The organism is Kribbella sp. VKM Ac-2571 (assembly GCF_004362255.1).
Classification (GTDB): Bacteria; Actinomycetota; Actinomycetes; order Propionibacteriales; family Kribbellaceae; genus Kribbella; species Kribbella pratensis.
The window spans coordinates 1-115343 of sequence record NZ_SNWS01000013.1 but is presented as its reverse complement, the minus strand read 5'-3'; the positions used below and the strand labels follow the sequence as shown (position 1 = coordinate 115343).

Genomic DNA, 115343 nt, shown 5'->3' with positions numbered 1-115343 from the left:
ACGGTGTCGGTCGGCAGCACGACCAGGTCCCCGGCCTCGATGGCGTCCACCGCTGCGCGGTACGCCGGTGCCAGTTCGTCCCCGGTGAAGTCGAAGCGCTCACTCACGGAGTGAATCGTGCCACTCACGCACCCCTGGACTGTAACCGGGCCAATTACTGACACTCGATTGTCAACTTTGCAGCGGCCGAAACCCGCCGATCTCTAATATCCCGATCATGACTGTCTCGCACGAGTTCCTTGCCGGGCTGCCGAAGGCCGAGCTGCATGTCCACCACGTCGGGTCGGCGTCGCCGCGGATCGTCGCCGAGCTCGCCGGCCGGCACCCCGAGTCGCCGGTGCCGGCCGATCCGGCGCTGCTGGCGGAGTACTTCAAGTTCAGCAACTTCGCCCACTTCATCGACATCTACCTCTCGGTCGTCGAGCTGATCAAGACACCCGAGGACGTCCGGCTGCTGACCTACGAGATCGCCCGCGAGATGGCCGGGCAGAACCTGCGGTACGCCGAGCTCACCGTCACGCCGTACACCTCGGTGATCCGCGGCATCGCGGCCGAGGCCTTCTGCGAGGCGATCGAGGACGCCCGGGTCGCGGCCGAGAAGGAGTTCGGCCTGGTACTGCGATGGATCTTCGACATCTCCGGTGAGGCAGGGATCCCGGCCGCCGACGAGACGTTGCGGATCGCGACCAAGATCCGGCCGGAGGGCCTGGTCGGGTTCGGGCTCGGCGGGCCGGAGATCGGCGTACCGCGGCCGCAGTTCCAGCCGCACTTCGAGGCGGCGGTCGCCGCCGGGCTGCGCAGCGTCCCGCACGCGGGTGAGACGACCGGTCCGGAGACGATCTGGGACGCGGTGCGGCTGCTGAAGGCCGAGCGGATCGGGCACGGTACGTCGACGATGCAGGACCCGGCGCTGGTCGACTACCTCGGCGAGCACCGGATCCCGCTCGAGGTCAGCCCGACATCCAACATCGCCACCCGGGCGGTCGCGTCGTACGACGTGCACCCGCTGCGCGCGATGGTCGACGCCGGCCTGGTCGTCACGATCAACTCCGACGACCCGCCGATGTTCGGGACGGACCTCACGAACGAGTACGCCGTCGCGGCACGGCTGCTCGACCTGGACGAGGCCGGGGTCGGCGAGCTGGCCAAGACCGCTGTCCAGGTGTCGTTCGCCGAGGACTCGGTCAAGTCGGCGCTGGTGGCCGAGATCGACACCTACCTAGGGCCTGCCCGGTGATCCAGCGCCGTAGCGAGGAGGTGCTCGGTGCGGTGCATCGGCGTGCGGGGGCGAAGGTCTCGATGCGGAGCATCGTGGCCTTTGCACCCGTGCGGCGAGGTGCCGTGCCGAGTGCCCCGCAGTAGGCGATGGATCATCGGGCAGGCCCTTAGGTGAGAACGCGGTGTAGCTGACAGACTGTCTTCCGTGACAGAGGACCTGAGGCTCGACCTGCTCGGTCCTCTGCGCGGCTGGTCGGGCGATCGCAGGCTGGAGCTCGGACCGCTGCGCCAGCAGGCCTTTCTGGCAGTGCTGGCGCTCCGGCCGAACCAGGTGGTTCCGGCCGAAGAGTTGGTCGAGCTGGTGTGGAACGACGCGCCGCCGAGCAGCGGGACCCGGATCGTTCCGACGTACGCCTACCGGTTGCGGCAGTTGCTGCCGAAGGACGTGCTGGTCAGCTCGCGGGACGGGTACAGCCTGCGGATCGCGCCGGACGCACTCGACCTGACCAGGTTCGAGCGTCTCGTCAGCGCCGCGCATGCGACCGACGACGTCGACCAAGCGGCGGCGAACCTGTCGGAAGCCCTTGCGTTGTTCAAGGGTGAGCCGTTGAGCGGCCTGCCCGGGCACTACGTCGCTGTCGAGCGGCACCGCCTGACGGAACGCCGGCTGAAGGTGCTGGCGGAGCGGATCGATCTCGACCTGGAGCGCGGCCGGTACGGCGACCTGGTGCCGGAGCTGGTCGCGCTGGTCGAGGCTGATCGCCTGCGTGAGCAGTTCGCCGGACAGCTCATGCTCGCGTACTGGCGTAGCGGCCGGAGTTCCGAGGCGCTCGACACCTACACCCGGACACGAGCGGAGCTGGTCGAGCAGCTCGGCGTGGAGCCCGGTCCGGCGCTCCGGGCGATCCACGAACGCATTCTGCGCAACGACGAGCCGATTGCCCGTCCGGTGCTCCGCGACGAGCTGCCGTACGACGGTGCGGCGTTCGTCGGCCGTGACGACGTACTGTCCCAAGTGGTCGACGCACTGCGCACCCCAGGACCTGCGGTCGTTGCGATCGACGGTATGGCGGGTGTTGGCAAGACTGCGCTCGCCGTACGCGCTGCACGTCAGCTGGCGGATGTGTACCCGGACGGGCGGCTCTTCATCGATCTGCACGGCTACACGCCCGGCAACGAGCCGGTGTCGGCTCTGCAGGCCTTGGATCGCTTGCTGCGCACGCTGTCCGTGCCGGCGGACCGCATCCCCGCGGACCTCGAAGAGCGGGCCGCACTGTGGCGTTCTGAGTTGGCAGGCCGACGCATCCTCGTCGTACTCGACAATGCGCCCGACAGCGCCGCAGTACGGCCATTACTGGCCGGGAGCCCGCAGTGTGGCGTACTCGTGACCAGTCGGCGGCAGCTAACCGGTCTGGACGCGACTGCTCGGCTTGCGCTCGACGTACTGCGACCTGAGGACGCACGGGAGCTGCTGGCGGAGATCGTCGGACCAGACCGTGCCGGTGACACAGCTGCGGCGGCACAGGTGGTCAGCCAGTGCGGTCACCTGCCGTTGGCCATCCGGGTGGCTGGTTCGCGGCTGCGGCATCGGCCGAGCTGGACGATCGAGCACCTCAGCAAACGGCTCGCGGCCGAGGACAGGCGGCTGGCGGAGCTCAGCACCGACAGTGGCGGCGTCTCCCCGGCGTTCGCCTTGTCCTACGAGCATCTGCCGTCGGAGCAGCAGCGCTTGTTCCGTCTGCTCGGTGCCATGACCGGTCAGGACGTCGACATGTACGCCGCTGCGGCGCTCGCCGATGTGGACCCGGTTGACGCGGAGGACCTGCTGGAGCAGCTCGTAGACGCCAACCTGGTGCTGCAGCTACGGCCTGGCCGTTTCCAGTTCCACGACCTGCTGCGACAGTACGCGCGCGCCCTCGACCCCGAGCCAGACGCAGTACGCCGCCTGCTCGACTACTACCTCTACGCGACGGCAGCCGCGAGTACGGCGATCTTCAGCAGCCAACTGCAGCCACTGCCGGAGCCGGTGCCGGTGCGGTTGCCTGAGTTCGCGTCGGCGCCCGACGGCCTGGAGTGGATCGACACCGAGGGTGCGAACGTGCTGGCGACGATCCGGTTCGCCGAGTCGAGTGGTGCGTCGGACCACGCGTGGCGGCTCGGTCTGGCCGTGGCGTCCTGCTTCTTCCAGCGCGGGCGGGTCTACGAGATGGACGAGGCACTGGAGCTCGCGCTGCGTGCCGCTCCGGACGCCTCGGCGGAGGCACGGGTGCTGTTGTCGATCGGCAGCCTCGGGCGATACCGGCGCGGCGCCGAGGCGAGTCTGCGGACATTGCAGGACGCACGCGACCGGCTGCCGCAGGACGCGGACCTGGCGTTGCGGGCACGGTTGCTCGCGTCGATCGGCTACAGCCTGGCGAAGCTGCATCCCGACGACGAGGCTCTCGGCGTACTCGATGAAGCGTTGAAGGTCGCTCGGCAAGCTGGTGAGGCCGGCATCGCGTCGCGGGTGCTGGCGTACCTCGGGGTGACGTACGGCGACCGCGGTGAGTTCACTCGGGCGCTGTCGGCGTACGAGGAATCACTGGAGCTGGGTGATCCCGCCGTACGAGGAGAGGTGCTGAACGGGATCGGTGAATGCCTGCTCGAGCTGGACCGCGTGGACGACGCCGTGGCGGCGCTGACGACGGCCAGGGACCTCGGGGTCGAGCGGGGCGCGGACTACAGCCTCATCTACACATACGCGTTCCTGGGTACGGCGTACGCGCGGCAGCGCCAGTGGGCCGAGGCGATCGACGTCGGACGCCGGTCGCTGGAGCTGGCGCTGGAGAGTGATTCGAAGCAGTCGCAGCAGAACGCGTACCTGCGGCTGGCCGAGACGCTGCTGGCGAAGGGCGAGCTGGCACAGGCGCGACCGCACTTTGCGCGTGCACTGGAGCTGGCGCTCGAGGAGGGGCCGGAGTCGATGGTGCAGCGCGCAGCCAGTGGACTCGAGCAGACCACCGCTGCCGCTTGAGGTGTGATTGGCTGGTGCCGTGCGGAAAGTCTGTGGGGCGCTGGCTGCCGTCGTACTGCCCGTCGTACTGCTAGGTCTGGTGGCCTGCAGCGACGACAAGCCCACACCGGCCGCGGCGCCTCCTCCCCCTCCGAAGACGACAACGACGACGACGCCGCATTCCACCCCCACTCCCCCACCAGCACCGAACGGACTTCCGCGGGGCGGACGAGTGATCTTCCCGAAGTACCAACTGGTCGCGTACGTCGGACTGCCGGGCTCGCCTGCGCTGGGGCCGCTGGACAAGGACCTGGAGGCGAAGGCGGCCAAGCTGGACAAGCTGTCACACGCCTACGCAGCAGGGCGCACGCCGCTGCCCGTGATGGAGCTGATCGCCGTTGTCGCGAAAGGGTCGCGTGGCAAGGACGGGATGTACCGCGGGCGGCTGGACGACGCGAAGATCGAGCAGTACCTGGCGGTCGCTCGGAAGCACAAGATGCTGTTGCTGCTCGACATCCAGCCGGGGCGGGCGAAGGTCCTGCCCGAGGTGAAACGGCTGGAGCGGTGGCTGAAGGAACCGGACGTCGGGCTGGCGTTCGACCCCGAGTGGGCGGTCGGACCGACTCAGGTGCCGGGCCGGGTGTTCGGGCACACGACGGGCGCGGAGCTCGACACCATCGCGGCGTACCTCTCGGGAGTGGTGCGGGCGAACGGCCTGCCGGAGAAGGTGTTCGTGTTCCACCAACTGTCGCCGCGGATCGTCACCGACGAGAAGGCGTTGAAGCCGCATCCCGGAGTCGTGACGATCAAGTCCGTCGACGGGATCGGCGCGCGCACGGACAAACTCAAGACCTGGACCAAACTCACCACAGCTCTCCCGCCGTCGGTCCACGCCGGCTTCAAACTCTTCTACACCGAGGACGCCCGCCATGGGCCCTTGATGACCCCGGCCCAGGTCCTGGCCCTGAAACCCCGCCCGGAACTGGTGGTCTACGAATGATCTCGATCGCCTTCGCCAACGTCGCCGGCGGCCGGTTGATCGGCTCCGACGGTTACGACGCTGCTGACCGTACGGCGGACTTCGGGCAGGCGCTTGCGGGGCTGCGGCCGGACGTGCTGATCGTGACCGAGCTGGACCCGGACAGCGATCAGCTCGAACGGCTGACCGCCGCTGCGATGCCGGGGCGGAAGGTGCACCACGTGCGGCACGGGTTCTCGGAGTCGCACATCCCCGGCGTGGAGCGGCTGGGGGTGGGGATCGCGTCGACGTACCCGCTGACCGAGCTGGAGCGGATCGACCTGCCGAACCCGTCGATCGACTTCCTGCACTGGCGGACCGGTGAGCCGATGGACCCGCATCCGAAGGGGTTCCTGGTCGCGCGGGGTGACTTCGGGGCGCTCGGCGAGGTCGATCTGGTGGGCGGACAGGTGTGTCCGATCCACATGTTCCGGAGCGCCTCAGGGGTCGAGTACACGTATCGCGAGGGCCCTGGGCGGAAGTTCGGTACGCAGATGACGGCGTACCTGCGGGAAGAGCTGGCGGCGCGCGGTGTTCGTCGCGCGGTGGTGGCGGGTGATCTGAACATGCCGAACCCGCGGGAGTTCTTCGGCGAAACGCTCGGCCTGGTCGACGCGTTCGGCGACCCGCCACCGATCACCACCCCTGACGGCCGGTCGATCGACCGCCTGTTCTCCACCCCCGACCTGGTCGCGCGCGACGTCAAGGTCGCACAGATGCCCGGCGCCGACCACTTCCCGGTCGCCTGCCAACTCACACGCCGACACCCCGAGACACAGCCGATCGGCCGCATCCGCGAACAGGACCTCGCCAGACCTCCCGCCCGTTCCGGTCCCGCCGGCATGCGCCGAGGCTTGACGCGCTAGATCCGGCGGCCGGTGGTGAAGCGGGGGCGGGCGGCTAGGTCCAGCTGATCGCGGATTTCGGTAAAGAGGGCGGTGGCGGCGAAGATGGCGGGGGCTGATTCGCCTTGGACGTCGGCGTGTTCGCAGGCGAACCAGCCGCCTGGCTTGAGCAGCCGGCCCGCGGTCGCGGCGACCACCTTGATCTCGTCGAGGCCGTCGTCACCGGACCAGAGCGCAAGCGCCGGGTCGTGGTCGCGGACCTCGGCCGTCACGGATTCCCACGCGGTCAACGGAATGTACGGCGGGTTGGAGATCACCGCGTCCACCTGACCGTCGAGCTCCGGCAGGCACCCGTCGATGTCGCCCTCGTGCAGGATCACCCCTGTGCCCTGTAGGTTGCGGCGAGCCCACACCACCGCGTCCGGCGACAGTTCGACCGCGTGCACTGTGCTGTCCGGACGCTCGGTCGCGATCGCGCCCGCGATCGCTCCGGACCCGCTGCACAGGTCGACCACCAACGCGTCGCGAACGCCGGCGATCCGCTCCAGGATCCACCCGACCATGACCTCGGTCTCCGGTCGCGGAACGAACGCCCCGGGCCCGATCACCAACTCCCGATACCGGAACGCCGCCGTACCCGTCAGATGCTGCAACGGCTCCCGAGCAGCCCGTCGCGCGATCAAGGCGTCGTACTGAACCTGCTGGTCAGGCGTCGGTTCACGCAGGTTCAGCCGACTGGAACCGGTGACGAAGGCAAGCAGTTCGGCGGCATCGAAGTCGGGCGAGGCAACCCCCGCCTCCCGCAGCCGCGCTGCAGCCTCGGAGACCAGAGCCTTGGTGCTCACTGCGAATCGACGGCCTCGAGCCGCGCGGCCAGGTCAGCCTCGGTCAGGGCCTGGATGACCGGCGCCAGGTCGCCGCCGAGGACCTGGTCGAGGTTGTGCGCCTTGTAACCGACGCGGTGGTCGGAGAAGCGGTTCTCCGGGAAGTTGTAGGTGCGGACCCGCTCCGAACGGTCGACGGTCCGGATCTGCGACCGCCGGGCGTCCGACGCCTCCTGGTCGGCAGCCTCCTGCGCCGCGGCCAGCAGGCGGGCACGCAGGACCCGCATCGCCTGCTCGCGGTTCTGCAGCTGGGACTTCTCGTTCTGCATCGAGACCACGATGCCGGTCGGCAGGTGGGTGATCCGGACCGCGGAGTCGGTCGTGTTCACGCTCTGCCCGCCCGGACCGGACGACCGGAACACGTCGATCCGCAGGTCGTTCTGGTCGATCTCGACGTCGACGTCCTCGGCCTCCGGCAGCACCAGCACGCCGGCCGCGGACGTGTGGATCCGCCCCTGCGACTCGGTCACGGGCACCCGCTGGACGCGGTGCACGCCGCCCTCGAACTTCAGCTTCGCGTACGGCGCCTCGCCTGGCTCCGGCGTACCTTTGGCCTTCACCGCGACCGTGATCGACTTGTACCCGCCGAGGTCGGACTCGGCCGAGTCGAGGACCTCGGTCTTCCAGTTCTGGGACTCGGCGTACTTCAGGTACATCTTCAGCAGGTCGCCGGCGAACAGCGCGGACTCGTCGCCGCCCTCACCCGCCTTGATCTCGAGGATCGCGTCCTTGTCGTCGTTGGGGTCCCGCGGGACGAGCAGCGTCTGCAGGCGCTCGGCCAGCTCCTCACGCCGGGCGGTCAGCCGGACCGCTTCCTCGGCGAACGTCGGGTCCTCATGGGCCAGCTCGCGCGCGGCCTCGATGTCGTCCCCGGTCTGCAACCACTCGTCGTACGTACGGACCACCGGGGCCAGCGCGGCATACCGCTTGCCGACCCGGCGGGCGTTGGCCTGGTCGGAGTGCAGCTCCGGCTCCGACATCTGCCGCTCCAGCTCGGCGTACTCCGCCTTCAGCGTCTCGACTGCCTCGAACATCTCGCACTCCTCCTCTCGAACCACCGCTGACAACACAAACCGCGCGCCGGTCCCGCAAGAATGCGGAACCGGCGCGCGGTAAGGAAGCTACTTCTTGGCGTACCGCTTCTCGAAGCGGGCCACCCGGCCACCGGTGTCGAGGATCTTCTGCTTACCGGTGTAGAAGGGGTGGCACTGCGAGCACACGTCGGCGTGGATCACGCCGTTCTCCGCGGTCGAGCGCGTCGTGAACGTGGCGCCACAGGTACAGGTCACCGTGGTGTCGACGTACGTCGGGTGGATGTCGCTCTTCAAGACAGTCTCCTAGGTTTCAGGTGCCCCGGGTCGCCCGCACGGTGCGAGCGTGAACCGGAACCGACGTACCAGTTTGCCACCCGAAGGCGGCAAACCGGTAATCGAGGGTCGTGGGTGGGTCTGATGGTTACACGCCGTAGCGAGCAGGTGCTCGGTGCGGTGCATCGGCGTGCTGGAGCGAAGGCCTCGATGTGGTTCATCGTGGCCTTTGCTCCAGTGCGGCGAGGTGCCGTGCCGAGTGCCGCGCAGTAGGCGGGTAACCATCAGACCCACCCCTAGTCGCCGTTGGTGGTGCTGTGGTTGCTGCCGGTCGACGGGGTGGTCTTGTTGACCTGGAGCAGGAACTCGATGTTCGACTTGCTCTCCTTGAGCTTGCCGATCAGCAGTTCCAGCGCGGCCTGCCCGTCGAGCGCGGACAGCACCCGGCGCAGCTTCCAGACCACCTGGGTCTCGTCCTTGGACATCAGCAGCTCCTCGCGGCGGGTGCCGGAGGCGACCACGTCGATGGCCGGGAAGATCCGCCGGTCGGCGAACTCGCGGCGCAGCCGGAGCTCCATGTTGCCGGTGCCCTTGAACTCCTCGAAGATCACCTCGTCCATCTTCGAGCCGGTCTCGATCAGCGCGGTCGCGAGGATGGTCAGCGAGCCGCCGTCCTCGATGTTGCGGGCCGCGCCGAAGAACCGCTTCGGCGGGTACAGCGCGGACGAGTCCACACCACCGGACAGGATCCGGCCGCTGGCCGGTGCCGCGATGTTGTACGCGCGGCCGAGCCGGGTGATCGAGTCCAGCAGTACGACGACGTCGTGGCCGAGCTCCACCAGCCGCTTCGCACGCTCGATCGCCAGCTCCGCGACCGTGGTGTGGTCGTCGGCCGGGCGGTCGAAGGTCGAGGCGATGACCTCACCCTTGACCGTGCGCTGCATGTCGGTGACCTCTTCGGGCCGCTCGTCCACCAGCACGACCATCAGGTGTACTTCGGGGTTGTTCGTAGTGATCGCGTTCGCGAGCGCCTGCAGCACCATCGTCTTACCGGCCTTCGGCGGCGAGACGATCAGGCCGCGCTGGCCCTTGCCGATCGGGCTGACGATGTCGACGATCCGGGTGGTCAGCACGCCCGGCTCGGTCTCCAGGCGGAGCCGCTCCGTCGCGTACAGCGGGGTGAGCTTGTTGAAGTCCTGCCGCTGCTTGGCGATCTCCGGGTCGGCGCCGTTCACGGTGTCGATCCGGACCAGCGGGTTGAACTTCTCCTTGCGCTCGCCCTCCTGCGGCTGCTTCACCGCACCGGTGATCGCGTCACCCTTGCGCAGGCCGTAGCGCTTCACCATCGAGAGCGCGACGTACACGTCGTTCGGGCCGGGCAGGTAGCCGCTGGTCCGGACGAAGGCGTAGTTGTCGAGTACGTCGAGGATGCCGGCGGCCGGGACGAGTACGTCGTCCTCGCTGATCGTCGGCTCGGCGTCGTACCGCTCGCCGCGGCCGCGGGTGCGGCCGGAGTCGCGACCGCTGTCGCGACCGCCGTCACGGCCGGCGGGCTGGCCGTCGCGGCTGCGTTCCCGGTCGCGACCCCGGCGGCGCCGGCGACGGCCCTCGCCTTCCTCGCCCCGGTCGTCCTGACGGTCCTGACGGTCCTGACGGTCCTGGCGGTCCGGCCGATCCTGCCGGTTCCGCTGGTTGTCACCGCGGTTGTCCCGGTTGCCGTCCCGGTTCCCATCGCGGTTGCTGTCCCGGTTCCCATCACGGTTGCCGTCGCGCTGGCCGTCCCGGTTGGTGTCCCGGTTCTGCTCGCGGTTCTGCTCGCGGTTCTGCTCGCGGTTCTGCTCGCGGTTCTGGCTTCCGTCGCGGTTGCGGTCGCGGCTCTGGCTGCCGTCGCGGCTGTCCCGGTTCGTGTCCCGGTTCTGCTCGCGGGCGTTGTCGCGGTTCCGCTCGCGGGTGCGGCCCTGGCTCTCGCCACGGTCGTCGGCGCGCTCCTCGGTGCGGGTCTCCACCCGCTCGAAGGGCCCGCTCTGGGCACCACTCGAGGCACCGTTCGGCGCAGTGTTCGGGGCAGTGTTCGGGGCAGTGTTCGGGGCAGCCGTCTCCGGCTGCACGACCTTCGCGGCCGGCGCTTCGACGGCGACCTCGGGGGCAGCACCGTTCGGCGCGGCGTCGGTGGTCGCGTCTTTCTGCGGCGTGTCTTTTTGGGCGGCGGCGCGGGTCCGGCGGCTGCCGCCCTCGCGCTTCGCGGGTGCCGCGGCCTTCGCCTCCGGCGCCTCGGCGGCCTCGTCGAGCGTCGGCTGCGTCGAGCGCGCCTTCGCCTTCGAGCCGCTGGTAGAGCCGCCCGCGGAAGAACCGGCGGACCCGCCGGTCTGGGCGGCCTTGATCGCCTCGATCAGCTGGCCCTTGCGCAGTGCGCCGGTGCCCTTGATGCCGAGCGTCCCGGCGAGCTGCTTGAGCTCGGGGAGCAGCATGCCCTCGAGGCCGCCTCCGGCTTTCCGGCGACGCGTCGCGGTGGTCACCGCGGCGTCAGCTCCACCGGAGGCTTCAACAGTTTCTGTCACGTGAGGTCCTTCCCACACGGATCGTCGATGTCCGACACGGCTCATCGACCAATTCATTCACCCACGGCCGCACAACGGGCACGTGGTGTACAAGAGTCTCTCGTTCGATCTGAGTCCCCCCGGACTTCTCCGACGCAGGCGGCGCAAGGTCACATCCACAGGAGGGTCGCCACACAACACAGGGTGCCGGGAGCACAGCCCGGATCGTGACGAGAGCACGCCGATCACCTGGAGGGGATCGGGTGAGTCGAGACTAGCACCACAAGAGGTCCTTCTGCCGACTCGGGACGTACAACGCGTGTCAGCGGCCCGGCATTCCCGGATCAGCCGGCTTCCATCGACCAGACCTGTACGCCGACTGGATCGATCTCCAGCTCGTACTTGGTCCAGCCGTCCGGCGCGTCCGGCGTACCACGGAAAAACACGTCCTGACCTGGGCTCTTCCCGTCCTGACCGCCCAGCACACCGCCCAGTACGGCGACCGTCGGACCGGCACCGCTGACGATCGCCGCGAGTCCACTGCCACGCAGTTTGTGCACCAGCGCGAGGCTCTCCGGCATCGCCGGCTCGCGGTACTCCTGATGCAGCCGGTCCTCGGTCGCGGTCAGCAGCAATTCGGGCCGCCCGGTCAGCGCCGCGACCAAGAGAGCGGCCTTTCCCGCGTTGGCCGCCGCATCACTGTGGGAAACAACGCTCGGGAGCAGTCCGCGCGCCTCCTTGGTCAGCACGCGATTGTCCGGTACGTAAGCAACTACCGCCGTTCTGGCCGCCGGTTCCAAACGAACCGCTCGGCCAGTTTCACCTTCCGTCCAAGCGATCGTGAGCCCACCGAGGGCAGCCGCTGCCACGTTGTCCGGATGCCCTTCGATCTCGTTCGCGAGTACGACGAGGCGTTCGCGATCGACCGGTTCGCCGGCCAGCGCGTACGCCGCCGCGAGCCCGCCGACGATCGCGGCCGACGACGACCCGAGACCGCGTCCGTGCGGGATCCGGTTCTCGCACCGTAAGGTGAATCCGGGCACCGAGGCACCCAGCGCCTCGAGCCCGGCCCGGATCGAACGCACCACCAGATGCGTCTCGTCCAGCGGTACTTCGCCTTCGCCGCACCCGCTCACCTCGACCGTCACGCCGGACCCGCACGGGGTGACGACAAGGTCGTCGTACAAGGTCAGCGCGAGGCCGAACGCGTCGAAGCCGGGACCGAGGTTCGCACTGGTAGCAGGCACCCGAACCCGCACCTGATCACACGCCCGCCGCCCGCCGTCGGTCTCCATGCTCTTGTCACCCATGCTCTTGTCACCCATGGGATCAGGCGAGGCCGGCGATGCGGGCAACGGCGTCGGTGTCCGCCGGTGTGACGGGCGGTTCCTCGAAGGTCGCGTGGGCGAGCGCGGTGTCGATGTCCTTGAGGCCGTGGCCCGTGACGGTGATCACGACCGTCGAACCGCCCGGCAACCAGCCCTGCGCCTTGGCGTGCAGCAGCCCGGCGACGCCGGCCGCCGAACCCGGCTCCACGAAGACGCCTTCGCGGGACGCGAGTTCACGCTGCGCGGTCAAGATCTGCTCGTCGGTGACCATTTCGATCCGGCCGCCGGACTCGTCCCGCGCGGCCTCGGCCAGCGTCCACGACGCCGGGTTCCCGACCCGGATCGCGGTCGCGGCGGTCTCGGGATGCTCGACGATCTTCTTGCGCACGATCGGAGCGGCACCTTCGGCCTGGAAACCCCACAGGCGCGGTGTCCTGGTGGCCAGCTTGTCCTTGGCGTACTCCTGGTAGCCCTTCCAGTACGCCGAGATGTTGCCCGCATTGCCGACCGGCATCAGATGCAGATCCGGCGCATCGCCCAGTGCGTCGCAGACCTCGAAGGACGCGGTCTTCTGCCCTTCCAGCCGGACCGGGTTGACCGAGTTCACCAGGGCGACCGGGTAGTTCTTGCCCAGCTCGCGGACGATCCGCAGGCAGTCGTCGAACCCGCCGTCGATCTGCACCAGCTTCGCGCCGTGCACGACCGCCTGGGCCAGCTTGCCCTTCGCGATCCGGCCGGCCGGGATCACCACCAGCGGCAGCATCCCGGCGCGGACGGCGTACGCCGCGGCCGACGCCGAGGTGTTGCCCGTCGAGGCGCAGACGACCGCCTTGTCACCGGCCTGTGCGGCCAGCGAGATCGCGACCGTCATCCCGCGGTCCTTGAACGAGCCGGTCGGGTTGTTGCCCTCGACCTTGAGCCAGACCTCGCAGCCGGACTGCTCGCTCAGCCACTGCGCGGCCACCAGCGGCGTTCCGCCCTCGCCGAGCGTGACGACCGGGGTGTCTGCCGACACCGGCAACCGGTCACGATATTCCTCGATCACGCCACGCCACTGGTGAACCATTGTTGTTACTCGCCTTCTACCCGCATCACACTGCTGACTTCACGGACGATGTCCATGTCCCGCAAGGACTCCACGGTCGCGGACAACGCGGCGTCGGTCGCGGTGTGGGTGACCACCACCAATTGCGCGTCACTGCCCCGGCCCTCCTGGCGGACGGTCTGGATGGACACGTCGTGCTCGGAGAAGGCCTGGGCCACCGCCGCGAGCACACCGGCCTTGTCGGCCACGTCCAGCGACACGTGGTAGCGGGTCATCGCGTCGCCCATCGGCCGCACGGCCCGCTGGGTGTACGACGACTCGCCGACCCCCGGCACACCCTTGAGCCGGTTGCGCGCGGCGGACACCAGATCCCCGAGGACTGCACTGGCCGTCGGGGCGCCGCCGGCACCACGACCATAGAACATCAGCCGGCCGGCCGCCTTACTCTCCACGAAAACGGCGTTGTACGCGTCCCGGACACTGGCCAGCGGATGGCTGACCGGGATCATCGCCGGGTACACCCGCGCGCTCACCGAATCGGTCGCCTCGTCCAGCTCGCAGATCGCCAGCGACTTCACCACACAGCCCATCTCGCGGGCCGACGCGATGTCGGTCGCGGTCACCTCGGTGATGCCCTCGCGGTGCACGTCGGCGATCGAGACCCTGGTGTGGAACGCCAGGCTGGCCAGCAGCGCGGCCTTCGCGGCGGCGTCGAAACCCTCGATGTCCGCGGTCGGGTCCGCCTCGGCGTACCCGAGCGCCTGGGCCTCCTCGAGCGCCTCGTCGAAGCCGGCGCCGGTGCTGTCCATCTTGTCGAGGATGAAGTTCGTGGTGCCGTTGACGATCCCCATCACCCGGGTCACGTCGTCACCGGCGAGCGACTCGCGCAGCGGCCGCAGGATCGGGATCGCGCCGGCGACAGCGGCCTCGAAGTACAGGTCGCGCTGGTACTTCTCCGCGGCGGCGAACAGCGTCGGGCCGTCCTCGGCGAGCAGTGCCTTGTTCGCCGTGACGACCGAGGCGCCGTGCTCGAGCGCGGTCAGGATCAGGCTGCGGGCGGGTTCGAGACCGCCGATCACCTCGATCACCAGGTCCAGGTCGCCGCGGGAGACCAGGGCCCGGGCATCGGTGGTGATGAGGTCCGGGTCGACGGCGATGTCACGGGCGCGGCCGGGACGCCGTACGGCGATGCCCGCGATCTCCAGCGGGGCGCCGACGCGGGCCGCGAGATGGTCCGCCTGCTCGGTCAGGATCCGCACCACTTCGGTGCCGACCACTCCGCAACCGAGCAGGCCTACCTTGAGAGGCTTCTCGTCGTTCACGGTGTCGTTCATTCGGCGGCCCCCATGTCGAGTGCAAGCAGGTCGTCTTCGGTCTCACGGCGTACGACGACGCGCATGTGGCCGTCCTTGACCGCGATCACCGGTGGCCGCGGCACGTGGTTGTAGTTGCTCGCCATCGACCGGCAGTACGCGCCGGTGCCGGGGACGGCGATCAGGTCGTCCGGCTGGACGTCGGAGGGCAGGAACTCGTCCTTCACGACGATGTCGCCGGACTCGCAGTGCTTGCCGACCACGCGAGCCAACGTCGGCGGGGTGTCGGAGTATCGGTTGGCGAGCGTGCAGGAGTAGTCGGCGTCGTACAGCGCGGTGCGGATGTTGTCGCTCATCCCGCCGTCCACGGACACGTACGTCCGGGCGGCGCCGGCGTCCAGCTCGACCTCCTTGACCGTACCGACCGAGTAGACCGTGCACATCGCCGGGCCGACGATCGCGCGGCCGGGCTCGATCGACACCTTCGGCATCTCGACGTCGAACGCACGGCACTCGTGCTCGACGATCTTGCCCATCTCGGTGGCCAGCTGCGCCGGGTCCGACGGGTCGTCCTGCGTGGTGTACGCGATCCCGAAGCCGCCGCCCAGGTCGAGCTCCGGCATGTCGACGCCGAGTTCGTCGGAAACCCTTGCGTGCAAGGCGATCACGCGCTTCGCGGCCACCTCGAACCCGGACGAGTCGAAGATCTGCGAGCCGATGTGCGAGTGCAGGCCGAGCAGCTCGAGCTCCGGGGATTCGTTGACCCGGGCAACGGCTTCGAAGGCGGCGCCGGAGGTGATCGAGAACCCGAACTTCTGGTCCTCGTGCGCGGTCGCGATGTACTCGTGGGTGTGCGCCTCGACGCCCGCGGTGACCCGGATCATCACCGGCGCGACCACGTTGCGTTCGGCGGCGAGCTCGATCAGCCGGGTGATCTCGTGCTGCGAGTCGACGATGATCCTGCCGACGCCGGCGTCCAGTGCGCGGGCCAGCTCGGACACGGACTTGTTGTTGCCGTGGAACCCCAACCGCCTGGGATCGGCGCCCGCCCGGAGCGCGACCGCCAGCTCTCCCCCGCTGCAGATGTCGAGGTTCAGGCCCTCTTCCATCACCCAGCGGACGACCGTCGTACACAGGAACGCCTTGCCGGCGTAGTAGACGTCGAAGTCCTTGAAGGCGTGCTTGAAGGCGCGCGCCCGGGAACGGAAGTCGTCCTCGTCCAGCACGTACGCCGGGCTGCCGTGCTCGGCGACCAGGTCCCGGACGTCGACGCCGCCGACCTCGAGGGCGCCTTCACCGTTCTTCTTGGCCGTGTACGACCAGAGCGCCGTGACCAGGTCGTTGGGATCACGCGGCGCGCGCAGCCACTGCGGCGCCCGGTGGCCGATGTCGGCGTGCAGCGCGCCCGCCTCGTGCGCCCTCACATCCGCTCCGGTGCGGAGACGCCGAGCAGGTCGAGCCCGTTGGCGAGCACGGTCCGGGTCGCGGAGACCAGGGTGAGACGAGCCTTGTGCACCGGCTCCACCTCCTCGTCGCCGCGTGGCAGCACGCGGCAGCTGTCGTAGAACTTGTGGAATGCGGACGCGGTGTCCTCGAGGTACCGCGCGACGCGGTGCGGCTCGCGCAGCTCCGCGGCAGTCGCGACGACCCGCGGGAACTCGGCCAGCGCGCGGAGCAGGTCGCCCTCACGCTCGTGGCTGAGCAGGCCGGGATCGAACTCGTCGAGCTTGACGCCGAGCTCGTCGGCGTTCCGGACGATGGATGCCAGGCGGGCGTGGGCGTACTGCACGTAGTACACCGGGTTCTCGCTGGCCTGCCGAGTCATCTCCTCGATGTCCAGGGTCAGCGGCGAATCGGCCGGGTAGCGGCAGAGCGTGTAGCGCAGGGCGTCGACACCGCCCTCCTCGACCAGCTCGGCGAGCGTGACGATGGTGCCGGCCCGCTTGGACAGCTTCATCTCCTCGCCGCCCTTGAGGATCTTCACCAGCTGGCCGATCAGGATCTCGATGTTGTGCTCGGGGTCGTCGCCGGCGCAGGCCGCGATCGCCTTCAGCCGGTTCACGTACCCGTGGTGGTCGGCGCCGAGCATGTAGACACACGTCTCGAAACCACGCTCGCGCTTGTTCACGTAGTACGCCGCGTCGGAGGCGAAGTACGTCGGCTCGCCGTTCGAGCGGATCAGGACGCGGTCCTTGTCGTCGGTGAAGTCCGTGGTCCGCATCCAGAGCGCGTCGTCCGCCTCGTACAGATGCCCCTGATCGCGGAGCTTCTGGATCGCGTGCGGTACGCCGTCCTGCTCGTGCAGGCTGCGCTCCGAGAACCAGACGTCGAACTTGGTCCGGAAATGCTCGAGCTGGTCCTGCTGCTCCTTGAGCTGCCGCTCGTACCCCGCCTCGCGGAACGCGATCACCTGCTCGTCCTCGGGCAGCGTCAGGATGTCCGGCACCTCGGCGACGATCCGCTGCGCGAGCTCGAGGATGTACTCGCCGTGGTACCCGTCCTCGGGGATCTTGTGCCCGTGCGCGGCGGCCTGCAGGCTCGCGCCGAACTTGTCCATCTGGTTGCCGCGGTCGTTGATGTAGAACTCGCGGCTGACGCTCGCCCCCGCGGCGGCCAGCACCCGGGCCAGCGCGTCGCCGACGGCGGCCCAGCGGGTGTGGCCGAGGTGCAGCGGGCCGGTCGGGTTCGCCGAGATGAACTCGAGGTTGATCGCCCGCCCCTGCAGACTGTCGCTGGTGCCGTACGTCGGGCCCGCGTCGAGGATCGCCTGCGCGACCTTGCCCTGGGCGTCGGTCGCGACCCGGAGGTTGATGAAACCGGGGCCGGCGATCTCCACCGCGGTGATGGCCTCGTCGCCCTGCAACTCGGCGGCGAGCAGCTCGGCGAACGCGCGCGGGTTCATCCCTGCCCGCTTGCCCAGTTGCATGGCGACGTTCGTCGCGTAGTCCCCGTGCTCGGGGTTCTTGGGTCGCTCGACCTTCAGCTCGCGCGGCAGCCCACCCTCGACGGTGATCGTGCCGTCGGCGGCGAGCGCGGTCAGGGCCTGCAGGATCTTCTCAGCGAGCTGTTCCGGAGTCACCGCCTCAGCCTAATGGCCGCACCCCCAAACCCTTGACTCACCATCCACAGCCCGGTACGCGGTCAGTGCTGAGCACTCACCGTGACCCGGGCGTTGCGGAGCAATGGAGAATCCCACGGGGCCGGTTTGCCGTCGACGGTGACCTTGAGGGCGGTGCAGGCGTCCGCTAGGCAGTTGGCGTCGTACCGGAGGCCCCAGAGGGTGAAGAACTGGGCGAGGGTGGGGCGTTCGGAGGCGGTCTTGGCCTCGACCCAGACCTGGCCGTCGGTGGCGTGCGTGTGGACGGCGGCCTGCTCGGCGCGGAGCTTGTCGACGCCGATCCCGGCCGGGACCTGCACCGGCTTGCCGTCGACCGTGACCGCGATGTTCAGCGTGTACGGCGACGGGCCGGAGAAGTCGAGCGGCAGCCGTTCGAACCCGGCCTTGTCGATGTACGAGACCGCGTCCCGGGGAGCGTCCCACGGGGGTGCCCCGGTCCGGAGGTCCGCGGCCGCCGGCGGTGCGGGGCCGACCTGACAACCACCCACGACGCTGCTCGCGAGGAGCAGCGCCGCCGCCGTACCGACCGCCCGGCGCCACCTGCCTGCTCTCATGGGAGCCAGGTTGCCATGGGGCGCCAGGCCTGCCGACGACCGGGTCAGCGCTCCGACGGCATGATGATCCAGAGCGCGATGTAGATCAGGAACTGCGGGCCGGGCAGCAGGCAGCTGATCACGAAGATCAGGCGCATCGTGTTGGAGGAGATACCGAACCGGCGAGCCAGACCGGCGCAGACACCGCCGATCCAGCGATCGTTTGACGGGCGGACCAGAGAGCTTGCCATGATGAGTACCGTTTTCCTTTCCACCGTTGGGCTTACGTCCACTATGACGGTGCCCACGGCGGATCTGATCCCCCTTGAGCGGTGTTCCAGGGTCCGCTCAGGGGTCCCCCGTACGACGATGGACGGGGCTCGCACCACACCGGCCCCCAATTCGGGATTTCACCGAACTTCCTGCTACTGTTCTGCACGTTCCTGAGCCCCCGTAGCTCAGGGGATAGAGCACCGCCCTCCGGAGGCGGGTGCGCAGGTTCGAATCCTGCCGGGGGCGCGACCGATCTGGCCGATCTCTGTGCGCAGAAAGCGCGCACATGGATCGGTCGTTGTCTTTTCTGGGGGTGCAACCCCCAGAACCCGCCCGGAGGGGCTTCGCCCCCCGGACCCCCCTTGGGATGTGGTGGGGCGGGGGGTGAGTTGCGGCGGATCCAGCGGATCGCCTCGGCGATGTGGGCCAGCATGCCGTCGGCGAGGCCGATCTGACGGACCAGGGCACCTTGCTCGCCGGTGAGCAGCCGCCAGAGGATCTCCCGGCGGATGCCCGGCACCAGCACGCGGACGTCGTCGGGGCGCTCCGCGATCCGCAGCAGCCGTACGACGGGATCCAGCAACTCGTCACTCGCATCGCTCACCACCAGCCCGCCGTACTGCGCCGGACGGGCCGGTGTCTCCAGCAGCAGCGGCGCGAGCACGCTCACCTGCGCCGGCGAGTCAGCTGATGCCCGCCGCGGTGCGGCAGTAGTCCCAGATTCGCTGTGTGTCGGCTTCGGAGTCCTCGGTGTGGCGGAGGTAGTGGGTGGGGCGGGGCTGGCGGTCGTGCCAGAAGTTGCCTGTGGGCAGCGTTCGGTTGGTCGCGGCCAGCCAGACGGTGGTGTCGGCGCCTTGGGCGGGTGTGCGGAGGAGTGGGCGGGTGAGGTTGGTGAAGAGCGGGAGGGAATCGGTCAGCCCAGGGGTCTGCGACCAGCCGGGGTGCATGGTGGCGATGAAGGTCGGCGCCAGTTCGGCGGCCAGGACGGGAGTCAGCGCGACCTGGATGCGCTTGCTGCGGGCGTACGCCCTTGCGCCGTGGTAGCTGCCGTTGCGGTACTCCGGGTCGTCGACCGGCAGCCGCTGCGTGTACATGCCGCCGGACGCCACGAAGACGACCCGGCCGTCCTCCAGGTGGTCGCGCAGGAGGTCAGTCAGGAGGAGAGGACCGAGTACATGGGTGGCTAGGGTCAGTTCGTGGCCTTGGGGCGATTGTGTACGGCGTGGTGGCATGACGCCGGCGTTGTGGATCAGGGCGTGGATAGGGCCGGTCAGTCCGGCGGCGTAGCGGCGTACGGCGTCCAGGTCGGAGATGTCGCATTCGTCGACAACGAAGGTGGCGGTGGGGACTTCGCTGCGAAGGTCTGCGACTGTGCGGGTGGCCTTGGTGGCGTCTCGGACTACTAGGTGGACTGTCGCGCCGAGGGCGGCTAGGCCTGCGGCGGTGGCTTTGCCCAGGCCGCCTCTTGCACCCGTGACGATGGCAGTCTTGCCGGCCAGGGCATTCGGACGGGGATCGTCGGCGGGCCAGGTCCTGCTCCGGAGGCTATAGCCGAGCTTCGTGTAGCCGGGGATGACCAGGCGGTCCAGGAGCGTGTCCAGAGCGCCGCTCATGCGGCCAGCCTGCCCAGAGCGTTGCGCAGGCCTTCCTCGGCCTCATCACCGAGGCGTTCGAAGGACCTCCGGAGGAACGGTTCGGTGAGCCGGGCGAGACCCTTGAGCTGGAACTCGGCGCGGTAGGTGACCCGCGTGAGGTGGCCCTCGCTGCGGAACGTCATGGTGTCGCGGGAAACGATCGTCCGGTTCTCGCCGCGCAGGACGATCCGGTCGGGTCGGGCATACTCCTCGACCACGTAGGTCAGCTCGGTCTCGCGGCCTTTGAAGCGAGACGTGTTGCGGTACGTCGTACCCTCGCCGCCGTCGCCCTGCAGCAGGACGGTCCGGACCGTGCCGGGATCCCACTCCTCGGTGGTACGGAAGTCAGCCAGGTAGTCGAAGGCGTGCTCGGGTGTGGTCGCGACGGACACGTCGCGTTGGATGACAATCATCGGTTCTCCTCCGCTCGTTCGGCGGCGTGGGCGATGTTGCGCTGCATGCCGCCGAAGACGACGTCGTGGAACGGGCGGATCGCCGCCCAGTACAGCTCTCCCGGCAGACCGCGCGGATGGAACAGCGCGCGCTGCCGGAACTGCGTGCGGCCGTCCTGGCCGGTGCCTACGCGCAGCTCGAGCCACGCCTCACCGGGTAGCCGCATCTCGGCGCGCAGCCGGAGCAGGCGGCCGCGGTCGATGGTCTCGACCCGCCACCAGTCGAGCGGATCGCCGACCGACAGGACGTCGGGATGCAGCCGGCCACGGCGCAGGCCGGGGCCGCCGACGACCCGGTCGAGCAGGCCGCGCGTCCACCAGCCGAGTCGCCATGAGTACCAGCCGCGTCGACCGCCGATGCCCTCGATCACCTTCCAAAGGCACTCCGGCTGTGCGGCGACAGCGCAGTCCCGCTCGTCGACGTAAAGCGAGCCGCCCGACCAGTCCGGGTCGCTCGGGAGCGGGTCGCTCGGCGCGCCCGGTGTCGAGGCGGACGCCCACGACGTACTCACGTCCAGGTCGCGCACCTTCTTCAGCGCGAGCTCGACGGCCTGGTCGAACCCGATCCCGCCGGCCGGCCGCGGCTCGACGTACCGGTCGATGTCGTGGTCCTTGCAGACGACCTCGTGCACCAGGCTGTCGACCAGCGGTCGCGCGATGCCGCTCGGCACCGGCGTGACCAGACCGACCCAATGACTCGAGAGGCCGGGGGTCAGCAGCGGGACCGTCACGATCCGCCGCGGACGCAGGCCCGCCACGGCTGCGTAGCGCTGCATCATCGCGCGATACGTCAGCACGTCCGGTCCGCCGATGTCGAACCCGCGGTTCACGTCGGCCGGCATCCGTGCGGATCCGACCAGGTAGCGCAGTACGTCGCGGACCGCGATCGGCTGGATCCGCGTGTCCAGCCAGCGCGGTGTGACCATCACCGGCAGCCGCTCGGTCAGGTAGCGGAGCATCTCGAACGAGGCCGAGCCGGAACCGATGATCACGGCCGCCCGCAGCACGGTCGTCGGTACGCCGCTCGCGAGCAGGATCTCTCCCACCTCGCGCCGCGAGCCAAGATGCGGCGACAGCTCCTCGTCGTCCGGATGCAGTCCGCCGAGGTAGACGATCCGCCCGACGCCGGACCCGCGGCACGCCGTGCCGAAGGCGAGCGCGGTGCGCCGGTCCCGGACCTCGAACCGCCGGCCGGAGCCCATCGAGTGGATCAGGTAGTACGCGACATCGACGCAGTCCAGTGCTCTCGTCAGAACCGCTGAGTCGGACGCATCGCCTTCCACGACCTCGATCCGGGACCGCCAGGGGCGCGACTCGAGCCGCTGCGGATGCCGGGCCAGGACGCGTACGTCGTACCCGGCCGCCAGTAACTCGGGGACGAGCCGACCGCCGATGTAGCCGGTGGCTCCGGTGACCAGGACTCGAGTCATCGACTCTCCTCCAATCGCTGGGCAGCTGTGACCGGGTCGTCGTCGACGTACTGCGCCCCGACGGCGGCTGCCAGTTCGGCGGATGCACCGCGACCGGCCAGCGCGACCGACCGGCCCTGCGCGAGCCGGACGAGTTCCGGGCGGATCGCGTCGAAGCGGGAGGCATCGGAGGCGGCGAGCATCACCAGGTCGGGTCCAAGTGCGTCGACCATGCGCTGGATGTCGCCCGTCGGGGAGTCGGCGCCGAGGAAGACCACGCGCCAGCCCGAGCGTCGCAGTACCAGGCCGAACGACAGCAGGGCGATGTCGTGCAACTCACCGGGCGGACAGGCCAGCAGGACCCGCGGACCACGGCCGCCACCCCAGCCCGGCGACAGGGAGGCGAGACGGGACCGGATCACGTTGCTCGCAAAGTGTTCCTGGCCGACGGTCACCTCACCGCGGTTCCACCGCTCACCCAACTCATGCAGGTACGGGATCAGCACGTCTCGGATCACCGCCTCGATGGTCAGCGCACCGAACAGCTGGTCCAGCACGACGTGGGCGGCCCGCTCGTCGAGCAGGTCCAGCGCGGCTCGCAGGCTCGCGGCACCGTTGGCCTCGGCCATCCGTACGACGACCGGGTCAGGGGGCGCGGCCGGCTCGGCCAGTACGGCGCGGGCCGCCTCGGCAGCGGACAAGCCCTCGGCAAGGTACGCGCACATTCGCTGCACCCGGCGTACGTCGGCGTCCGAGTACAGCCGGAAGCCACCTGACGAGCGCATCGGAGACAGCAGTCCGTAGCGCGACTCCCACGCCCTCAGGACGTGTTCGCTGACCCCGGCGCGCTTGCTCAGCGCGCCGATCCGAAGTCCGCCCGGCACCGAAGTCTCCATGATCACACAGTATACGAACTTTAGACAGACCTTTGACAAGGGCTAGCCATGTGCTTAATCTCTAGACAAACCTTAGACAACCTGGAGGCCTTGCTCATGACGGAGTCCGTCGCTGTGATCGGCGCCGGCGTATCCGGTCTGACCGCCGCATACCTGCTCGCCCGGCGCTTCGACGTCACGCTGTTCGAGGCCGAACCGCGGCTCGGCGGACACGCCCACACCCACGACGTCACCGACCCGGCCGGACGCCGGCTCGCGATCGACACCGGCTTCATCGTCCACAACGCCCGCACCTATCCCCTGCTGCGCAAGCTGTTCGCCGAGCTCGGTGTCCGGACGCAGCCGACCGAGATGAGCATGAGCATCAGCGACCCGGCAAGCGGGCTGGAGTTCGCCGGCGGGCACGGGGCCGCCGGAATCTTCGCGCAGCGGCGGCGGGTCGTGGACCCGAGCTTCCTCCGGTTGCTCGGCGAGGTCCGCCGCTTCCACGTCCGGGCCACCGGTTACCTGGCCCGGACCGGCGACGACGACCTCACGACGCTCGACGAGTTCCTGAAGGCCGAACGCTTCAGCCCGGCCTTCGTCCGCCGGTACGCCGTACCCGTGGTGTCCTGCGTCTGGTCCTGCGGCGGCAGCTCGGCGCTGGCATACCCGGCGCGCTACCTGTTCCGCTTCCTCGATCACCACGGCATGCTCGCCGTCAGCGGCTCACCGCAATGGCTGACCGTCACCGGCGGCTCCCGGCAGTACGTCGATGCGCTCGCCGGCCGGGTCGGCGCGGTACGCAAGCACAGTCCGGTCCGCGCGGTCCAACGGCATCCGGACGGCGTGACCGTGACTGTTGCCAACGGCACCTTGTCGGAGTTCGACGGGGTGGTGCTGGCGACGCACGCCGACCAGGCGCTCGACCTGCTCGCGGACGCATCGCCCGCGGAGAAGGCAGTACTCGGACAGTTCGAGTACAGCCGCAACACGGCGGTGCTGCACACCGACGTCTCGTTGCTTCCAGCAACCAAGAACGCGCGGGCCTCCTGGAACTACATCATCGGCTCCGCTGCGCCGCTGACGACGTACTGGATGAACAAATTGCAGGGTCTGGAGACCGACGAAACCTACCTCGTCACGCTGAACGGTGCCACGACGGTCGATCCCGCGAAGGTGATCGAGCGGATCGACTACCAGCACCCCGTCTACACCCCGAAGGCAGTCGCCGCGCAGAGCAGGCTGACAGCCCTCAATACCGGCCGGATTGCGTTTGCAGGGGCGTATCACGGCTGGGGATTCCACGAGGACGGCTGTCGCGCCGGTGTCGCCGCGGCCGAGTCCTTCGGGGTCCGCTGGTGACGGTCGCCGGTATGCTCCCCGCACTCCCGGCGATCGTCACCGGCTTCGTCCGGCACGGGCGGCGTATTCCGATCCGCCATGCGTTCCGGTACCGGGTGCACCAGTGGCTGGTCGACCTCGACGACGTACCGCGCCAGCCCTGGTACCTGCGTCCGCTGGCGCGCTTCGACGCCCGCGACCACCTCGGCGGCCACGGCCCGACGATCAAGGCCGACCTCTGTCGCTACCTCGCCGGCGAAGGCATCACGTACGACGGCCGCGTCCTCATGCTGGCCAACGCCCGTACCTTCGGCCACGTCTTCGACCCACTGACCGTCTTCTGGTGCATCGACAGCCCGTACGTCGTCGCAGAGGTGCACAACACGTACGGCGAACGCCACGCCTACCTGCTCCGACCGGATGCGCACGGCACGGCGGAGACCCCGAAGGAGTTCTACGTCTCGCCGTTCAACGACATCTCCGGGCAGTACCGCCTGACCTTCGAGCTCGACCACGACCGGATCCGGGTGCAGGTGAGCCTGTCGCGCGGCGGCCAAACGGTCTTCGGAGCGAGCTTCGAGGGCGTACCGCGCCCTGCTACACGCCGGGCGACTCTGGCGGCCGCCGTACGGACGCCGCTGATGCCGCAGCGGGTGTCCCTCCTGATCCGGCTGAACGGCGTGTGGCTGTGGGCGCGCCGCCTGCCTGTCGTACCGCGCCCGGTGCACCGGCTCCAGAAGGGACTTCGATGAGCGGCCTGACCATCGCCCAACCACTCTGCCTGCGACACCCTCTTCTGCGCCGGCTGTGCGTCCGTGCCCGGATCACCCGGCTGATCGTCGACCGGATCCTCGACCAGGTCCCCGTACGCGCGGTCTACCCGGACGGCACGGTCCGCGGTGGCGGCGGACCGGACGCACCGGTGCTGCGGATCGTCCGTCCGAACGCCCTGTTCGAACGGCTCGCCCACAACCCCAAGATCGGTCTCGGCGAGGCGTACATGGCCGGGGACTGGACTGCGGGCGAGGGCACCGACCTGGGCGACCTGCTGACGCCGTTCGCGGCACGTGTCGCGCAACTCGTGCCGCCGTACCTCTTGCGCTTCCGGCGGGTCGTCGACCGGCGCATCCCCCGTCTGCGGCGCAACACACCGACCGGCGCCCGGGAGAATATCAGTGCGCACTACGACCTCAGCAACGCGCTCTTTGCGGCGTTCCTGGACCCTGGCCTGACGTACAGCTCCGCACTGTTCAAACACGACGTACCGCTGGCTGCTCAGGGGCTTGAGGAGGCTCAGTCCAGGAAGGTCGAACGCATCCTGGACCTGGCCGACGTGGGTCCGGGCAGCCGGGTGCTCGAAGTCGGAATCGGCTGGGGCACGCTGGCGATCGCTGCCGCTCGTCGAGGCGCCAAGGTCACGGGCATCACGTTGTCGACCGAGCAGCTGCGGCTGGCGCAGAAACGCGTCGCTGATGCCGGTCTGGTCGACCGGATCGATCTGCGGCTGCAGGACTACCGTCTGGTGACCGGCTCGTACGACGCCATCGTCAGCGTGGAGATGATCGAGGCGGTCGGCGAGGAGTACTGGCCGGAGTACTTCCGCACGTTGGACCAGCTGCTCGCACCGGGTGGAAGGGTTGCGCTCCAGGCGATCCTGATGGATCACGACCGGATGCTCGCCACCCGGAACTCGTACAGCTGGATCCAGAAGTACATCTTTCCGGGAGGGCTGATCCCGTCCCGCACCGCGATCGACGAGACCGTGGAGCGGCACACCACGTTGACGGTCGACGACGAGCACAGATTCGGTGCGGACTACGCCGAGACGCTCCGCCGGTGGCGGCGGCAGTTCGTCGCCAACTGGCAGGTCGTCCGGGCGGAGGGCTTCGACGAGTCGTTCCGGCGGGCCTGGGAGTACTACCTGGCCTACAGCGAGTCCGGATTCGCCTCCGGCTACCTCGACGTCGCACAGCTCCGGCTCCGACGCCACTGACTCGCGCTTTCCGGGGGTCGTCCCTCCCCCGGGGAGCACGGACCTCGCTCAGCTGTCCGGCAGCGAGAACATCGACAGGACTACGCGGTCCTTGCCCGGGGACTCAGCCAGGTAGGGCTCGATCAGCTCTGCGAAGCCTGATCGGAACGCGGTCATGTCGTCCGGGCTGAGGTAGAGGGCCAGCTGCGAGTAGCCCAGCTGGTCGATTCGCGGCTGCAGAGCGCCGCTGTCGACCACCCGGTCGAAGTCGGCGGCCAGCCGGGTCAGCATCATCAGAAACGCCTGCCGGTGCTGGTCCGGTGTCATCGCCCGCGCCTCGCGCTCGTCGATCCGGCCGACCTTCGTCTGGTCGAGACTGAGGGTGCGCTCCGTCGTGCCGCGGATCTTCCGCTCGCGGACCACGGTCAGGTAGCCGGCGTCGATCAGCGCCGCGACGTGCCGGTAGAGCGTCGTGGCGGGGACATCTGGCAGGTCGCGTTTCAGGTCCGTGGTAGTGACCTCACGGCCTAGCACCCGCTGCACGATGCGCCAGCGGATCGGGTGCAGCAGAACGTCCAGCACCGGGGTCGGCGACTCCTCCATCGGCTCTCCATCAGGGATCTTTCAGGGTATCCATTGATACCAACTCTGGTAATAATAGCGGAACCGGAAGCATTCCTACTCGCCCGAGGAGACGTTGACGTGTCGCTCACCCGTCGTACCGTGCTCAAGTCCGCGGCCGCTGCCGTACCGGTTGCCGCGTCATCCACGTTGTCCACGTTGACCACGCTGCCCTCATCGGCCACCACCAGCAGGGAACCGGCTGCGATCGGGCGGCTGGCCGAGAAGATCGAGGCCGGGATGGCGAAGTACGCGATCCCCGGCGCCGGTCTCGGCGTCTGGTACCGCGGCCGGGAGTACGTCCGCGGCTTCGGGGTCACCAATGTGGACACCGGCGAACCGGTCTCCGGCGACACCGTGTTCCGGATCGGCTCGACCTCCAAGACATTCACCGCGACCGCGATCATGCGGCTGGTCGAACGCGGGCGGATCAGCCTGGACCGACCGGTCCGCGCGTACCTGCCGGACTTCGCGACGCAGGACGCCTCGGTCGCGGCACGAGTCACCGTCCGGCAGTTGCTGAACCACACGGCCGGCTGGCAGGGCGACTACTTCGAGGACACCGGCCAGGGCGACGAGGCGCTCGCGCAGTACGTCGCCGGTATGACGAAGGTCCCGCAGCTCACGCCGCTCGGGAAGGTGTTCTCGTACAACAACGCGGCGATCGGCGTGGCCGGGCGGATCATCGAGGTGGTGACCGGGACGCCGTACGAGACCGCCGCCCGCGAGCTGGTCGTGGATCCACTCGGACTCGCGCACAGCCGGTTCTTCCGCAGTGAGCTCGACGGCTTCAGCGTCGCCGCGTCGCACAATGTCGTCGACGGCAAGCCGGTCGTCGAGCCGTCCTTCGACGCGATGCCGCGGGCGCTGCACTCGGTCGGCGGTCTGATCTCGAGCGCACGGGACCAGCTCCGGTACGCGCGGTACCACCTGGGGCACCGGGACCTCCCCCAACTGCTCAGCGACCGCAGCCGGCTCGCTATGCAGTCGCACCCGGGTCCGGGCGGCACGCTGTTCGTCGAGCTGAACGGCGTGGGAGTCACCTGGATGCTGCGTCCGACCGCCCAAGGCCCGACGGTGGTGCAGCACGGCGGGGACTGGTCGGGTCAGCACTCCGGCTTCCTGGTCGTACCGCAGCGGGACTTCGCGATCACGTTGCTCACCAACTCCGAGAGCGGGCCGTCTCTGGTAGCAGAGCTGTTCGCGGACGACTGGGCGCTGCAGGAGTTCGCCGGCATCACCAACCTGCCCGCCGTACCGCGGGAGCTGCCGCCGAGTCGACTGGCCGCCTACGAAGGCACCTACGTCTCCCAGCAGATCGGTTTCGACGGCAAGCCGGAGGAGCTCGGCCTCGACCTCACCGCCGACAGCGGCGAACTGGTCGCCGGCGTGGGCGGACAGGCTCTGTTCCGCTTCGCCTTCTATCGCAAGGATTACGTTCTCGCGCAGAACCCGGACGGTACGCCGACGCACGTCCGCGCCAACTTCGTCCGCGGCACCGACGGACAGGTCGAATGGCTCCGGTACGGCGGCCGCCTGTTCCGCCGTACCGGAGCCACCAAGAAGGCGCTCCGTCCGGCCAAGCTTCGCCACCCCGCGACGGTCTGGTGAAGCTCAAGGAGCCGTGACCATCCAGAGGTGTCCGTCGGGGTCGGTGAAGGTGGCCATGTAGGTCCAGGGCTTGCGAGTCGGTGGCGTCACCTGCACCGCCCCGGCGGCGACCGCCCTGGCAGCCAGTGCGTCGGCAGCCGCTTCGCGTTGGCGGTCCTCGATGGGAAGGCTGATGATCATCGCGTCACTCCAGCGGTGAAGCGGCCGGCGGCTCGACCGGAGAGGTGGTTGGGTGGGAGGCTACGGCCGCTGAGGACCAGCAGGAGGTCCTGTGCCGTGCCGGTGAGCGGTTTGCCGGTGCCGTAGGTCCAGTTGAGGTCGCTGGCCTGCAGTTGGACATCGGTCAGGTCGACACCGAAGTACTTGATCTGGCGTGGCTTCATCGCGTCGAAGATGATGCGCAGCCGCTCGGACGGCACCTGACGATCGATGCCCAGTGCAACGGTCACGTCGAGGCCGTGGACCACGTCGTGGGACAGCGCACCCGCATAGCCGCCACCGGGCGGTTTCCACGGGTGGTTGATGTTCTGCCGCAGACAGTCGACCAGCTGCGCCGGCGTCAGGTCCGCCGCATCCTGCCGCGCCTGCCGGTCGGCGTACCGGTTGAAGTTGCCGCCGGAGCGGACCATCCCGGCCAGGAACCGCGGCATCGAGATCCGGTACGGCATGGTGATGTGCGCGACCAACTCGCGCACCCTCCAGCCGGCACACAGCGTCGGCTCGTCCCAGTCTTCCGGTTGCAGCCCGGCCAGCACCCCCGCCAGCTCGGACCGCTCTTGCGCTACAGCACTCCTGATATCCGTCATACCCCACCGACGAACGACTCAGCCGCGGACAGACACCTCCCGCGATCAAACGCTCATCACGAGCGTTGCGAGTGGTCAGGACGACGTGGAGTTGTTGATGTCGCCTGCCGCCTGCTGAACCGAAGCGCCCTCGCCCGCGACCGCAGTCTGGATCACGTGCGGTGGAGTGGGCCGCGGGTCGGACGGCGGCGTCAGGCCCTCGGCCTTCCGCACGTCCCTGCGGCGCTGCCACTCGGACAACGCGCCGCCGAGCGCCGTCAGCACGACTGTCGCAATCCAGGCCCAAGGGTGGTGCCGTCCGTCGGTGGCAAGGTTCACCGCGATCGCGATCGCGGTCGCCACGGTCGTGGCAGCCAACGTCAGAATCCATCCGCGCATCTCGAGCCCTCCTCGTGCCGCGTCTCCCATCGTATCCGGATGACACCGTTGCGTGATTGAATTTGGCGGCACAACCTGGCCGCCGGAGGTGAAGTGTGGACGACGACCGACCAACGATCCGGCAGTGGGCGTACGCGGCCCCGAACAGCAAGATCAATCAGGCCGGCCGCGACATCATCGACATCACCATCGCCCCGAAAGACAGACCGGGACTCGTGTCGGTCGAGGCTCCCACAGGACGGCTGCCGAAACACCTCCGCGGCCGGGACGAGATCTCGACCGAGCTTCTGGACAAGGTTGCCAATTCGCCGGGCCACGCAGTAGTTCTGCACGGAACGGGCGGGAGCGGAAAGAGCTCCCTCGCACTGTGGCTCGCGAGCAAAGCCGCAGCCCAGGAGAGGCTCGTCTGGTGGGTGTCTGCGGACGACGCCCAGACGTTGTCCGAGGGACTCCGTGAAGTGGCGATCCAGGCCAAAGCGAATCCAGAGAAAGTCGCCATGGCATGGGCCGGGTACGGCAGCGCGCCCGACGAGCTGTGGAGAGCGTTGAACGCGTTCACGGGCCGATGGGTGCTGATTCTGGACAACGCCGACGACCCCGACGTCCTGGCCGGGGCAGGTCGGCTATCGGAGGGCACCGGCTGGCTCCGAACCCCCCGTTCCGAACACGGGCTCGTCGTCGTCACCAGCCGGCAGGGCAGCCCACGGACCTGGCCGCCCGGCACAATTCTTCGCCCGGTGGCGTCGCTCGAGCCGGCCGACGCCGGCCAGGTGCTGATGGACCTGGCCGGATCACGGGCGGGCAGCCCCACCGAGGCTGAACGCCTGGGGAAACGTCTTGGCGGCCTGCCGTTGGCATTGCGGCTCGCAGGCAGCTACCTGGCGTCCAGTGACGAGCGGCTGCTGGTGCCGGGGGTCGAAACTCCGCAGACGTTTGTCGACTACCAGGCCGCGCTCGACGAACGAGTCGGTGTGCTGGACGCTCCGTCAGGCGATCACGACGACCAGCGTCGAGAACGAGAGCTGATCTCCCGCACGTGGGAGTTGTCGCTCGACCTGCTGGAACGCCGCGGTCACCCGCTGGCACGCAAGTTGCTGCGGTTGCTGTCCTGTTTCGGTCAGGCGCCTGTTCCGGTGGACATGCTCGATGCGGAGCTGATGGCCGCGGCGCCGATGTGGGCGAAGATCACCCCGGAGTCCATCGCGCGGCTGCTGCCCGCGTTGCTCGACCTCGGTCTCGTCGATCGCGCCGAGCTCGACGGCCGGCAGGCGCTGAGTCTGCACCCTCTCGTCCGCGATTCCAGCCGTCAGCAGGCCGGTAGCGACCTGAATGTCGACCAGCAGATCTCCACAGTGGTCGAACTGCTCTCGGCCACGACCGACGGGTATGCGATGACGCCGCAGACGTGGCCTCGCTGGCAGGCCCTGGCCGCGCACGCCGAGTCCGCGCTCGAGCTTTGCCGGGCGCAGCTCGACCAGGTCCCGCGGCCGGTCGTCGAGCGAGCGATCGCCATGGTGCGCCGGGCGGCAGCATTTCGCAGGTACGTCCACGAAGTCGAGCAGGAAGCACTGGACGTCCGGGCGATCCTCGAGACGCAGCAACGAACATTGGGCGAACTGCACCCGGAGACACTCGCCACCCGCGCGGACCTGGCCCTGTTGCGGACGTCGCCGATTCAGGCGGAGGCCGAGTTGCAGGAGGTTCTCGATGTTCAACGGCGCGTCCTGGGAGAGCGGCACGTCGACACGCTCCGCACCCTGCACGCGCTGGCCGGACGCCGGCGTGATCGAGGCGAGTGGTCCGCCGCGGAGCAGACCTACCGGCACACGTTGAAGATCCTTCGGGAGGATCACGGAGCGGACTACGTCGGGACCTTGGCGGTCTGGCACGGACTCGCCCTCTCGCTGTCCAAACAGGGCAAACTCGCAGAGGCGACGACAGAGTTCCGCGCCGCGCTGGCAGCCCATCGCAGGGTCCTGGGACCGGAGCACGACAGCACACTGATCACCTTGGACGGATACGCGACGGTGCTCGCGCAGCAGCCGGAGTCGGTTGATACCGCGGAACAGGAGTTCCGCTCCCTCGTGGAGGTCTGCTCGCGGAAGGGAGGGGACACGTCCGAAGCGACGCTGGCCGCGCGCCACGGTCTCGCGATCACGCTGCGACGCCAGGGCAGGCATGCTGCCGCCAGAGCCGAATACCAAGCCGTCCTCGACCTTGCGCGGCCGCTCTGGGGGGACGAGGATCCGCGGATCCTGGCCTGCCGGGCCAACCTCGCCGGGCTGAACGCGCTGATGGGCGACACTGCCTCGGCCGAGACCGAACTGCGAGACGTGCTGGCGGTCGAGCGCCGGATGTACGGCGATGCGCATCCGAGCACGCTGCGGACGCGACTGGACCTCGTGCCCCTGATCGCGAAGGCCGACAGGGCGGCCGCAGCCTCCGAGGCGAACGACATCATCGACATCGCGTCGAGGACGCTGGGTCTCGCGCATCCGATGGTGCAAGAGGCGCAGCTCCTGCGGCGCGCGCTGACACAGGTCCCGATGTCGCGTCGCGACCGGAGGCGACAGGAACGGGCTGCAGCACGCAACAACCGACGACGCCGCTGACACCGGCTCCTCCTTGACGAAAGTGCCTACTGCTCAATCGGACACTTCGGCCAAGCGCCTGGTCAGGTACCGCCGCTCCGCATCGGTCGCGACGAGTTCGATCGCTTGCCGATACGCCACCGCGGCCTCGGCATTTCGTCCAAGTCGCCGCAACAGGTCGGCACGGGTGGCCGGGAGCAAGCGGTAGCCGGTCAAGGCGCCGGCGGCCAGCTCGTCCACCAGGCGGAGGCCCACGGCTGGGCCGTCGGCCATGCCTATTGCTACAGCCCGGTTGAGGGCCACTACGGGGGTTTGCGGGAGTTGGGCGTAGAGGGCGGCGATCTGCGGCCAGTCGGTGTCGGCTGCGGTGCGGGCGGTTGCGTGACAAGCTGCTATGGCGGCCTGGATCTGGTACGGGCCGGGCTCGCCGCGGCGCAGTGCGGAGTCGAGGAGATCCACACCTTCACTGATACGTGTGTTGTCCCACTGCGTGCGGTCCTGCTCCTCAAGCGTGACCAATGCGCCGTCCGGTGCCAGGCGGGTGTCGCGGCGCGCGTCGTGCAGCAGCATCAGTGCGAGCAGTCCAGCGGCCTCAGGTTCGTCCGGCATGAGTTGGACGAGCAGTCTGGCCAGCCGGATCGCTTCACTGCTCAGGTTGCTCCGGACAACGTCGGAGTACCCCTCGTTGAACAGGAGGTACAGGACGGCCAGTACGGCGGGCGTCCGCTCCGGGAGGAGGTGTGCGGGCGGCACGCGGTACGGGATGCCGGCGTGCTGGATCTTCTGTTTCGCGCGGGTCAGGCGCTTCGACATGGTCGTCTCCGGCACCAGGAACGCCCGCGCGATCTCCGTCGTACTCAGACCGGCCAGTGTCCGCAGGGTCAACGCCACCCGTGCGTCCATCGCCAGTGCGGGATGGCAGCAGGTGAACATCAACCGCAGCCTGTCGTCCGGTACGTCGTACGACGGCTCTGAGTCATGCGTCATCGCAGCCACCTCCCGCAGCTTCTGTGCACCCACTGCCTCGCGACGCAGCCAGTCGATCGCACGGTTACGTGCGGTCGTGGTGAGCCATGCACCGGGCCGATCCGGTACGCCGTCCTTCGGCCACCGCTGCAGCGCCGCGGCGAACGCTTCTTGCGCGCACTCCTCGGCCAGGTCCCAGTCGCCGGTGACCCGGATGAGAGTGGCGACCACCTGGCCCCACTCCTGCCGGTAGATCTCGTCGAACGTCACACCGGCCGTTCCAGCACGGGCGGTTCGAAGACCGGCCGGATCTCGATCGTGCCGTAGCCGGCCGCAGGGTGCTTCGACGCGATCTCGATCGCCTCGTCCAGGTCCGCGCAGTCGATCAGCACGAAGCCGCCGATCTGCTCCTTCGTCTCCGCGAACGGCCCGTCCGTCAGCAGTAGCTCGCCCTCCCGCACCCGCACCGTGGTCGCCTCGTCCGGCGGCCGCAGCCCGGCCCCACCGGCCACGACCCCACGAGACTCCATCTCCTCGGTCCAGCCGCCACACCCGTCATTGGCATGCGCGGCCGCCGACTCGTCGCCACAGATCATCAGCAAGTACTTCACGGTCCTCCTCCAGAGTGCCTTCACCCCACCGACGAACGGCCCGAGCGAGAACAGACACCCCTACCGTAGAAGACTCGGCCCATGCCCTGGCCGGTACGGCGTACCGGGTCTAGCGTCGATCCGTAGTGGCGTGTCAATCGGAGGGGGCTGCGATGACAGGGCGGATCGTGCATTTCGAGGTTCCGTACGACGACGGCGACCGGGCGCGGGCGTTCTACCGCGAGGCGTTCGGGTGGAACCTGATGGAGATGCCCGAAATGAACTACACGATGGCGTCGACCGGACCGGTGGACGAGCAGTCCATGCCGGCCGAGCCGGGCTTCATCAACGGCGGGATGTTCCAGCGCACCGACGAGCTCAAGACGCCGTCGCTGACGGTCGACGTACCGGACATCGACGCGGCCTGGAAGACGATCGAGAGCCTCGGCGGCGAACGGGTCGGCGAGAAGTTGCCGGTCGGCGACATGGGCTTCGCGGGATACTTCAAGGACCCGGAGGGCAACATTCTCGGTCTCTGGCAATCAGCCTGACCACTGGGCGTCACCGGCGCCGCCTAGACTGCCAAAAGATGTAGGGAGTGTGTTGGCTCCGGTGGCGTCCTCGGGAGGACTGAATGCCTGACCGTACTCAGACCATTGCGTATCCGGCGCCCGGGTCGCGGCCGTCGCGGCGGGACCCGGAGCCGTTGGCGCCGCATGTGATCGTGCTGTTCGGGGCCACCGGCGACCTCGCCAAGCGCAAGCTGCTGCCCGGCCTGGCGTACCTGCAGCAGTCCAAGTTCGCGCCGGACGTGCGGGTGATCGGGACCGCCACCGAGGATCTGAGCTGCGACGAGTTCCGCGAGCGTGCGCGGAAGGCGGTCGAGACGTTCGGCACCCACAAGATGAGCGACCAGGAGTGGGCGCAGTTCGCGGAGCGGCTCGAGTACGTGCCGGTGACCGCCGGGCCGGAGGCGCTGGCGGCCGCGGTGAAGGCCGCCGAGGAGCTGCTCGGCCCGGACGCCTGCCGGCTGCACTACCTGTCGGTGCCTCCGAAGGCGGCGCAGGCGGTGATCGCGATGCTGCGCGACGCCGACCTGGTCGAACGCGCCCGGGTGGTGATGGAGAAGCCCTTCGGCGACGACCTGGCCAGCGCGATCGAGCTGAACGACTTCGTCCACGAGACGTTCGACGAGTCGCAGATCTTCCGGATCGACCACTTCCTCGGCAAGGAAGCCGCGCTGAACATCCTCGCGTTCCGGTTCGCGAACGGTCTGTTCGAGCCGATCTGGAACCGGAACTTCATCGACCACGTGCAGATCGACATCCCGGAGTCGCTCGGCCTGGACCAGCGCGCCACCTTCTACGAGCCGACCGGCGCGTTCAAGGACATGGTCGTCACGCACCTGATGCAGGTGATGTCGTTCGTCGCGATGGAGCCGCCGACCGCCCTGGAGCCGCGGGCGATCTCGGAGGAGAAGAACAAGGTCTTCCGGTCGATGCTGCCGATCAACCCCGGCGACGTGGTCCGCGGGCAGTACTCCGGTTACCGCAGCGAGGAGGGCGTCGCGCCGGACTCGGACACCGAGACGTTCATCGCGCTGAAGGTGGAGATCGACAACTGGCGCTGGGCCGGCGTGCCGTTCTACCTGCGCACCGGCAAGAAGATGGCCGAGGGCCAGCGGATCATCTCGATCGCCTTCAAGGAGGCGCCGAAGACGATGTTCCCGGCCGGCTCCGGCGTCGGCTCGGAGGGCCCGGACCACCTGACCTTCGACCTGGCCGACTCGTCGCGGGTGTCGCTGTCGTTCTACGGCAAGCGGCCCGGTCCGGGGATGCGGCTGGAGAAGCTGTCGATGCAGTTCTCCACCCAGGAGACCGGGAGCGCGGCCGACGTACTGGAGGCGTACGAGCGGTTGATCCTGGACGCGATGCGCGGGGACCACACGCTGTTCACCACGGCCGAGGGCATCGAGTCGCTGTGGGACCGGTCCGCGCCGCTGCTCGAGGACCCGCCGCCGGTCAAGCCGTACCAGCCCGGCACCTGGGGACCGAACGCGATCCACCAGCTGATCGCCCCGCGCGCGTGGCGGCTGCCCTTCGAACGCGAGTGGCGCCAGGCCAAGCACTGACCCATTGCCGTCGTCGCCCGGCAGGCGCACTATCGAGGTGTGATGTAAGTCACGAACACCTCGGAGGGGCGGGAGGTGGGCGAATGACGGGGTCCAGGACGCATCTCACCGGGGAACGGGCGCCGTGTGGGCGGCTCGGAGATGCCGATCGAAGCCAGGAAGACGACTTCGAGGGCCTCCGGATCGACAACGTGCTGTTCAGTTGTGGGTGCCGGCAGATGCGGCACGAGTTCCACGACGGCAGCGTCCGGATCCGGACGGTGCGGCACGACGGCAAAGTGCTGATGGACGAGCACAGCGGCGACCACGAAGCCTGATCATGACCGACTATCACGATGTGGTCGTGGTCGGAGGTGGCGGTGCCGGGTTGAGAGCTGCCATCGCGGTGGCCGAGACCAACCCGGCACTGCGCGTTGCGGTGATCTCGAAGGTCTACCCGATGCGCAGCCACACCGTGTCCGCCGAGGGCGGTGCCGCGGCCGTGGCCGCGCCCGACGACACGCTGGACGAGCACGCGTACGACACCGTGTCCGGCAGCGACTGGCTGTGCGACCAGGATGCCGTCGAGGCGTTCGTCGCCGAAGCTCCTCGAGAGCTGCTGCGGCTCGAGCACTGGGGCTGCCCCTGGAGCCGGCAGCCGGACGGAAAGATCGCCGTTCGCGCGTTCGGCGGCATGAAGAACAAGCGCACCTGGTTCGCGGCCGACCGGACCGGGTTCCACCTGCTGCACACGCTCTTCCAGACCGCGCTCTCCTACTCCGACATCGTCCGGTACGACGAGTGGTACGTCACCAAGATCCTGGTCGACGACGGACGCGCGTACGGCGTGGTCGCGATCGAACTGGCAACCGGGCGGATCGAGACCATCACGGCGAACGCGGTGATCTTGTGCACCGGCGGCTGCGGACGTGTCTTCCCCTTCACGACGAACGCCAACATCAAGACCGGCGACGGGATGGCGCTCGCCTATCGTGCCGGCGCCCCGCTCAAGGACATGGAGTTCGTCCAGTACCACCCGACCGGTCTGCCGTTCACCGGGATCCTGATCACCGAGGCCGCCCGGGCCGAAGGCGGGTGGCTGCTCAACAAGGACGGCTACCGCTACTTACAGGACTACGACCTCGGTACGCCGACGCCGGAACCGGTCCTGCGCAACATGGAACTCGGCCCGCGGGACCGGTTGTCGCAGGCGTTCGTCCACGAGATGGAGAAGGGCCGCACGATCGATACGCCGTACGGACCGATCGTCCACCTGGACCTGCGGCACCTGGGGGCGAAGCTGATCGACCTCAAGCTGCCGTTCGTCCGGGAGTTGTGCTCGAAGTACCAGAACATCGATCCGGTGACCGAGCTCGTCCCGGTGCGCCCGGTCGTGCACTACATGATGGGCGGGGTACACACGGACATCCGCGGCGCGACCCCGCTCGACGGCCTGTACGCCGCCGGCGAGGTGGCGTGCGTGAGCATCAACGGCGCCAACCGGCTGGGGTCGAACTCGTTGCCTGAGTGCCTCGTCTTCGGCAACCGGGCCGGCCGCGCCGCCGCGGTGTTCGCGGCTCGCTATCACCGCCAGGTGCCGTCGTCGATCGTCGCGCAGGGGCGGGACGAGGAGCACCGGCTGGCGGCGGAGTTGGGCCGGCGGCTCGAGGGGCACCAGCGGATCGCGGACATCCGGACCGAGATGCAGTCCACGATGGAGAACGGCGCCGGGATCTACCGGGACGGCGACTCGCTGACCAAGGCCGCGCACGAGCTCGCGGAACTGAGACTGCGATTCCGGCATGCGGCGATCGACGATCACAGCACCAACTTCAACACCGAGCTGATCGCGTGGCTCGAACTCGGGTTCATGCTGGATGTTGCCGAGTGCATCATCGACAGCGCAGCGCTCCGGGAGGAGTCGCGTGGCGCGCACCAGCGGACGGACTTCCCGGCCCGCGACGACGAACGCTTCCTGGCGCATTCGCTGGTACGACGCCAACCGGACGGATCCAGCCGCGTCGGGTACCTCCCGGTGACGATCACCCGCTGGCCGCCGGGCGAACGGATCTACGGGAGATAGCGATGGCAACCGAGATCACGCTGGAGGTGGCCCGCTACCGGCCAGGAGTCGACAGCGAGCCGGTCATGCAGTCGTATCAGGTCCCGCTGCGGGAGCACTGGGCGATCCTGGACGGCCTCACCTACATCAAGGACCACCTGGACGGCACCCTGTCGTTCCGCTGGTCGTGCCGGATGGGGATCTGCGGCAGCTGCGGCATGACGGTGAACGGCGAACCCCAGTTGAGTTGCGCGACCTTCCTCACCGACTACGCTCCCGGTCCGATCCGGGTCGAGCCGCTGCACAACTTCCCGGTCGTTCGCGATCTGGTGGTGGACATCGACGACTTCATGACCAAGCTGCCGAAGGTCAAGCCGTGGGTGGTCCGGGAGGTGCAGAGTCCGGTCGAGGAGGGCGAGTACCTGCAGACGCCGGAGGAGCTGGACGAGTACCAGCAGTTCAGCATGTGCATCAACTGCATGCTCTGCTACTCGGCCTGCCCGGTCTACAGCCTCGAACCGGACTTCCTCGGCCCGGCGGCGATCGCCCTGGCGCAGCGCTACAACCTCGACTCGCGCGACGAGGGCGCCGACGAGCGTCGCGACGTACTGTCCTCGCCGGAAGGAGTCTGGGCCTGCACGTTCGTGGGTGAATGCAGTGCCGTGTGCCCGAAGGGCGTGGATCCGGCGGGCGCGATCCAGCGCTACAAGCTGACGGCCGCGACACAGTCGATCAAGGAACTGCTGATGCCGCGTATTTCCCGGAGTAAGCGGTGACCGTGTATCAGCGGCCGGTCCACCTGCTCTGGTGGCTCGAACGCCGTGCGTATGTGCTGTTCGTACTGCGTGAGCTCAGCAGCGTCTTCGTCGCGTGGTTCGTGGTGTTCCTGCTGTTGCTGGTACGTGCGGTCAGCGACGGCGCGGCGTCGTACCAGCGATTCCTTGACTGGAGTGGGCAGTGGTGGGTGGTCGCGATCAACGTGGTCGCGATGCTGTTCGTGCTGCTGCACGTGGTGACGTGGTTCGGTCTGGCGCCGCGAGCGATGGCGATCAAGGTGCGCGGACGCCGAGTGCCGGCGCCACAGATCGTTGCTGCGCACTACCTGGCCTGGTTGGTGTTGTCGGCTGCCGTCGCGTGGCTGGTACTGCGATGAACCACCGGCGCTCCCCCGAGCCCCTGCTGTGGATGCTGTTCAGCTCGGGCGGCATGGTGGCTGCACTGATGGTGCCGGTCCTGCTGTTCCTGTTCGGCGTCGCATTCCCCATCGGTCTGCTGTCGGCGCCGTCCCACGCCCACCTGTACGCCGTACTGCACAATCCACTGACCCGCCTGGTGCTGTTCGGTCTGTGCGCGCTGGCGTTGTTCCACTGGGCGCACCGATTCCGCTACACCCTGTACGACGGCTTACAGCTCAAGCGGTACGCCGTACCGATCGTGGTGCTGTGCTACGGCGGCGCTGTTGTGGGATGTGTCATCGCGGCCGGACTGCTGCTGACGGTCTGACATAGGCTGCCGCGCATGCGGGAGATTGTGGTGGTCGGGGTCGGTGCGGGTGATCCGGAGCAGGTGACGATGCAGGCCGTGTCGGCGCTGAACCGCGTCGACGTGTTCTTCGTGCTGGACAAGGGCGAGGTCAAGCAGGAGCTGGTGGACCTGCGGTCCGAGATCCTGCGGCGGTACGCGACGTCGAAGGACTACCGGGTCGTGGTCGGGCAGGACCCGGAGCGGGATCGTACGACATCGGCGTACGTCGAGGCGGTCGACGACTGGCGGCGGCGCCGGGCCGATGTGTGCGCGGACCTGATCGCGACCGAGCTGGGCGAGGACCAGGTGGGCGCGTTCCTGGTGTGGGGCGACCCGTCGCTGTACGACAGCACGCTGGCGATCCTGGACGACATCCTTGCCCGCGGTGAGCTCGTCTTCGAGGTCGAGGTGATTCCCGGGATCAGCAGCGTGTCGACACTCGCCGCGCGGCACAAGGTCGGGCTGAACCAGGTCGGGCGGCCGATCCAGATCACCACCGGTCGCCGGCTCGCGAAGGAGTGGCCGGACGGGGTGGACGACGTCGTGGTGATGCTCGACGCGCAGACCGCCTTCACCGAACATGTCGATCAGGACGCCGACATCTACTGGGGCGCCTACCTTGGTACGCCCGAGGAGCTCCTGATCTCCGGTCCGCTCCGGGAGGTCGCACCCGAGATCGAGAAGGTCCGCGCCGAGGCCCGCGACCGCAAGGGCTGGATCATGGACACCTACCTGCTCAGACGTAGACCAAAGTCTTAGTAGCTCTGGCCACCGGACCGAAGCCTGGGTTGAGTGGTGTGGGCGACGCTCCTGGCATGAAGAGACTCTTGGTGAGTGTGGCGGCCGCGTTCGCGCCAGTGGGGCTGTTGGTGGGCCTGGCCGGACCTGGTGAAGCGGCGCAGCAGAACGTTGTACGGACCGATAGCGGGCTGCTGGCGAGTAAGACCGTCGGGGATGCGCTGGTGTACGACGGGATTCCGTACGCTGCTCCGCCCGTCGGGGCGTTGCGGTGGAAGGCGCCGCAGCCCGTGCAGGCGTGGACCGGCGTACGGGCGTCCGAGCCGGGCAGCGTGTGCGCGCAGCAGGCGAACTCCGAGGCGCCGGACGGTTCGACCGCCGAGGACTGCCTGTATCTGAACGTGACGACTCCCGCCAAGCCGTCCGCGAAACCACGGGCGGTCGTGGTGTGGATCCCCGGCGGCGGGTTCTTCTCCGGGGCCGGCAGCAGCTACGAGGCATCGAAGTTCGCCGCCCGCGGTGACGTGGTCGTTGTCACGGTCAACTACCGCCTCGGCATCTTCGGCTTCTTCGGGTACCCGGGCCTGCCGGGCTCCGGCACGTTCGGTCTGCAGGACCAGCAGGCCGCCCTGCGCTGGGTGCAGCGCAACGCAGGCGCGTTCGGCGGTGACCCGCGCAACGTCACGGTGGCGGGTGAGTCCGCCGGCGGGATGAGTGTGTGCGCACAGCTGACCTCTCCGACCGCCACCGGCCTGTTCGCGAAGGCGATCATGCAGAGCGGCTCGTGCGCCTTCAACTGGGCCGACAACAGCCAGTACCCGGGTCAGGCCGCGGACTCACCCTGGATCCCGGTCAGCCGGGTGCAGGCGAACGGCAAGGAGTGGGCCGCCGGCAAGCACTGCACGACGCTGGAGTGCCTGCGCGACATGAAGGCCGACGTACTGGTGGACGACATGCTCCAGTTCACCCAGATCGGGTACGGCGGGACTCCCGTCGTACCGCTCAGTCCGGCGAAGGCGTTGAAGGCCGGGCTGTTCCACCGGGTGCCGATCATCTCCGGGAACAACCACGACGAGGCGAACGGCTGGTTGGCCGCGTTCGGGGACATCAAGGACTACCCGGCGCTGGTGGAGAACATGGTCGGCGCGTCGAAGGCGGCTCAGGTACTACGGCACTATCCGCAGTCGCGCTACGAGTCACCAGCTGCAGCGTGGGGTGCTGTGACGACAGACCGGATCTGGTCGTGCACACAGGTCGCGACAGATCAGCAGGCGGCGCGCAAGGTCCCGGTGTACGCGTACGAGTTCGCCGACAAACACTCCCCGATCGCGGCGTCCGGGCTGGGAGCCGCGCACGCTATGGAGCTCCCGTACCTGTTCCGGCTCGGTGGGTACGACTTCCCGATGTCGCAGACGCAGCAGAGGCTGTCGAACCAGATGATCGACTACTGGACGGCGTTCGCGCGGACCGGCAACCCGAACGGCGCCGACCGGCCGCACTGGTCGCCAACCGGCGTACACGCCGTCAACGGGCTCTCACTCGCGCCGACGGACCAGGGCGGTATCAAGCGGGTCAATCTGACTGCTGAGCACCAGTGCGGCTTCTGGAGCGGCCTTTCCACACCCGCATGAAGATAGGCGACAACAGCAGCAGGAGCATCGCGTAGAAGTTCACACCTGGCACCAGCGACGCCAGGAGGTAGGCGAGCACGGTCAGCCCGGTCAGTAGCAGAGAGCCGACAAGCTCCTGCTGCCCGATCGGGTTGTCCGGGCTCTCCAACTCCTTGTGACCACGGACCATCCACGTGAGCACGGACTGGCACACACTGAGCGCCAGGATCGTGCCGATGTAGAGACCGGCCGTGAACTGGTCGCTGTCGAAGGCACCGACGATCTCGGTCGGAAACGGCAGGACGACGATGGTGAGCAACCACAGCAGGTTCACCCGCATCATGGCCGGTGTGTAGGCGCGGACGTGCTCGAACAGCCGGTGGTGCCCCAGCCAGAAGCTCGCGATCACCACGAAGCTCAGCAGGAACGTGAAGATCTCCTGACGGTGCTCACTGATCACACTGAACGCGTCACCGCCCTCCGCCTTCACCTCAGGCACGAGGTCGACCAGCGGCAGCACCAGCAAGGTGATGGCGATCGCCACGACTGCATCGGAGAACAGAACAAGGCGGTCGGGGTCTCTCGACATACTCACGGCCGCCACAGTAGCCGTCAGCGGGGGCTGGTCCGGAGCAGGCTGACCGACAGCAGGAGGGCTGCCAGTACGAATCCGGCTGCTGCGAGCCACGCGGCGCCATAGCCGTCACGTAGTGCGAGCAGGTCGCCAGCACCTTCGGCAAGGCGGTGTGACGTGGTGGATGCGGCCAGGGTGGCCAGAACGGCGGTACCGACAGCTGCACCGGCTTGCTGGGCGGTGTTGTTGAGTCCTGAGGCCAGTCCAGCGTCGCTGGCGTCCGCACCGGACATGGCCAGCATGATCGAGGCTGGGATGGCCACACCGATGCCGGCACCCATCATTGCAAGCACTGGTCCGACGTTGACGACGTACGAGCCGTCTACTGGTGCACGGCTGATCCAGAGCAGCGCCAGCAGGAACACGACCAGTCCGGCGATCAGCATCTTGCGTGGGCCGAAGCGGACAGTGAGGCGCGGTGCGAGGGAGAGGGACATCAGCCCGTTCATGAGCGGCGCGGGCAGGAAGGCCAGGCCGGTGGTGAGCGAGTCGTAGCCGAGCACACGCTGCACGTACAGCGCGGTGGTGAACTGGAAGCCGAAGCCGGCGGCGAAGAGCAGCACGACGACACCGTTGGCGACGGTGAGTTGACGGCGCCTGAAGATGCGCAGGGCAAGCAACGGGTTCTTGATGCGCGCCTGGCGTACGACGAACGCGGCCAGCAGGAGGAGCGAGGCAGCGGCCAGTACCAGCGTGCGAGTCAACGTCGCCTGTGGTTCTGCGGTCTGGACGATCGTGTAGACGCCCAGCGAGAGCCCTGCGGTCACCAGCACGGCGCCTAGTACGTCAGCACCGTTAGCGAGACCGAGCCCCGGCTGGCGCGCGAGGAGACGTACGGCGAACGCCAGTGCGACCGCACCGATCGGGACGTTGATCAGGAACGCCCAGTGCCAGCCGATGGTCTGAGTGATCACTCCACCGAAGATGAGCCCGATCGACGCACCGCTGGCAGCCGTGAAGCTGTAGACGCCCATCGCCCGCGCCTGCTCCCCCGGTGCCGGGTAGAGGCTCACGATCATGCCCAGGATCACCGCCGAGGCCAGCGCCCCGCCGACACCCTGCACGAACCTGCCGGCGATCAGCACCTCCGCACTGCCAGCCACCCCGCACAACAACGACGCCGCGGTGAACAACCCGAGACCCGCGACGAAGACTCGCTTGGTCCCGATCAGATCCCCGATCCGCCCCGCCAGCAGCAGCAGACCGGCGAACGCGATCAGGTACGAGTTCATCACCCACGCCAACCCCGCCTGCGAGAACCCCAACTCCGCCTGAACAGTCGGCAACGCGACCGTCACCACAGTCCCGTCCAAGATGATCATCAACTGCATCACACACAGAACGACGAGCGCCTTTCCCCGCCCCCGGACCCCCACCGACTCCACCACATCCACGTCCACAGGTCTCTCCTCAGTCGTTGATTGAAAAGACCATAACAGATAGTTCTGTAACAGACGATCTCTTACCGAATGATCCTGGAAATTGAGCTGCCCCTTGCCCAGGGCCGCGGTTAGGGTCGCCGGGGTGAGGGACGAGCCGAGCGAGATCCCGCGGGACCTGGTAGCCGAGATCCTCAACGAGCACTGGGGCTTCCAGGCCGCCGAGGTGACCTATGCGCCGGTCGGCTTCGGCAGTCACCACTGGATCGCCTCCGACGCCGACGACCCACGCTGGTTCGTCACGGCGGATCGGGTCGGCTCGACCGGCGGGCCGGTGATCGAAGCGGCGATGCACACGACCAAGGAACTGGCTGACCGCGGCTACGAGTTCGTTGTGTCGCCGTTGACCGATCGATCCGGTCGGCTGGTTCGCGAGGTGCTGCCGGGGTGGACTCTGGCGGTCCTGCCGTATCTCGACGGCTGGAGCACCGAAGACGGCACGTGGGACGATCCAGCGGAGCGGGCACAGATCGCTCGGATCCTCGGTCGGCTCCACACGGCATCAACCCCGGAAGCCTTACAGCGCTGGGATTTCGCCATTCCAGCCCGGGACACCCTCTTCGCGGACCTCGACCGCCCGTGGTCCGCGGGCCCGTACGCCGAGCCCACTCGACTGCGGCTGGTCGGCGCGCTCGACCACGTTCACGGCGAGCTCGCGCGGTACGACGCACTGGTCCGCGAGATCGAGGCGTCGGACGACCCCTGGGTGGTGACGCACGGCGAGCCGCACAGTGCCAATGTCCTGCGCACCGCTGACGGCCGGATGCACCTGGTCGACTGGGTGACCGTGCGGCTCGCGCCGCGCGAACGCGACCTCAAGGCGGTCCTCGGCGGGCCGGCCGACGTCCTCGCGGCCTACCAGGCGGAGGCGGGCCCGGTCAGCCCACGGGCCGCGGCATTGGAGCTCTTCGACGCCTGGTGGGTGCTGTCCGAGATCGCGTCGTACGTCCAGTTGTTCCGGGAGCCGCACGCCGATTCGCAGGACAGCAAGCTGTCCTGGCAGGAGCTGACGGAGTACCTCCCGGGATAGTTCAACCTGCGCGCTGGCGGGAGCGGCGGACCGGCTGGGCGGTGACGGGGGTGGCGAGGGGGCCCTCGACGAGGGTGGTTACTGCGTCGACGAAGGTCTTGCGGTGCGGGGCGGCGAGGGCTTCGAGGGCCTCGGCGTGGACCCGGTCGACGATCTGCTGGCCTGCGGCGGCGATCTCCGCGCCGGCGTCGGTGACGGCGATGATGCGGGCGCGGCGGTCGGTCGCGGAGGGCCGGCGTTCGGCGTACCCGGCCTTCTCGAGCGCGTCGACGGTGACGACCATGGTGGTCTTGTCCATGTAGGCCAGCTCGGCGATCTGGATCTGCGTACGTTCGGCCTCGAGGGCGTGCCGCAGTACGCACTGCATCCGCAGCGTCAGGCCGATCTCTGCCAGCGCCGCGGACAACTGGGTCTCCAGGACGTGGCCGGCGTGCGTGAGGTAGCCGGTGAGGTCGGGGACGGTACGTTCCGGAAGCTGCGCCATACCTTCGAGACTAGCTCGGATCATCTGCCGAGAGATCATCCCGAGCCGGATCATTCCCCCCGGGCGCGGAAATGCGACGTCTTGCCAGGTGCCGAGCGCGCTGTCGCGAAACCGCGAGCTGCCCCGCGTCGGGGCACGTTGCCTGGAACGTATGACTGTTCTGACAACCCAGACCGCACCACGGACGATCCAGTGGTTCGGGGTCGGCGCGGTGACGTTGGGGATCTTCGCCATCGTCACCACCGAGATCCTCCCGATCGGCCTGCTCAGCCCGATCGGCACCGACTTCGCGCTCACCCCGGGCCGCACCGGCTGGCTGATGACGATGCCCGGCTTTGTCGCCGCTGTCGCCGCACCCGTCGTCACGCTCGCGACAGCCCGGTTGGACCGACGCCTCATGCTCTGTGCCCTGATGGTCCTGCTGGCGGTCGCAGGCTTCCTCGCAGCGACAGCGCCGGTGTTCTGGCTAGAACTGGTTGCCCGCTTCCTCGTCGGCCTCACTATCGGCGGCTTCTGGTCCATAGGCGCCGGTCTCGCCGGACGACTCGTCCCGGAGCGATGGGCGCCGCGAGCGACAGCCGTCATCTTCTCCGCGGTCCCCCTCGGCTCAGTGCTCGGCGTACCTGCGGGGACGTTCGTCGGTGAGTTCGCGGGCTGGCGTACGTCGTTCGCAGCGCTCGGCGTTCTTGCTCTACTGGCACTAGTCACACTGCGCACCACCGTGCCGCCGCTGCCGCCGTTGCAGGTCACCCACGCCGCGGCACTTCGCAAGGCCTTCCGCAACAGCCGGACCGCCCTCGTAGTCACCGCTCTGATCGTCACGGCGCACTTCGCGACCTACACCTACGTCACACCGTTCCTCCGCGAGGTAGTGCGCTCAGAGCTCATCGGCCTGTTCCTGCTCGTCTACGGCGCCGCAGGTCTGATCGGCAACGTCGTCGCGGGCCTGTGGGCAGCCCGCAGTCTCCTGACCACGTTCGCCACCTGTGCCGCGCTGATCGCCGCAGCGACGCTCCTGATGCCAGTGGTTGGCCGCAGTACGACGGGAGCGTTGCTGCTCCTCGTGGTCTGGGGACTCGGGTACGGCGGTGTACCGGTCTGCTCGATGAGCATGTTCGCCCAGGCTGCGCCCGAGTCGCGGGAGGCGGCGACTGTGTGGTTCACGTCCTCGTTCCAGGCCGTGCTGTCGGCCGGGGCGCTACTCGGTGGGCTGGTGGTGGACGCGTGGTCGGTGCCGGTGACGATGGTGGCCGGAGGCGGGTGTGCGCTGGTGGCGGTCGGGTTCCTGCTGTGGGCCAGAACACACCAGGTTCGGGGGACGTAGCATCACGGCTGTGGCGAGGACTGATGGCGATCGATGCCCTGGTGTGCTGGCCGTGCACCAAGCGGCAGACGGCGGTCTCGCACGTGTCCGGGTCCCCGGTGGACGGCTGACGGCGACGCAGCTCGACGTACTGCGTCTTGCTGCCGCTGAACTGGGTGACGGTCGGCTGGAGCTCACGTCGCGGGGAAACGTACAAATCCGCGGACTCCAGGCAGACGGTCCGCGGGACCTGTCGGACCGGCTCTTCGCGGCCGGTCTGCTGCCGTCGATCGCACATGAACGCGTCCGCAACATCCTGGCGTCACCGCTCTCCGGTCTGGACCAGCAATCGAGGTACGACGTACTTCCTGTGGCCACTGCCCTGGACCTCGCACTGTGCGACCGCCCCGCACTGGCTGACCTGCCGGGACGGTTCCTGTTCGCGCTGGACGATGGACGCGGGGATCTGGCCGAGCAAGCAGCAGATGTGGCTGTGAGAGCACTGGACGAGCGGACTGCCTTGCTGAGCCTCGGAACCCGTGGTGTGCGGGTGGAGTGGAACGTGGTGCCGGAGCTGATGCTGGCTGCGGCGGAGGCGTTTCTGGAAGTACGTGACCAGGAGTGGCGGATCGCTGAGGTCGCTCGTGGTGAGGAGCTGGTCCTGGAGCGGCTCGGGTTGCGAGCGACTGAAGGGCTGCCGGCTGAGACGGCGCGGGTCGCAGCAGGTGTGCATGGGACTGCGCTGGTTGTCACGGTTCCGCTGGGGAGTTTGACGCAGGAGCAGGCTGCCGCGTTGGTGGGAGTTGGGGATGAGGTTCGCATCACGCCTTGGCGATCTGTTGTGGTGCCGGCGGGTAGCACTGGCCTGGAAGAGGTCGGGTTGGTGATCACACCCGATTCCGTCTGGGAAGGTGTCACAGCGTGCGCAGGTCAGCCGGGGTGTGCGAAGGCGTTGGCCGATGTGCGCGCAGACGCGACCAGGCTGGTAAGTGGGATGGCGCGGGTTGGGCGGATGCACTGGTCGGGTTGTGAGCGGCGGTGCGGGAAGCCGGGCGCCGCGTTCGTCGATGTTCTTGCGGTAGGCAACGGTTATCTGGTGGACGGGGAACGGCTGTGAGTTACGAGTACGAGCGGGACGGCGCGGAGATCTACCGGCGGTCGTTCGCGACGATCCGGGCCGAGGCGGCTCTCGACGGGTTGCCGGCCGACGTGGCGCAGGTCGCCGTACGGATGATTCACGCGTGCGGGATGACCGACCTGGTCGCCGACCTCGCCTGGTCGCCGAACGCGGTGAAGAACGCCCGGACCGCGCTCCAGAACGGCGCACCGATCCTGTGCGACGCGCAGATGGTCGCGGCCGGTATCACGCGGCGACGGCTCCCGGCGGACAACGAGGTGATCTGCACGCTGCAGGACCCGCGCACGGTCGAGCTGGCGCAGCAGCTGGAGACCACCCGGAGTGCTGCGGCCGTCGATCTCTGGCTGGACCATCTCGAAGGCGCAGTTGTTGCTATTGGCAACGCGCCGACAACACTCTTCCGCCTGCTGGAGGTCATCGCGGGCGGCGGATCGCGGCCTGCGGCGGTGCTGGGCATCCCGGTCGGGTTCATCGGCGCGGCAGAGTCCAAGGAAGCCCTGGCGGCGAACGAGCTCGGGCTGGAGTACCTCGTCGTCCGCGGACGACGAGGTGGCAGCGCGATCACCGCGGCCGCCATCAACGCGATTGCGAGTGAGGCAGAGTGACTGGTCGGCTGTGGGGGGTCGGGTTGGGCCCTGGTGACTCGGAGCTCGTGACAGTGAAAGCGGCTCGGTTGATCGGGGCCGCGGACGTGATCGCGTTCCACAGTGCGCGGCACGGGCGGAGCATCGCGCGGTCGGTCGCCGCGCCGTACCTGACACCCGGCCAGCTCGAGGAGCACCTCGTCTACCCGCTCACCACGGAGACGACCGACCACCCGGGCGGGTACCAGGGCGCGATGGACGACTTCTACGCCGACTGCGCCGCCCGGCTCGCAGCGCACCTCGACGCCGGCCGGGACGTGGTCGTGCTCGCGGAGGGCGATCCGCTGTTCTACGGCTCGTACATGCACATGCACAAACGCCTCGCGGACCGCTACCCGTGCGAGGTGGTCCCTGGCGTCACCTCGGTCAGCGCCGCGGCCGCCGTACTCGGCCGCCCACTGTGCGAACGCGACGAGATCCTCACCGTCCTGCCCGGCACCCTGCCACCTGACGTACTGGCGGACCGCCTCCGCTCCACCGACGCGGCCGCCGTGATGAAGCTCGGCCGCACGTTCGCGGGGGTCCGCGAGGCTTTCGAGCTCGCCGGCCGCGCCGATGAGGCCTGGTACGTCGAACGCGCGACAACCGACGCCCAGCGCACAGCACCGCTCAACGAGGTCGACCCGGACGAGGTCCCGTACTTCTCCCTCGCCCTCCTCCCGAGCCCCATCAACAACACGTTCGCCGCCCCGGTCACCAAGACCGCCACCGAAGGCTCCGTCACCGTCGTCGGCCTCGGACCGGCCGGCCCGGAGTGGATGACGCCGGAGGTGCGCGCCGCGATCGCCGGTGCGGACGACGTCATCGGCTATACGACGTACGTCGACCGCCTGCCGGACCGGGCCCGTCAGCGTAAGCACGGCTCGGACAACCGCGTTGAGTCGGAGCGGGCCGCGTTCGCACTCGATCTGGCTCGTAAGGGCTCCACGGTGGTCGTGGTCTCGTCCGGTGACCCGGGTGTGTTTGCGATGGCCAGTGCGGTCACAGAGATCGCAGCAGAGCCGGAATACGCCGATATCGCCGTACGGGTGCTGCCCGGCATGACGGCCGCGCAGGCGGTCGCCAGCCGGGTCGGCGCGCCGCTAGGACACGACTACTGCGTGTTGTCCCTCTCTGACCGGCTCAAGCCGTGGGAGGTGATCGCCCAGCGCCTGGCTGCGGCTGCGCAGGCAGACCTGGCGATAGCGCTCTACAACCCCGCCTCCAGGTCCCGCACCTGGCAGGTGGAGGCGACCCGTGACCTGCTGCTGCAGCACCGCTCCCCCGGTACGCCGGTCGTGGTCGGACGCGATGTGGGCGGGCCGGAGGAGGAGATCACGGTGACAACACTGGCGGAACTGGATCCTCAAACGGTTGACATGCGGTGCTTGCTCCTGATCGGCTCGTCACAGACCCGTACTGTGCCCCGGCCCGCCGGCTCATTGGTGTTCACTCCGCGTCGATACCCGGCGACGGTTAGTGAGGACATCCCAGGAGCCGGTTAAATCAGCGCTCCAGCCGTGTCAGGCACAGTGCGGACGGGTAGGGACCGCCCCGAACCGACCTGTGAGGAGCCTGCGGAGATGAGTCAGCAGTACCCCGGCGACACCGCCACGATCACCACGCCCGCCGGCGACGCCAGCACCCAGAGGTACGAGGAGGCACGCGCGGCCGCGAGCCGGGCGATGAGCACGATCGCCATCGACCCGGACCAGCCGCTGCGCACGCCCCCGGCCGCCGAGGCCGAACCCGACATCGATCTGGACCTGCTGTCGTACCGCGGGTTCAAGTTCGGTGCGGCCTTCTTCGGGTGGCTGATCGCCAGCTCGATGTCGGTGCTGCTCCTGGCCGCTGTGTCCGCCGCCGCGCTCGGCACCGCCGAGATCCTGGACTACACCACCAGCGACGCGAAGGCGCAGCCCGGCGCGGCCTCGCTCACCGCGGCAGGCGTCACGATCTTCATGGTGACGCTGGCGTTCTACATCGGCGGGTACGTCGCCGGCCGACTGGCCCGCTTCGACGGCGGACGCCAGGGTTTCGGCGTCTGGATGATCGCGTTGCTCGTCGGAGCGCTCGCCGGCGGCGCCGGTTGGGTGCTGGACAGCCAGTACGGCCTGGTGGACGAGATCAACTGGCCGAACGTCGCGATCGCCGACAACACCCTCCTGCTCGGCAGCATCGCCGCAGCGGCCACCCTGCTGATCCTGACGCTCCTGGCCGCGATCGTCGGCGGCAAGTCCGGCAGGCGCTATCACGACCGCATCGACGAGTTGCTGTAAGTAAACAGACTGTCAGTTTCCGCGCTGGGTACCGGACAAACACACGGGGCTTGTCCGATGAGGAGAAGCTGAGATGACCCAGCAGCAACATCAAGAAGACACCCGCGTCGACCAGCTCGGCCCGTCCGAGCAGTACGAGGAGGAGCGGAGCGCCCCGCCCCACCAGAACCGGGTACACAGGCGCCGTACAGGCGGCGGCACGTTCTACGGCTGGCTGGTCGCGATAGGGCTGACCGCGCTACTCACCGGGATCGCCGGCGCGATCGCGGCAGCGGTCGACTACTCGGGCACCTTCGACTGGTACGACGCCATGAACAGCGCGAACAAGGCCGGCACGATCGGGATCGTCTCCGGCGTGCTCCTGCTCCTGATCCTGGGGTTCGCGTACTACCACGGCGGATACGTCGCCGGACGGCTGGCGGGCTCCGCCGGCGCCCTGCACGGGTTCGGCGTCTGGCTGATCGGGATCGTCGTGACCGCGATCGTCGCCGTGCTCGCGGGGACGGCGGGTTCGCAGTACGACGTCCTGGACCGGATGAAACTGCCGTCGGCGCCGATCGCGGACCAGACCCTGACCCTGGGCGGTCTGATCGCGGTGGCCGCCGCCGCGCTGATCACGCTGGTCGCGGCAGTGATGGGCGGAAAGGCCGGCCGGGGCTACCACGACATCGAGACCAGCGCCGACTGAGCCGCCCTGCGGCCCGCTGTGCTACAACGGGCAGTAACCAAAGGGGCCCATGTGGACCAGTTAACGCTCGGTGTCGTCGGTCGTTCCCGCAAGGAGAACGAGCATCGGTTACCGATTCACCCGCACCACTTCGAGCGGATCGACGAGGATCTGCGCCAGCACATCTTCCTCGAGTCCGGGTACGGCGAGCGGTTCGGGATCTCCGACGAAGAACTGGCGAAATCGGTGGCCGGTGTCGTCGGCCGGGACGAGCTGATCGCGGTCGCCGATGTCGTGGTGCTGCCCAAGCCGCAGGCCGAGGATCTTGCCGCGCTGCGGGTCGGGCAGACCTTGTGGGGCTGGCCGCACTGCGTCCAGGACGAGGAGATCACCCAGCTCGCGATCGACCGGCGGCTCACGCTGATCGCGTTCGAGGCGATGAACCACTGGACCGCCGACGGCCAGTTCAGCCTGCACGTCTTCCACAAGAACAACGAGCTCGCCGGGTACTGCTCCGTGCTGCAGGCGCTCGAGCTGATCGGCTCGACCGGCGACTACGGACGCCGGCTGCGAGCGGTCGTGATCGGCTTCGGTGCGACCGCCCGCGGAGCCGTCACCGCGCTGAACGCGCACGGCATCCACGACGTCGACGTCCTCACCGGCCGTGACGTGGCCGCCGTCGGCTCACCGATCCACTCGGCGCGGATGGTCCAGTACGACCAGGACGAGGTCGATCCCGGCGCCGCCCTCGATCCGCGCCGCAGTCACGCGCTGACCGACGAGGGCCGGGTGCCGCTGGCCGGGTTCCTGGCCGAGCACGACGTGGTCGTGAACTGTGTGCTGCAGGACCCGGACGCGCCGTTGACGTTCCTGATCGAGGAGGATCTCGCGCACTTCGCGCCGGGCAGCCTGATCGTCGACGTCTCCTGCGATCTCGGCATGGGGTTCAGCTGGGCCCGGCCGACCGGGTTCGACGACCCGACATTCGTGGTCGGCGACAACATCACGTACTACGGCGTCGACCACAGTCCGTCGTACCTGTGGAACTCGGCGACCTGGGAGATCAGCGAGGCCCTGCTGCCGTTCATCCGCACGGTGCTCGAAGGTCCCGCGGCCTGGCACGGCGACCCCACCATCAGCCGGGCGATCGAGATCGAAGCCGGCACCATCCGCAACCCCGGCATCCTCTCCTTCCAGCACCGCTCCCCCGACCACCCGTACCCACGTCTCACCGCGGATCGGTGACGCCGGCCGCACGGGAAGACCCCGACCTGCTCTGGTGTTGGTCCTGGTGTGCTGGACGTAGCAGTGATCGGAGCGGGGCAGGCGGGTCTGTCGGCGGCGTACCACCTGGTGCGGATGGGGTTCACGCCGTACGACGAGGTTGTCGTCCTGGACCGGAACGCGGAACCCGGTGGGGCCTGGCAGCACCGGTGGGACTCGTTGACCATGCACGACGTCCACGGGATCGCGAACCTGCCCGGCGTACCGGTGCCGTCCAGTGCCGGTGCGGAACGAGCCAACGAGTTCGTGCCGGCGTACTTCGCGGACTACGAGAAGCAGTTCGACCTGCCCGTACTGCGGCCTGTAGCGGTCGGGAGCGTCCGCTCGGTGGACGACGGGTTCGAACTGGACACGTCCAAGGGCCTCTATCGCGCCGCCTCGATCGTGAACGCGAGCGGGACATGGGACCGGCCGTTCATCCCGTGGTACCCGGGGATCGAGACGTTCCAGGGGCGTCAGTTGCACACCGCCGACTACCGCGGCGCAGCCGAGCTGGCTGGGCAGCAGGTCCTGGTTGTCGGTGGTGGAGCGTCAGCTGTGCAGCTGCTCGCTGAGATCTCGGAGGTTGCGAACACCACCTGGGTGACGCGCCGGCCGCCGGAGTGGCGTACCGATGAGGACTTCACCCCTGAGTACGGACGCCAGGTCGTGGCGCGCGTCGAGGAGCGCGTCCGCGCCGGCCTGCCGCCTCGCAGCGTGGTCAGCGTCACCGGCCTGCACCTGCGACCGCAGGAGCAGGCTGCGTGGGCCCGTGGTGTCTACAAGCGCCTGCCGATGTTCTCGCGCATCACACCGGACGGTGTCGAGTGGGCCGACGGGAGCAGCCTGCACGTCGACACCATCCTCTGGGCGACCGGCTTCCGCGCCGACCTCGCGCACCTCGCACCACTGCATCTCCGCGAGACATCCGGCGGCATCCGCATGAACGGCACCGCCACCGTCGCCGACCCGCGCATCCACCTCGTCGGCTACGGCCCGTCAGCCAGCACCATCGGTGCCAACCGCGCCGGCTTCACCGCCGCCCGCGCGCTACGGGACCTCCTCAAACCGCTGGCTGCATAAGGGGTTCTGGCTCCTGCACCACGACCGGTACGAAGAGCCCGGCGACCAGGAAGACACCTGCGGTCAGCAACCACCCCGGCCAGCCCCACGACACCGCGACCGTCGTGATGAGCAGCGGTGCCACGAGGTCACCGATCTGATGCCCCATGGCATAGGCGCCTTGGTACTGCCCCTGGGCACCAGGTGGCGCCAGCTCGAAGCTGATCCCCCAGCCGCCCGCAGACTGCAGCATCTCGCCCAGGACATGCGCCAGCGCCGCCGCGATCAGCAGACCGATCGTCACTGCACCGGACGTCGCATCGCTCAGCGCCAGCACGAGACAGGTGATCGCCAACAGCACTCCTGCTCGTCGCCCGGCCCGGGCGGCGCCGGACAGATGTTCCGTGCCGCGCGAGATGCGTACCTGCAGCAGGATCACCGCGGCGGAGTTGAGCACCAGCAGCACGGAGATCATCCACCGCGGCGCATCCGTCGCAGTCGCCACCCAGAGCGGGATGCCGATCTGCGCGAGCGCACCATGCATGCTCAGTACGCCGTCGAGCCCGACGAACACCAGGAACCGGCGATCCCGCACCGCCGTCAGCCCCGACGGCCCCGCCGCGGCCGGCACCCGCGCAACGGCCGGCATCCCGAACCGCACCAGCCCGGCGGTCACCACGTACGTCGCTGCGTTCGCCAGCAGCGCTACGACGTACACCTCGCGCCGGTCGACCGCGAGCACCACTCCGGCGGCCGCCATTCCGACGGCCATGCCGATGTTCGTGACGACTCGGAGGATCGCCCGCGTCCGGACGCGCTGGTCAGCCGGTGCGACTCCGGCGATCAACGCTCCCTTCGCGCCGCGCTGCCCCGAGTCCGCGATGGCGGTGACCGCCGCTACAGCGACGTACCACCCGAACGATCGCACCTGGGTCAGCGAAGTCATGGTGATGGCCTGGAGCAACAGGAACCCGACGTACGCCGTCTTAGGTTCCAGCCGGTCGGCGACGACACCGAGCGGCGTACTCGCCACCAGGCCGACCAGCGCGGCGATTGTCAGCCCCACGCCGACGTGACCGACGGACAGCCCCACGGCGCGGGTCAGGTAGAGCGCCCCGACTGCTGCGTAGACGCCGTTCCCCAGAGTGTTGACGAGCGTGGCGGCGATCAGCCGCCGTACGGCAGGCGAAAGAGATGAGGTCACAGTTGCTCATCCAACAAGCGGTTTCCCTGCGTCGCTGTTGGACTGCGGACTTTCGTCAGTCCATCAGCGCATGATCAAGGTCAGCAGGTCGGCGCCGAGAGCGGTCAGGGCGTCGTTGTTCAGGCGGTAGGCGACGAAGCGGCCCTGGCGTTCGGCGGTGACCAGGCCGGCCCGGGTGAGCGCTCGCAGGTGGCGGGTGACCTGCGTCGGGTGCAGGCCCCAGAGGGCGGCGATCTCGCCGGCCGTGCGTGGTTCGCTGGCCACGGCGCGACAGACCTGGAGGCGGTCGGCGGACGCCAGCGCCTCCAGACGGGCCCGGATCTGTTGCGCGGTCGGTACGGCGGCCGCACGGCCGGTGGCCGGGTAGATGATCGTGATCGGCTCACCAGGGACCTCGCCCACGAACAGGTGCGGTGCGATGTAGTTGCTCGGGACAAGCAACAGCGAGCGGCTGCTGATGTCGATGCGTTTGCTCTGTACCTTCTGTACGACGACGCTGTCTGCGTCCCGCAGGTCGATCGCACTGTCCAGCGAGCGCAGCATGGTCCCGACACCGTCCCGGACGGCCAGGTCCCGGTCGTGCCGTCCACGGGCAGCCAGCGAGTCCCGGGTCTCCTCCCAGAGCGCACCGAACCACTCGTGCCAGCAGGCATCCAGTACGTCGAGGAAACGACGTACCGGTTCAGCAGGTGCTGTCAGGAGTGCCTCGACCAGTGCAGCGACAGAGCGGCCGCGGCTACGAGCCCAGTGCTGTACGGCGTCCGTGTCGATAGAGCGGCTGCTCAGCGGACGACCGCGCAACGGCCTGACGAGTTCTGCGGCCACCTCCTCGGGCGGGCGTTCGCGGAGGGCGGAGAGCTCGTCGGACCAGGTGGGCAGACCGGTCGCGGCGCTGGTGGCGAAGAAGCGAGCCCGTACGGCGCGCACGGTCCAGCTCCACTGCGCCAGCTCTTCACGGAGGTCAGCGGACAGCGGGAGCGCAGCAGCCCAGTCAACGCGGTCGTGGTGGGCTGGCTCGGCCAGCACATGCAGCGCACAGCCGAGCTCGATCAGCGGCGAGGCGACATGACGAATCCGCTCCGGCTCGAGCTGGGTCACGCCTGCTAGGACGGTCGGCACTAGGGCGTGTCTTCCGCTCCCGCGCCGTCGCGAGCAGGTGCTCGGTGCGGTGCATCGGCGTGCGGGAGCGAAGGTCTCGATGCGGAGCATCGTGGCCTTTGCTCACGTGCGGCGAGGTGCCGTGCCGAGTGCCGCGCAGTAGGCGCGGGAGCGGAAGACACGCCCTCAATCCTTCAGCTTGAACTGGAGGTCGGTGTCCCAGTTGTTCATGTCCGGGACCTCGCGCGGGTCGGAGCGGTAGATCTCCAGGCGGGCGGTCCAGTGCGTGCCGTCGGCGTCCCATTCGAGGCCCTGCTCTTCGGCCCAGGCGAGCAGGTCGCGGGTGGCTCCCAGCAGGCCGTCGGGGTGACCGTGGTGGGTGGCCGTCGCGTAGCGTCCGGCCGGCAGTACGCCGGTGACGATCTCGCCCTCGCCGGAACGCAGGTCGTCGACCGGGAACCCGATCTCCATCACCAGGCCGGCGTCCATGTCCACCACGTCGTACTTGAAGAACGGCGCGTCGTTCGGCGCGATCTCCTTGGCGACGAGCCAGTCGATCACCTCGCCCATCCGGTCCGCGAACGCCCCGATCCCGTCCATCGCGACCTTGCCCCGCAGAGCGACGTACGGCCGCTCCCCAACCTCCACGATCTCCGGCATGACGTATTCCCTCCAAGGACGTCGTTGCGCTCAACTTATCCCCTGCCGAGCTTGCCGCGGTGGATTACTGAGCGTCTACTAAGAGCGGGGGTGGCTGACATGTTCAAGGTCAAGGTTCTCGTTGCGGCTCTCGGGGTGTTGCTGATCGGCCCTGCCGCGCCCGCGGTGGCCGAGCCGACAACGCCGATCACGTACAACGCCGGTACGACGGCGACGCGCTTCACCGGTCTCGCGTTCGACACCTGTACAGCGCCGACGCTCGCCCAGATGACCGCGTGGAATTCCTCGCCGTACAAGGCGATCGGGATCTACTTCGGTGGCGTCAACCGGACCTGCGCCCAGCCACAGCTGACCCCGGCGTGGGTCACCGCCGTCACTGCGATGGGCTGGCGGCTCGTCCCGATCTACCTGGGTCTGCAGGCGCCCTGTGGCACCCGGACGTACAAGATGTCGACGACCGCGTCCAACCGCGAAGGAGTGCGGGAGGCGGACGACGCGGTCGCGAAGGCCAAGGCACTGGGCCTCCTGCCTGGCAGTGCGCTCTACAACGACATGGAGAACTACAACCGCGCCGACGCGGTCTGCCGGTCCGCCGTCCTGCACTACCTGTCCGCCTGGACGAAGGAGCTGCACCTGCAGCGCTACGTGTCCGGCGTGTATGCCAACCTGAGCTCAGGGGCCCTCGACCTCGCCGCCGGGTACAACTCCACGTCGTACGCACGGCCGGACGCGCTGTGGATCGCACGCTGGGACAACAGCAGCCTGCTCACCGGATGGGCTGGTGTCCCCAACACGTTCTGGGCGGTCGGCCAGCGCGGCAAGCAGTACCGGGGCGATCACACCGAGACGTACGGCGGCGTGACGCTCAACATCGACAACGACCGCTTCGACGCACCGGTGGCGAGTGTTGTCTACCGGTACACCGTGCGTGCGACGGTCTACTCGTACAGCGGCCCGTCGACCGCCTATCCGATCCGCTCGACCATCGCGGCGAACACCTCGCTCCGCATCGTCTGCCAGACCTTCGGACCGAAGATCGGCACCACCACGGTGTGGGACAAGCTCATCGACGGCACCTACGTGACCGACTACTACGTGCGGACACCGAACAAGACCGGGTACAGCGCACCGCTGCCCGGGTGCACCTTCCCCTTCCAGACCACGATCAACAATCTGACCCGGCGGCACGGCCCGGGTACGGCCTACTCGACGTACCCGAGCACTCTGCCGATCGGCTCGCTGGCGTGGGTCACCTGTCAGGCGCCCGGCTCCAAGGTCGGTACTACGGCAGTCTGGGACCGGCTGAGTGACGGCAGCTGGGTCACCGACTACTACGTCGCCACAGCGAGCAAGACGACGTACACCGCACCGATCCGGCGCTGCTGATTACTTGGACCAGGGCGGCTGGACCGTCGTGCCGTCGGCCATGTAGCCGGTGAAGCCGGCCGTGATGGCGACGATCAGCTCTGCCTTGTCCTCGCCGAGGTTGGTCAGTGAGATCGGCTCACCCGCAGGGACCACGACGGAGTCGCCGGGACCAAGCTTCTCGCCGTCGGGGCCGAACTGCACCGAGCCGCTCAGCACCGTGAAGATCTCGTCGCGGTCGAGCGTGTGCGGCGCGTCGCCGCCGTGGCCGATGTCGACGGTGAGCCGCCACGCGCACAGCCCGGCCGACCCGAGACTGGGCGCGGCGAACACGGTGAACTCGACGCCCGGCAGCTGGAACCGCGGCGCCTCGGCCTCGTGAATGACGTGCATGTGTTCCCCCATTTCATTTAGTCAAGCTGACTTGACCAAGTCAGCTTGACTATCATGACCGGTATGACGCGTTCGGGCAAGCCTGATATCGGAATCCTCCTGCTACTCGCGGAGCAGGAGTTCGTCCGCGAACTCCGCGAGTACGTCGCCGCCCAGGGGTACGACGACCAAGGCCGGTCGGACGGCTTCGTCTTCCGGACGTTGCACGACGGCCCGACCACGATCACCGGCCTGGCCGAGCGGCTCGACGTCACCAAGCAGGGCGCCAGCCAGATCGTCGACGACATGGAGCGCCGCGGGTACGTCGAACGCCGCCCCGACCCGACCGACGCGCGCGCCCGCCTGCTGCACCTCACCGAGCGCGGCAACGGAGCCCTCGCCGCGGCCCGGCGGTTCCACCAGACCTACGAGCGCAGACTCCGCAAGCGCCTCGGCGACGAAGCAGTCGACACCCTGCGCGACGTACTCACCGACATGGCCGGCGAAACCCACATCAGCACGCCTCACTTCCGCGCGCTGATGTTCTGACACTCCGCGGGCCCCGCGAACTCCGGGACCGTGAGACAGGATCTGGTGGGTCGGGACCTGAAATTGCCTGTCGCCAGTCACCAGTGCCTGTCCCCACCCACCGCGACCGTCGACTCGATCCCATGAGGCGCGCCGAGTCGGGCGATGGTGTGCAAGCTCGACAGGTAGAGCACCAGCGAGACACCGTACACACGAGCACATCACGCTCAGGTGCACTACCCCGCCGACCGACATGTCCTGTCCAAAATGCACGCCCGGCCGTGCCCAATACCCGGGGCGGGGCTGGCCAGCGGGCTGCGGGGAGGTTGCTGTCAGCTGAAGTACTGGGGGAAGAGGTCGTGGGTGGGCCAGGACTTCACGCCGTTGGCTGCGGTCCACATGGCCGCGTCGATGTCGCCGTACGACTTGCCGCTGGCGTCGTCGCGGCGGTTGAAGAGCGCCGCCCAGCTCAGCCCGCCGGACGTACGGACGAGCAGCGTGTACGTGCCGGGCATGCTGCCGGTGTGCCACGTGTTGCGACCGGTGCCGCCTGTGACCGGGCGGATCTGCCAGCCGAGACCGTAGTACCAGCCGTCGGCGTTCACACCGGTGGACGGCTTCGCCCACACGCGGCCGAGTGACGTGCTGTTCAGCACGCTCGACGGCGCGTCGAACATCCTTGCCCAGCGCACCAGATCCGGCGCGCTCGCGATCCAGCCCCCGTTCGCGTCCTGGATCCGCATGCTGAACGAGCCGTACGGCGCGGCCACGGTCTTGCCGGTCATGTCGAGCACGGTCGGTCCGGAGTACTGCGACTCGTACGACGTCTCGCCGCTGTGCTTCGCAACCGAGTAGCCGAGCGACATCCGCTTGATCTTCAACGGGGCCAGGAGCTTCTGCTTCACATAGCTCTCGTAGCTCAGGCCGCTGACCTTCTCGATCACCCGGCCGGCCAGCAGGTACCCGAAGTTCGAGTACGCGTACTTCGTGCCCGGGGTGAAGTCGAGCTTCTGCCCGGCCATGTACTTGATCACGTCTGCGTGCTGCAGCTCCAGCGGTACGCCGAGAGTGCGCGAGATGACCGCGTCCTTGAAGTTCGGGTCACCGGACACGTCCCGGTCCCATCCGCCGAGGTGCTGCAGCAGCTTCCACAACGTGATCGTCGACCAGCGCGAGTCCCGGGTCAGCCCGCTCGCCGGCGTGATGTCGAGGATGTTCGCGACCGGCGTGGACAGGCTGAGCTTGCCGTCCTGCACGAGCTTCACGATCGCGGCCGCGGTGAACGACTTGGACAGGCTCGCGATCCGGAACAACGACGTCGGCTGTACGGTCAGCGCGGTCGACGTACTGTAGCCGCGGGCAAGCACCAGGCGCCCCCTGTACGTCACGGCAACCTGCCCCGCCGTGACGCCGCGCGCCTGCATGAACGCCTTCATCTGGCTGTCGAACCCGGCCAGCGCCGGCACCGCGGTCCCGGTCACCTTCCAGGTCGCAGCAGCATCAGCAGGCCGCCCGATCAGATAGCCGCCACCAGTCCCCACCACAGCGGTAGCCCCAGTCGCAACAGCCAACTTCCCAAGACTCCGGCGCGACAACTCCACGAACGTCTTCTCCTTCAAGGCAGGGGTTTACAACAACCGCGTACTGCGCAGAAGGAAGTCTTCCACCCGAAGAGGTCTACTCGACCATCGAGGCGTAGGAGATTACGCCGCGGCGGATCTGGTCCACGACGGAGCGGGCCGTTTTGCGGAGTGGGGTGTCGCCGGCGGCGTCTGCGATTTGTTCGGTGAGGTCGATGAGCTGCTTGACCCAGCGGACGAAGTCGCCGGCTGCCAGGTCGGACTCGTACAGGACCTCGGCCAGCGACGCGCCCGACGCCCAGCGGAACGCGGGCCAGCAGAAGTTCAGGTCCATCGACCGCAGGAAGTCCACCCGCATGTCCCGCTCCAGCGCGGACAGATCCCGCCAGATCGAACCCATCCGCTCGATCGCTTCCCGTACGTCACCACGCGGCAACCGCGGTGATGTCGGGTCGTCCTTCGACCGCGACTCGTAGACCAACGCAGCCAGACACGCGGCCAGCTCCGGCACCGTGAGGTCGTCGAAAACTCCTTGCCGCAGGCACTCAGCCGCGACCAGGTCGAGCTCCGTGTAGATCCGCGCCAGCCGGTCGCCGGCCTCGGTCGTCTTGTCGCCGTCGAGGTAGTGCAGCGCGTCCAGCACCTGGCAGACCCGGTCGAACTGGCGGGCGATCGTATTCGTCCGCTGCTCGATCTTCCGCTGCACGTCACGGTTCTCCCGGTCGAGCCGGAAGTACCGCTCCGCCCAGCGAGCGTGGTCCTCACGGTCCGAGCAACCATGGCACGGGTGCGCGCGCAGCTCCGCCCGCATCTCCTGCAACTCCGGGTCGTCCGCGTGGCTGACGGCATCCTTGCCGCGGGACCGTGACGACGGCGGACCGTCCTCACCGAGCAGGTCGGTCCGCGTCCGCAGCACCTGGGCCAGCTCGCGGCGCTGCTGCGGGTTGCGCGGGTTGAACTTGCGCGGGATCCGCAACGAACCGATCGCCTCGACCGGCGCCGGGAAGTCGACCATCGACAGCTTCCGCACCTGCCGGTCCAGCGTCAGCACGGTCGGCCGCGGGCCTTCCCGTTCCGACCGCATGCCCGGGTCGAGCACCAGCGCCCAGCCCGCGCTCCGGCCGGCCGGGATCCGGATGATGTCACCGGTCTTCAGCTTCTCGATCGACTCCTGCGCCTCGACCCGGCGGTCGAGCTTGCGCCGCTTCGAGCCGGACGCCTCGCGATCACCGATCCGCCGGCGCAGAGCGGCGTACTCCAGGAAGTCGCCGAGGTGGCACTCGATCGACTCCTGGTACCCCTCCAGCGCCTCGGTGTTGCGCTGCACCTGCCGCGCCAGACCGACCACGGCCTGGTCGGACTGGAACTGCGCGAACGACAACTCGAGCATGTCCCGGGCCCGCATCCGCCCGACCTGACGCACCAGGTTGACGGCCATGTTGTACGACGGGGAGAACGACGACCGGAGCGGATACGTCCGGGTGCTCGCGAGACCGGCGACCTCCCGAGGATCGAACCCCGGCTGCCAGAGCACGACCGCATGCCCCTCGACGTCGATCCCGCGCCGACCGGCGCGCCCGGTGAGCTGCGTGTACTCGCCCGGCGTGATGTCGACGTGCGCCTCACCGTTCCACTTCGACAGCTTCTCGAGCACGACGGTGCGCGCCGGCATGTTGATGCCCAGGGCAAGCGTCTCGGTGGCGAACACGACCTTGATCAGGCCGCGCGCGAACAGCTCCTCGACGACCTCCTTGAACGCCGCCAGCATGCCCGCGTGGTGCGCGGCGATGCCCCGGCTGAGCGCCTCGGCGAAGTCGTGATACCCGAGCACGCCGAGGTCTTCGTCCGGAAGGTCCGCCGTACGCTCGGCCACCACCCGCTTGATCTCGTCGCGCTCCGACGGCTTGGTCAGCCGCAGGCCGGACCGCAGGCACTGCACGACCGCGTCCTCACAACCCTTGCGGGAGAAGATGAAGAAGATCGCGGGTAGCAACGCGCCGGCGTCCAGCTCCTCCACCACATCCGAGCGGTACGGCGTGAAGTGGGTCCGCGTCGGCCGCCCCTTCGGCAGATCGCGACGCCGGCGCGGTTTGCGTGAGTCGTCGCGGAAGATCCGGTTGTCGTCCCGCGCGATCCGGACCAGCTGCGGGTTCACCAGATCCCTGAGGTCGGCCTTGACCTCCTTCGCCGGGTTCCCCGACCTGGACGCCTTCGCGGGAGCGCCGACCCTCGCGGTCGGCGCTTCACCGGCGAACAGGTCATGCAGCCGCTTACCCACCATCACATGCTGGAACAGCGGCACCGGCCGCTTCTCCTCGAGCACGACGACGGTGTTGCCGCGGACGGTCTCGAGCCAGTCGCCGAACTCCTCCGCGTTACTCACGGTCGCGGACAGCGAGACCACCGACACCGAGTCCGGCAGGTGGATCAGCACCTCTTCCCACACCGCGCCACGGGCCCGGTCGGCCAGGTAGTGCACCTCGTCCATCACGACGTACGACAGACCGAGCAGAGTCTGCGATCCGGCATACAGCATGTTCCGGAGGACCTCGGTCGTCATGACGACGATCGGGGCCTCGGAGTTGACCGAGTTGTCACCGGTGAGCAGGCCGACCTTGTCCGCGCCGTACCTGCTCACCAGGTCGCCGTACTTCTGGTTGCTCAGGGCCTTGATCGGGGTGGTGTAGAAGCACTTCTGGCCGCGCTCCAGCGCCAGGTGGACGGCGAACTCGCCGACCAGCGTCTTGCCGGAGCCGGTGGGCGCCGCGACCAGAACCTGGTGACCGTCCTCGAGGGCGGCGCAGGCGCGCAGCTGGAACTCGTCCAGCTCGAAGTCGTAGAGCGCCCGGAAGTCCTTCACGGCGGGATGCTCCTGGTCCGAGCGGAACGTCGCGTACTTCTCGGACGGAGTGCTCATGCGCGTCCTCGCTTCGCTGCGGGCGCGCATGAGCAAGGCTCGCTGTGTTTATTGGTTCCCTCGCTCCGCTCGCTCACGTGCCCAATCTATGCGACTCCTCCTACAGATTTGTCGCGGAGCCGGTTCTTGATGAACGTCGCGGCGTGGTCGAGCGCCTCGTCGGCCTCCGGCATCAGGCCGGCGAAGTACTGGTACACGTGCGGCGCGCCGGCGACCACGTCGAGGCTGACGTCCACCTCCTGCTCAGCGGCGTGCGCGACGAGGCGGAGCGCGTCGTCCAGGAGGACCTCCGCCGAACCGACCTGCACGAGCAGCGGCGAGAGACCCTTCAGGTCCGCGAACACCGGACTGGCCAACTCGTTGTGCGGGTTCGCGCCGCCCAGGTAGAGCTCAGCGGTCTCGACCATGTTGGCGCGACTGAACAGCGGATCGTAGTCACCCCGTGAGTCGATGCTCGGCCCGGTCAGCGTCGCATCGGCCCACGGCGAGAACAGCACGGTCCCCGCAGGCTGCGGCAACCCCTCCGCGCGGGCCGCGAGCAGCACCGCCAGCGCGAGACCGCCACCGGCCGAATCACCAGCTATCACGACGTTCTGACCACCCTCGACCAGCTCGCGGTACGCCGCCAGCGCGTCGTGGACCCCGGCCGGGAACGGATGCTCAGGCGCCAGGCGGTACTCGAGCGAGACCGCCGGAACGCCACTGCGGCGGGACAACGGCGCGGCCAGGTTCGCGCCGGTCCGGGCCGAACCGATGACGTACCCGCCACCGTGCAGGTAGAGGATGATCCCGTCCTGGTCCGCCCCCGCGACGCGCACATCGAGCGCCGGCACGCCGCCCAGCGTGCGCTCGACGAGCGTGACGTCGTCGCCGAGCGGGAGGTTCGCGAACCGCGCGTCGAACTCTGCGCGCTGCTCCTCCGGCGGCCGGCCGAGCTTGCCCTTCTCCATCATGCTGCGTGCTGCTCCGCGATCTTCAGCGCTCATCGCCGTCTCCTGATGATAGATTCCGAGGAATATAGTTCTCTACAACTACATTCCGAGGAATCTAATTCCCGTGACTGATCTCACAGCATTGTTCACGGACCTGGTCCGGTTGGAAACACGGCTCTACAACGTGATCGGCGCCCGGCTGAAGGCTGAGCACGACCTCCCGCTCGGTCAGTTCGAGTTCCTGCGGTTCGTCGCGGCGCACGGGACGACGCGGGTCTACGACCTGGCGCGGGAGATGGCGATCACGGTCGGCGCCACCAGCAAGGCCGTCGACCGGCTCGAGGCCGCCGGGCGCATCCGGCGTACGGCGAATCCCTCCGACCGCCGTTCCTCGCTGGTCGAGCTGACGCCCGCGGGCGCCGACGTCCTCGCGGCTGCCACCCCGACCGTCGAAGCCGAACTGCAGAACTGGGTCGGCTCGATCCTGCCCGCACCGGTCCTCGAACAGCTCGCCACCAGCCTGACGCTGCTGCGCCGGCGCGCGGAGCTCGACCACCGCACGGACCGCCACCACTCATCAAACACCGGCAGCTGACCGCGCCGACGCTCAGCGCAGGCCGCCGGTCGGCCCGCCGGGCAGGTTGGTGAGTGGCGGGAGTCCGGACATGACGCAGCCGGACTCCCTTCCCTGGTGGTCCAAAGAGAGTCCGGCTGCGCGCTTCGGGGGCTAGCCGATGTGGTACGGGTCGCCGTACACCTTCCAGTCCAGCGGGGTGTCCAGGTTGAAGTTGCCGTTGCGGAGGAAGACCCGCTGCGCGGTGTCGACCCGGCTGGTGTCGCTGTGCGCCTCCTCCTGCTTCATCGCCCAGACCCGCGCGTCCAGGAACGCGTTCAGGTACGTCGTCTCGTTGCCGCCCTGCGCCGGCGGCTTCGCCTTGGCGAGCGCGCGCTTGCGGATGCCGCCGAAGCTGGTCGCGTCGTCACCGTCGCCGTGCATGACGATCGCGTCGTAGTAGCAGAACTGCCCGAGGGTCCGCAGCCCGTCGGACTTCCCACGGCTCACCGCAGGGTTGAAGTACACCCGGTCGCGCTCGTCGTTCTGGCACTGCTGGAACACCGAGTCCTTGGCCGCGGTACGCCAGTCCCTCGGGTAGTTCGGATCGAGACCCGCGTGCGAGTCGCTGCCGTCCACCTTGCGCAGTGCCGGTAGGTACTTCTGCAGCACGTTGTTCGGCTTCCGGTCGGCATACAGCTCGACCAGCTCGAGCATGTCGTGGGTCCCGGAGCAGAACCCGATGATGCCCGCGGTGTACCCGCGGCCGTCGTCGATGTCCTCGATGTACTTGTACTGCGCCTTCCAGTCCAGCGACGAGTTCTCCGCGCTGCAGACGATCTGCATCGCGATCTCCTTCTTCGCCGGGTCGTCGAGGCCGGTCGCCTGCATGGTGGGGTGCACAGCGGCGTCGGCGTGCGGCGCGTAGCGGGAGACGGCGAGTCCGGTGGCCGGCACGGCAGCGAGCGACAGGCCGAGCAGCAGGGTGGTCCGGCGGGTGGGGCGGTACTCCATGAGGTCCTCCGAGGGGCGTCCGAGGAATGAACTGTTAGGAAGCTTTCCTATCAGACGGAGGACAGTCGTGAGAACAGCTCAGTTCATGTCAGTTGTGTCTCAGGCGAAGACGGTCAGCGCGCCCGGGGCGATCCCGATGTCGACCGGCAGCGGACCGAGCACCTCACCGTCGCCGTACGCCGTGATGCCCGGCGACTCGATCCGGACCGAGCTGCCCCGGAGCGTCCGCACCGCCGGATGGCCGACGTGGGTGCCCTTGGAGAGCTTCGGGAACATCTGCAGCAGCGTCAGCCGGGACACCGGCTGGATGATCGTGACGTCGAGCTGACCGTCGTCGAGCTCGGCGCCGGCGCAGATCTGCAGGCCCCCGCCGTACGTCGGTCCGGTGCCGACCGCGACCAGCATGGCCTTGGTCTCGATCACCTCGCCGTCGACGGTCACGACGTACTCGAGGGGTTTGAAGGTGCGCAGCTCGGCGAAGGTCGCGACCGTGTAGCGCGCGTTGCCCTTCGGCCAGCTCATCGCGTTGGCGCGCTTGTTGACGAGAGAGTCGAACCCGCCCGCCACGACCGTGGTGATGAACTCGTCCTTGGCGACCGCGAGGTCGATCGCCCGGGTCCGGCCCGCCACCACGAGGTCGGCCGCCGCGGCCGGATCCGTCAGCGGTACGCCGAGACCGCGGGCGAAGTCGTTACCGGTGCCGGCCGGGATCACACCGAACGGCATCCCGGAGTTCGCCAGCACCTGGGCGCCGAGATGGATCGTGCCGTCGCCGCCGATCAGAGCGACCGCGTCCGCCCCGGAGGCGACCACCTCGGCGGCGATCCTCCCGACGTCCTCGGCACAGGTGGTGGTGTGCACGTCGACGATCAGACCGGCGGCCGCGAGCCGCTCACGAACCGCCGGCGCGATCCGCGCACCACGTCCGCGACCGCTGGTGGGGTTCACCACCAGCGCGACTGTCCGGCTCATCAGTCGGCCAGGAGTTCGTCGGTACGGCGGGCCCGGCGTCGGTCGTTGAACCGCGAGATGATCTCGGCGACGAAGAACAGCACGCACATCGGGATCGCCAGCAGGCACATCGTGAACGGGTCGCCGGACGGCGTCGCGACGGCGGCGAACACGAAGATCACCAGGATGATGTACGGCCGGAACTTGCCGAGCGCGGAGGCCGGCACCACGCCGACCATGTTCAGCAGCACGACCACCAGCGGGATCAGGAAGGCGACGCCGAAGACCAGCATCGTGCGGAGCACGAAGTCCAGGTAGTCGGGCAGCTCGACCAGGTTCTGGATGTCGAGCGGGGTGAAGCCCAGCAGGATCTCGATGCCCTTCGGCAGCGTCCAGTACGAGACCGCGATACCGGCCGCGAACAGCGGGGTCGCGATCGCCGAGAAGATGTAGGCCCACTTGCGCTCGCTGCGGTGCAGTCCGGGCGCCACGAAGGCCCACAACTGGTACAGCCAGACCGGTGCGGCCAGGATCAGGCCGAACAGCGCCGAGATCTTGATCCGGAACGTCAACGCGTTGCCGACACCCGGGAACGTCAGCTGCGGCGTCTTGGTCTGACCGGCGTCCTTGGCCATCTCGGCCACGCTGGTCACGAACGGCTTGGTCAGGAAGTCGAAGGCGTGGTTGTAGAAGATCCAGCCGACGACCGTCCCGACCACGATCGCGAGCACACTGATGAGCAGCCGGTTACGGAGCTCGACAATGTGCTCGCGCAGGGTCATCCGACCCTCTGGGTCCTTCGGGTGGCGGTCCTTCTTCTCCTTCCGCCGCCCGAACTTCACCATCGACACAGGTGGGGCGTTCGACTCAGTTGGCCGTGTGCGTCGGCGGCAGGCCGTCGCCCGGCGCCTGGCCGTTCACCTGGTTCGGCTGCTGAGCCGGCTGGGCCTGCGTCTGCTGCACGGCCTGCTGCGCCGGAGGCTGTGAGGCGTCCTCGGTCAGCTCCGCGTCCTTCTTGCGCGGCCCGACCTCTTCCTCCCAGATCTTCTTCGACTTGCCGAGCTGCTTCACCAGCGCAGGCAGCTTGGCCGATCCGAACAGCAGCACGACGATCGCAAGGATGACGAGCCACTCGGCGCCTTGGGGCATACCGATGAGCGGTGCTGCCATGTCGATCTCCCTTTCACCATCAAACACTGCCAACATCAACTCGGGACTCGAGCCTGAGTTCGTGGCCGAATACTACGCCGGAGCGTGCACGTCCTCACGAGTCTGTCCAGACCCGGCCTCGGACTGCGCGGCCTCCAGCTTGGACTGGGCGGCGACCAACTCACGCGTCAGTGCCTTGACCTGGCCCCACAACTTCAACGCGAGCAGGGCGAGGACCAGAAGCCACACCGCCACCACCGCGAGGAACAGCAGGAACCAGTACATACCCAGGAGCCTAGCCGGTTCCGGCCCGGCGCCCACGTCCCGCGGTGGGTCTCGGCGGACAACGGTGTCGGAACGTGATGGTAAAACCGAGTGTCCCGCAGGGTGGTACGACGGGGCTCAGCAACTGGTTCGCAGTGGGTTCTGGGCGGGTTCTGAGCGGGTTCTGAGCGGGTCCAGGCGGGTGCGGAGTGGGTTCGGAGCGGGTGCACGGGTGGTTCGGGGCGAGGCTAGGGGTCGTGGATGGTGCGGATCGGGGTCGAGGAGCGGCGGACGCGGCTCGGGAGGCGGCATCGGCTCGGAGCAGGCTGCCAGGCCGCCGATCCGGTCGAGGCGGCGGCGTCGATGGTGGCGCTGCACGCGACCGATCCGGCCACTGTGCATCTCAGCGTCGCCGCTCGGGTGCCGGGGAGTGACGTCGCGAGCACGGAGCGTGCGCTCTACGCGGATCGTTCGCTGATCCGGATGCTGGGCATGCGGCGCACGGTGTTCGTCGTACCGACGCCGTTCGCGCCTGTGATCCAGGCGGCGTGCACGGACGACATCGCCGTGAAGCAGCGGAAGTTGCTCGTCAAGCATCTGGCCGAGTCGGGGGTCGCGGACGGCACCGAGTCCTGCGGGCGGTGGCTGGCGGCGGTCGAGGAGTCGACGGCGACCGCACTGGCACTGCGAGGGTCCGCGACGGCACAGGAGCTGTCCGCTGACGAGCCACGGCTGCGGACGCGGCTCAACATGGCGGCCGGGAAGGCGTACGCGGCGCAGCCCTATGTGACGAGCCGGGTGTTGTTCCAGCTGGCCGCTGAGGGACGGATCGTGCGGGGCCGCCCGCTGGGGACGTGGCTGAGCGGGCAGCACCAGTGGTCGCCTGCTGCGGACTGGCTGCCCGGTGGGCTCGGCGACAAGCCGGCTGCCGAGGAAGCGCGTGTGACGCTCGCGCGGGCTTGGCTGGCGTCGTTCGGCCCCGGTACGGCGGCCGATCTGCAGTGGTGGGCGGGGTGGACCCTGGGCCAGACGCGGAAGGCGCTGACGGCCGTCGAGGCGGTCGAGGTGGAGCTGGACGGTCAGGTCGGATACGTGCTCCCGGGCGATGAGGCGCCGGAGGCCCCGGTCGACCCGTGGGTGGCGTTCCTGCCCGGTCTCGACCCGACACCCATGGGCTGGAAGGACCGCGAGTGGTTCCTCGGCCCGCACAAGTCGAAGCTCTTCGACACCACCGGCAACATCGGCCCGAGCATCTGGTCCGACGGCCGCATCATCGGCGGCTGGGGCCAACCCGAGTCCGGCGAGGTCCGCTACCAACTACTGGAAGACGTAGGCGCCGACACCACGGCCCTGGTCGAGTCCGAGGCAGCCCGCTGGACCACCTGGCTAGCAGGAGTCCGCGTAACCCCCCGCTTCCGCTCCCCCCTCGAAAAACAACTCAGCCAGAGCTAACCACCCCCACCCCAGCCGCACCCCACCACACCCCGCCCGCCCCACCACACCCCCGGCGCATTCCGCCGCCCCGAGGGCCATTGCACAGGTTCTCGCTGCGCTGCACCTGCTATTACCTGTCCACCGCCCCCACCACGCCGGCGCACCCCCAACAGGCCGCGTCCACACCCACCCACACCCACCCCCGCGTTCTCCCCCGTATACGAGCAGAGAACCTTGCTGTCGAGGGATCAGCCCTCGTGCGCCACCGCGGCGGGCAGGATGGTGTGTTAGTCGTCGTACGCGGAGAGGGCGTCTCGGGCTGTGGCGGCTATTTGGGTGGTGAGGTCTGGCGGGTCCAGGACTGTGGCGGCTCCGCCGAGGCGGAGGACCAGGCGCTGGAGCCAGGCGGTGTCGGCGACGCGGAGTTTGACGATGAGGGAGTTCTCGGGGCCCTCTTCGACGGACTCGTTCGGGTAGTACTCGGCGACCCAACGGGCCGGCGGAGCGAGTCTCAGGGTCGCCAGCAGGTCGCGCTCCGACGGCTGGAACATGCCGTTGGACAGGTCTCGCGGCGTTGCCTCGGGCGGCGGCTCGCTCGGGAGGTCGAGCAGCTTGACCGCGGCGATCCGGTCCAGGCGGAACAGCCGGACGTCCTCGGCCAGGCGGCACCAGGCTTCCAGGTACGTGCGTCCCTCCGAGACGACGAGCCGCATCGGGTCCACGTCGCGCTCGGTCGTCTCGTCCCGTGACGGTACGTCGTACGTCAGATGCAACCGCCGCTTCGTGGCCAGTCCGCGGTTGACGATCTCGGCGATCTCCGGTGCGGCCGGCTCGACGTGAACGTGCGCAGCCGCACCCTCACTCGCCGCCGCGGCCTCGCCGGCGGCCCGCTCCAGCTTCGCGATCGCGCGGTCGACGGCGTCCCGGTCCGGACCGCCTGTCACCTCGCGCAGCGTCCGTAGCGCGGTCAGCAGCGCCAGCGCCTCCGCCGCGGCCAATCGCAGCGGTCGCGCGAGGTAGTCCGCGTTGTTGATGTGGATGACCCCGTCGCCCTCGGCCGCCTCGATGTCGATCTCGATCAGATCGCCCATCTGCGCACCCGGCAGCCCGCAGAACCACAACACCTTCAGGTCCGCGATGATCTGCTTCGGCCGTACGCCGAACTCCTTGGCGACGTCCTCGACGCGCGCACCGTCGTTCTCCCGCAGGTACGGCACCAGCGCAAGCAACCGCTGCACCTGATCACGTGCATTGCTCATGCCCCAGCCACCGTCCGCAGCCGCCAGAGCACCCCGTCCAGTACGTCGCCTGGTCCCTCGACGACCGCGTCAGGTCCGTACGACGCGATCTCCTCGGCCAGCACCGACGAGTCGGCGTACGGGACGTGCAGCAGGTCCCAGCCCTCCTCGTACGGCTCGATGGCGTTCGCGCGGCGGCGCAGGCTCACGCACGACCCGGTCCGCGCCCGTACCTTCGCCTCCGAGGTCGGCCGCGGCGGAGCCAGTTCGGTCACCAGCGACCGCAGGTCCGTTCCCTCGGGCACGGTGAACGCACCCGGCTCCCCGACTGTCTTCACGTCCCCGCCGATCCGGGACATCCGGAACATCCGGGTCGCCTCGCGATCGCGGTCCCGCCCGACCACGTACCAGCGGCCGTGCCAGGAGACGATCCCCCACGGCTCGAGCGTCCGCGTGGTCGGCTCGGACGCGCCGCTGCGCAGGTGCTGGAACCGCACCGCCTGCCGCGCCACGACGGCGGCCCACAGCGGGTCGAAGGCCGGCTCCGAGGCTCCGACGTGCGGCTCGATCGCGCTCAGCGCCGACTGGTCGGTCTGGATCCCGGCGGCCTTCAGCTTCAGCACCGCCGAGGTGGTCGCCTCGGACAGACCGGCGTGCTGCCAGACCCGCGCGGCAACGCCGAGGACGGCGGCCTCGTCCGGCTCCAGGTGCACTTCGGGCAGCTCGAAGACGTCCCGGCGGATCCGGTAGCCGACGTCGTCGGAGAAGAACTTGTCGATCGTGCCCATCTCGATCGGGATGCCGAGGTCGCGCAGCTCGTCCTTGTCGCGCTCGAACATCTTCTCGAAGGCGTCATCGGTCTGTCCCGCGTACCCCTCGACGACCTCGCGGATCCGCTCCTTGGTCACATAGGTGCGCGCGACCAGGAGGCAGATGACCACGTTGAGCAGTCGCTCACTCTTCCGCGCCGACACCCGACCACCTTACGGCCTCGGGGCGTCCAAAACCCGCCTTTCCGCACCAGAACTTCGAACACCGGTTCGACCGGCTAGTGTCACCCTGTGATTCGGTGGCGGGACGGTGTGGTGGCGCAGGTCGGACGGAGCTGGGCCGGTGCGCTGGAACTGACAGTGATGGTCGGCGAGCAGCCTGTGCGCGCGCTGGCCTACCCGGACCTGGTCGGTACGCCGGTAGCCGGTGATCGCGTCCTGCTCAACGTAGGCGCGCTGGACCGCGGTCTGGGCACAGGCGGGTACGCGCTGGTGGTCGCCGTACCGGACCGGTTGCCGGAGGACCCGGCGGAGCGCGGGCACCTGGTGAAGGCGCGGTACACGCCGCTGCAGGCGATGGTGCTGGGGGCGGACGAGCAGGACTCCCCCGATCACGACGTACTGCGGGACGCAGACGACCTCTTCGGTACGCCGGTAGTGGTCGCGGACCTGCACTCCGCGCTCCCTGCCGTGCTGGCAGGTGTGTACGAGGCACGGCCGACCACACGGGTGGTCTATGTGATGACGGACGGCGGTGCGCTGCCGCTGGCGTTCTCCCGGAGTGTCGCGACGCTGCGCGAGGCCGGTTGGCTCAGCGGAACCGTGACGGTCGGCCAGGCGTACGGCGGTGACCGCGAGGCGGTGACTGTCCATACCGGGCTGTTGACCGCCGTACACGTCCTGGCCGCGGAGCTGGTCGTCATAACTCAGGGCCCCGGCAACCTGGGCACAGGTACTCGCTGGGGGTTCTCCGGCGTGCAGTCGGGTGAGGCGGTCAACGCGATCGGCACACTGGGCGGCCGGGCCGTCGCCTCGCTCCGGATCTCGGAGGCGGACCCGCGTCCACGCCACCGCGGCATCTCCCACCACAGCCTCACCGCGTACGGCCGAGTGGCGCTCCAGCCGGCCGATGTCGTCGTACCGGATCTTTCCGGTGACTTCGGTGACGCCGTTCGTGACGCTGCCGAGCCGTTGAAGGCACGGCACCGCGTGGTGCGTGTGGGGGTCGACGGGCTGTACGAGGCGCTACAGGCAGCGCCCATCCAGCTGTCGACCATGGGCCGCGCCTTGGACGAGGACCGCGCCTACTTCGAGGCCGCCGCCGCCGCAGGCAGGCACGCCGCGCGTCTGGTGGATGTACCACCACCTGGAGTGGGGTCGCAGTACTCCTGACCGGACGGGCTCCCGCGGCGACAGTTGGTGGTATGAACAGCACCAAGCACCGCACTCTCACGATTCACGACGTCGCCCGTCCTCAGCCGCCGCTGGCGGTCCGGGGCGCGACGACCCTGTGGTTCGCAGCCGTCGGTGCCGGTGTCGCCGAGTCCGTGCTCGGAGTTGCCGGGGCGATCGCCGACGGCTCCTCCGTCCTCGGCCTGCTCGTCCAGATCGCCTTCCGCGCGATCGTGTACGGCGGCCTGTTCGTGGTCATCGACCGCTACTTCCGCCACGGTGTCCCTTGGTCCCGCTGGTTGCTCACCGGCCTGCTCGGCACCGTCGGCATCGCCTCGCTGGCGATGGGGCCGGTCGGCTGGTTCTTCCGCGACGGCGACTTCGGCGCGCTCGACTGGTCCGCGTCGTTCATCGCGTTCGGCGCGATCCGCTGTGTTCACGTCACCGCGGTGATCACGGCGATCCTCCTCAGTTTCCACACCGACGCCAACCGGTGGTTCAGCGGCCGTCCGGTCCGGCGTACCCGCTGAAACGCCGAAGGACCGGCTTCCCGAGATGGGAGCCGGTCCTTCGAGGTTTCAGGCTACTGGCCGGTCTGCTTCGGGGCCGGGAACGCATTCAGGACGTCGATCACGGCGAACGCGTTGACGGCCTTGCCGGCCTGGTCCTTGGAGGCCGGGAGCTCGACGAGCACGCGGCTGCCGACCGGGATTCCGGCGAAGCCGTCCAGCGGGCCCGGCTGGGCACCGCCGACCGTCGGCAGCTGGTCGGTCGGCGCGGCCGGCTGCGCCGGGCTCTGTGCGGTCGCGGGCTGAGCGTCCCAGGTGCTGGCCTGCTTCTTGCCGGTGTAGTCGTAGATGACGAACCGGCCGACCAGCTGGTCGCCCTTCTCGATCGGCTTGCCCTTGCCCTGCGCGAACACGACCGGCTTGCCCGGCTTCGCCGGCGGCTTGGTGCCGGCCGGAACCGTCACGGTCGGCGCGGCGTTCAACGGGCCGGAGACCTTGATCTTGGTCGGTGCCGACGGGGTGACCGGGTCGGCGTTCAGCTGGGTGTCGTTGCCGGCCGCGGCGACCAGGTCGACGACGAAGATCAGGGTGTCGTCGCCCTTGATCCCGGCCTTCTCGTTGCCCTCGGACTTGTAGCCCTTGTCGGACGGGATCGACATCAGCACGCGGCTGCCGATCTTCTTGCCGACCAGGCCCTCGTCCCAGCCCGAGATGACGCCGCCGACGCCGATCGGGAACGACGACGGCGCGCCGCGGTCGTAGGAGTTGTCGAAGACCTTGCCGTCGCGCCAGATCTGGCCGAGGTAGTTCGCGGTGAGCAGCTCGCCCTTCTTCACCTCCGGACCGTCGCCCTCCTTGAGGACCTCGGTCACCAGCTGCTTCTCCGGGTCGCCGTCGCGGTGGGTGATGGTCGGCTTCTGCCCGAAGTCCGAGGTCACCTTGATACCGCCGGCCCCGAATCCGTTGTCGCCACACGCGACCAGGGACGCCCCCAGCGCCGCGACTACGACGAAACTCAACAACTTGCGCACGAAACCAGCACCTCGAACCATCCCGGCGCTGTAGTGCGCCGCTTGCCTCCGGTCAACAACGCGGACCACCCTAGCTTGCGCACTCAACTGGGGGATCGGGCGCGTGCGTCACCGTTGCGTCACACCACGTACAGTCACAGCGGCTCAGAAACCGACAGCGTTGTGCGGAGCACGGTCCGGACGCAGCAGCGCGTCCAGACGCGACACTGCGCCGGGTGTGCGCTCTACGATGCGTCCGGCGTACGACAGCTCGCTTGCGCGGACCCCGCCGAGGTACAGCGAGCCCAGCTCGTTCACGCTCAGGCTGAGGTCCGGCTCCGCGTTGACCGCGGTGCAGACGGCTCCGTCCGGTGCTGCGTCGAGCCGCCAACGACCGGCGCCGTACAGGTCGTCGGACACGTCCAGCACGAGTGAATCGGTTGCGGCATAGGTGCGGGCTTCGAGAGCACGCCGTACGTCGAGAACGCGCAGCCAGAGGTTGTCCCGGGTCCGGGTGAGCTTGAGGGCTCGCGGGTTGGTCAGCATCCACCGCAGCGGCTCGTCGACCGGTCGCCTCGCGGCCACAACGCGCTTCGTGAGGTCGAAGTCCAGCAGCAACCCCCACAACGCACGGTACGCATCCGACGTCAGGGCCTCGATTGCCTCGACCTGCAGTACGCCGGCCTGCTCCGGGTCCGGCGACCACGGCAACCGGAAGATCGCGGCACCGTCCACCGCTCCGGTCGCGTCGCGATGCAGGAGGTGATGCGCCGGCCCGGATCCGTCAGCGGGCAATCCACCGCCTGCGAGCCCGTCCCGCTTGCCCGGCAGCGGGCTGATCTCTCCGACTCGCTCTGCGCGCACCTGCTCGTGCAGTACCGGCCACGCCTTTGCGGCCTCTGCTCCGTCCACCAGGTCGAGCGCACCTGGATCCGTGAACTCGGAGCGGAAGGCGACGTCGGTACGCCGTACCTCCCACCGGTGCTGGAACGTCGCGGGCGAGAATCCGTACCGCCCGTAAATGGTCGCCTCGCTCGCGCTCAGCCCGGCAAGGAACTCACCACGCTCGCGGCAGTCGTCCAGCATCGCCGACATGATCTTCCGCAGCAGTCCACGCCGCCGGTACGTCGGCAGCACCGCGGTTGATGTCACGCCGCCAAGGGCTACCTGTTGTCCGCCGGGGACGGTGACCTGCACCGAGACGATCGCCGACCCACCTGCGATCTTGCCGTCGACGAATGCCGCCTGGGGCCGGAACCAGTCGGTCAGGAGCTCCTGGGCGTCCCGCTCCAGCTCCTCTGCCGTCTTCGGGACCTGTGGTGGCCAGGCCGCGCTACCGGCGTACCACGTGGACGGCTCCGGCTCCTCCTGCGGGAAGCCGTTCACATACGGCAGCACCCGCAGGTACTCCTTCGCCTCGGCCTGGGTCACAGGTCGGATCTCGATCGCCATACGACTGTTCTAGAGCCGGGCCATCAGCCCGGCACTTCATTTAGTCGACGACTACATGCTGGCGATGAGCTTCTCGACGCGTTCGTCGTGGGCCCACCCCAGCCGTTCTTTCTTCTACATGCTGGCGATGAGTTTTTCGACGCGTTCGTCGTGGGACTTGAAGGGGTCTTTGCAGAGGACCGTCCGCTGCGCCTGGTCGTTGAGCTTCAGGTGCACCCAGTCGACGGTGAAGTCCCGCCGCCGCTCCTGGGCCCGCTTGATGAACTCGCCGCGCAGCCGCGCCCGGGTGGTCTGCGGCGGCACCGACTTGGCCTCGAACACCCGCAGGTCGTCGACGACCCGCGTCACCGCACCCCGGCGCTCGAGCAGGTAGTACAGCCCGCGCGGCCGGTGGATGTCGTGGTACGCGAGGTCGAGCTGCGCCACCCGCGGGCTGGCCAGACCGAGATTGTTCTGCGACCGGTACCGCTCGATCAGCCGGTACTTGATCACCCAGTCGATCTCGCGCTCGATCCCGGACAGGTCGCCGGACTCGATCGCCTTCAGCGTCCGCTCCCACAGCGACAGCGCCCGCTCGACGGCCGGCGTCCCGAGCTCCCGGCGGTCGACGAAGTCGCGCGCCTTGGTCAGGTACTCCGTCTGGATGTCGAGGGCGCTCGCCTCACGGCCGTTCGCCAGCCGCACCTCGCGGCGGCCGGACATGTCGTGGCTGATCTCGCGGATCGCGCGGATCGGGTTGTCCAGGGTCAGGTCGCGCATCACGATGCCGGCCTCGATCATCCGCAGCACGAGGTCGGTGCTGGCCACCTTGAGCAGCATCGTGGTCTCGGACATGTTCGAGTCGCCGACGATCACGTGCAGCCGGCGGAACCGCTCGGCGTCCGCGTGCGGCTCGTCGCGGGTGTTGATGATCGGCCGGGATCGGGTGGTCGCGCTGGAGACCCCTTCCCAGATGTGCTCGGCGCGCTGCGACACGGAGTAGACCGCGCCGCGCGGCGTCTGCAGCACCTTGCCAGCGCCGCAGATCAGCTGCCGGGTGACCAGGAACGGGATCAGCACGTCGGCCAGCTTGGCGAAGTCGCCGTGCCGGCTGACCAGGTAGTTCTCGTGGCAGCCGTAGCTGTTGCCGGCCGAGTCGGTGTTGTTCTTGAACAGGTAGACGTCGCCGAAGATGCCTTCGTCGTGCAGCCGCTTCTGCGCGTCCACCAGCAGGCCTTCGAGGATCCGCTCGCCGGCCTTGTCGTGCGCGATCAGGTCGGTGACCGAATCGCACTCCCCGGTCGCGTACTCCGGGTGGGAGCCCACGTCGAGGTAGAGCCGGGCCCCGTTGCGGAGGAAGACGTTGCTGCTCCGTCCCCAGGACACGACCCGCCGAAACAGGTACCGCGCCACCTCGTCCGGGGTCAGTCGCCGCTGCCCGCGGAACGTACAGGTGACGCCGTACTCGTTCTCCAGACCGAAGATTCGCCGGTTCACATCACCCACACTACGGCGCACTTCCGACAACCGGGTGATGTCCCAGGCGCGCCGTCGTACGGCGTTACCCCTTTGATGCCCGCAACAATGGGCGTCCGCCCGCATCGATCACTCGGAGGCACCATCTCCGACCACACTGAGAAGGGCGAAACGATATGAAGAAGCACAGGCGCACGTTCGGCGCGATCGCCGCCGGGACGCTCGCTGCGGGCACCCTGCTGACCGCAGGAGCCACCGCACCGGCCACGGCCGCACCGGCCGCCACGGCCGCTGCCTGCTCGCTGCAACTGGGTTCGGTTACCCCGGGTGGCGACCACACTCTGCAAACCATCACCGCGGCCCCCTCCGCCAGTGTCCGGCGGCTGGGCCCGATGAACCTGTATCCGGACGGGCAGGCACATCTGCCCACTTCGGTGCGCACCGAGCTGGTGGTACCGGCCGGCGAGGAGCGCACAGGCCTGGTTGTTCTCGGGTCGCGTATGTACGGCACCAGCTACATCACCGACGGCACCGGAACCTCCGTCGTACCGGGCACCGTCAACCAGGACCTGGTCGGTGGAGGCTGGGACGAGCTGCACAAGTACGTCGAGCTCAGCCGGTACTCCGTGGCCGGCTTCAGCCGGTCCAACGTCTACTCGCTGATCAATCAGTTCACCGACGGCCTGATTGCTCGCTGGACGGTCACTCCGAGCGGCTGGAAGTACTACACCACCTTCGGCGGCTTCGGCTCGGTCAAGACGATGACGCTGATCGGTCAGGGCCGTGCGTACGACACGTTCCTGGCGACGACGAACGGTGGCGCGCTCTACACGGTCCAGGTGCCCACGGGCTCCGGTAAGCCGGTGGTGACGAACATCCGCACCTCGACCTGGCAGAGCTTCGAGACACTCATCGCCGAGAAGTGCGGCAACTACGGCACCCTGTTGCTCGGCATCGACAAGGACACCGGCGCGGGCTACCTGTACGCCGTCAGCCACGCCAACGGGGCCGCTACGGTCATCAAGGGTCTCGGCAAGGTCCCGACCACGTTCCCGGCCGCGGACTCATACTTCCGCTACTACACGGCCGGCACCCAGCTGACCGGCGCCTGATCATCACTGGCATCTCCACCCGGGGCTGGAAGTCCGGGTGGAGATGCCAGTGGCTCAGCTGACCTGCGGTTTCTGTCGTGCCAACGTCGTCGGCATGAGACGACGAACCTTCCTCACCGCCACCGCCGCCTCCGCTCTGACAGGTGCACTCCCGCTCTCAGCGTCCGCGGCCACCGACCTGACACTCCGTCTGTCCGCTCCCACTGGTCACTGGCACGTCGGTACGACGACCCGCGCCCTAATCGACCCGAACCGCTCCGACCCGTGGAACGGCTCACCTACCCGTGAGCTCGCTCTGACGGTCTTCTACCCGGCCACCGTCGTACGCGGGTACCAACGGGCACCACAGCTCGCACCGGCCGCTGCAGAGGTCTTCAAGGGTCTGGACGCCGGCGTGCTGCATCCGGAGCTGCCGACCAGTGGAGTGAACTGGGCCGCCACCCTGACCCACTCGTACGTCGACGCACCGGCACTGCCCGGACGACGACCCACGCTGCTCTACAGCCCAGGTGGTGCAGATCCACGCATCATCGGCACCTCCGTGGCGGAAGAGCTAGCCAGCCACGGGTACGTCGTACTCACGCTGGACCACCCGGGTGAGGCGAGTGAGGTTGTGTTCCCGGATGGACGGCCACGGGTCATCGAGATCGGTCCGGACGTTCAGACGGACCCAGTGCGGTCGCGGCTGATGATGGACACACGTTTCGCCGACATGCGGTTCGTGCTGGACCACCTGTCGGATCTGCATGAGTCGATCGACGTGCGGCGTGTGGGTGTCTACGGGCACTCAGCTGGCGGTGCAACCGCCGCGGTGTCGCTGGAGCACCCGCGGGTCCGCGCCGCCGCCAACCTGGAGGGCTACCTGGACACGCTGGACGGTGACCTTTACCCGATCGCTCAGCATGGCACGCACAAGCCGCTCCTGCTCGCTGGGACCGACGGGTTCCGGGACGAGCGGTTCGACCGCACCTGGTCAGCTGTGCTCTCACATGGCGGTCCGGTACGGCGAGTGCAGTTGTCCGACGCGAACCACTGGATCTGGACGGATTACGCCGCGTTCGCGCCGCAACTGCAGTCCGCCGGCCTGATGACGGCTGCCGGGCGAGCCAAGCTGGTCGGTACGTCGCGCTGCGGTGTACCCGCCGTACGGCGATTGGTTCGGGAGTTCTTCGACCGGTCCCTAACCTTTTCGGGATAGTCGGCATCGAGGTGGATGACACGACTCCTCGAAGGGGGCCTGCATGGCCAGATGGCGGATCGCCGCGGGTGCGGTGGGCGCGGCGATGACGGCGGCAGCGCTGGTGCCGGCACCGGTACAGGCTGCGGCGGGACAGGCGAGCGCGGCCTGTTCGATGACGCTGGGCACGGTGACCGTGCAGGGCGACCACAAATTCCAGCGGATCACCGCGACCGCGCCCGTGACGGCGTCGCCGCCCAGCGTCGGGCCGAAGGCGTTGTTCCCGGTGGACTCGGTTCGGCTTGCGACGTCCGTCGGCTGGGAGCCGGATCCGCCGGCCGCCATGCTGGACCGGGGGTACGTGGTGATGGGGACGGACCTCTACCGGTTCAGCTACGCCACCGCTAACGGTCAGCTCGACCCTGACTCGGTCCAGAAGACCAGGGTGGGCGGTGGCTGGATCCACCAGACGTACCTGGAGCAGTCGACATATTACGGCCCTACGACGCGTAGCAATGCGTATGCGTTGCAGGGCGACGTCGTCACGCGCTGGACCGTGGAGGGGTCCGTCTGGCGCAACAGAGCGACGTACAGCGGGTTCTCGGCGGTGAAGACGATGACACTGATCAGTCAGACCCGCAGCTACGACACGTTCCTCGCCAACACGCGCGGCGGGGCGCTGTACACGATCCGCATCCCACTGAGCGGCGCACCGGTTGTAAAGAAGGTGCGTGCGTCGACGTGGCAGGGGTTCGAGACACTCATCGCCGAGAAGTGCGGCAACCAGAGCACGCTGCTGCTGGCCATCGACAAGGACACCCGACGCGGCTACCTGTACGCCGTCAGCCACGCCAACGGGGCCGCCACAGTCATCAAGGGCCTGGGCCAGGTAGGCGATCAACTGGCCGCCCCCGAGGACAAGACCTACTTCCGCCACTACCCCGGCAGCTCAGAAGCGGGGTGGCTCCTCTACGGCGAGTAACCGGCTCAGAGGTCTACGAGGTCGAGGAGTTGGCCTAGTTCGGGTGGGTCGAGTTCGCGGAGTTCTCCGGTGTGGAGGTTGCCGCGGCGGACCGGGCCGATCGCGGTACGGGTCAGCCGCTTCACCGGGTGACCGACCGCGTCGAACATCCGGCGGACGATCCGGTTGCGGCCCTCGTGGAGTGACATCTCCACGAGGGTGCGGCCGGGCACCGTCGAGACGATCTTCACCGTGTCCGCGCGGGCCGGGCCGTCTTCGAGCTCGACACCGTCCAGGAGCGCGCGCAGTACCACCGGTTTGACGTTGCCCTCGACCTCGGCGACGTACGTCTTGGAGACCTCGTACGACGGGTGCGCCAGGCGATGCGCGAACTCGCCGTGGTTCGTGAGCAGCAGCAGACCCTCGGTGTCGGTGTCGAGCCGGCCGATGTGGAACAGCCGCTCGGGCCGGTCCTCCACGAAGTCGGCGATACACGGGCGGCCCTGCGGGTCGGACATCGTGGTCACGACGCCGCGGGGCTTGTTGAGGACGAGGTACACGTTCGCGCTCACCGGCGGAATCCGCGCACCGTCGACCCGGATGACCGCCGTCTCAGGATCCACCCGGACCCCGAACTCCGTCACCACCCGCCCGTCGACCTCGACCCGCCCCTCCTCGATCAAGATCTCCGAGTTCCGCCGAGAAGCCACCCCCGCCCGAGCCAGCACCTTCTGCAGCCGAACCCCACCGTCATCCCCCATCCCGCACCCCCGCCTCCACACCCAACGCCACGCCGGCATCCCCAGCGCCCGCGTCATCTTCAGCGTCCACGTCGCCGGACTCCACGTCCACGTCCGCAGCTGCCTCAGAGTCCACGTCCACGTCCACGGAGTCCACGCCCTCGGAGCCTGCCTCCTCCGCAGAGCTGCTGTCGGTCGCAGCCGCAGCAGCCTCTTCGCTCATCTCAACCGCACCAACCTCCGCGCCCTCCGCGCCCTCCGCGTCGGCGTCCTCGGCGAAGGTGCTGTCAGGGGTAGGTGCTGCGGCGCCGTCCAACCCCTCACCGAGCTCCGCGGTGTACTCCTCGGCGAAGGTGCCTTCCGGCGCAGGTGCTGCGGCGTCGTCCAACCGCTCAGCCTCACCGGCCTCCGCGTCCTCGGTGTACTCCTCGGCGGCTGCCTGGTCCGTGGGGGTGGAGGCGGTGTCGGGCGCGGGTGCTGTGGCGTCGTCCGATCCCTCGGCCTGACCAGCCTCATCTGCTGATGACGGTGCGTCGGGGGTGGGGGCGGGCGGGAGGGATTGAGCCGCCAGTTCGTCCTCGATGTCGTCCATGTCGGGGAGGTACGGGGCCAGTTCGGGGAGGTCGTCGAGGGACTGCATGCCCATGCGTTCCAGGAAGTACGTCGTCGTGCGGTACAGGGTCGCCTGGGACTCGGTGTCCGAGCCGGCCTCCTCCACCAGACCGCGGGCGACGAGCGTACGCATCACGCCGTCCACGTTCACCCCACGAATCGCGGAGACACGCGCCCGGCTGACCGGTTGCTTGTAGGCGACGACAGCGAGGGTTTCGAGCGCAGCCTGTGTGAGGCGCGCCTGTTGACCGTCGAGGACGAAGCGTTCGACGTACAGCGCGGCTTCGGCGCGGGTGTAGTACCGCCAGCCGCCGCCCACCTCACGCAGGTCGAATCCACGCCCCTGCTCGGTGTACTCCGCCGCCAGCTCCTCGAGCGCCGCAGCCACATCACCCGTCGGCCGGCCGACCGCACGAGCCAACGTCAGCACCGGCAACGGCTCGTCTGTCACCATCAGGATCGCTTCGAGCGCCCGGCGCATCGTGTCGTCGTCGACAACAACCTCGTCCCCCACGGGCACCGCCGTCTGCCCCGGCGGCAGATGCTCCTCGTCCTCCTCGACGGGTTGGGGAGAGTTACCTGCCGATTCGGGCGCAAAACCCTCCCCAACCCCCTCGTCCGCCACATCCACCTGCTCCACAACGTCGGAGGTGGTGGCCGCGCCGGACGTGGGGGCCGCGTCGGGGGTGGTCGTCGCGTCGAGGGTGGTCGTCGCGTCGGGGGTGGTCGTCGCGTCGGACGTGATTGTTGCGTCGGGGGTGGTGGACGGCTGGGGCTCGGTGGAGGTTTTGTCCTCGGGGGGCGTTGTGGCCTCTGGGGTGGAGGGGTCGTGGGAGTTGGTCACTGGTTTGCCGTCTCGGGTTCGTCTGGGGCGGGTTCGCGGATGTCGGATTCGTCGGTGAGGATCTCACCGGGTTCGAGGAAGTGCGTGTCGTCCTCGACGACCGGTGCCTCGCCGGTCTCGTCGGCGGGTTTCGGTTCCTCGTCGAACTCGTCGCTGACGGCGATCTCACCTTCGTCGGTCCCGGTCCACCGAATGGTCAGCTCGCCCAACGGCGTGACCTGGTCGAACGTCACAGCCGCCTCGCGGAACAGCTCCAGCAACGCCAAAAACCGGCATACCGTGGTGACAGTGTCTGGCGAATCAGCCACCAGCGACCGGAACGTAGCGCTCCGCTGCCGCCGCAAACGGTCGACGATCACCTCTGCCTGCTCCCGCACAGTGACAGCCGGCGCGTGCAAGTGCGCAAGCGAAACCCCAGGAGGTACGTCGTCCTTGGGCGCCATCGCCTTGGCTGCCAGCGCCGCCAACCCGGCCGGGTCGATCCCCAGCAACACCTCGGGCAGCAGCTCCGCGAACCGCGGCTCCACCCCCACAGCCCGCGGGAAACGGCGCGACTCGACCGCCATCCGCTCCTGCACCAAAGCGGCGATCTGCTTGAACGCCCGGTACTGCAACAACCGCGCGAACAACAGATCCCGAGCCTCGAGCAGCGCGAGATCCTCGTCGTCCTCGACCTCGCCCTTCGGCAGCAACCGCGCCGCCTTCAGATCCAGCAGCGTCGCCGCGATCAGCAGGAACTCCGACGTCTGGTCGAGGTCCCACTCCGACCCCAGCGCCTTGATGTGCGCGATGAAGTCGTCGGTGATCACCGAGAGCGCGATCTCGGTGATGTCCAGCTTGTGCTTCGAGATCAGCTGCAGGAGCAGGTCGAACGGCCCCTCGAAGTTCACCAGGTGAACACTGAACCCCTTGCCCTCGGCAACAGCCGGGGCAGCGTCGGTGCCCAGGTCCAACGGCAACGAGTCCGAGGAGGACACGGTCACTCCGTGCCCTTGATCTCGCCGGCCTTCAGCCGCCGTACCAGCACCGAGTCCGGCCCGTGGTCGACGAAGTCGGCGAGCAGGACGTCGATTGCCTCGCGGACGATCCGGCCCCGGTCGGCCGTCAGGCCGTGCTCCGCGCGCAGCGCGAGTCTGGTCTGTTCCAGGCCGAGCAGCTCCTCCTCCGTCACGTACACGGTGATCTTCGTGTCGTGACGGATCCGACCACTCGACTTCCGGTCGTCGACGACCGCGGTCCGGGACCGCATGGTCGAGGACGGTCCGTCGGTGGTGGTGCGCTTCTCGGGTCTGGTCTGCTTCGGTGCCGCACCCCCGAAGAGTTCACTGGCACCTGGCAGGCTCACCCGGCGGGACAACGCGCCAGCACCTCCTTGGCAAGGTCGCGGTACTGCGTGGCCGCTTGGGACGAGGGCGCGTACGTCGTGATCGGTTCGCCGACGACCGTGGTCTCGGGGAACTTGACGGTACGCCGGATGACGGTGTGGAAGACGCGCTCGTCGAAGGCCTGGACCACCCGGTCGAGGACCTCCCGGGCGTGCGTCGTCCGCCCGTCGAACATGGTGCCGAGGATCCCGACGATCTCCAGCTTGGGGTTCAGCCGGTCCTGCACCTTGGCGATCGTGTCGGTGAGCATCGCCAGGCCGCGGAGCGCGAAGAACTCGCACTCGAGCGGTACGACGATGCCGTTCGACGCGGTCAGCGCGTTCACGGTGAGCAGACCGAGCGACGGGGCGCAGTCGATCAGGATCACGTCGTACAGCGGGATGATCGGGTCCAGCACCCGCTGCAGCGTGTACTCGCGGGCGACCTCCTGGACCAGCTGGACCTCGGCCGCCGACAGGTCGATGTTGGCCGGCAGCAGGTCGAGGTTCTCCACCCGGGTCGGCTGGATGACCTCGTCCGGGGTGATGTCGCGCTGCATCAGCAGGTTGTAGACCGACAGCTCGAGGTCGTGCGGCTGGACGCCGAGACCGATCGAGGCCGACCCCTGCGGGTCGAAGTCGATCAGCAGCACCTTGCGGCCGGTCTCGGCGATCGCCGCGCCGAGGTTGATCGTGGTAGTGGTCTTGCCCACGCCGCCCTTCTGGTTGCACATCGCGATCACCTGCGCCGGGCCGGTCTTGGTCGGGGGCTGTGGCGTCGGCAGGTCCGGCAGCGGCCGGCCGGTCGGCCCGATCCTGTGCCTCGGGCCGTTCGCGTCGTTCACGGGTGCAAGGTCCTCCGCGGTGAGCTTGGCCGTCGGCTTCGGCATCTCCGCATAGTTGTCGGGCAGGGCGCGCGCCGGCGCGGGGGCCGGACGGGGCGGTTCGCTGGGTGGCGTGCTGATCGGCTGGACCGGCTCCGGGGCGGAAACGTGTCCCGGAAGGTGGCCCATCACGTGTTCGGTGCCCGGGAATGTCGACTCGTTCATGACTCGTCAAACCTTTCAACCGATACGGGCGATCCCAGCGACTGTAAGCGTGCATTCAAGCACTCTCAACCAGCCACTCCGCACCGGGGTGGGGCTGTTTGTCGACAAAGCTCCGAACGCGGCCGATCACCCTCCCCGGATCACCGGCCGTGACGAGATGATCGCACAGCGTCCACGGACTCAGCACACCGGGGTGGGCCTCAGGAGGACAGCGCCCGGGGGTGTGAGGTGGCGTAGACCTCGCGGAGCTTGTCGACCGTCACCAGCGTGTAGACCTGGGTCGTCGTCACCGACGCATGTCCCAGCAGCTCCTGGACCACACGTACGTCGGCGCCGCCGTCGAGCAGATGTGTCGCGTACGAGTGCCGCAGCGTGTGCGGAGAGATCTCCTTCGAGATCCCGGCCCGCTGGGCAGCACGACGCAGTACCGTCCAAGCGCTCTGCCGGGACAGGCGCCCGCCGCGAGCGTTCAGGAACAGCGCGGGGATGCCGCGACCGCGTGACACCAGTTCAGGGCGTCCACGGACCAGGTACGCCGACAGCGCTTCGCGGGCGTAGGTGCCGACAGGTACTACCCGCTCCTTGCTGCCCTTACCGCGCAGCAGTACCGCACCGGCGTCCAGGTCGATGTCGTCGACGTCGAGACCTACGGCCTCCGAGATACGGGCGCCTGTGCCGTACAGGAACTCCAGCAACGCCGCATCCCGCGTTGCCAGTACAGCGGGCTCAGCCTCGGCCCCAGCGGCCGCTGAAAGGATCCTGGTCACCTCGTCGACAGACAGAGCCTTTGGCAGCCGCTGTGGCGGCGCAGGTGGCTTGACCGCGGCCGCGGGGTCCACTGCGGTCAGCCCCTCGCGCACACAGAACTTGTGGAAGCCGCGGACCGCGACCACGGTCCGCCCCGCACTGGACGCGGTCAGTGGCGGGTGGTCGGCGTCGCCCTCGCGCAACCGCATCAGGAAGTCGCTGACCACGGCCTCCGTGATCCGGCCGAGGTCGTCGATCTGCGTGGCCGCGAGGTAGCCGACGTACCGGCGCAGGTCACGCCGGTACGACGCCAACGTGTTGGCGGCCAGGCCGCGCTCGACCGTGAGGTGGTCCAGGTACGCGCTGACCGCCCGTGCGATGTTGCCCCGAGAGATGTTGCTCAGACCAGCACCTCGTCGAGCTTCAGCTGCGACAGGTTGTGTGCGTCCGCGACCGGACCGTAGGTGACGTGACCGTCGAACGTGTTGAGGCCGAGCGCCAGACTGTGGTCCTGCTTCAGCGCCTCCCGCCACCCCAGGTTCGCCAACTCGATCGCATACGGCAGCGTCACGTTGGTGAGCGCGTACGTCGACGTGTTCGGCACCGCACCGGGCATGTTCGCGACGCAGTAGAACAGCGAGTTGTGAACCTTGTACACCGGGTCGGCGTGCGTGGTCGGACGCGAGTCCTCGAAGCAGCCGCCCTGGTCGATCGCGATGTCGACGAGCACGCTGCCCGGCTTCATCCGGCTGACCATGTCGTTGGTGACCAGCTTCGGCGCCTTGGCACCGACGACCAGCACCGCGCCGATGACCAGGTCGGCTTCCAGAACAGCCTTCTCGATCTCGAACGCGTTCGACGCGATCGTCAGCAGATGGCCCTGGTAGATCTGGTCGGCCAGCCGCAGCCGCGCGATGTTGCGGTCGAACAGCTGCACCTGCGCCTGCATACCGAGCGCGATCGCGGCCGCGTTCATCCCGGAGACACCGGCACCGAGGATGACCACACGGGCCGGATGTACGCCGGACACGCCGCCGAGCAGCACGCCACGGCCGCCGCCCTGCGCCATCAGGTGGTACGCACCGGACTGCGGCGCCAGCCGGCCCGCCACCTCGCTCATCGGCGCCAGCAACGGCAGAGTGCCGTCCGGCAGCTGCACCGTCTCGTAGGCGATTCCGGTGACACCCGACTTCAGCAGCGCCTCGGTGCAGTCCTGGCTCGCGGCAAGGTGCAGGTAGGTGAACAGCACCTGGTCCTTGCGCATCCGGTGGTACTCCTCCGCCACCGGCTCCTTCACCTTGAGCACCAGTTCCGCGTCGGCCCAGACATCGTCTGCCGCCGGCACGATCCGCGCCCCGGCGGCGACGAACTCGTCGTCCGGGATCAGCGAACCGGTGCCCGCCCCCTGCTCGATCAGAACCTCGTGCCCGCTGCGCACGAACTCGTGCACTCCGGACGGGGTGATCGCCACCCGGTACTCGTGGTTCTTGACTTCTTTCGGTACTCCGACCTTCACAACTCGCCCTTCTTTCACGTTCCAGGTGTGCGGCTCACGTCGTTGTGTCCGCGGCCCGGCGGTTGAGGGGTATGCCGCTAGGTCGCTGCCGAGTGTAAGCCCGCGGGGTTCATACCAGCCGACCGGATGGTCTGATCGTCTCGCGACACTCTGCGAGTGCCCCGGCATTAATCCAATGGAAGCATTCCGGCAAAAATGAACCGGTCGTTTCATGCACTTCTCAACTACTTGGCCGGCTGACGTGGCAACGATCATTGACGCGCATTCGTAGGTGTCAGGGATGCTGTGGAATGGCGCCCGCCCGCGCCGGGTTGCACGCCGAGGGACGTCCGACGACAAGGAGTACGGAGTGGCGATGGAACTGGGACGGTACGGGATCTGGCACGGCGGACAGCATTACGGCCCGGAGCTCGCGGCAGGGCTGGAGCAGGCGGGGTACGGCACGCTGTGGCTGGGCAGCTCGCCCGAGGCCGATCTGCGCGACGCCGAGGTGTTGCTGGCCGCAACGAGTTCCGTTGCCGTCGGCACCAGCATCGTCAACATGTGGAAGTCGCCGGCGGCCGAGGTCGCGGCGTCGTACCACCGGTTGGAGGAGGAGCACCCGGGGCGGTTCCTGCTCGGGGTCGGAATCGGGCACCGGGAGGCCACCGGCGAGTACAAGTCGCCGTACCAGACGATCGTCGGTTACCTCGACGAGCTGGACGACGCGAAGGTGCCGGCCGATCGGCGCGCGCTGGCCGCGCTCGGGCCGAAGGTGCTGCAACTGTCCGGCGCGCGGACCGCGGGAGCGCTCCCCTACCTGACCACCGCGGAGCACACCCGGGAAGCGCGCCGGATCCTCGGCGGCGGGGTGCTGCTCGCTCCGGAGCAGATGGTCGTGCTCGAAACCGATCCGGAGATCGCGCGTGCGACGGCCCGCGACCGGTTGGCGTCGTACCTGCAGCTGAGCAACTACACGACGAACTTCAAGCGGCTCGGTTTCACCGACGACGACTTCGCCGACGGCGGCAGCGACCGGCTCGTCGACGCGATGGTGCTGCACGGCTCCGCGGTCGAGGTCGCAGCGGGTCTGAAGGCCCATCTGGACGCCGGCGCGGACCACGTCGCGATCCAGCAACTGGGCCATGAAGGCATCGATCTGCTGCCCGGATACGAGGCGTTGGCAACCGTTCTCCAGTAGCGGTGTGCGCTGCCGTCCGACGACGCGCCCGTTCGCCGGACGGCACCACTTGACGGCCGCTCGGAGCGGAGGAATATCAGCAGTAGACGCACCATATTTCGTGGTGCGCACACTGGAGGTGTTTCCCCATGACTGAGCGACACGAGTTGCGTTGGGGCGGCTTCGCCGGGTTGGCCTTCGTCGTCCTGGCACTCCTGGGCAGGTTCCTGCCCGGCAATCCACCGACCGTCGACGACTCCCGGACCACGATCACGGCGTGGCTGAGCGACAACCGCGGCATGATCCTGGCCAGCGCGCTGATGTGGGCCGCGGCGGGCGGGTTGGTGATCTGGTTCGCGTCCGCGTTCGCCGAGGCGATGCGGGAGCGCGACGAGCGCAGTGACGTGCACCTGGCACTGCTCGCCGGTTCGGTGCTGGTGGGTGGTGCGATCTTCGTGAACGCCGCGCTCACCGGTGCGACCGCCTTCGGTATCGACGGCCGCGACGCCGGGATGACGATGGCGATGTACGAGACCACCGCGGTGATGACCACGATGATCGGCTTCGCCGCGGCGCTGCCGTTGGCCGCGGCCGGCCTGGGTGTGATGCGGACGCACCTGATGCCGAATTGGCTCGGGTATCTGGCGCTGCTGGCAGCCGTGGTGTCGTTCGCCGGTTCGTTCGGTGTCTTCGCCTCCAACGGCGCGTTCGTTGCCGGAGGCTTCCTGATGACCGGTATCCCGTTGCTGCTCTCGGCGGTGTGGATCGCCTGCGCCGGCGGCTACATGGTGCGCGAACACCTCCCGGAGATCACAGCAGGCGAGGGCATCGTCCCGCAAACGTAGAGCCGGGATCTAGCGCATCGTGAAGTCGGCGAAGTCGAAGCCCGGTGACACGATGCACGACACCAGCACCGCCTCGTCACCCACGGGCCGGGCTGCCTGCCACGCGCCCGCAGGTATCACCACCTGTGGTCGCTGCCCGGCACGCACGTCCGGCCCGAGGGTGACGGTCTGATTGTCGTACTCCAACGTCAACGGCCCACCCGAGTGCCACAACCAGAGCTCCGTCGACCGCACCCGGTGCGATCGCGACTCCTCCCCCGGGGCGAGCAGGAAGTAGATCGCGGTCGCGCTCGCCCGAGTCCCGTCGTACCCGTCCGGCTCGAACTCGACCGGCGAGCGCCACGTCTGCCGGTACCACCCGCCCTCCGGGTGCGGTTCGAGATCCAGCAAGGCGGCCAGCTCCGCCGCAACAATCCGACTCTGTTCCATGCCCCGATTCTCGGGCAGAGTGCGGTCCATGACCGATCTGCCCTCCGAGTACCACCGGCGGCTTCCGTACGGCGAACGTGTGTCCGCCGAACCGTTGCTCGGCGAACCGTTCTTCCCGTTCGAAGGCGACCTCCAGGTCGTGCCGCTGGCCGATCCCGTGCTGCCCGAACCACCGCGACGCGGCGAGGACGGCGGGCCGCCGTGCCTGAAATGTGCGGATCCGGACCGATCCGTGATCTGGAGCGACGACCAGTGGGCGCTGAAGGTGTTCGAGCCGACCGGCCTGCCGCTGGTCGCGCTTCTGGAGCCGCACGAGCACTACCGCCTCGACAATCTGCCCCCGGAGCTGACCGCCACGCTCGGCCCGATGATCCAGCGCGTGGCGAAAGCGATCCAGGGCATCGACAGCGTCGGCCGGACGCATTTCAGCCGCTGGGGTGACGGCAGCGAGCACTTCCACCTGTGGTTCCTCGCCCGCCCCCTCGGCATGATGCAACTCCGCGGCGCGATGATCGCCGCCTGGGACGACATGCTCCCGAAGATCCCCGCCGACGAATTCACCTCGAACAGCAAGCTGGTCGCCGCCGCCCTCGCGGAGGACGGCGGCGAAGCCGTGGGTTCAGCGGGAGCCGAGTGACCGCGCGACGATGATCTCGGTCTTGCGCACCGGCGGCCCGTCGACCGGTGCGGGGTCGTCGGGCGTCGGTGCGATCCCGCCGGCCGCCACCCGGTCGAGTGTGGCGAGCCCGAGGCGGTCGACCGAACCGAAGACGGTGTAGTCCGGCCGCAGCCGCGAGTCCCCGAAGACCAGGAAGAACTGCGACCCGTTGGTGTTCGGGCCGGCGTTCGCCATCGCCAGCGTGCCGCGGGCGTACACCTTCCGCGTCCCGGTCGGGTCGTCCGGCCAGTTCGGCAGGTCGGTGGGCAGCTCGTCCTTGTACGAGTAGCCCGGCCCGCCCTCGCCCGTGCCGCTCGGGTCACCGCACTGCAGCACCTTCAGCGTCGGGTACAGCGTGAGCCGGTGGCAGGTGGTGAAGTCGTAGAACCGGCTCTTCGCCAGGTGCAGAAAGCTCTGCACCGTGCACGGCGCCTTCGCGCGGTCCAGCGACAGCAGCATCGGCCCCTGGTTGGTCGCGACGACGACCTTGACGATTCCCTTGTCCGGTGTGGGTTCCGGGTCAGGCGGTAGCGACACCGGACGGGCAGGCGGCTCATCGGGCGTCACCGTGTAACCGCATGGTCCTTTGGTGCTCCCCGGCGTACCGGCAGCGTCGGCCGGTGCTGTGGCGACCAGCAGACTGGCCCCTGTCAGCACAGTCAGTACTGCGATCGCGATGGTCTTCCTCATCAAGAATTCCCTCCCGCAACGGTGAAGAGTCGTAGGTCACGATTCTTGGGCAGCGTGATGCTGACCGGGGTCTGCGTCAACGTCACAGGTGCCGTGGCGAAGATGTGCGTGGTGACGTTGTCCTTTCCGCCGCCGGATTCGTTTCGGTACGGCGTGGTTGCGACGATCACGTTGCCGTAGTGGAGGGTGTCGCCGCCACCGCCCAGGGTCCAGTCGCTGAAGGACAGGTCGATCTGGGAGGTCGTACCGTCCGCGTAGTTGAGCGTCGCGGTCGTCTGTTGGTTGCCGTTGACCGCGCTGCCGATGAAGGACAGCTTCGTCGTGCCGGCGGGCAGGTTCAGGTTGAGCAGTTGCCCGTCGGCCGGCACGTTGTCCGGGTCGCCGGCGGGTACGTCGGGCCACGTGAAGCTGAGGCCCTGGACCGTGCCTGTGCCGCCTGCCGTCAGACCGGCCGCGGCCAGCGCCTGACGTGAGTAGCTGACGCCGCCGCCGTCGTAGTCCGCCTCCGTGTGGTCGCTGTTGTCATCAGAGATGCCCACGCCTTCCCGTAGTACGAAGAACGAGTTCGGTTGCCCCACGACCACAGTGAAGCCGACCTGTGGCAGGGCGGTTCCGTCAGCCGCCTTCATCTCCACTGTGACGGGGTAGCGGCCGTCCGGCGTACCAGCGGCGGCTGTGATCGTCACTGACGCGCTACCGATCTTGTCGACGTGAAACGTGCCGGTAGGAGGTGTCGCTGTGAGACCAGCAGGTGTTTTCAACGTGTAGCTGACATCCTGCGCCGTACCGCTCAGTCGGTAAGCTTGCAGCGCTACGGGTGCACTAGTAGTGCCAGGAGCAATGACTACGCGGCTGGTGTCGGTAGAGGTCTGGAACGGGATCTCACTGGTCCGCCACGACGGCGGTGCATCCTTGGCACCCCAGGTCTTGTTGGGCGTCGTACCGAGTGTGAAGTCGAGCGTCCCACCACGCTGCACGAACGACTCCGGTAGCCACGGCTTATTCGAGATCTTCCCGTTCACCTTCAACGACTGCACGTACTGCGCATCCGCACCCGGAGCGTTGATCCGGATGGTCTTGCCGTCCCGGTGGATCACCGCCCGCGGGAACAGGGGTGCCGCGACCTGGAGCTCCGCACGGCTCGGTACGTCCGGGTAGAGGCCCAGGGCGGTCCACACGTACCAGGACGACATCGCACCGAGGTCGTCGTTCCCCGGGATTCCACCGGTACTGGTGTTCCACAGCTGGTTCATTGCCTGCCGCAACGTCTCCTGCGTCTGGTACGGGCGGCCGGTGTAGTTGTAGATCCAGGGCGTGCTGATTGACGGCTCGTTGTCCATCTCGGCGTGCAGTTCGCCCGCACCGGTCAGCGCCCAGGTCCCGTCCGGGTTCTTGAAGAACGCATCCAGCCGCTGGTTCACGGCGTCCGTGCCGCCCATCGCATCGACCAGACCGGCCCGGTTGTGCGGCACCATCCAGCTGTACTGCGCACTGCTCCCCTCGGCGAACCCGTCGTACGTCGACGGTGTGAAAGCCGGCCAGGCGCCGTTGTCGTCCCGGTTCTGGATGTAGCCACCGTTGGCCGGGTTGAACACGTTCTGCCAGTACTGCGACCTGGTGAGGAACTTCTGGTACGTCGACGTGTCGCCGGTCCGGAGCGCGAGCTGAGCCAGTGCGAAGTCGTCCGTAACGTCCTCGAGCGTCTCGACCGCACCACCCCAGGCGTTGGACTTCGTGGGGATGTAATGCAGCGCCAAGTACTTGTCCAGCGACGGGCGCTGCCCAATTGACATGATCGGCTTGCCGGCCGAGCTGAGATCCTTGGCGGTCGGCACGGTCGCTGCCTTCACCAGCGAGCGCAGTGCGCCGCGGGCGTCGAAGTTCGTACCACCGAACGCGTAGATGCCGGCCACTGCCGGCGCGGACGGGTCGCCGGTCATCACCGCCGTACTGCCGGACGCGTGCGTCCACCGGTCCCACATGCCGTCGTTCTGCGTGGCCTGGTTGAACAACGACTGCGCGATGTCTCCGGCCCGCTCGGGCTCGAGCAATGTAACTAGTTGCAGTTGCGACCGGTAGACGTCCCAACCGGAGAACGTCGCGTACTGTGCCTGCTGCCCGCGCGCGAGGTAGTGCGGCTTCTGGTCGAAACCCCAGTACTGACGGTTGACGTCGCTGAACACGTTCGGGTGCAGCTGGGCGTGATACAGCGCGGTGTAGAACGTGGTGCGCTGGTCCGTCGTACCGCCGGTGATCTCGATCCGGTCGAGCTGCTTTCGCCACGTCTGCTTGGCTTTCGCGGCCGTCACGGCGACCGAAGTACCGCGCGGGTTCTCGGCGCGCAGGTTCGCCAGAGCGTTGGCGGTGCTCACGTAGGAGATGCCGATCCGCATCGTCACCCTGTCGCTGTCGAACCCGACGTACCCGCCGGATCCCTTGTTCGGCGGCATCCACCCGTCGGTGCCGTACGTCGTCCCGCCGCGGGCGCTCGTGCTGCCCGGAGTCACCGTGGTGTCGGTCCAGGTGCCCTGGTTCGTGAACGGCTGGTCGAACTCGGCGACGAAGTGCAGCGTGTAGTAACTGCGCTGCCCGACGCTGGCCAGGTAGCCGCAGAAGTTCCCGCTCGTCACCGACCCGCTGACCGTGCGATGGGCGGCGTCGATGCTGACCTGCGCGTCACTGGACCCGACCTCGGAGTTCGACGTACGGAACATCAACGTCTTGGCCTTCTCCGCCGGGAACGTGAACGCCGCCGACCCGGTCCGCGTAGTCGCACTCAGCTCCGCGGTCACTCCAGAGTCGAGACCGACCTTGTAGTACCCCGGCTTCGCGACCTCGTTCCCATGGCTGTACGTCGACGCGTAGAGCTCGTCCTTCGCATCACTCTGCGGCGAACTCGTCACCTCACCCGCCAATGGGAAGACCGGGATGTCTCCCGACCCACCCGCACACCCGGTCCCGCTCATATGCGTCAGGCTGAACCCACGAATCTTGCTCGCCGAGTACAGGTACCCGCCCGGAGCGGCCGTCCGGTACGCATTCCCCCGACTTGTCTCCGGACTGAACGAGAACATCCCGAACGGCGCCACCGCCCCCGGAAACACGTTCCCCGCATTCGACGTACCCACCAACGGATCCACCTGCTCAGTTGGATCCAAAGAACTACTGGTGATCCGGCGACCCTCAACCACCTCCGGCGTACGCAACCCGGCGACCAGCGGATCCGATGGCGTCGCAGTCGTCGGATGTGGAACAGACCCAGCCGGGGACGGCGTGGGCGCGGCCTGCGCGGTGGGGGCGACAGCCACCATCAGCACACCGGCCAGCAGAAAACGGGACAGGGCGGAACGACGCATGGGCGGACCAACCTTCACGGGTGGGTGACATCGTTGTCAGAGATGTACCTGTTTCCGTCGGCGCGGTCAAGGGATGGCGGACCTGTGGGCCCGCTGAGAGCGAGCACGACTTTGGTCCCGCCCGCCAGAGTCCAAAGGCCCTGCTCGGGCGACCACCTCACGCCCACCGTGAGAGAAAGCCCTGCCCTCGGAGGAGGAGTGATGGCCGGAAGTTACATCCACTGGGGAGTCATCCAGATCTCGGTCACCAACCTGGTGATCATCCTGGCGATGATCGTGGTGTTCGTGCTCGCGATCGTCGTACCGTTCCGGCACGGCGACGAGGACGACCAGGACCGGCCATGACGTCGATCGCCGGCCGCACCGCGGCACACGACCACGACCGGCCCGCTGCGGGCAACTGGACGACCCGCCTGCGGACGCGGCTCGGCCGGACGGTCCCGCCCGGCCAGTTGCTCCCGGACCGCCAGCCCGTCTACGTGAACTCCTGGATCTACGTCTTCGGAGCTCTGACCCTGGCCGCTCTGACGGTCGTGCTCGTCTCCGGCGGAGTCCTGTCGCTGGGTGGCGCGGCCTGGTGGCACACCTCGTCGACCGGACACTTCGTGAACTCCCTGCACCTGTGGAGCGTGGAGCTGTTCTTCGCGTTCATGGTGATCCACCTGTGGGGGAAGTTCTTCATGGCCGCGTGGCGGGGCAAGCGGGCGCTGACCTGGATCACCGGCGTGATCTGCTTCGCCGGCTCCATCGGCACCGCCTTCACCGGCTACCTCTCCCAGTCGAACTTCGACTCCCAGTGGATCGGCGGCCAGGCCAAGGACGGCCTCAACTCGGTCGGCATCGGCGCCTGGTTCAACGTGCTCAACCCTGGCCAGATGCTGATGTGGCACATCGTCCTGCTCCCCTCCGTCATCGGTGTCCTCGTGGTGCTGCACGTGATCCTGGTCCGCCGGCACGGTGTCGTCCCGCCGATCGGCACCGAGACTACCGGCGCCGAAACGACAGGCGCCGAAACCGCGCCCACAGTCGCGAAGGGTTCCGATGACGAGGAGGCCTTGTCATGACCACCGTCACCACCACCCGCCGGCGCCGGACGCCGGACTCCCACGACTTCCCGACCCGGTCCTACGACCTCGTCAAGGAGTTCGTCTTCGCACTGGTCGTGGTGGCGGTCCTCACCACGGTCCTGGCCGCCGCGTTCTCGTCACCCGACGAGAAGTCGATCACGCTGTCCGACTGGGCCCAGAAGGCGCCGAACGACGTGGTGGCGACCGCAACGGGTGAACTCGCCGGTACGACGACCAGCGCGGAGTACGGGCCGCCGTACAACCACGCGGCGACCGGGCAGACGCTGGGCCCGCTCGAGCTGCAGAACTGGGCCGGTGTACGGATCCCGGTCGACTCGGCGAACGATCTCGTCATCTCACCGCTTCGTGGTGTCAACGGAGATCAGGAGCTCACCAGCGCTCTGAACACGTGGACGTCGGCCACGGCGGCGCAACAGCAGGACTGGGCGGCCGCGTACGCCGACGCGCTGTCCACCGCTCCGGACGGCAACCCTGCGGCGGTCAAGCCGTCGTCCGCCTACGGGCCGGTCCCGGTGCTCGGCGCGAAGTTCCTGGACCTGGCCCGGTCCGGCGGGCTAGAGGGTGCACTGGATGCCCGCGGCAACTTCTATCAGGGGGACTCCACCCGGGGCCTGTTGCTGCTGGCCGACGGCGCCTACCTGGAGGACCAGGCCCGCGCCAGGAATCTCGGTGGCGACCAGTGGGGCATGATGAACGAGACCGGCAACTACCCGGGTCAGCCGTGGATGTGGCTCTACACGTTCTGGTACCAGGTGAAGCCGTTCTCGACGTCGGACAACGCCGACGCCCAGGTCTGGGCGCTGATGATGGTGCTGACGCTCGCCCTCGTCCTGGTGCCGTTCATCCCCGGGCTCCGCTCGGTCCCCCGCTGGATCCCCCTGCACCGGCTGATCTGGCGCGACTACTATCGCCGCTCCAGCTGACCGGTCAACGGTCCTTCGCGGGCCACGGGGTGTCTGCTGGGCGGAGCGTGTCGAAGCCGGGGCCGTTGAGGGCGGTCCAGGCGGCGAGGGCGCCCATGATGAGGATGGGGTTCTGGAGGTGGCCGGCGAGGGCGGCGCCGACGACGTCGACGAGCGGGGCCCAGACGGTTTCCATGTCGGCCTCCTCGTGCACCCTCTCGAACGACTCCGGCGCGGGTGACAGGTCGCGGGCCAGGAAGATCCGGACCGCCTCGTTCGTGAGGCCGGGTGAGGTGAACGCGTCGATGAGGATCCGCCAGTCGGCGGCCTTGGTCGCGGTTTCCTCCCACAGCTCACGCTCGGCGCCGAGGCGGTACTGCTCCCCCTGGACGTCGAGCAGCCCGGCCGGCGCCTCGAGCAGCTTGTAGCCGACGGGGTGCCGGTACTGACGCACGAGCAGCATCCGGTTGTTCTCGTCCAGCGCGACCACGCCGACAGCTCCGGGATGTACGACGACGTCCCGGGTGAACTGCTCACCGACGGGCGGTTCGATGGTGTCCCGGCGTACCGAGATCACCCGGCCGGTCTCGTGCACGGTCTCCGAGGCGGAGACCGGCCAGCGCTCGGGCCGATCCGCCAGCCCCGCGCCGAACCGGAGCTCCGGGTAGTCGCTCATCGCGCCTTGACCGTCTCAGCCTTGACGGCAGGCTTCTCAGTCTTCTTGGCCACCGGCTTCGGGTCCTCGACCGGGAGCCGGGACTCGCGCTGCCGCTCGATGGCGGCCGCGACCAGCCCGGAGAACAGCGGGTGCGGCTTGGTCGGCCGCGACCGCAGCTCCGGGTGCGCCTGCGTGGCCACGAAGTACGGGTGCACGGAGCGGTCCAGCTCGATGAACTCGACCAGCTCGTTGTCCGGCGACAGGCCGCTGAACACCAGCCCGGCGGTCTCCAGCTTGTCCCGGTACGCGTTGTTGACCTCGTAGCGGTGCCGGTGCCGTTCCTGCACCGAGGGGGCGCCGTACAGCGAGCGGACGATCGAGCCGTCGGCGAGGTTCGCCGGGTACAGACCGAGACGCATCGTGCCGCCCAGGTCGCCGGAGCCGTCGACGATGTGCTTCTGCTCCTCCATCGTCGCGATCACCGGCTGCTCCGCGTCCGGGTCGAACTCGCTGGAGTTCGCCTGGTCGAGACCGGCAAGATCCCGCGCCACCTCGATCACCATGCACTGCAGGCCGAGACACAGGCCGAGGATCGGGATGCCCTGCTCGCGGGCGTACCGGATCGCGCCGATCTTGCCCTCGATCCCGCGCACCCCGAACCCGCCCGGGATGCAGACCGCGTCGACGTCGCCGAGCAGCCGGGCCGCGGCCTCGGGCGTGGCGCACTCGTCGGAGGCGATCCAGCGCAGGTTCACCCGGGCGTCGTTGTCGAACCCGCCCGCGCGCAGCGCCTCGGCGACCGACAGGTACGCGTCCGGCAGGTCGATGTACTTGCCGACCAGCGCGACCGTGACCTCGTCCTTCGGGTGGTGCACGACCCGGAGGAGCTCGTCCCACCGGGTCCAGTCGACGTCGCGGAACTGCAGGTTCAGCCGGCGGACGACGTACGCGTCCAGGCCCTCGGCGTGCACGACCTTCGGGATGTCGTAGATCGACGGCGCGTCCACCGCGGCCACGACCGCTTCGACGTCGACGTCGCACATCAGCGAGATCTTGCGCTTCACGCTGTCCGGGATGGGCCGGTCGGCCCGGCACACGATCGCGTCCGGCTGGATACCGATCGACCGCAGCGCGGCGACCGAGTGCTGGGTCGGCTTGGTCTTCAGCTCACCGCTGGGCGCCATGTACGGCACCAGCGAGATGTGCAGGAAGAACACGTTGTCGCGGCCGACGTCGTGCCGGACCTGCCGGGCCGCCTCGAGGAACGGCAGCGACTCGATGTCGCCGACCGTGCCGCCGATCTCGTGCAGTACGACGTCCACGTCCGGGCCCGCCATCGCGAGCATCCGTTCCTTGATCTCGTTGGTGATGTGCGGGATCACCTGGACGGTGTCGCCCAGGTACTCGCCGCGGCGCTCCTTGGCGATCACGCTCGAGTAGATCTGGCCGGTGGTCACGTTCGCGACCTGGGAAAGGTCCCGGTCGAGGAAACGCTCGTAGTGCCCGATGTCCAGGTCGGTCTCGGCGCCGTCGTTGGTGACGAACACCTCGCCGTGCTGGAACGGGTTCATGGTGCCGGGATCCACGTTGAGATACGGATCCAGCTTCTGCATCGTGACGCGGATGCCCCGTGCCGTCAGCAGACTGCCGAGGCTGGACGCCGTCAGTCCCTTACCGAGACTGGATGCCACGCCACCGGTGACGAATACGTGCTTGGTCTGCTGCGAATTGGAAGCCCTGTCCACGGGTCTCCAGCCTACCTCTTGTCAACCACCGGTCGCGACGAGACCCGCGTAGATGTCGAGCAGATTCTTCGCCACCGCGTCCTCGTCCATCCATCTGGACGCCAACTCCCGGCCGCGTGTCCGCATAGCGTTCGCGGTGTCGGGCTCTGCCAGAACGGCCCGTACCCCGTCCGCCAACCCGTCCGCGTCAGCGGGAAATGCCAGTACGGCGCTGTCTCCGACCAGCTCGGGCACGCCGCCGACCGCAGTGGCCACGACCGGTACGCCGACCTGCATCGCCTCCTGCAGTACGAGCGCGCGCGCCTCCCAGTGCGATGTGAGCAGAAACACATCGGACGCGCCCAGTAGATCGGCCACGTCGTTACGGTGACCGAGCAACCGGACCGGTAGCTGCTCCGCGTCGATCCGCGCCTGCAGGTTGTCCCGCAGCGGCCCGTCACCGACGACCACGAACACCGCGTCCGGAGTCGACTCGTGTACGCGGGCAGCGACGGACAGCAAGGTCGGGTAGTCCTTCTGCGGCGCCAGACGCCCCACGGTGAGCACCATGGGTTGGTCACCGATCCCCAGTTCCCGCCGTACGTCGGCGCGCCGTGCACGGATCCGTGGCATCGCCGGAGCGGCCACAGGTGCCAGCTGCGCGTTGCGGGCGCCGAGGCTCTTGGCCAGGTCCACCAGGTCGCTGGACGCGCCCAGGGTCAGGTCGGCGCCTCTGGCGACCAGCCGCTGCCCCATCCGCATCACGAGGCCTCGTGGTCCTGGCGCGATCACCGCGTTGTGCCAGGTGACGACCAGCGGGCGCAGCCGGGACCTGTCCCGCAGCGCGGTCATGCCGGCGCGGTAGCCGTGCGCGTGGATGACGTCGCACTCACGCAGCCCGGCCGCTTGGGAGACGACGGTCGCCGGAGCGAACTCGAAGTGCTCGGCCGTGCCCGGAGGAGCGCACACCACCACTTCGTGCCCCGCGCTCACGAACCGCGGCACCAGCGAGGCAACGTGCTGCCCGATGCCGCCCCGCGACTCCGCGAGCAGCAGCCCGATCCTCATGGTTTCTCCCGTCGTACGAGTGCGCGAGCGTCCGCGCGATCCAATGCAAGCACGACCACGGCGTACACGACGACGGCGGCGAGCCCGGAGAGGACGGAGAACGCCACTGCCTTGCCGACTCCACCGTCTCCTGCTGGCAGTGCCACCGCCCAGCCAGCCGCACCGGCCAGCACAGCGCCCGCTAGTGCAGTGAGGTGCGCACGCGGCACTCCGGCCAGTACAGCTGGTCCAGCCTCACGACGCAGGACGAGGATCAGTGCGACTGCCCCGATGACCATGCCGATCGACATCGCGGCGGACAGTGCCGGTACTGCGTCCCAGCGAGCCGTGAGCACCACACCGGCTACGGCGACGAGTATCCAGGCCGCTGATGTCACTACCGCCACCTCACGCCCGCAGTGCCGGGCGTAGAGCACCCGGCCGACATGCATGAGTACGGCGAAACCGATGGCAGCTGGTGCGAATGCGACGAGTCCATTGGCGAGTGAGGTCGCCTTGGCCTCCTGCACCGCACCGTCGTCGTACGCGAAGATCCTGGCGACGGGTACCGCCGTACCGACGAGCAGTGCGGCACCGGCGCCACCGGCCAGCATCACTGCGCGCGTGGACGCCGCGGCGTAGCGGTCGAAGCCCTCCCCTGCCTCGAACGCCGCTGCCAGGCGCGGGAACACAGCTGTGGTGATCGGCACGGCGAGCACCGCGTACGGCAGGAGGTACACCGCGTTGGCCCATGTGTAGACGGCAATGCTGCCTGCCACACCACGGTGGTTGGCCAGGTACGTCGTGACGACGAAGGTGAGCTGTTGCGCGACCAGTACGGCCAGGCCGGCGAGTGCGAGCTTCCGCAGTACCGGTCCTACGCCCGGGTCCAGCCGGAGGGTCGGTCTGATCGGCAGGCGGAGCAGGAGCATCGGGACGAGGACTGTGAGGGCTAATGCGAGGACGCCGGCTGTAGTACCCCAGGCCAGCAGATCAGTGGCGCCCTGCGAGGCCGAGTCCGCGTCAGGTGCCGTGCCGGCGAACAGGAAGTAGGTGCCGACAACCACCAGGCTCGAGATCAGCGGCGCCCACGCGCCGGCCGCGAAACGCTTGTGGGACTGGAGAACTGCGGTCGCGACCACTGCCACGGCGTACCCGAAGACCTGCGGCACGAAGATCGCCAGCATCCGGGTCGCGGTCGCCGTGGAGCTCGCGCAGTCGGCGCCGGGGTCGAGCATCGCGTCGGTGTACTGCCCCGCCAGAACCCAGGCCAGCAAGGCGACCGGGGCCAGCAACACGAACGACCAGGACAGCAATGCCCCGATGATCCGCCCTTGCGCCACCCGATCGCCGCGGGCGACAGGACCGGCCAGCACCGGGATGACCGCACCCGCCAGCGCCCCACCGGCGACCACTTCGAAGAGGATGTTGGGCAGCTGATTGGCCGTCGTGTAGGCCTCAGCCAAACAGCCCGCGCCGACAGTTTTCGAGAACACCAACCACCGGCCGAAGCCGACAACCCGCGCCAGAACCGTGACGGCCGCAACAACCAGGGCCGCGCGGGCGAGCCTGCTCACCTGGGTCGACGGCCCCACTGGTCGATCTTGTCGAGGGCCGGGGTGTCGGCGATGACCTTGGTGAAGCTGACCTTCTCGCTGGCCAGATTGAGGCCGATGACGGCCGCCAGCACGAGCGTCTTCAACGGACGCGGGAGCGACGCGGCCAGCGCCGTACCTGTGATGGCGCCGAGGCCGTTCGCGCCGCAGTCGCCCAGCATCGAGCGCTCGCCGAGGTCCGACGGGGCGGACGCCGCGGCAGCGCCGACGACGGCACCGGCCGGACCGTTCACGACGGCCAGCGGTGCGTTCAGGGCCGTGACAGCCTTGAGCGCGCGGCCCGGTCGCAGGTCGAGGAGGTTGGTGAGGTTCGCCGTACCGGCGATCAAGGCGCCGTCGGCAACGACTCCGACGAGGTCCTTCACGCCGCGCGACTTCCGCGGCAGCAGCGCGGCGGCCGCGAGACCGGCCGCGCCGACGCCGAGGATCTTCACCGCGCCGCTCGTCACCTCGCCGCGCTTCAACGCGCTCAGGTGACCGCGGAAACCCTTCGCCTGCGTGGTCCCCTTCAGATCGTCGTACGCACCGACCGCGCCCGACACTGTGCCGGCCACCAGTGCGGCCGCCTTCACCTTGCCACTGCCACGGGACGCCGCGACGCCGGCGAGCGCACCGAGCACCGCCACCGGGCCTTCGAGCAGCGTCACCGATTCACCGCGATGGTTGGTGCGCAGATAAGGCTCCCGGGTCTCCTTCGGCAGCTTCTCCGCCGCACGCTCGAGCCCGGCAGTAGCGGCCGCCGCGACGGCGGCGCTCAGAATTCCCACGTCAGTTGTCCTTCGTCTGTACGGCCGACGGCGCGACGCCGTTCTTCGCGTTGATCGCGCCGTACTGCCCCGCCTTGCCCTCCGCCTGCTCGACCAGCGAGAAGACGACGGTCGCCTGCCCGGCGGGGATGTCGGCCACGTCCACCGAAGAAACGATCTTGGTGGCCTCGGAGTCACTCCGCAAGGCCTTGATGATTCCGCCGTCGGCCGCGGTCTCCGGCGTCCCCGCGACCACGACGCCGGCGCTGCCGGTGTCCAGGCCCTCCAGGAAGTCGACGCTGTCGTTGTACGTCGAGTTGTCCGGCACCGGCGTCGGCGGCTTCGCCGCGATCACCACGACCAGCGTCGCGCGGTCCTTGATCTGCGACGGCTTCAGCGACAGCAGCTTCGCGCCGGTCATCCCGCTGATCACCTTGGTCGAGTCCGCGTCGCCGGTCTTGCCGTCCTCCTTGGCCGCGATCCCGCGAGCCAGCAGCAACCCGGCCCGCTGGTACGTCGTACTGTCCGTCGGGATCTGCATGTCCGCGGTGACCAGCTGATTGACCAGCGACTCGACCAACTGCCGCTGACCGGTGTCGAACAGCTTCGCGTCCAGCGCGACCTTCGTGGTCACGACGGCGCCGGCCTTCTCCACCTCGTCCTGCACGCTGTTGGTCAGGTCGTTGTCGGCACTCGGCATCGTGACGATCGCGATCTTCTTGTTCGCCAGCTTGCCGGTGGTCATCCCGGCGGTCACCTTGGCGACGTAGTCGTCGCGGTACTTGTCGAGCGCCTTCAGCTGCACCAGTTCCGTGCGGGCGTCGGACAGCTGCTGACGATCCTTCTCGGCCTGGCTCGCGACGAGTTCGCTGCCGGTGCCCTTCAGCGGTCCGGCGCCGAGCACCACACCGGCGCCCAGAGCGAAGAAGATCGCCACGATAGAGACGATGTGGTAGCGAAAGTCGATCACGTGAACAGCTCCCGGATCCAGTAGACGAAGTCGCTCCAGCGCGCCCGCAGGATCGACCAGACGACGTCGTCGGCCCCGATGGCGACCATCGCCATCCCGAGCGCGAACAGGCCGGCCGCCATCAAGGCGACCACCTGGAACGTCGAGACCCGGCTGCGGTACAGCCGGGAGACGCCCTTGGCGTCGACCAGCTTGGCACCGACCCGCAACCGGGTGATGAACGTGCTTGCCATGCCGGGGCGTCCCTTGTCGAGGAACTCCACCAGCGAGTTGTGGGTGCCGACCGCGACGATCAGCGAGGCACCCTTGGAGTCGGCCAGCAGCATGGCGATGTCCTCGCTGGTGCCGGCGGCCGGAAACTCGATCGATTCCACGCCGAGCCGCTCGAGCCGCTCGGCCCCGGGGGCGCGGCCGTCGCGGTACGCGTGCACGACCACCTCCGCGCCGCTCCGCAACGTCTCGTCCTTCACCGAGTCCATGTCGCCGAGGATCAGGTCCGGGACGTACCCGTTCTCGACCAGCGCGTCCGCACCGCCGTCGACCCCGATCAGCACCGGTCGGTACTCGCGGATGTACGACTTCAGCGCGACCAGGTCCTCGCGGTAGTCGTACCCGCGGACGACGATCAGGACGTGCTTGCCCTCCATCGGCGTGTGGATCGCCGGTACGCCGACACCGTCGAGCAGCAGGTCCTTCTCGCGACGCAGGTACTCGAGCGTGTTCGCGGTGAACGCCTCGAGCTGGGCGGACAGCCCGGCGCGGGCGTCGTCCATCAGCTCCGCGACCGACTTGCTGTCCTGGGCCATGCCCTTCGCGACCGCCTCGTGGCCGCGGTACAGCGTGGCGTCGTCGAGCCGGACCTGCTCGCCCTCGTGCAGGACCGAGAAGACCTCGCGACCGACGCCGTCGACGAGCGGGATGCCCGCCTCGACGAGGATCTCCGGACCGAGGTTCGGGTACCGTCCGCTGATCGAGTCGGCGACGTTCACCACCGCCGCGACCCGGCAGTCCACCAGGGCCTCGGCGCTGACGCGGTCCAGGTCGACGTGGTCGATGACGGCGATCTCACCCGGCTTGAGCCGTTTGGTGAGATTCTTGGTACGTCGATCCAGCCGGACCACTCCGGTGACACCGGGTAGTTCAGTGGGTCGTGCTCTCCGCAGGCTGGGCAGTTTCATCGCACCCTCATCCTGCCATGTCAAGAGCCCCTTCCCGGGCCATTTACCCGGCCCGGCCCTTGTTCACGCACCGAATTAACGGTGACTATGGGTGAATCGGCGCGTCAAATCATCCTTTGGAACGACTCTTCCGGCGCGGTTTGTGCCGTTCGGCGGCCAGTGCGAGCAGCTCCTCGGCGTGCGCCTGCGCGGCGTCGGAGTTCTCCAGGCCGGCCATCATCCGGGAGAGTTCCTTCAGCCGGGCGTCGTCGTCGAGCGCGATCAGACCGCTGGTGGTGACGGATCCGTCGTCGCTCTTCAGCACGACGGCATGACGGTCCGCGAACGCCGCGACCTGCGGCAGGTGCGTCACCACGATCACCTGGGTCTTCTCCGCCAGCCGGGCCAGCCGCTTGCCGACCTCGACCGCCGCGCGGCCGCCGATCCCGGCGTCGACCTCGTCGAACACCAGCGTGGGCACCGGGTGCGTGTCCGACAGGATCACCTCGAGCGCGAGCATCACCCGCGACAGCTCACCGCCGGACGCCGCCTTCTGCAGTGGGCGCGCCGGACTCCCCGGATTCGCCGCGAAGCAGAACTCGACCTCGTCGATACCGAACGGTCCGGCCGTGGTCTCGTGCACCTCGACCGACAGCTTCGCGTGCGGCATCGCCAGCCCGGTCAGCTCCTCGGACACCGCGACGCCGAGCCGTGCGGCCGCCTCGATCCGCGCTTCGCGCATCTGGTGGCCGAGGTCCGCGAGTTTCGCGTCCAGCTCGGCCAGCTCGGCCGTCAACTGCTCGACGCGCTCGTCGCTGCCGTCGAGCTCGGCGAGCCGCTCGGCCGACCGTTTGGTCCATTCGATGACCTCGTCGACCGTGCCGTGCTCAGCGCCGTACTTGCGAATCAGGTTGGTGAGCAACGCACGTCGCTCGCTCACCACAGCCAGCCGCGCCGGATCGGTGTCGACATCAGCGGCGTACGACGAGAGCTCCTGAGCCAGATCAGCCGCCAGGTAGCCGAGTTCTCCGGCGCGGTCGGCCAGCTCCGCGAGTTTCGCGTCGTGCTCGCGCTCTCCGTCGAGGACCTGTTTCGTCAACGCCAGCAGGCCGAGTACGTCGTTCGGCCGGGTGGAGTCGAGATCCTCCGACGCGAGCGCATCCGCCGCGTTCGTGGCCGCCGTACGCAGACCGTCCGCGTACGCGAGGCGATCTTCCTCGGCGGCGAGCTCGCTGTCCTCGCCCGGCAACGGCTCCGCCTTCGCGACCTCGTTCAGGCCGAACCGCAGCAGGTCCGCCTCGGCAAGGCGATCACGCTCGCGGGTGGTCAGCTCGGTCAGCTCGGCCTCGACCTCACGGTGCCGCTTGTAGGCGGCGGCGTACTCCTGCAGCGGCACCAGAACCGCCTTGCCCGCAAAGGTGTCCAGCGTTTCGCGCTGCCGCGCCGGCTGCAGCAACCGCCACTGGTCCGCCTGGCCGTGGATCGCGACAAGGTCGCCGGAGACTTCGGCCAGCACGGAAACGGGGACGGACGCGCCGCCGAGGAACGCCCGCGAACGGCCCTCCGACGACAGCTCGCGCGCGATCAGCAGCTCGTCGTCGTCCAGCTCGCCGCCACGGTCCTCGGCCTGCTGGACGATCGCCCGCGGTACGGCGCTCGCGCGGCCCTCCACGCGTGCCCGCCGCGTCCCGTGCCGTACCAGACCGCTGTCGGCACGGCCGCCGAGCAGCATGTTCACGCCGGTCACGACCATCGTCTTGCCGGCACCGGTCTCACCCGTGACCGCGGTGAATCCCGGGTCGAGGTCCAACGTCGCGTCCTCGATCACGCCCAGCCCGGTGATGCGGATCTCCGAAAGCATTGTCAGTTTCCGTTTCCGTTGCGTTTGCGCTCGGCGGCCCCACGCCAGCCGAGCACCGGGAGGTCGAACTTCGCCACCAGCCGGTCGGTGAACGGCGCCTCGTGGGCCCGGGCCAGCCGGACCGGCGTCGAACCCCGCCGTACCTGGATCTCGGCGCCGGGCGGCACCTCGACCATCCGCCGGCCGTCGCACCACAACACGCCGCGCCCGTGCCAGGACGGGACCAGCTCGATCGACAGCCGCGACGTCGGCGCCACCACGATCGGCCGGGAGAACAATGCGTGCGCGCTGAGCGGCACCATCAGGATGGCCTCGACCTCGGGCCAGACGATCGGTCCGCCCGCGGAGAAGGAGTACGCCGTACTTCCGGTCGGCGTCGCCACCACGACGCCGTCGCAGCCGTAGCGGGACAACGGGCGGTCGTCGACCTCGACCAGGACCTCGAGCATCTTCTCCCGGGCCGCCTTCTCGACGCTCGCCTCGTTCAGCGCCCAGGTCTCGAAGATCAGTTCGTCGTCCAGCCGTACGTCGACGGCCAGCGTCATCCGCTCCTCGACCGTGTAGCTGCGGTCCACCACGACCTGGACGATCCGCTCCAGGTCGTCGACCTCGGCCTCGGCCAGGAACCCGACGTGGCCCAGGTTCACCCCGAGCACCGGCGTACCGTGCGGGCGGGCCAGCTCGGCGCCGCGCAGGATGGAGCCGTCGCCGCCGAGCACCATGATCAGCTCGACGTCGTTCGCCGCCTTGTCCGGGTCGTCGACGATCTCCACCGGGTCGAGCTTGAGCTCCTCGGCCTCGCCGCCGAGCAGCCGGACCTGCATCCCGGCGCCGGTCAGCAACCGGTGCGCGTCGCGGGCAACCTCGACGGCCTCCTCGCGGCCGGTGTGCGTCACCAGCAGCACGCGCCGCGGCTCCTGCTCAGCCACCCTGCCTCCTTATTGCGGTCCGCTCTCGATCGCCGTTTGGAGCATCGTCTCATCGAGGGGCGGTGCTTCCCGCCGTATCCACAGGAAGTATTCGACATTTCCTGACGGTCCAGGTAATGGGCTGGCCGCTACGCCTTCGATTCCCCAGCCCAGAGCATGCGCCTTGGCGGCGACATTCCGGACCGCCTCGGCCCGCAGTTCGGGGTCCCGGACCACGCCGCCCTTGCCCAGCCGCTCCTTGCCGACCTCGAACTGCGGCTTCACCATCAGCACGAGCTCGCCGTCCGGCTTCACCACGCCGAGCAGCGCCGGCAGGACGAGCGTGAGCGAGATGAAGCTCAGGTCGCTGACCACGAGATCCACCGGTTCACCGCCGATGTCCTCGAGCGTCAGCGTCCGGACGTTGGTCCGGTCCATCACGGTGACCCGCTCGTCGGTCTGCAACGCCCACACCAACTGGCCGTACCCGACGTCGACGGCAATCACGTGCGCCGCCCCGTTGCGCAGCAGTACGTCGGTGAATCCGCCGGTGGACGCACCGGCGTCGAGCGCACGGCGGCCTTTGACCTGGACAGCCGGGAACGCTTCGAGGGCGCCGATCAGCTTGTGCGCGCCGCGGCTCGCGTAGCCGGGGTCCTCGTGCTCGGACGTGTCGACAACGATCGGGGCGTCCGCGCCGACACCAGTCGCGGGCTTGCCGGCAACGGTCCCGGAGACCTTCACCTTGCCGGCCGCGATCAGTTCGCTCGCGTGCTCACGGGAGCGCGCGAGCCCACGCCGTACCAGCTCGGCATCGAGCCGCGACCGCTTGACCCCCTTGGCCACTCGCTAGTTCCGGTCGCCCTGCTCGGCGTCGGCTTCGACCAACGCGGTCTGCAGCCGCTCGTGCAGGTCGGCGTACACCTCACCGTGCTCACTCACCGGCTTCTCCCGCAGCTCGTCCAGCCGAGCCATGGTCTCCTCGACCAGCGGATGACCGCCTTCCTCGGTCGACTCGTCGCTTGCCGGTTCCTCGTACGCCGGGTCTTCGGCGGAGCCTGCCTCGAAGGAGTGCTCGTACTCCTGGCCGGGCGCACGCGCGAACTCCGGGCCGAACTCGACCGCGGCGGGATCCACGTGCTCCGCTGTCTCCCGCACTGTCTCCTGCGCTGTCTCCTGGGCCGCGTCCTGGGCACCGGGCTCGGTGTCGTAGTCCGGATGCGACTGCGTCTCCTCGGACTGGTACGGGTCGAAGCCAGGCTCGACGTCCGGGTCCACGTCCGGTGGGAACTGCTCGCCGGGATGCTCGGTCATGTCAGGCCTTCTTCGCCGTCTTCTTGGCCGGAGCCGTCTTGGCCGCCTTGACCGCCGCCTGCTTCGCAGGTGCCGCTTTGGCCGCCTTCTTCGCGGCAGCCTTCTTCGCCGCGACCTTCTTCGCCGTGGGAATCGGGCCCGGCCCGTCCTCCAGCAGCGCGTCACCGGTCGGTGCAGCCACCGCCGGCGCAGCTGCAGCCCGCGCTTCGGCGAGTTCGGTCTCCAGGGTCTTGACCCGACGGGTCAGCGCCGCGACCTCCTCGGAGCGGACGAATCCGAGCCGCGCGACCGCACCCTCGACCTCGTTCGACACGATCGCCTGCAGCAGCTGGCGGTTGCTCTTGCTGGTGGCAACGATCTCGTCGGCCAGGTCACTCGCCTTCGTCGTCAGCGCGTCCGCCCCGGTCTGCTGCAGCAACGCCTTCGCAGCCGCCTGGGCCTTCTGCTTGGTGACCTCGGTCAACCCGTTCGCCAGCTGTACGTAGCCGCGCAGTGCGTCCATCACCATGACTGCCTCCTCGCATCGTTCCCAGCAACGGTATCGCCTCCCCGCCCCAACACCAGCCCGCCCCACGCTCGCGAGGCCTGAGGCAGGCCTACTTGTCGAGGCCGATGCGGTGGAGGGCCGCGTCCAGGGCGATGTCGTCGGCCGTCGGCGCGGGCTTCGGACGAGGCCGGCGGCCGCGCGCAGTGGCCTTGGCCGGCTTCGTGGGCTCGGCGGGGGCATCGACGGCGGCCCAGACCGCGGACAGGATCGCGCGAAGTCCGTCGTACGGCGCTCCTTCGCCCTTCACCGTGACCGCGTTGTTCACGACCTCGGCGGTCCACCCGGCCGACGTGTGCTTCGAGCCGTTGACCGTCACTCCGGGCTGCTTCTCGGCCAGGGCCCCGAGACCTGCGGCGATGTACGTCGGACGCTGGTGCTTCGGCGCCCGCGCCAGGTCGTAGGCGTCGTTGACGCCGGTCGCCACCCACAGACTCGCGATCCCGACCGCGTTCGCACCCTCGATGTCGGAGTCCAGCCGGTCCCCGATCATCAACGGGCGCTTGGCTTCCAGCCGTTCGATGCTCGTCTCCAGCAGCGGCGGCTCGGGCTTCCCGGCAACGACCGGGTCCACGTCGACCGCGGCCCGGACCGCCTGCACCAGCGTGCCGTTCCCCGGCGCCTTGCCGGCCGCGGTCGGAATCGTCAGGTCGAGGTTGGTCGCGAACCACTTCGCGCCCTCGTGGATCGCGTGCGCGCCGTCGGCGAGCATCACCCAGTTCACGTCCGGGTGGAAGCCCTGGACGACGGCGACCGGCCGCGCGTCACTGGTCCGCACCGGCGTCAGCCCGTACTCCTCGAGCGCGACGAACAACCCCTCGCCGCCGACCACGAGCACCGGTGATCCCTTCGGGAACTCGCTCGCGATCAGCTTCGCCGCCGCCTGTGCCGACGTCACCACGTCCTCGGCGATCACGTCCAGCCCGAACGACGCGAGGTGCTCGGCAACAATTCCGGCCGGCCGGCTCGCGTTGTTCGTGATGTACCCGATCCGCATGCCTTCCTTGGCGGCCTTGCGGAGGTACTCCGGCGCGTCGGGGACCGGGTCCGGCCCGACGTACACGACGCCGTCGAGGTCCAGCAGCGCCACGTCGTACCGAGTCGCGAGCGGTTCGTCACACGCCGAGAGCGGCTGCGGCGCCGTGCGTTCCGCGCTCACGCTTCACCCCGTACGATTCCGCGCATGCCGGATCCTCGGGGGGTGCTGAGACTCGAACCGCTGCGTGCGTGGCGGTTCGTGGCGGGCAAGGTCAGCGGGCTCGGCGCCGTCACCTCACCGCCGTACGACGTGCTGGAACCCGCCATCGTCCGGCGGCTGACTGATTCTGATCTGCACAACATGGTGAGGCTCATCCTTCCACGCGATCCGGACCTCGGTCGCGGCCGGTACGACGAACCCGCGCACCGGCTCGCAAGATGGCAGCGCGACGGTGTGGTGGTGCAGGACGAGCGGCCCGCGCTGTACGTGTACGAGCAGCGCCTGGGCAGCGCCGTACTGTGTGGACTGGTCGGCTCGCTGCGGCTGGACCCGACACGGCAAGTAGTGCTCCCGCACGAAGAGGTGATGCCGCACTGGGTCGAGGACCGGCTGCAGCTGATGGAGGCGACAGACGCCGACCTGGAGCCGATTCTGCTCGCGTACGCCGACGGTGGCGCGGCAAGTGATGCTGTGGACGCGGCACAGTCCGGTGAGCCCTGGGTGGAGGCCGAGACGTACAACGGCGCCGAGCACCGCATCTGGCGGATCGACGACCCAGAGGTGCTGGCGACGATCGAGCTGGAGCTGGCCAAACACGAGGCGGTCATCGCGGACGGTCATCACCGGTATGCGGCGTACCTGGAGCGCCAGCTCCGCGAGCCGTACCGGCAGACCGCAGAGGCCGGTCTGGCGATGCTGGTCGACTACATCCGGCACCCGCTGACGCTGGACCCGATCCACCGCGTCGTACCTGGTCTGGACCTGAGGACTGTGCAGTCACGTACGCCGGCCGGCTGGCAGATGCAGCCCGGTCGAGTGGAGGGCGATCCGGACCGCATCTCGATCACGGACGGCTCCAGCTGGCTGACTCTTCACACTGATTCCGAGGTGCCTACGGTGGCGCTGCTGCATGACGTGCTGTTTCCGGCGTGGGGGGTGGTCGAGGACGACCTCAGCTTCCACCACACGCTGTCAGACGCACTGGCGCTGGCCGGCCCTCAGCAGGTCGCTGTGGAGCTCGCAGCGCCCCGGATGGACCAGGTACTGCGTTCGGCCGCGCAAGGCGTCGTACTGCCACAGAAGGCCACCTCGTTCGGTCCGAAGCCGCGGGTGGGGCTGCTGTTCCGGACGCTCTGAGTCAGGGACGGTGGTAGAGGCTGAGGAACTGCTCGCGTAGGGGCTTGCGAGCGGCCCGGTGGCGCTCGGTGAGCCGTCCGAGGGTGAAGGAGAGCTCTGGGTCGTCCTGAGCTGCTGCGTCGACAGCCATGGCAGTTAGAGCGTCAGCCGCGGCGCAGTTGTCCTGGTGCTGTCCCAGGAGGTCTTGGTACGTCGCTGCGTGCGCTGCGGTCGTCCGCGCTTCGTCACCGAAGACGGCGGCGCTCGTGTCGGCGGCGTACCGGACACGCTTCGCCAGCAGCCGTACCTCGTGCCAGTCGTCGTCCGGAGTCCAGGGCTTGAGCTTGTCGGCTGCCTGGGTGAACCTCTCGGTGGCGGACCGGAGGAGCTGCGGAAGTACCTCGTTGCAGGGCTTTCCTGCCTTGGCGTTGAGGTCGGGAGCGGCTGCGACGGCCTCGATGGTGGTGAGCAGGTCCTTGGTGGACTCTCCCAGGACCACCTCGGCGGAGCGCGCCGCGGCGCGTTCCAGGCCGAGGGTGAGCGTGGTCAGGATCGTTTCGACGTGTTCCTGGTTGTCCTCGCTGGTAGCGGTTTCGCGGACCAGCGCCGCGATCACCTCCAGGTCCCGGGCCTCACCGCACGCCTGCGCGAGTGCGGCCAGGTCGGCTCGCAGTTCGGTCGCCCAGTCGCCGGCCAGCAGGTTGCGGAACAGCTTCAGATCGCTCCGCAACCGCCGGCAGGACACCCGTACCTGGTGGATCGCGTCGTCTTCGCCGTTCTCCACCATCCCGACAGACTTCTCGAGCCGCCGCGCCCCCTTGGCCAGCACGGTCCCCACCAACACCCCAACCGGCTGGTCCCCCGCCGCGCCCTCCACGCCCTACTCCCCGTCGCCCTTGGACTCCCCAACAACCTCGTCACCCTCGCGGCCAACCCCACCGGACGCCCCGGCATCACCGAGCCCTTCGTCGCCAAGCTCCTCGTCGGCGTCCACCAAGCCCGCGTCTTCCGTGTCAGCGTCTTCCACGTCGGCATCCACCTCGTCGGCATCCACCTCGTCGGCGTCGACCGCGTCGGTGTCGTCCCCGTCGGCGTTGTCCACGTCCAGGTCCGCGTCCTCGGCGGGTGCGTCTGTGGTTGTGTCGGTGTCTTCGTCCTCGAAGTACTCGTCGTCGACGACGGTGTCGTCCTCGTCGAGGTCGGTGAACTCGAGGCCCTCGAGCTCGGCAGCCCGCTCGGCCGCACCCGTCACACCGTCACCGTCGACGCCGGCCGCACGGTGGAACCAGACGAGCGCGTCATCGGTCCGCCCAGCCTCCGCCAACGCATCGGCATACGCGTACCGCAGCCGCGGCAGCCACTCGGCCCGCGTCCGCTTCGTCAGCTCCGGCACCTCGAGCATCTGGACCGCCGCCGCAGTCTGACCCTTGTCACGCCGCGCCCCGGCCGCCACGATCAGCAGCTCGACCTGCGTCGCCTCCGACACGTCATGAACGTGCTTGTCCTTGGTCAGCGCCAGCGCCTTGTCCGGCCGCCCGAGCGCCCGCTCGCAGTCGGCCATCATCGCGATGACCTCGTGGTTACCCGTCATCCGCCGTACGGCGCGGAACTCGGTGAGCGCCTCGTCGTAGTGCTCAGCCAGGTACGCCGTGATCGCCACAGCCTCCCGCACACCACCGAGCCGGGCCGCCAACCGCCGCGCGGTCCGGGCGTGCTGGTACGCCAGCTCCGGGTCGTCGTCGAGGAAACGCCCCGACGCCACCAGATGCTGCGCCACCAGATCCGCCAAGGTCCGCGGCAACGACCGCAGCTCAGCCTTCACCCCACGGTCGAGCTCAGCCCCCGTGATCCCTTCCGGAATCTTGGGATCATCGCGCCGCGGCCCAACCCGCTCCTCACGATCCTCCCGCCGAGGCCCACCCCGCCGCTCATCACGCCCACCGGTCCCACGCCGCTCGTCACGGCCACCGGCCCCACGCCGCTCGTCCCGCCCACCGGACGCACGCCGCTCGTCACGACCCTCGAACCCACGCCGCTCGCCGCGACCCTCGAAGCCACCACGCTCGTCCCGACCTCCGGAACGCCCACGCGCATCCCCGGCCGGACGCCCACGCGAGTCTCCCCGCTCATCCCGCCGGAACGGAGCACGCTCGCCCCGCCCAGGCCCACCGGCCCGAGCAGACCCACGAGCATCCCCACGCTCATCCCGCCGCCCCCCACGGTCGTCCCCCGCCCGCTCATCACGCCGGTACCCACCGCGCTCACCACGACGATCGTCCTGCCGGAACCCACCGCGCTCAGCGCCGCTCGCTCCGCCACGGTCATCCCGCCGATACCCGCCGCGGTCATCGCCCCCGCGATCGTCACGCCGGTACCCGCCGCGGTCGTCACGTCCGCGATCATCACGTCCGCCGTCCGCGCGCTCATCCCGCCGGTATCCACCGCGCTCACCACCGCGATCGTCACGACGGTATCCACCACCGCCACCACCGCCGGTGCCGCCACGGTCATCCCGCCGGTACCCGCCGCGGTCATCGCCACCGCGATCGTCACGACGGTACCCGCCGCGGTCATCACGACCCCGGTCGTCGCGGCCGCCGCGGTCGTCTCGCCGGGAGCCGGCTACGCCGCGTCCCGCACCAGGCCCGCGCCCCGAACCGCCCCGATCATCGCGCCGGTACCCGCCCGAGCGATCGTCCCGCCCACCCTGGCCGGACATCTGACCACCGAACGGGTCCCGCGCGGACTTGTCATCACCTCGAGAACCGACAAACCCACGCCTGTTCTCGGAAGAACTCTCGTCCCGATCCCGGTACGACGAATTGCCCGAGCCACCCGAACGCCCACCGGCAATCCCGCTTCGCCGGCTCGGCGCCCCACCACTGCGACCCGCAGAACCTCCGCGGCTACCACCGCCACCAGCACCGGACCCGCCACGCCCCGCACCAGAACCAGGACCAGAACGGCCGGCTCCAGAGCCAGAGCGACCCGTCCCGGAACCACCACGACCGGCCCCGGAGCCGGTCCAACCGGATCCAGAACCAGAACGACCGCCACCCGAGCCCGAACGACCCGCTCCAGAGCCCGAACGACCCGCTCCAGAGCCCGAACGGCCGGCGCCGGAGCCCGAGCGGCCGGACGAGTTCGAACGACCCGAGTCCGAGCGTCCACCACCGGACCCGCCTGAGCGGCCCGCCCCTCCGGATGAACCGCGTCGGTCCCCTGAACCGGACCGAGGATTGCGAGGTGGCGTGGCCACGGTGACTCCTAACGATGCTGAAGAGCAGTAATCGGACAAACGTTACCGCGCCGGCAGCGGGAGGTGACGTCCTGGTCGGCAGCCGCCGACCCTCCACAAATGTTAAGGGCCACCCCTTGCGGGGTGGCCCTTAACAGTGTGAATGTCCGGCGGCGTCCTACTCTCCCACGACCTCCCGGTCGCAGTACCATCGGCGCTGGCGGGCTTAACTTCCAGGTTCGGAATGGAGACTGGGTGTTTCCCCGACGCTATGGCCACCGAAACTCTATAGAAATATCAATCAAACACACACGAGCCGAAAGGCTGGGGTTTGACCGTATTCCGGGAACCGTACAGTGAACGCGAACATCGTTACGTAGCGCAGGCTTGCATAAACAAACACTATGTCTTCAAGGTCTGTTCCATCCATTGGATTCCAGTGGATGGGTGTGTGACAAGCCCTCGGCCTATTAGTACCAGTCAGCTCCACACCTTGCGGCGCTTCCACCTCTGGCCTATCAACCC

The 115343-nt window shown here is 68.6% G+C and carries 111 protein-coding genes, 1 tRNA gene, 1 rRNA gene and 1 pseudogene (1 of these 114 running past the window's edge); 44 read left to right on the top strand and 70 right to left on the bottom strand.

The genetic code is table 11. The annotated features are described in order from the left end of the window. Positions 1-107, bottom strand: partial view of an L-threonylcarbamoyladenylate synthase gene (locus EV651_RS26925; RefSeq protein WP_238157216.1) — the 5' end (the start) only. It extends 802 nt beyond the left edge of the window; only the first 107 of its 909 coding nucleotides appear in the window; the start codon lies at positions 105-107; the stop codon falls past the left edge of the window. A 110-nt stretch (positions 108-217) separates the two neighbouring features. On the opposite strand from EV651_RS26925, the gene EV651_RS26920 reads away from it, so the two are divergent. The 4 genes from EV651_RS26920 to EV651_RS26905 all read left to right on the top strand — a co-directional run bounded on the left by EV651_RS26920 (position 218) and on the right by EV651_RS26905 (position 6094). After that, positions 218-1237 (top strand): adenosine deaminase, encoded by a 1020-nt coding sequence (locus EV651_RS26920; RefSeq protein WP_133788036.1) that lies wholly within the window; start codon positions 218-220, stop codon positions 1235-1237. A gap of 186 nt (positions 1238-1423) precedes the next feature. Then, the gene (locus EV651_RS26915; RefSeq protein ID WP_133788035.1) at positions 1424-4231 is read left to right on the top strand and encodes a BTAD domain-containing putative transcriptional regulator; all 2808 of its coding nucleotides are present in this window, start codon (positions 1424-1426) and stop codon (positions 4229-4231) included. A 19-nt stretch (positions 4232-4250) separates the two neighbouring features. After that, entirely contained in the window at positions 4251-5210 is a 960-nt protein-coding gene (locus tag EV651_RS26910) for a hypothetical protein (protein WP_238157215.1), read from the top strand. After that, a complete protein-coding gene (locus EV651_RS26905) occupies positions 5207-6094 on the top strand; it encodes an endonuclease/exonuclease/phosphatase family protein (protein WP_133788034.1) in 888 nt (295 codons plus the stop codon). Before EV651_RS26910 ends, EV651_RS26905 begins: the two co-directional genes overlap by 4 nt. Here EV651_RS26905 and prmC read toward each other — a convergent pair. From prmC to EV651_RS26850, 11 genes are all read right to left on the bottom strand, one after another. Continuing rightward, entirely contained in the window at positions 6091-6918 is an 828-nt protein-coding gene (gene prmC / locus EV651_RS26900) for a peptide chain release factor N(5)-glutamine methyltransferase (protein WP_133788033.1), read from the bottom strand. The genes EV651_RS26905 and prmC overlap by 4 nt on opposite strands. After that, positions 6915-7991 carry a peptide chain release factor 1 gene (gene prfA, locus EV651_RS26895; protein ID WP_133788032.1) on the bottom strand — a complete coding sequence of 359 codons (1077 nt, stop codon included), beginning with the start codon at positions 7989-7991 and terminating at the stop codon, positions 6915-6917. Before prfA ends, prmC begins: the two co-directional genes overlap by 4 nt. A gap of 87 nt (positions 7992-8078) precedes the next feature. Continuing rightward, positions 8079-8285 carry a 50S ribosomal protein L31 gene (gene rpmE / locus EV651_RS26890; protein ID WP_130387310.1) on the bottom strand — a complete coding sequence of 69 codons (207 nt, stop codon included), beginning with the start codon at positions 8283-8285 and terminating at the stop codon, positions 8079-8081. Between the two features lie 275 nt (positions 8286-8560). Next, on the bottom strand, positions 8561-10822 hold the full coding sequence (rho, locus tag EV651_RS26885; RefSeq protein WP_133788031.1) for a transcription termination factor Rho: 2262 nt from the start codon (positions 10820-10822) through the stop codon (positions 8561-8563). A 323-nt stretch (positions 10823-11145) separates the two neighbouring features. After that, positions 11146-12096: a homoserine kinase gene (gene thrB, locus EV651_RS26880; RefSeq protein ID WP_133788167.1), complete on the bottom strand. Its 951-nt coding sequence runs from the start codon at positions 12094-12096 to the stop codon at positions 11146-11148. A gap of 34 nt (positions 12097-12130) precedes the next feature. Further along, positions 12131-13195 carry a threonine synthase gene (thrC, locus tag EV651_RS26875; protein ID WP_133788030.1) on the bottom strand — a complete coding sequence of 355 codons (1065 nt, stop codon included), beginning with the start codon at positions 13193-13195 and terminating at the stop codon, positions 12131-12133. A 5-nt stretch (positions 13196-13200) separates the two neighbouring features. Then, positions 13201-14508, bottom strand: a complete 1308-nt coding sequence (locus EV651_RS26870; protein ID WP_133788029.1) for a homoserine dehydrogenase — start codon at positions 14506-14508, stop codon at positions 13201-13203. Beyond that, positions 14505-15911 (bottom strand): diaminopimelate decarboxylase, encoded by a 1407-nt coding sequence (gene lysA, locus EV651_RS26865; RefSeq protein ID WP_133788028.1) that lies wholly within the window; start codon positions 15909-15911, stop codon positions 14505-14507. Before lysA ends, EV651_RS26870 begins: the two co-directional genes overlap by 4 nt. Next, positions 15908-17566: an arginine--tRNA ligase gene (argS, locus tag EV651_RS26860; RefSeq protein ID WP_133788027.1), complete on the bottom strand. Its 1659-nt coding sequence runs from the start codon at positions 17564-17566 to the stop codon at positions 15908-15910. The genes lysA and argS overlap by 4 nt, the downstream gene beginning before the upstream one ends. A gap of 62 nt (positions 17567-17628) precedes the next feature. Then, positions 17629-18159 carry a hypothetical protein gene (locus tag EV651_RS26855; protein ID WP_133788026.1) on the bottom strand — a complete coding sequence of 177 codons (531 nt, stop codon included), beginning with the start codon at positions 18157-18159 and terminating at the stop codon, positions 17629-17631. A gap of 44 nt (positions 18160-18203) precedes the next feature. Beyond that, entirely contained in the window at positions 18204-18389 is a 186-nt protein-coding gene (locus EV651_RS26850; protein WP_133788025.1) for a PspC domain-containing protein, read from the bottom strand. Positions 18390-18585: 196 nt separating this feature from the next. On the opposite strand from EV651_RS26850, the gene EV651_RS26845 reads away from it, so the two are divergent. Further along, positions 18586-18657, top strand: a tRNA-Arg gene (locus EV651_RS26845). A 277-nt stretch (positions 18658-18934) separates the two neighbouring features. Here EV651_RS26845 and EV651_RS43375 read toward each other — a convergent pair. The 5 genes and pseudogenes from EV651_RS43375 to EV651_RS26820 form a co-directional block, all read right to left on the bottom strand. Continuing rightward, positions 18935-19018, bottom strand: a pseudogene (locus tag EV651_RS43375) (hypothetical protein); the annotation flags it as partial. Positions 19019-19094: 76 nt separating this feature from the next. Then, positions 19095-20024, bottom strand: coding sequence for an SDR family NAD(P)-dependent oxidoreductase (locus EV651_RS26835; RefSeq protein WP_133788024.1), 930 nt, complete (start codon positions 20022-20024; stop codon positions 19095-19097). Next, the gene (locus EV651_RS26830) at positions 20021-20458 is read right to left on the bottom strand and encodes an SRPBCC family protein (protein ID WP_133788023.1); all 438 of its coding nucleotides are present in this window, start codon (positions 20456-20458) and stop codon (positions 20021-20023) included. Before EV651_RS26830 ends, EV651_RS26835 begins: the two co-directional genes overlap by 4 nt. Beyond that, positions 20455-21927, bottom strand: coding sequence for an SDR family oxidoreductase (locus tag EV651_RS26825; protein WP_133788022.1), 1473 nt, complete (start codon positions 21925-21927; stop codon positions 20455-20457). The genes EV651_RS26830 and EV651_RS26825 overlap by 4 nt, the downstream gene beginning before the upstream one ends. Beyond that, the gene (locus EV651_RS26820; RefSeq protein WP_133788021.1) at positions 21924-22802 is read right to left on the bottom strand and encodes a cobalamin B12-binding domain-containing protein; all 879 of its coding nucleotides are present in this window, start codon (positions 22800-22802) and stop codon (positions 21924-21926) included. The genes EV651_RS26825 and EV651_RS26820 overlap by 4 nt, the downstream gene beginning before the upstream one ends. A gap of 96 nt (positions 22803-22898) precedes the next feature. Between EV651_RS26820 and EV651_RS26815 the strand changes: the two genes are divergently transcribed. The 3 genes from EV651_RS26815 to EV651_RS26805 are packed head-to-tail and all read left to right on the top strand — an operon-like array spanning position 22899 to position 26118. Then, the gene (locus EV651_RS26815) at positions 22899-24146 is read left to right on the top strand and encodes an NAD(P)/FAD-dependent oxidoreductase (protein ID WP_133788020.1); all 1248 of its coding nucleotides are present in this window, start codon (positions 22899-22901) and stop codon (positions 24144-24146) included. Next, on the top strand, positions 24143-24877 hold the full coding sequence (locus EV651_RS26810; RefSeq protein WP_238157214.1) for a DUF1365 domain-containing protein: 735 nt from the start codon (positions 24143-24145) through the stop codon (positions 24875-24877). Before EV651_RS26815 ends, EV651_RS26810 begins: the two co-directional genes overlap by 4 nt. Further along, on the top strand, positions 24874-26118 hold the full coding sequence (locus tag EV651_RS26805; RefSeq protein ID WP_133788019.1) for a cyclopropane-fatty-acyl-phospholipid synthase family protein: 1245 nt from the start codon (positions 24874-24876) through the stop codon (positions 26116-26118). Before EV651_RS26810 ends, EV651_RS26805 begins: the two co-directional genes overlap by 4 nt. A 48-nt stretch (positions 26119-26166) precedes the next feature. On the opposite strand, the gene EV651_RS26800 is transcribed toward EV651_RS26805, so the two are convergent. Continuing rightward, positions 26167-26700 (bottom strand): helix-turn-helix domain-containing protein, encoded by a 534-nt coding sequence (locus EV651_RS26800; protein ID WP_133788018.1) that lies wholly within the window; start codon positions 26698-26700, stop codon positions 26167-26169. Positions 26701-26799: 99 nt separating this feature from the next. On the opposite strand from EV651_RS26800, the gene EV651_RS26795 reads away from it, so the two are divergent. Continuing rightward, positions 26800-28329 (top strand): serine hydrolase, encoded by a 1530-nt coding sequence (locus EV651_RS26795; protein WP_133788017.1) that lies wholly within the window; start codon positions 26800-26802, stop codon positions 28327-28329. Positions 28330-28332: 3 nt separating this feature from the next. Here EV651_RS26795 and EV651_RS41555 read toward each other — a convergent pair whose 3' ends face one another. The 3 genes from EV651_RS41555 to EV651_RS26785 all read right to left on the bottom strand — a co-directional run bounded on the left by EV651_RS41555 (position 28333) and on the right by EV651_RS26785 (position 29513). After that, on the bottom strand, positions 28333-28509 hold the full coding sequence (locus EV651_RS41555; protein ID WP_166658798.1) for a VOC family protein: 177 nt from the start codon (positions 28507-28509) through the stop codon (positions 28333-28335). Continuing rightward, complete coding sequence (locus EV651_RS26790) at positions 28506-29135, bottom strand: maleylpyruvate isomerase family mycothiol-dependent enzyme (protein ID WP_133788016.1); 630 nt, start codon at positions 29133-29135, stop codon at positions 28506-28508. The genes EV651_RS41555 and EV651_RS26790 overlap by 4 nt, the downstream gene beginning before the upstream one ends. A gap of 75 nt (positions 29136-29210) precedes the next feature. After that, entirely contained in the window at positions 29211-29513 is a 303-nt protein-coding gene (locus EV651_RS26785) for a hypothetical protein (RefSeq protein ID WP_133788015.1), read from the bottom strand. 95 nt (positions 29514-29608) lie between these two features. Between EV651_RS26785 and EV651_RS26780 the strand changes: the two genes are divergently transcribed. After that, positions 29609-32125: a tetratricopeptide repeat protein gene (locus EV651_RS26780; RefSeq protein ID WP_133788014.1), complete on the top strand. Its 2517-nt coding sequence runs from the start codon at positions 29609-29611 to the stop codon at positions 32123-32125. Between the two features lie 33 nt (positions 32126-32158). Here EV651_RS26780 and EV651_RS26775 read toward each other — a convergent pair whose 3' ends face one another. Continuing rightward, positions 32159-33340 (bottom strand): RNA polymerase sigma factor, encoded by a 1182-nt coding sequence (locus EV651_RS26775; RefSeq protein WP_133788013.1) that lies wholly within the window; start codon positions 33338-33340, stop codon positions 32159-32161. Further along, complete coding sequence (locus EV651_RS26770; protein ID WP_133788012.1) at positions 33337-33681, bottom strand: YciI family protein; 345 nt, start codon at positions 33679-33681, stop codon at positions 33337-33339. The genes EV651_RS26775 and EV651_RS26770 overlap by 4 nt, the downstream gene beginning before the upstream one ends. A 152-nt stretch (positions 33682-33833) precedes the next feature. Here EV651_RS26770 and EV651_RS26765 point away from each other — a divergent pair, with 152 nt between their 5' ends. From EV651_RS26765 to EV651_RS26725, 9 genes are all read left to right on the top strand, one after another. After that, a complete protein-coding gene (locus tag EV651_RS26765; protein WP_133788011.1) occupies positions 33834-34211 on the top strand; it encodes a VOC family protein in 378 nt (125 codons plus the stop codon). An 83-nt stretch (positions 34212-34294) separates the two neighbouring features. Then, entirely contained in the window at positions 34295-35791 is a 1497-nt protein-coding gene (zwf, locus tag EV651_RS26760; RefSeq protein WP_133788010.1) for a glucose-6-phosphate dehydrogenase, read from the top strand. An 83-nt stretch (positions 35792-35874) separates the two neighbouring features. Continuing rightward, entirely contained in the window at positions 35875-36108 is a 234-nt protein-coding gene (locus tag EV651_RS26755; protein WP_133788009.1) for a hypothetical protein, read from the top strand. 2 nt (positions 36109-36110) lie between these two features. Then, positions 36111-37853 carry a fumarate reductase (quinol) flavoprotein subunit gene (gene frdA / locus EV651_RS26750; RefSeq protein WP_133788008.1) on the top strand — a complete coding sequence of 581 codons (1743 nt, stop codon included), beginning with the start codon at positions 36111-36113 and terminating at the stop codon, positions 37851-37853. A 2-nt stretch (positions 37854-37855) separates the two neighbouring features. Beyond that, positions 37856-38608: a succinate dehydrogenase/fumarate reductase iron-sulfur subunit gene (locus tag EV651_RS26745; RefSeq protein ID WP_133788007.1), complete on the top strand. Its 753-nt coding sequence runs from the start codon at positions 37856-37858 to the stop codon at positions 38606-38608. After that, on the top strand, positions 38605-38985 hold the full coding sequence (locus tag EV651_RS26740) for a fumarate reductase subunit C (protein ID WP_133788006.1): 381 nt from the start codon (positions 38605-38607) through the stop codon (positions 38983-38985). The genes EV651_RS26745 and EV651_RS26740 overlap by 4 nt, the downstream gene beginning before the upstream one ends. Further along, a complete protein-coding gene (frdD, locus tag EV651_RS26735) occupies positions 38982-39335 on the top strand; it encodes a fumarate reductase subunit FrdD (protein ID WP_133788005.1) in 354 nt (117 codons plus the stop codon). Before EV651_RS26740 ends, frdD begins: the two co-directional genes overlap by 4 nt. A gap of 15 nt (positions 39336-39350) precedes the next feature. Then, positions 39351-40115, top strand: a complete 765-nt coding sequence (gene cobF / locus EV651_RS26730; RefSeq protein ID WP_133788004.1) for a precorrin-6A synthase (deacetylating) — start codon at positions 39351-39353, stop codon at positions 40113-40115. A gap of 56 nt (positions 40116-40171) precedes the next feature. After that, positions 40172-41725 (top strand): carboxylesterase/lipase family protein, encoded by a 1554-nt coding sequence (locus EV651_RS26725; protein WP_133788003.1) that lies wholly within the window; start codon positions 40172-40174, stop codon positions 41723-41725. Here the strand turns inward: EV651_RS26725 and EV651_RS26720 are convergent. Beyond that, positions 41667-42293 carry a TMEM175 family protein gene (locus tag EV651_RS26720; protein ID WP_238157228.1) on the bottom strand — a complete coding sequence of 209 codons (627 nt, stop codon included), beginning with the start codon at positions 42291-42293 and terminating at the stop codon, positions 41667-41669. The two genes, EV651_RS26725 and EV651_RS26720, sit on opposite strands and share 59 nt — an antisense overlap. A 23-nt stretch (positions 42294-42316) precedes the next feature. Further along, entirely contained in the window at positions 42317-43738 is a 1422-nt protein-coding gene (locus tag EV651_RS26715; RefSeq protein ID WP_238157213.1) for an MFS transporter, read from the bottom strand. 124 nt (positions 43739-43862) lie between these two features. On the opposite strand from EV651_RS26715, the gene EV651_RS26710 reads away from it, so the two are divergent. Next, the gene (locus tag EV651_RS26710; protein ID WP_166658797.1) at positions 43863-44807 is read left to right on the top strand and encodes a phosphotransferase enzyme family protein; all 945 of its coding nucleotides are present in this window, start codon (positions 43863-43865) and stop codon (positions 44805-44807) included. A gap of 1 nt (position 44808) precedes the next feature. Here the strand turns inward: EV651_RS26710 and EV651_RS26705 are convergent, their stop codons facing one another. Beyond that, positions 44809-45291: a MarR family winged helix-turn-helix transcriptional regulator gene (locus EV651_RS26705; RefSeq protein WP_133788000.1), complete on the bottom strand. Its 483-nt coding sequence runs from the start codon at positions 45289-45291 to the stop codon at positions 44809-44811. A gap of 151 nt (positions 45292-45442) precedes the next feature. Here EV651_RS26705 and EV651_RS26700 point away from each other — a divergent pair, with 151 nt between their 5' ends. From EV651_RS26700 to EV651_RS26665, 8 genes are all read left to right on the top strand, one after another. Continuing rightward, on the top strand, positions 45443-46615 hold the full coding sequence (locus EV651_RS26700; RefSeq protein WP_133787999.1) for an MFS transporter: 1173 nt from the start codon (positions 45443-45445) through the stop codon (positions 46613-46615). 10 nt (positions 46616-46625) lie between these two features. Continuing rightward, entirely contained in the window at positions 46626-47711 is a 1086-nt protein-coding gene (locus EV651_RS26695) for a precorrin-3B synthase (RefSeq protein WP_238157212.1), read from the top strand. Further along, entirely contained in the window at positions 47708-48337 is a 630-nt protein-coding gene (locus EV651_RS26690) for a precorrin-8X methylmutase (RefSeq protein ID WP_133787998.1), read from the top strand. The genes EV651_RS26695 and EV651_RS26690 overlap by 4 nt, the downstream gene beginning before the upstream one ends. Continuing rightward, a complete protein-coding gene (cobJ, locus tag EV651_RS26685; protein ID WP_133787997.1) occupies positions 48334-49860 on the top strand; it encodes a precorrin-3B C(17)-methyltransferase in 1527 nt (508 codons plus the stop codon). Before EV651_RS26690 ends, cobJ begins: the two co-directional genes overlap by 4 nt. 78 nt (positions 49861-49938) lie before the next feature. Next, positions 49939-50634 carry a hypothetical protein gene (locus tag EV651_RS26680; protein ID WP_133787996.1) on the top strand — a complete coding sequence of 232 codons (696 nt, stop codon included), beginning with the start codon at positions 49939-49941 and terminating at the stop codon, positions 50632-50634. A gap of 73 nt (positions 50635-50707) precedes the next feature. Continuing rightward, positions 50708-51322 carry a hypothetical protein gene (locus EV651_RS26675; RefSeq protein ID WP_133787995.1) on the top strand — a complete coding sequence of 205 codons (615 nt, stop codon included), beginning with the start codon at positions 50708-50710 and terminating at the stop codon, positions 51320-51322. A gap of 51 nt (positions 51323-51373) precedes the next feature. Next, complete coding sequence (locus EV651_RS26670; protein WP_133787994.1) at positions 51374-52546, top strand: N(5)-(carboxyethyl)ornithine synthase; 1173 nt, start codon at positions 51374-51376, stop codon at positions 52544-52546. A 48-nt stretch (positions 52547-52594) separates the two neighbouring features. Continuing rightward, positions 52595-53647, top strand: coding sequence for an FAD-dependent oxidoreductase (locus EV651_RS26665; RefSeq protein WP_133787993.1), 1053 nt, complete (start codon positions 52595-52597; stop codon positions 53645-53647). Here EV651_RS26665 and EV651_RS26660 read toward each other — a convergent pair. From EV651_RS26660 to EV651_RS26650, 3 genes are all read right to left on the bottom strand, one after another. Next, complete coding sequence (locus EV651_RS26660; RefSeq protein ID WP_133787992.1) at positions 53628-54830, bottom strand: MFS transporter; 1203 nt, start codon at positions 54828-54830, stop codon at positions 53628-53630. The genes EV651_RS26665 and EV651_RS26660 overlap by 20 nt on opposite strands. A 63-nt stretch (positions 54831-54893) precedes the next feature. Continuing rightward, the gene (locus EV651_RS26655; RefSeq protein ID WP_238157211.1) at positions 54894-55928 is read right to left on the bottom strand and encodes a DUF5937 family protein; all 1035 of its coding nucleotides are present in this window, start codon (positions 55926-55928) and stop codon (positions 54894-54896) included. Between the two features lie 186 nt (positions 55929-56114). Continuing rightward, the gene (locus tag EV651_RS26650) at positions 56115-56588 is read right to left on the bottom strand and encodes a GyrI-like domain-containing protein (RefSeq protein WP_133787990.1); all 474 of its coding nucleotides are present in this window, start codon (positions 56586-56588) and stop codon (positions 56115-56117) included. A gap of 99 nt (positions 56589-56687) precedes the next feature. On the opposite strand from EV651_RS26650, the gene EV651_RS26645 reads away from it, so the two are divergent. Further along, complete coding sequence (locus tag EV651_RS26645) at positions 56688-57974, top strand: glycoside hydrolase domain-containing protein (protein ID WP_133787989.1); 1287 nt, start codon at positions 56688-56690, stop codon at positions 57972-57974. Here EV651_RS26645 and EV651_RS26640 read toward each other — a convergent pair whose 3' ends face one another. Then, entirely contained in the window at positions 57975-58358 is a 384-nt protein-coding gene (locus EV651_RS26640; RefSeq protein WP_133787988.1) for a cupin domain-containing protein, read from the bottom strand. A 51-nt stretch (positions 58359-58409) separates the two neighbouring features. On the opposite strand from EV651_RS26640, the gene EV651_RS26635 reads away from it, so the two are divergent. Beyond that, complete coding sequence (locus EV651_RS26635; protein ID WP_133787987.1) at positions 58410-58874, top strand: MarR family winged helix-turn-helix transcriptional regulator; 465 nt, start codon at positions 58410-58412, stop codon at positions 58872-58874. A gap of 311 nt (positions 58875-59185) precedes the next feature. On the opposite strand, the gene EV651_RS26630 is transcribed toward EV651_RS26635, so the two are convergent. The 3 genes from EV651_RS26630 to EV651_RS26620 form a co-directional block, all read right to left on the bottom strand. Beyond that, the gene (locus EV651_RS26630) at positions 59186-60424 is read right to left on the bottom strand and encodes a serine hydrolase (RefSeq protein WP_238157210.1); all 1239 of its coding nucleotides are present in this window, start codon (positions 60422-60424) and stop codon (positions 59186-59188) included. Between the two features lie 106 nt (positions 60425-60530). Beyond that, complete coding sequence (locus tag EV651_RS26625; protein ID WP_133787986.1) at positions 60531-63350, bottom strand: RNA helicase; 2820 nt, start codon at positions 63348-63350, stop codon at positions 60531-60533. An 86-nt stretch (positions 63351-63436) separates the two neighbouring features. Further along, positions 63437-64336, bottom strand: coding sequence for an alpha/beta hydrolase (locus tag EV651_RS26620; protein WP_133787985.1), 900 nt, complete (start codon positions 64334-64336; stop codon positions 63437-63439). Between the two features lie 70 nt (positions 64337-64406). Between EV651_RS26620 and EV651_RS26615 the strand changes: the two genes are divergently transcribed. After that, positions 64407-64877 carry a MarR family winged helix-turn-helix transcriptional regulator gene (locus EV651_RS26615; RefSeq protein WP_133787984.1) on the top strand — a complete coding sequence of 157 codons (471 nt, stop codon included), beginning with the start codon at positions 64407-64409 and terminating at the stop codon, positions 64875-64877. A gap of 132 nt (positions 64878-65009) precedes the next feature. Here the strand turns inward: EV651_RS26615 and EV651_RS26610 are convergent, their stop codons facing one another. The 5 genes from EV651_RS26610 to EV651_RS26590 all read right to left on the bottom strand — a co-directional run bounded on the left by EV651_RS26610 (position 65010) and on the right by EV651_RS26590 (position 68234). Beyond that, positions 65010-65849: a chitosanase gene (locus EV651_RS26610; RefSeq protein ID WP_133787983.1), complete on the bottom strand. Its 840-nt coding sequence runs from the start codon at positions 65847-65849 to the stop codon at positions 65010-65012. 99 nt (positions 65850-65948) lie between these two features. Beyond that, entirely contained in the window at positions 65949-66821 is an 873-nt protein-coding gene (locus EV651_RS26605) for a diacylglycerol kinase family protein (protein WP_133787982.1), read from the bottom strand. Beyond that, positions 66821-67645, bottom strand: coding sequence for a twin-arginine translocase subunit TatC (gene tatC, locus EV651_RS26600; RefSeq protein ID WP_238157209.1), 825 nt, complete (start codon positions 67643-67645; stop codon positions 66821-66823). The genes EV651_RS26605 and tatC overlap by 1 nt, the downstream gene beginning before the upstream one ends. Before the next feature lie 22 nt (positions 67646-67667). Then, complete coding sequence (locus EV651_RS26595; protein ID WP_133787981.1) at positions 67668-67970, bottom strand: twin-arginine translocase TatA/TatE family subunit; 303 nt, start codon at positions 67968-67970, stop codon at positions 67668-67670. Positions 67971-68042: 72 nt separating this feature from the next. Beyond that, positions 68043-68234, bottom strand: a complete 192-nt coding sequence (locus tag EV651_RS26590) for a hypothetical protein (protein WP_133787980.1) — start codon at positions 68232-68234, stop codon at positions 68043-68045. Positions 68235-68474: 240 nt separating this feature from the next. Here EV651_RS26590 and EV651_RS26585 point away from each other — a divergent pair, with 240 nt between their 5' ends. After that, the gene (locus EV651_RS26585) at positions 68475-69665 is read left to right on the top strand and encodes a winged helix DNA-binding domain-containing protein (protein WP_133787979.1); all 1191 of its coding nucleotides are present in this window, start codon (positions 68475-68477) and stop codon (positions 69663-69665) included. A gap of 269 nt (positions 69666-69934) precedes the next feature. On the opposite strand, the gene EV651_RS26580 is transcribed toward EV651_RS26585, so the two are convergent. Both EV651_RS26580 and EV651_RS26575 read right to left on the bottom strand, forming a co-directional pair. After that, on the bottom strand, positions 69935-70906 hold the full coding sequence (locus tag EV651_RS26580; RefSeq protein ID WP_133787978.1) for a YafY family protein: 972 nt from the start codon (positions 70904-70906) through the stop codon (positions 69935-69937). Continuing rightward, a complete protein-coding gene (locus EV651_RS26575) occupies positions 70903-71859 on the bottom strand; it encodes a YafY family protein (RefSeq protein ID WP_133787977.1) in 957 nt (318 codons plus the stop codon). Before EV651_RS26575 ends, EV651_RS26580 begins: the two co-directional genes overlap by 4 nt. Before the next feature lie 87 nt (positions 71860-71946). Between EV651_RS26575 and EV651_RS26570 the strand changes: the two genes are divergently transcribed. Both EV651_RS26570 and EV651_RS26565 read left to right on the top strand, forming a co-directional pair. Continuing rightward, a complete protein-coding gene (locus EV651_RS26570) occupies positions 71947-73047 on the top strand; it encodes a DUF3866 family protein (RefSeq protein WP_133787976.1) in 1101 nt (366 codons plus the stop codon). A gap of 32 nt (positions 73048-73079) precedes the next feature. Beyond that, complete coding sequence (locus tag EV651_RS26565; protein WP_133787975.1) at positions 73080-73577, top strand: hypothetical protein; 498 nt, start codon at positions 73080-73082, stop codon at positions 73575-73577. Between the two features lie 53 nt (positions 73578-73630). On the opposite strand, the gene EV651_RS26560 is transcribed toward EV651_RS26565, so the two are convergent. The 3 genes from EV651_RS26560 to pafA all read right to left on the bottom strand — a co-directional run bounded on the left by EV651_RS26560 (position 73631) and on the right by pafA (position 77494). Then, positions 73631-74587 carry an FKBP-type peptidyl-prolyl cis-trans isomerase gene (locus EV651_RS26560; protein ID WP_133787974.1) on the bottom strand — a complete coding sequence of 319 codons (957 nt, stop codon included), beginning with the start codon at positions 74585-74587 and terminating at the stop codon, positions 73631-73633. Between the two features lie 144 nt (positions 74588-74731). Next, a complete protein-coding gene (locus EV651_RS26555) occupies positions 74732-76018 on the bottom strand; it encodes a GNAT family N-acetyltransferase (RefSeq protein ID WP_133787973.1) in 1287 nt (428 codons plus the stop codon). Positions 76019-76132: 114 nt separating this feature from the next. Beyond that, positions 76133-77494 (bottom strand): Pup--protein ligase, encoded by a 1362-nt coding sequence (gene pafA / locus EV651_RS26550; protein WP_130387242.1) that lies wholly within the window; start codon positions 77492-77494, stop codon positions 76133-76135. Between the two features lie 155 nt (positions 77495-77649). Between pafA and EV651_RS26545 the strand changes: the two genes are divergently transcribed. From EV651_RS26545 to EV651_RS26535, 3 genes are all read left to right on the top strand, one after another. Then, positions 77650-78585 carry a hypothetical protein gene (locus tag EV651_RS26545; protein WP_238157208.1) on the top strand — a complete coding sequence of 312 codons (936 nt, stop codon included), beginning with the start codon at positions 77650-77652 and terminating at the stop codon, positions 78583-78585. A 94-nt stretch (positions 78586-78679) separates the two neighbouring features. Then, the gene (locus tag EV651_RS26540) at positions 78680-79783 is read left to right on the top strand and encodes an alpha/beta hydrolase (protein ID WP_202870524.1); all 1104 of its coding nucleotides are present in this window, start codon (positions 78680-78682) and stop codon (positions 79781-79783) included. Positions 79784-79826: 43 nt separating this feature from the next. Beyond that, positions 79827-80744 carry a hypothetical protein gene (locus tag EV651_RS26535; RefSeq protein WP_133787972.1) on the top strand — a complete coding sequence of 306 codons (918 nt, stop codon included), beginning with the start codon at positions 79827-79829 and terminating at the stop codon, positions 80742-80744. Positions 80745-80749: 5 nt separating this feature from the next. On the opposite strand, the gene EV651_RS26530 is transcribed toward EV651_RS26535, so the two are convergent. The 7 genes from EV651_RS26530 to ald form a co-directional block, all read right to left on the bottom strand. Further along, entirely contained in the window at positions 80750-81484 is a 735-nt protein-coding gene (locus EV651_RS26530) for a pseudouridine synthase (protein WP_133787971.1), read from the bottom strand. Further along, positions 81474-82919 (bottom strand): SMC-Scp complex subunit ScpB, encoded by a 1446-nt coding sequence (gene scpB, locus EV651_RS43370; RefSeq protein WP_370353390.1) that lies wholly within the window; start codon positions 82917-82919, stop codon positions 81474-81476. The genes EV651_RS26530 and scpB overlap by 11 nt, the downstream gene beginning before the upstream one ends. Further along, the gene (locus EV651_RS26520) at positions 82916-83896 is read right to left on the bottom strand and encodes a ScpA family protein (protein WP_238157207.1); all 981 of its coding nucleotides are present in this window, start codon (positions 83894-83896) and stop codon (positions 82916-82918) included. The genes scpB and EV651_RS26520 overlap by 4 nt, the downstream gene beginning before the upstream one ends. 2 nt (positions 83897-83898) lie before the next feature. Further along, positions 83899-84264, bottom strand: coding sequence for a hypothetical protein (locus tag EV651_RS26515; RefSeq protein WP_238157206.1), 366 nt, complete (start codon positions 84262-84264; stop codon positions 83899-83901). Continuing rightward, a complete protein-coding gene (locus EV651_RS26510) occupies positions 84261-85172 on the bottom strand; it encodes a ParA family protein (RefSeq protein ID WP_133788158.1) in 912 nt (303 codons plus the stop codon). The genes EV651_RS26515 and EV651_RS26510 overlap by 4 nt, the downstream gene beginning before the upstream one ends. A 359-nt stretch (positions 85173-85531) precedes the next feature. After that, positions 85532-86482, bottom strand: coding sequence for a site-specific tyrosine recombinase XerD (xerD, locus tag EV651_RS26505; protein WP_133788157.1), 951 nt, complete (start codon positions 86480-86482; stop codon positions 85532-85534). After that, the gene (gene ald, locus EV651_RS26500) at positions 86479-87594 is read right to left on the bottom strand and encodes an alanine dehydrogenase (RefSeq protein WP_133787968.1); all 1116 of its coding nucleotides are present in this window, start codon (positions 87592-87594) and stop codon (positions 86479-86481) included. Before ald ends, xerD begins: the two co-directional genes overlap by 4 nt. A gap of 355 nt (positions 87595-87949) precedes the next feature. On the opposite strand from ald, the gene EV651_RS26495 reads away from it, so the two are divergent. Next, the gene (locus EV651_RS26495; RefSeq protein WP_133787967.1) at positions 87950-88774 is read left to right on the top strand and encodes an LLM class F420-dependent oxidoreductase; all 825 of its coding nucleotides are present in this window, start codon (positions 87950-87952) and stop codon (positions 88772-88774) included. Positions 88775-88902: 128 nt separating this feature from the next. After that, positions 88903-89598: a DUF4386 family protein gene (locus tag EV651_RS26490; protein WP_133787966.1), complete on the top strand. Its 696-nt coding sequence runs from the start codon at positions 88903-88905 to the stop codon at positions 89596-89598. A 9-nt stretch (positions 89599-89607) separates the two neighbouring features. Here the strand turns inward: EV651_RS26490 and EV651_RS26485 are convergent, their stop codons facing one another. After that, on the bottom strand, positions 89608-90027 hold the full coding sequence (locus EV651_RS26485; protein WP_133787965.1) for a cupin domain-containing protein: 420 nt from the start codon (positions 90025-90027) through the stop codon (positions 89608-89610). A 28-nt stretch (positions 90028-90055) separates the two neighbouring features. On the opposite strand from EV651_RS26485, the gene EV651_RS26480 reads away from it, so the two are divergent. Then, positions 90056-90664, top strand: a complete 609-nt coding sequence (locus tag EV651_RS26480; RefSeq protein WP_133787964.1) for a hypothetical protein — start codon at positions 90056-90058, stop codon at positions 90662-90664. Here the strand turns inward: EV651_RS26480 and EV651_RS26475 are convergent. Together EV651_RS26475 and EV651_RS26470 are read right to left on the bottom strand one after the other, a co-directional pair. Further along, on the bottom strand, positions 90647-91375 hold the full coding sequence (locus EV651_RS26475; protein ID WP_133787963.1) for a peptidylprolyl isomerase: 729 nt from the start codon (positions 91373-91375) through the stop codon (positions 90647-90649). The two genes, EV651_RS26480 and EV651_RS26475, sit on opposite strands and share 18 nt — an antisense overlap. Next, the gene (locus EV651_RS26470; RefSeq protein ID WP_202870522.1) at positions 91375-94731 is read right to left on the bottom strand and encodes a GH92 family glycosyl hydrolase; all 3357 of its coding nucleotides are present in this window, start codon (positions 94729-94731) and stop codon (positions 91375-91377) included. The genes EV651_RS26475 and EV651_RS26470 overlap by 1 nt, the downstream gene beginning before the upstream one ends. A gap of 201 nt (positions 94732-94932) precedes the next feature. Here EV651_RS26470 and EV651_RS41550 point away from each other — a divergent pair, with 201 nt between their 5' ends. The 3 genes from EV651_RS41550 to EV651_RS26460 are packed head-to-tail and all read left to right on the top strand — an operon-like array spanning position 94933 to position 96742. After that, positions 94933-95076, top strand: a complete 144-nt coding sequence (locus EV651_RS41550; protein WP_166658796.1) for a hypothetical protein — start codon at positions 94933-94935, stop codon at positions 95074-95076. Continuing rightward, on the top strand, positions 95073-95795 hold the full coding sequence (locus tag EV651_RS26465; RefSeq protein ID WP_133787962.1) for a cytochrome b N-terminal domain-containing protein: 723 nt from the start codon (positions 95073-95075) through the stop codon (positions 95793-95795). The genes EV651_RS41550 and EV651_RS26465 overlap by 4 nt, the downstream gene beginning before the upstream one ends. After that, positions 95792-96742: a hypothetical protein gene (locus EV651_RS26460; RefSeq protein WP_133787961.1), complete on the top strand. Its 951-nt coding sequence runs from the start codon at positions 95792-95794 to the stop codon at positions 96740-96742. Before EV651_RS26465 ends, EV651_RS26460 begins: the two co-directional genes overlap by 4 nt. 4 nt (positions 96743-96746) lie before the next feature. On the opposite strand, the gene EV651_RS26455 is transcribed toward EV651_RS26460, so the two are convergent. The 13 genes from EV651_RS26455 to EV651_RS26395 form a co-directional block, all read right to left on the bottom strand. After that, positions 96747-97397, bottom strand: coding sequence for an NUDIX hydrolase (locus EV651_RS26455; protein ID WP_133787960.1), 651 nt, complete (start codon positions 97395-97397; stop codon positions 96747-96749). Then, positions 97394-99124 (bottom strand): CTP synthase, encoded by a 1731-nt coding sequence (locus EV651_RS26450; protein ID WP_133787959.1) that lies wholly within the window; start codon positions 99122-99124, stop codon positions 97394-97396. Before EV651_RS26450 ends, EV651_RS26455 begins: the two co-directional genes overlap by 4 nt. Positions 99125-99145: 21 nt before the next feature. Next, positions 99146-100171, bottom strand: a complete 1026-nt coding sequence (locus EV651_RS26445; RefSeq protein ID WP_133787958.1) for a glycosyltransferase family 4 protein — start codon at positions 100169-100171, stop codon at positions 99146-99148. Then, positions 100168-101745 (bottom strand): murein biosynthesis integral membrane protein MurJ, encoded by a 1578-nt coding sequence (gene murJ / locus EV651_RS26440; protein WP_238157205.1) that lies wholly within the window; start codon positions 101743-101745, stop codon positions 100168-100170. Before murJ ends, EV651_RS26445 begins: the two co-directional genes overlap by 4 nt. Beyond that, positions 101724-102533 (bottom strand): hypothetical protein, encoded by an 810-nt coding sequence (locus EV651_RS26435; RefSeq protein WP_133787957.1) that lies wholly within the window; start codon positions 102531-102533, stop codon positions 101724-101726. Before EV651_RS26435 ends, murJ begins: the two co-directional genes overlap by 22 nt. Position 102534: 1 nt before the next feature. After that, complete coding sequence (locus tag EV651_RS26430) at positions 102535-103482, bottom strand: copper transporter (RefSeq protein WP_133787956.1); 948 nt, start codon at positions 103480-103482, stop codon at positions 102535-102537. Next, entirely contained in the window at positions 103479-104660 is a 1182-nt protein-coding gene (gene steA, locus EV651_RS26425; RefSeq protein WP_133787955.1) for a putative cytokinetic ring protein SteA, read from the bottom strand. The genes EV651_RS26430 and steA overlap by 4 nt, the downstream gene beginning before the upstream one ends. Before the next feature lie 109 nt (positions 104661-104769). Next, the gene (recN, locus tag EV651_RS26420; RefSeq protein ID WP_133787954.1) at positions 104770-106500 is read right to left on the bottom strand and encodes a DNA repair protein RecN; all 1731 of its coding nucleotides are present in this window, start codon (positions 106498-106500) and stop codon (positions 104770-104772) included. A 2-nt stretch (positions 106501-106502) separates the two neighbouring features. Next, complete coding sequence (locus EV651_RS26415; protein WP_133787953.1) at positions 106503-107429, bottom strand: NAD kinase; 927 nt, start codon at positions 107427-107429, stop codon at positions 106503-106505. Between the two features lie 9 nt (positions 107430-107438). Beyond that, on the bottom strand, positions 107439-108254 hold the full coding sequence (locus EV651_RS26410) for a TlyA family RNA methyltransferase (RefSeq protein ID WP_133787952.1): 816 nt from the start codon (positions 108252-108254) through the stop codon (positions 107439-107441). 3 nt (positions 108255-108257) lie between these two features. Further along, positions 108258-108722 carry a hypothetical protein gene (locus EV651_RS26405; RefSeq protein WP_133787951.1) on the bottom strand — a complete coding sequence of 155 codons (465 nt, stop codon included), beginning with the start codon at positions 108720-108722 and terminating at the stop codon, positions 108258-108260. Position 108723: 1 nt separating this feature from the next. Beyond that, positions 108724-109230: a phasin family protein gene (locus tag EV651_RS26400; protein ID WP_133787950.1), complete on the bottom strand. Its 507-nt coding sequence runs from the start codon at positions 109228-109230 to the stop codon at positions 108724-108726. Positions 109231-109318: 88 nt separating this feature from the next. Next, positions 109319-110425 carry an HAD-IIA family hydrolase gene (locus EV651_RS26395; RefSeq protein ID WP_133787949.1) on the bottom strand — a complete coding sequence of 369 codons (1107 nt, stop codon included), beginning with the start codon at positions 110423-110425 and terminating at the stop codon, positions 109319-109321. 24 nt (positions 110426-110449) lie between these two features. Here EV651_RS26395 and EV651_RS26390 point away from each other — a divergent pair, with 24 nt between their 5' ends. After that, on the top strand, positions 110450-111601 hold the full coding sequence (locus EV651_RS26390) for a DUF1015 family protein (RefSeq protein WP_133787948.1): 1152 nt from the start codon (positions 110450-110452) through the stop codon (positions 111599-111601). A gap of 1 nt (position 111602) precedes the next feature. On the opposite strand, the gene EV651_RS26385 is transcribed toward EV651_RS26390, so the two are convergent. From EV651_RS26385 to rrf, 4 genes are all read right to left on the bottom strand, one after another. Then, a complete protein-coding gene (locus EV651_RS26385; protein WP_133787947.1) occupies positions 111603-112457 on the bottom strand; it encodes a CHAD domain-containing protein in 855 nt (284 codons plus the stop codon). Between the two features lie 3 nt (positions 112458-112460). Next, positions 112461-113402, bottom strand: a complete 942-nt coding sequence (locus tag EV651_RS26380; protein ID WP_238157204.1) for a hypothetical protein — start codon at positions 113400-113402, stop codon at positions 112461-112463. Further along, a complete protein-coding gene (locus EV651_RS26375; RefSeq protein WP_133787946.1) occupies positions 113399-114133 on the bottom strand; it encodes a hypothetical protein in 735 nt (244 codons plus the stop codon). The genes EV651_RS26380 and EV651_RS26375 overlap by 4 nt, the downstream gene beginning before the upstream one ends. A gap of 850 nt (positions 114134-114983) precedes the next feature. Beyond that, positions 114984-115101 (bottom strand): 5S ribosomal RNA (gene rrf / locus EV651_RS26365). Positions 115102-115343: the final 242 nt, after the last annotated feature.

Excerpts from the sequence above, each read along its gene's own strand:
- EV651_RS26460 (WP_133787961.1), top strand. The coding sequence starts at position 95,792 with ATGACCACCGTCACCACCACCCGCCGGCGCCGGACGCCGGACTCCCAC.
- EV651_RS26595 (WP_133787981.1), bottom strand. The coding sequence starts at position 67,970 with ATGGCAGCACCGCTCATCGGTATGCCCCAAGGCGCCGAGTGGCTCGTC.
- tatC (WP_238157209.1), bottom strand. The coding sequence starts at position 67,645 with ATGGTGAAGTTCGGGCGGCGGAAGGAGAAGAAGGACCGCCACCCGAAG.
- EV651_RS26640 (WP_133787988.1), bottom strand. The coding sequence starts at position 58,358 with ATGGGGGAACACATGCACGTCATTCACGAGGCCGAGGCGCCGCGGTTC.
- thrC (WP_133788030.1), bottom strand. The coding sequence starts at position 13,195 with ATGGTTCACCAGTGGCGTGGCGTGATCGAGGAATATCGTGACCGGTTG.
- EV651_RS26920 (WP_133788036.1), top strand. The coding sequence starts at position 218 with ATGACTGTCTCGCACGAGTTCCTTGCCGGGCTGCCGAAGGCCGAGCTG.
- EV651_RS26565 (WP_133787975.1), top strand. The coding sequence starts at position 73,080 with ATGAACAGCACCAAGCACCGCACTCTCACGATTCACGACGTCGCCCGT.
- EV651_RS26850 (WP_133788025.1), bottom strand. The coding sequence starts at position 18,389 with ATGGCAAGCTCTCTGGTCCGCCCGTCAAACGATCGCTGGATCGGCGGT.
- EV651_RS26755 (WP_133788009.1), top strand. The coding sequence starts at position 35,875 with ATGACGGGGTCCAGGACGCATCTCACCGGGGAACGGGCGCCGTGTGGG.
- EV651_RS26705 (WP_133788000.1), bottom strand. The coding sequence starts at position 45,291 with ATGGCGCAGCTTCCGGAACGTACCGTCCCCGACCTCACCGGCTACCTC.
- EV651_RS26605 (WP_133787982.1), bottom strand. The coding sequence starts at position 66,821 with ATGAGCCGGACAGTCGCGCTGGTGGTGAACCCCACCAGCGGTCGCGGA.
- EV651_RS26855 (WP_133788026.1), bottom strand. The coding sequence starts at position 18,159 with ATGAGAGCAGGCAGGTGGCGCCGGGCGGTCGGTACGGCGGCGGCGCTG.
- EV651_RS26585 (WP_133787979.1), top strand. The coding sequence starts at position 68,475 with ATGGTGCGGATCGGGGTCGAGGAGCGGCGGACGCGGCTCGGGAGGCGG.
- EV651_RS26535 (WP_133787972.1), top strand. The coding sequence starts at position 79,827 with ATGGCCAGATGGCGGATCGCCGCGGGTGCGGTGGGCGCGGCGATGACG.
- EV651_RS26445 (WP_133787958.1), bottom strand. The coding sequence starts at position 100,171 with ATGAGGATCGGGCTGCTGCTCGCGGAGTCGCGGGGCGGCATCGGGCAG.
- EV651_RS26625 (WP_133787986.1), bottom strand. The coding sequence starts at position 63,350 with ATGAGCACTCCGTCCGAGAAGTACGCGACGTTCCGCTCGGACCAGGAG.
- EV651_RS26610 (WP_133787983.1), bottom strand. The coding sequence starts at position 65,849 with ATGGAGTACCGCCCCACCCGCCGGACCACCCTGCTGCTCGGCCTGTCG.
- EV651_RS26680 (WP_133787996.1), top strand. The coding sequence starts at position 49,939 with ATGAGTCAGCAGTACCCCGGCGACACCGCCACGATCACCACGCCCGCC.
- EV651_RS26485 (WP_133787965.1), bottom strand. The coding sequence starts at position 90,027 with ATGGAACAGAGTCGGATTGTTGCGGCGGAGCTGGCCGCCTTGCTGGAT.
- EV651_RS26800 (WP_133788018.1), bottom strand. The coding sequence starts at position 26,700 with ATGGAGGAGTCGCCGACCCCGGTGCTGGACGTTCTGCTGCACCCGATC.
- EV651_RS26405 (WP_133787951.1), bottom strand. The coding sequence starts at position 108,722 with ATGACCGAGCATCCCGGCGAGCAGTTCCCACCGGACGTGGACCCGGAC.
- frdD (WP_133788005.1), top strand. The coding sequence starts at position 38,982 with ATGAACCACCGGCGCTCCCCCGAGCCCCTGCTGTGGATGCTGTTCAGC.
- EV651_RS41550 (WP_166658796.1), top strand. The coding sequence starts at position 94,933 with ATGGCCGGAAGTTACATCCACTGGGGAGTCATCCAGATCTCGGTCACC.
- steA (WP_133787955.1), bottom strand. The coding sequence starts at position 104,660 with ATGAAACTGCCCAGCCTGCGGAGAGCACGACCCACTGAACTACCCGGT.
- EV651_RS26545 (WP_238157208.1), top strand. The coding sequence starts at position 77,650 with ATGAAGAAGCACAGGCGCACGTTCGGCGCGATCGCCGCCGGGACGCTC.
- EV651_RS26540 (WP_202870524.1), top strand. The coding sequence starts at position 78,680 with ATGAGACGACGAACCTTCCTCACCGCCACCGCCGCCTCCGCTCTGACA.
- EV651_RS26835 (WP_133788024.1), bottom strand. The coding sequence starts at position 20,024 with ATGAGCGGCGCTCTGGACACGCTCCTGGACCGCCTGGTCATCCCCGGC.
- EV651_RS26465 (WP_133787962.1), top strand. The coding sequence starts at position 95,073 with ATGACGTCGATCGCCGGCCGCACCGCGGCACACGACCACGACCGGCCC.
- EV651_RS26580 (WP_133787978.1), bottom strand. The coding sequence starts at position 70,906 with ATGAGCAATGCACGTGATCAGGTGCAGCGGTTGCTTGCGCTGGTGCCG.
- EV651_RS26495 (WP_133787967.1), top strand. The coding sequence starts at position 87,950 with ATGGAACTGGGACGGTACGGGATCTGGCACGGCGGACAGCATTACGGC.
- EV651_RS26480 (WP_133787964.1), top strand. The coding sequence starts at position 90,056 with ATGACCGATCTGCCCTCCGAGTACCACCGGCGGCTTCCGTACGGCGAA.
- thrB (WP_133788167.1), bottom strand. The coding sequence starts at position 12,096 with ATGGAGACCGACGGCGGGCGGCGGGCGTGTGATCAGGTGCGGGTTCGG.
- EV651_RS26400 (WP_133787950.1), bottom strand. The coding sequence starts at position 109,230 with ATGGTGATGGACGCACTGCGCGGCTACGTACAGCTGGCGAACGGGTTG.
- cobF (WP_133788004.1), top strand. The coding sequence starts at position 39,351 with ATGCGGGAGATTGTGGTGGTCGGGGTCGGTGCGGGTGATCCGGAGCAG.
- EV651_RS26905 (WP_133788034.1), top strand. The coding sequence starts at position 5,207 with ATGATCTCGATCGCCTTCGCCAACGTCGCCGGCGGCCGGTTGATCGGC.
- recN (WP_133787954.1), bottom strand. The coding sequence starts at position 106,500 with ATGCTTTCGGAGATCCGCATCACCGGGCTGGGCGTGATCGAGGACGCG.
- EV651_RS26790 (WP_133788016.1), bottom strand. The coding sequence starts at position 29,135 with ATGACGGATATCAGGAGTGCTGTAGCGCAAGAGCGGTCCGAGCTGGCG.
- EV651_RS26805 (WP_133788019.1), top strand. The coding sequence starts at position 24,874 with ATGAGCGGCCTGACCATCGCCCAACCACTCTGCCTGCGACACCCTCTT.
- EV651_RS26720 (WP_238157228.1), bottom strand. The coding sequence starts at position 42,293 with ATGTCGAGAGACCCCGACCGCCTTGTTCTGTTCTCCGATGCAGTCGTG.
- EV651_RS26700 (WP_133787999.1), top strand. The coding sequence starts at position 45,443 with ATGACTGTTCTGACAACCCAGACCGCACCACGGACGATCCAGTGGTTC.
- EV651_RS26470 (WP_202870522.1), bottom strand. The coding sequence starts at position 94,731 with ATGCGTCGTTCCGCCCTGTCCCGTTTTCTGCTGGCCGGTGTGCTGATG.
- EV651_RS41555 (WP_166658798.1), bottom strand. The coding sequence starts at position 28,509 with ATGATCATCAGCCTTCCCATCGAGGACCGCCAACGCGAAGCGGCTGCC.
- EV651_RS26620 (WP_133787985.1), bottom strand. The coding sequence starts at position 64,336 with ATGAGCGCTGAAGATCGCGGAGCAGCACGCAGCATGATGGAGAAGGGC.
- EV651_RS26765 (WP_133788011.1), top strand. The coding sequence starts at position 33,834 with ATGACAGGGCGGATCGTGCATTTCGAGGTTCCGTACGACGACGGCGAC.
- EV651_RS26745 (WP_133788007.1), top strand. The coding sequence starts at position 37,856 with ATGGCAACCGAGATCACGCTGGAGGTGGCCCGCTACCGGCCAGGAGTC.
- EV651_RS26645 (WP_133787989.1), top strand. The coding sequence starts at position 56,688 with ATGTTCAAGGTCAAGGTTCTCGTTGCGGCTCTCGGGGTGTTGCTGATC.
- EV651_RS26590 (WP_133787980.1), bottom strand. The coding sequence starts at position 68,234 with ATGTACTGGTTCCTGCTGTTCCTCGCGGTGGTGGCGGTGTGGCTTCTG.
- EV651_RS26490 (WP_133787966.1), top strand. The coding sequence starts at position 88,903 with ATGACTGAGCGACACGAGTTGCGTTGGGGCGGCTTCGCCGGGTTGGCC.
- EV651_RS26785 (WP_133788015.1), bottom strand. The coding sequence starts at position 29,513 with ATGCGCGGATGGATTCTGACGTTGGCTGCCACGACCGTGGCGACCGCG.
- EV651_RS26830 (WP_133788023.1), bottom strand. The coding sequence starts at position 20,458 with ATGATTGTCATCCAACGCGACGTGTCCGTCGCGACCACACCCGAGCAC.
- EV651_RS26820 (WP_133788021.1), bottom strand. The coding sequence starts at position 22,802 with ATGGAGACTTCGGTGCCGGGCGGACTTCGGATCGGCGCGCTGAGCAAG.
- EV651_RS26815 (WP_133788020.1), top strand. The coding sequence starts at position 22,899 with ATGACGGAGTCCGTCGCTGTGATCGGCGCCGGCGTATCCGGTCTGACC.
- EV651_RS26475 (WP_133787963.1), bottom strand. The coding sequence starts at position 91,375 with ATGAGGAAGACCATCGCGATCGCAGTACTGACTGTGCTGACAGGGGCC.
- prfA (WP_133788032.1), bottom strand. The coding sequence starts at position 7,991 with ATGTTCGAGGCAGTCGAGACGCTGAAGGCGGAGTACGCCGAGCTGGAG.
- EV651_RS26455 (WP_133787960.1), bottom strand. The coding sequence starts at position 97,397 with ATGAGCGACTACCCGGAGCTCCGGTTCGGCGCGGGGCTGGCGGATCGG.
- EV651_RS26510 (WP_133788158.1), bottom strand. The coding sequence starts at position 85,172 with ATGCCGAAGCCGACGGCCAAGCTCACCGCGGAGGACCTTGCACCCGTG.
- EV651_RS26650 (WP_133787990.1), bottom strand. The coding sequence starts at position 56,588 with ATGCCGGAGATCGTGGAGGTTGGGGAGCGGCCGTACGTCGCTCTGCGG.
- EV651_RS26675 (WP_133787995.1), top strand. The coding sequence starts at position 50,708 with ATGACCCAGCAGCAACATCAAGAAGACACCCGCGTCGACCAGCTCGGC.
- EV651_RS26555 (WP_133787973.1), bottom strand. The coding sequence starts at position 76,018 with ATGGCGATCGAGATCCGACCTGTGACCCAGGCCGAGGCGAAGGAGTAC.
- EV651_RS26825 (WP_133788022.1), bottom strand. The coding sequence starts at position 21,927 with ATGACTCGAGTCCTGGTCACCGGAGCCACCGGCTACATCGGCGGTCGG.
- EV651_RS26725 (WP_133788003.1), top strand. The coding sequence starts at position 40,172 with ATGAAGAGACTCTTGGTGAGTGTGGCGGCCGCGTTCGCGCCAGTGGGG.
- EV651_RS26530 (WP_133787971.1), bottom strand. The coding sequence starts at position 81,484 with ATGGGGGATGACGGTGGGGTTCGGCTGCAGAAGGTGCTGGCTCGGGCG.
- EV651_RS26870 (WP_133788029.1), bottom strand. The coding sequence starts at position 14,508 with ATGAACGACACCGTGAACGACGAGAAGCCTCTCAAGGTAGGCCTGCTC.
- frdA (WP_133788008.1), top strand. The coding sequence starts at position 36,111 with ATGACCGACTATCACGATGTGGTCGTGGTCGGAGGTGGCGGTGCCGGG.
- zwf (WP_133788010.1), top strand. The coding sequence starts at position 34,295 with ATGCCTGACCGTACTCAGACCATTGCGTATCCGGCGCCCGGGTCGCGG.
- EV651_RS26390 (WP_133787948.1), top strand. The coding sequence starts at position 110,450 with ATGCCGGATCCTCGGGGGGTGCTGAGACTCGAACCGCTGCGTGCGTGG.
- EV651_RS26635 (WP_133787987.1), top strand. The coding sequence starts at position 58,410 with ATGACGCGTTCGGGCAAGCCTGATATCGGAATCCTCCTGCTACTCGCG.